This window comes from Pseudomonas sp. XP2 (genome assembly GCF_053557975.1).
Genome location: NZ_JBNRIK010000012.1, coordinates 5,631 through 102,577 on the forward strand (window position 1 = coordinate 5,631; position 96,947 = coordinate 102,577).

The 96,947-nt window shown below is 63.9% G+C and carries 72 protein-coding genes and 7 pseudogenes; 38 read left to right on the forward strand and 41 right to left on the reverse strand.

Annotated elements, in window-relative coordinates:
• Window positions 1–82: 82 nt before the first annotated feature.
• The 3 genes from ACK1VC_RS14645 to ACK1VC_RS14655 all read right to left on the reverse strand — a co-directional run bounded on the left by ACK1VC_RS14645 (window position 83) and on the right by ACK1VC_RS14655 (window position 2,899).
• Entirely contained in the window at window positions 83–898 is an 816-nt protein-coding gene (locus tag ACK1VC_RS14645) for a sugar phosphate isomerase/epimerase family protein (RefSeq protein ID WP_016486115.1), read from the reverse strand.
• A 31-nt stretch (window positions 899–929) separates the two neighbouring features.
• Window positions 930–1,982, reverse strand: coding sequence for a Gfo/Idh/MocA family protein (locus ACK1VC_RS14650; protein WP_191087505.1), 1,053 nt, complete (start codon window positions 1,980–1,982; stop codon window positions 930–932).
• A gap of 140 nt (window positions 1,983–2,122) precedes the next feature.
• Window positions 2,123–2,899, reverse strand: a complete 777-nt coding sequence (locus ACK1VC_RS14655) for an IclR family transcriptional regulator (RefSeq protein WP_016486113.1) — start codon at window positions 2,897–2,899, stop codon at window positions 2,123–2,125.
• A gap of 194 nt (window positions 2,900–3,093) precedes the next feature.
• Here ACK1VC_RS14655 and ACK1VC_RS14660 point away from each other — a divergent pair, with 194 nt between their 5' ends.
• Window positions 3,094–4,806 carry an FAD-dependent oxidoreductase gene (locus ACK1VC_RS14660; protein WP_016486112.1) on the forward strand — a complete coding sequence of 571 codons (1,713 nt, stop codon included), beginning with the start codon at window positions 3,094–3,096 and terminating at the stop codon, window positions 4,804–4,806.
• 213 nt (window positions 4,807–5,019) lie between these two features.
• Here the strand turns inward: ACK1VC_RS14660 and ACK1VC_RS14665 are convergent, their stop codons facing one another.
• The 3 genes from ACK1VC_RS14665 to ACK1VC_RS14675 form a co-directional block, all read right to left on the reverse strand.
• Window positions 5,020–6,513 carry an aldehyde dehydrogenase gene (locus tag ACK1VC_RS14665; protein ID WP_191087504.1) on the reverse strand — a complete coding sequence of 498 codons (1,494 nt, stop codon included), beginning with the start codon at window positions 6,511–6,513 and terminating at the stop codon, window positions 5,020–5,022.
• 196 nt (window positions 6,514–6,709) lie between these two features.
• Window positions 6,710–8,092 carry an aspartate aminotransferase family protein gene (locus ACK1VC_RS14670; RefSeq protein WP_016486110.1) on the reverse strand — a complete coding sequence of 461 codons (1,383 nt, stop codon included), beginning with the start codon at window positions 8,090–8,092 and terminating at the stop codon, window positions 6,710–6,712.
• Window positions 8,093–8,134: 42 nt separating this feature from the next.
• Window positions 8,135–8,977 carry a helix-turn-helix transcriptional regulator gene (locus ACK1VC_RS14675; protein WP_016486109.1) on the reverse strand — a complete coding sequence of 281 codons (843 nt, stop codon included), beginning with the start codon at window positions 8,975–8,977 and terminating at the stop codon, window positions 8,135–8,137.
• Between the two features lie 282 nt (window positions 8,978–9,259).
• Between ACK1VC_RS14675 and ACK1VC_RS14680 the strand changes: the two genes are divergently transcribed.
• Together ACK1VC_RS14680 and ACK1VC_RS14685 are read left to right on the forward strand one after the other, a co-directional pair.
• Window positions 9,260–10,642, forward strand: a complete 1,383-nt coding sequence (locus ACK1VC_RS14680) for an APC family permease (RefSeq protein ID WP_060516325.1) — start codon at window positions 9,260–9,262, stop codon at window positions 10,640–10,642.
• 118 nt (window positions 10,643–10,760) lie between these two features.
• Window positions 10,761–12,341: an aldehyde dehydrogenase (NADP(+)) gene (locus ACK1VC_RS14685; RefSeq protein ID WP_016486107.1), complete on the forward strand. Its 1,581-nt coding sequence runs from the start codon at window positions 10,761–10,763 to the stop codon at window positions 12,339–12,341.
• A 31-nt stretch (window positions 12,342–12,372) separates the two neighbouring features.
• Here the strand turns inward: ACK1VC_RS14685 and ACK1VC_RS14690 are convergent, their stop codons facing one another.
• Window positions 12,373–13,239, reverse strand: coding sequence for a LysR substrate-binding domain-containing protein (locus ACK1VC_RS14690; protein WP_016486106.1), 867 nt, complete (start codon window positions 13,237–13,239; stop codon window positions 12,373–12,375).
• A 112-nt stretch (window positions 13,240–13,351) separates the two neighbouring features.
• Between ACK1VC_RS14690 and phnD the strand changes: the two genes are divergently transcribed.
• From phnD to ACK1VC_RS14720, 6 genes and pseudogenes are all read left to right on the forward strand, one after another.
• A complete protein-coding gene (gene phnD, locus ACK1VC_RS14695) occupies window positions 13,352–14,221 on the forward strand; it encodes a phosphonate ABC transporter substrate-binding protein (RefSeq protein ID WP_191087503.1) in 870 nt (289 codons plus the stop codon).
• On the forward strand, window positions 14,218–15,018 hold the full coding sequence (gene phnC, locus ACK1VC_RS14700; protein ID WP_060516328.1) for a phosphonate ABC transporter ATP-binding protein: 801 nt from the start codon (window positions 14,218–14,220) through the stop codon (window positions 15,016–15,018). The genes phnD and phnC overlap by 4 nt, the downstream gene beginning before the upstream one ends.
• Complete coding sequence (phnE, locus tag ACK1VC_RS14705; protein ID WP_016486103.1) at window positions 15,015–15,833, forward strand: phosphonate ABC transporter, permease protein PhnE; 819 nt, start codon at window positions 15,015–15,017, stop codon at window positions 15,831–15,833. Before phnC ends, phnE begins: the two co-directional genes overlap by 4 nt.
• A 193-nt stretch (window positions 15,834–16,026) precedes the next feature.
• Window positions 16,027–17,136, forward strand: a complete 1,110-nt coding sequence (gene psrA, locus ACK1VC_RS14710; RefSeq protein WP_023047304.1) for an iron-containing alcohol dehydrogenase PsrA — start codon at window positions 16,027–16,029, stop codon at window positions 17,134–17,136.
• A gap of 128 nt (window positions 17,137–17,264) precedes the next feature.
• A pseudogene (locus ACK1VC_RS14715) lies at window positions 17,265–17,450 on the forward strand (LysR substrate-binding domain-containing protein); the annotation flags it as partial.
• Between the two features lie 189 nt (window positions 17,451–17,639).
• Window positions 17,640–18,575 (forward strand): LysR family transcriptional regulator, encoded by a 936-nt coding sequence (locus tag ACK1VC_RS14720; protein WP_016486100.1) that lies wholly within the window; start codon window positions 17,640–17,642, stop codon window positions 18,573–18,575.
• On the opposite strand, the gene ACK1VC_RS14725 is transcribed toward ACK1VC_RS14720, so the two are convergent.
• Complete coding sequence (locus ACK1VC_RS14725) at window positions 18,545–19,756, reverse strand: MFS transporter (RefSeq protein WP_095114874.1); 1,212 nt, start codon at window positions 19,754–19,756, stop codon at window positions 18,545–18,547. The two genes, ACK1VC_RS14720 and ACK1VC_RS14725, sit on opposite strands and share 31 nt — an antisense overlap.
• Window positions 19,757–19,950: 194 nt before the next feature.
• On the opposite strand from ACK1VC_RS14725, the gene ACK1VC_RS14730 reads away from it, so the two are divergent.
• Together ACK1VC_RS14730 and ACK1VC_RS14735 are read left to right on the forward strand one after the other, a co-directional pair.
• The gene (locus ACK1VC_RS14730; RefSeq protein WP_060516334.1) at window positions 19,951–21,324 is read left to right on the forward strand and encodes an 8-oxoguanine deaminase; all 1,374 of its coding nucleotides are present in this window, start codon (window positions 19,951–19,953) and stop codon (window positions 21,322–21,324) included.
• Window positions 21,325–21,445: 121 nt separating this feature from the next.
• Entirely contained in the window at window positions 21,446–22,951 is a 1,506-nt protein-coding gene (locus tag ACK1VC_RS14735) for a nucleobase:cation symporter-2 family protein (protein WP_060516336.1), read from the forward strand.
• Window positions 22,952–22,999: 48 nt separating this feature from the next.
• Here ACK1VC_RS14735 and ACK1VC_RS14740 read toward each other — a convergent pair whose 3' ends face one another.
• Entirely contained in the window at window positions 23,000–23,731 is a 732-nt protein-coding gene (locus ACK1VC_RS14740) for an SDR family oxidoreductase (protein ID WP_095114872.1), read from the reverse strand.
• 122 nt (window positions 23,732–23,853) lie between these two features.
• Between ACK1VC_RS14740 and ACK1VC_RS14745 the strand changes: the two genes are divergently transcribed.
• Window positions 23,854–24,630 (forward strand): LysR family transcriptional regulator, encoded by a 777-nt coding sequence (locus ACK1VC_RS14745; RefSeq protein ID WP_191087501.1) that lies wholly within the window; start codon window positions 23,854–23,856, stop codon window positions 24,628–24,630.
• 28 nt (window positions 24,631–24,658) lie between these two features.
• Here ACK1VC_RS14745 and ACK1VC_RS14750 read toward each other — a convergent pair whose 3' ends face one another.
• The 7 genes from ACK1VC_RS14750 to ACK1VC_RS14780 all read right to left on the reverse strand — a co-directional run bounded on the left by ACK1VC_RS14750 (window position 24,659) and on the right by ACK1VC_RS14780 (window position 30,446).
• Window positions 24,659–26,071, reverse strand: coding sequence for an MFS transporter (locus ACK1VC_RS14750; protein ID WP_024717939.1), 1,413 nt, complete (start codon window positions 26,069–26,071; stop codon window positions 24,659–24,661).
• 95 nt (window positions 26,072–26,166) lie between these two features.
• A complete protein-coding gene (aroQ, locus tag ACK1VC_RS14755) occupies window positions 26,167–26,604 on the reverse strand; it encodes a type II 3-dehydroquinate dehydratase (protein ID WP_095114871.1) in 438 nt (145 codons plus the stop codon).
• A gap of 3 nt (window positions 26,605–26,607) precedes the next feature.
• Window positions 26,608–27,426, reverse strand: coding sequence for a shikimate dehydrogenase (gene aroE / locus ACK1VC_RS14760; RefSeq protein ID WP_016486093.1), 819 nt, complete (start codon window positions 27,424–27,426; stop codon window positions 26,608–26,610).
• Window positions 27,423–28,655, reverse strand: a complete 1,233-nt coding sequence (locus ACK1VC_RS14765) for a CaiB/BaiF CoA transferase family protein (RefSeq protein WP_095114869.1) — start codon at window positions 28,653–28,655, stop codon at window positions 27,423–27,425. Before ACK1VC_RS14765 ends, aroE begins: the two co-directional genes overlap by 4 nt.
• On the reverse strand, window positions 28,652–29,107 hold the full coding sequence (locus tag ACK1VC_RS14770; RefSeq protein WP_095114868.1) for a MaoC family dehydratase: 456 nt from the start codon (window positions 29,105–29,107) through the stop codon (window positions 28,652–28,654). The genes ACK1VC_RS14765 and ACK1VC_RS14770 overlap by 4 nt, the downstream gene beginning before the upstream one ends.
• Window positions 29,104–29,502 (reverse strand): VOC family protein, encoded by a 399-nt coding sequence (locus tag ACK1VC_RS14775; protein WP_095114867.1) that lies wholly within the window; start codon window positions 29,500–29,502, stop codon window positions 29,104–29,106. The genes ACK1VC_RS14770 and ACK1VC_RS14775 overlap by 4 nt, the downstream gene beginning before the upstream one ends.
• Entirely contained in the window at window positions 29,499–30,446 is a 948-nt protein-coding gene (locus ACK1VC_RS14780; protein WP_016486089.1) for a ketopantoate reductase family protein, read from the reverse strand. The genes ACK1VC_RS14775 and ACK1VC_RS14780 overlap by 4 nt, the downstream gene beginning before the upstream one ends.
• A gap of 93 nt (window positions 30,447–30,539) precedes the next feature.
• On the opposite strand from ACK1VC_RS14780, the gene ACK1VC_RS14785 reads away from it, so the two are divergent.
• A complete protein-coding gene (locus tag ACK1VC_RS14785; RefSeq protein WP_060516341.1) occupies window positions 30,540–31,448 on the forward strand; it encodes a LysR family transcriptional regulator in 909 nt (302 codons plus the stop codon).
• A gap of 14 nt (window positions 31,449–31,462) precedes the next feature.
• Here the strand turns inward: ACK1VC_RS14785 and ACK1VC_RS14790 are convergent, their stop codons facing one another.
• A complete protein-coding gene (locus tag ACK1VC_RS14790; RefSeq protein WP_023047290.1) occupies window positions 31,463–31,954 on the reverse strand; it encodes a GNAT family N-acetyltransferase in 492 nt (163 codons plus the stop codon).
• Between the two features lie 183 nt (window positions 31,955–32,137).
• Here ACK1VC_RS14790 and ACK1VC_RS14795 point away from each other — a divergent pair, with 183 nt between their 5' ends.
• Both ACK1VC_RS14795 and ACK1VC_RS14800 read left to right on the forward strand, forming a co-directional pair.
• Complete coding sequence (locus ACK1VC_RS14795) at window positions 32,138–32,728, forward strand: biliverdin-producing heme oxygenase (RefSeq protein ID WP_016486086.1); 591 nt, start codon at window positions 32,138–32,140, stop codon at window positions 32,726–32,728.
• 204 nt (window positions 32,729–32,932) lie between these two features.
• Window positions 32,933–33,307 (forward strand): hypothetical protein, encoded by a 375-nt coding sequence (locus ACK1VC_RS14800; protein ID WP_191087500.1) that lies wholly within the window; start codon window positions 32,933–32,935, stop codon window positions 33,305–33,307.
• Window positions 33,308–33,539: 232 nt separating this feature from the next.
• Here ACK1VC_RS14800 and ACK1VC_RS14805 read toward each other — a convergent pair whose 3' ends face one another.
• Window positions 33,540–33,698 (reverse strand): DUF2986 domain-containing protein, encoded by a 159-nt coding sequence (locus ACK1VC_RS14805; RefSeq protein WP_016486084.1) that lies wholly within the window; start codon window positions 33,696–33,698, stop codon window positions 33,540–33,542.
• Window positions 33,699–33,902: 204 nt separating this feature from the next.
• Here ACK1VC_RS14805 and ACK1VC_RS14810 point away from each other — a divergent pair, with 204 nt between their 5' ends.
• The 3 genes from ACK1VC_RS14810 (at window position 33,903) to ACK1VC_RS14820 (ending at window position 38,059) form a co-directional block, all read left to right on the forward strand.
• Complete coding sequence (locus ACK1VC_RS14810; RefSeq protein WP_080641008.1) at window positions 33,903–35,657, forward strand: phosphoethanolamine transferase CptA; 1,755 nt, start codon at window positions 33,903–33,905, stop codon at window positions 35,655–35,657.
• A gap of 208 nt (window positions 35,658–35,865) precedes the next feature.
• Window positions 35,866–36,534 carry a TetR/AcrR family transcriptional regulator gene (locus tag ACK1VC_RS14815; RefSeq protein WP_023047286.1) on the forward strand — a complete coding sequence of 223 codons (669 nt, stop codon included), beginning with the start codon at window positions 35,866–35,868 and terminating at the stop codon, window positions 36,532–36,534.
• 10 nt (window positions 36,535–36,544) lie between these two features.
• On the forward strand, window positions 36,545–38,059 hold the full coding sequence (locus ACK1VC_RS14820; protein ID WP_016486081.1) for an MDR family MFS transporter: 1,515 nt from the start codon (window positions 36,545–36,547) through the stop codon (window positions 38,057–38,059).
• A gap of 10 nt (window positions 38,060–38,069) precedes the next feature.
• Here the strand turns inward: ACK1VC_RS14820 and ACK1VC_RS14825 are convergent.
• From ACK1VC_RS14825 to ACK1VC_RS14845, 5 genes and pseudogenes are all read right to left on the reverse strand, one after another.
• Window positions 38,070–38,342, reverse strand: a pseudogene (locus ACK1VC_RS14825) (ABC-type transport auxiliary lipoprotein family protein); the annotation flags it as partial.
• Window positions 38,336–38,650 (reverse strand): annotated as a pseudogene (locus tag ACK1VC_RS14830) (paraquat-inducible protein A); the annotation flags it as partial. The pseudogenes ACK1VC_RS14825 and ACK1VC_RS14830, both read right to left, overlap by 7 nt.
• Window positions 38,647–38,760: pseudogene (locus ACK1VC_RS14835) on the reverse strand (paraquat-inducible protein A); the annotation flags it as partial. The pseudogenes ACK1VC_RS14830 and ACK1VC_RS14835, both read right to left, overlap by 4 nt.
• A gap of 99 nt (window positions 38,761–38,859) precedes the next feature.
• Window positions 38,860–39,765: a LysR family transcriptional regulator gene (locus ACK1VC_RS14840; RefSeq protein WP_016486077.1), complete on the reverse strand. Its 906-nt coding sequence runs from the start codon at window positions 39,763–39,765 to the stop codon at window positions 38,860–38,862.
• Window positions 39,766–39,915: 150 nt separating this feature from the next.
• Complete coding sequence (locus ACK1VC_RS14845; RefSeq protein ID WP_024717937.1) at window positions 39,916–40,101, reverse strand: hypothetical protein; 186 nt, start codon at window positions 40,099–40,101, stop codon at window positions 39,916–39,918.
• Between the two features lie 163 nt (window positions 40,102–40,264).
• Between ACK1VC_RS14845 and ACK1VC_RS14850 the strand changes: the two genes are divergently transcribed.
• Window positions 40,265–40,651, forward strand: coding sequence for a VOC family protein (locus ACK1VC_RS14850; RefSeq protein ID WP_016486075.1), 387 nt, complete (start codon window positions 40,265–40,267; stop codon window positions 40,649–40,651).
• 30 nt (window positions 40,652–40,681) lie between these two features.
• Window positions 40,682–41,251: a hypothetical protein gene (locus tag ACK1VC_RS14855; RefSeq protein ID WP_016486074.1), complete on the forward strand. Its 570-nt coding sequence runs from the start codon at window positions 40,682–40,684 to the stop codon at window positions 41,249–41,251.
• Window positions 41,252–41,355: 104 nt separating this feature from the next.
• Here ACK1VC_RS14855 and ACK1VC_RS14860 read toward each other — a convergent pair whose 3' ends face one another.
• Window positions 41,356–43,029 (reverse strand): MFS transporter, encoded by a 1,674-nt coding sequence (locus ACK1VC_RS14860; RefSeq protein WP_016486073.1) that lies wholly within the window; start codon window positions 43,027–43,029, stop codon window positions 41,356–41,358.
• A 207-nt stretch (window positions 43,030–43,236) separates the two neighbouring features.
• Here ACK1VC_RS14860 and ACK1VC_RS14865 point away from each other — a divergent pair, with 207 nt between their 5' ends.
• The gene (locus tag ACK1VC_RS14865; RefSeq protein ID WP_016486072.1) at window positions 43,237–43,923 is read left to right on the forward strand and encodes a helix-turn-helix domain-containing protein; all 687 of its coding nucleotides are present in this window, start codon (window positions 43,237–43,239) and stop codon (window positions 43,921–43,923) included.
• On the opposite strand, the gene ACK1VC_RS14870 is transcribed toward ACK1VC_RS14865, so the two are convergent.
• The 3 genes from ACK1VC_RS14870 to ACK1VC_RS14880 all read right to left on the reverse strand — a co-directional run bounded on the left by ACK1VC_RS14870 (window position 43,885) and on the right by ACK1VC_RS14880 (window position 46,456).
• Entirely contained in the window at window positions 43,885–44,787 is a 903-nt protein-coding gene (locus ACK1VC_RS14870) for a sterol desaturase family protein (RefSeq protein WP_060516360.1), read from the reverse strand. The two genes, ACK1VC_RS14865 and ACK1VC_RS14870, sit on opposite strands and share 39 nt — an antisense overlap.
• 245 nt (window positions 44,788–45,032) lie before the next feature.
• On the reverse strand, window positions 45,033–45,452 hold the full coding sequence (locus ACK1VC_RS14875; protein WP_016486070.1) for a VOC family protein: 420 nt from the start codon (window positions 45,450–45,452) through the stop codon (window positions 45,033–45,035).
• A 77-nt stretch (window positions 45,453–45,529) separates the two neighbouring features.
• Entirely contained in the window at window positions 45,530–46,456 is a 927-nt protein-coding gene (locus ACK1VC_RS14880) for an alpha/beta fold hydrolase (RefSeq protein WP_016486069.1), read from the reverse strand.
• 184 nt (window positions 46,457–46,640) lie between these two features.
• On the opposite strand from ACK1VC_RS14880, the gene ACK1VC_RS14885 reads away from it, so the two are divergent.
• Together ACK1VC_RS14885 and ACK1VC_RS14890 are read left to right on the forward strand one after the other, a co-directional pair.
• Entirely contained in the window at window positions 46,641–51,530 is a 4,890-nt protein-coding gene (locus ACK1VC_RS14885) for an NEL-type E3 ubiquitin ligase domain-containing protein (protein ID WP_232247682.1), read from the forward strand.
• 169 nt (window positions 51,531–51,699) lie between these two features.
• On the forward strand, window positions 51,700–56,178 hold the full coding sequence (locus ACK1VC_RS14890; protein ID WP_449117974.1) for a dermonecrotic toxin domain-containing protein: 4,479 nt from the start codon (window positions 51,700–51,702) through the stop codon (window positions 56,176–56,178).
• 165 nt (window positions 56,179–56,343) lie between these two features.
• On the opposite strand, the gene ACK1VC_RS14895 is transcribed toward ACK1VC_RS14890, so the two are convergent.
• Window positions 56,344–58,860, reverse strand: coding sequence for a UvrD-helicase domain-containing protein (locus ACK1VC_RS14895; protein WP_060516365.1), 2,517 nt, complete (start codon window positions 58,858–58,860; stop codon window positions 56,344–56,346).
• 174 nt (window positions 58,861–59,034) lie between these two features.
• On the opposite strand from ACK1VC_RS14895, the gene ACK1VC_RS14900 reads away from it, so the two are divergent.
• The 5 genes from ACK1VC_RS14900 to ACK1VC_RS14920 all read left to right on the forward strand — a co-directional run bounded on the left by ACK1VC_RS14900 (window position 59,035) and on the right by ACK1VC_RS14920 (window position 66,833).
• Entirely contained in the window at window positions 59,035–59,733 is a 699-nt protein-coding gene (locus ACK1VC_RS14900) for a pirin family protein (protein WP_016486065.1), read from the forward strand.
• A gap of 215 nt (window positions 59,734–59,948) precedes the next feature.
• Entirely contained in the window at window positions 59,949–62,720 is a 2,772-nt protein-coding gene (locus ACK1VC_RS14905) for an amino acid adenylation domain-containing protein (protein WP_191087498.1), read from the forward strand.
• Window positions 62,721–62,817: 97 nt separating this feature from the next.
• Entirely contained in the window at window positions 62,818–63,348 is a 531-nt protein-coding gene (locus ACK1VC_RS14910; RefSeq protein ID WP_023047927.1) for a sigma-70 family RNA polymerase sigma factor, read from the forward strand.
• 2 nt (window positions 63,349–63,350) lie between these two features.
• The gene (locus ACK1VC_RS14915) at window positions 63,351–64,298 is read left to right on the forward strand and encodes a FecR domain-containing protein (protein ID WP_016486061.1); all 948 of its coding nucleotides are present in this window, start codon (window positions 63,351–63,353) and stop codon (window positions 64,296–64,298) included.
• Between the two features lie 84 nt (window positions 64,299–64,382).
• The gene (locus ACK1VC_RS14920; RefSeq protein ID WP_096425904.1) at window positions 64,383–66,833 is read left to right on the forward strand and encodes a TonB-dependent siderophore receptor; all 2,451 of its coding nucleotides are present in this window, start codon (window positions 64,383–64,385) and stop codon (window positions 66,831–66,833) included.
• 161 nt (window positions 66,834–66,994) lie between these two features.
• Here the strand turns inward: ACK1VC_RS14920 and ACK1VC_RS14925 are convergent, their stop codons facing one another.
• The 5 genes and pseudogenes from ACK1VC_RS14925 to ACK1VC_RS14945 all read right to left on the reverse strand — a co-directional run.
• Window positions 66,995–67,480 (reverse strand): isochorismatase family protein, encoded by a 486-nt coding sequence (locus ACK1VC_RS14925; protein ID WP_016486059.1) that lies wholly within the window; start codon window positions 67,478–67,480, stop codon window positions 66,995–66,997.
• Between the two features lie 59 nt (window positions 67,481–67,539).
• Entirely contained in the window at window positions 67,540–70,026 is a 2,487-nt protein-coding gene (locus ACK1VC_RS14930) for a TonB-dependent siderophore receptor (RefSeq protein ID WP_191087497.1), read from the reverse strand.
• Window positions 70,027–70,215: 189 nt separating this feature from the next.
• Window positions 70,216–71,159 (reverse strand): annotated as a pseudogene (locus tag ACK1VC_RS14935) (FecR domain-containing protein).
• A 3-nt stretch (window positions 71,160–71,162) separates the two neighbouring features.
• Window positions 71,163–71,672: a sigma-70 family RNA polymerase sigma factor gene (locus ACK1VC_RS14940; RefSeq protein WP_096425903.1), complete on the reverse strand. Its 510-nt coding sequence runs from the start codon at window positions 71,670–71,672 to the stop codon at window positions 71,163–71,165.
• Window positions 71,673–71,812: 140 nt separating this feature from the next.
• A pseudogene (locus tag ACK1VC_RS14945) lies at window positions 71,813–72,148 on the reverse strand (LysR substrate-binding domain-containing protein); the annotation flags it as partial.
• A 1-nt stretch (window position 72,149) separates the two neighbouring features.
• On the opposite strand from ACK1VC_RS14945, the pseudogene ACK1VC_RS14950 reads away from it, so the two are divergent.
• Window positions 72,150–72,344, forward strand: a pseudogene (locus ACK1VC_RS14950) (L(+)-tartrate dehydratase subunit beta); the annotation flags it as partial.
• Between the two features lie 43 nt (window positions 72,345–72,387).
• Here ACK1VC_RS14950 and ACK1VC_RS14955 read toward each other — a convergent pair.
• Window positions 72,388–73,446: a sigma-54 interaction domain-containing protein gene (locus ACK1VC_RS14955; RefSeq protein WP_016486053.1), complete on the reverse strand. Its 1,059-nt coding sequence runs from the start codon at window positions 73,444–73,446 to the stop codon at window positions 72,388–72,390.
• A 293-nt stretch (window positions 73,447–73,739) separates the two neighbouring features.
• On the opposite strand from ACK1VC_RS14955, the gene ACK1VC_RS14960 reads away from it, so the two are divergent.
• The 6 genes from ACK1VC_RS14960 to ACK1VC_RS14985 all read left to right on the forward strand — a co-directional run bounded on the left by ACK1VC_RS14960 (window position 73,740) and on the right by ACK1VC_RS14985 (window position 82,730).
• Window positions 73,740–74,813: an ABC transporter substrate-binding protein gene (locus ACK1VC_RS14960; protein ID WP_016486052.1), complete on the forward strand. Its 1,074-nt coding sequence runs from the start codon at window positions 73,740–73,742 to the stop codon at window positions 74,811–74,813.
• An 11-nt stretch (window positions 74,814–74,824) separates the two neighbouring features.
• Complete coding sequence (locus ACK1VC_RS14965) at window positions 74,825–76,048, forward strand: lipase family protein (protein WP_016486051.1); 1,224 nt, start codon at window positions 74,825–74,827, stop codon at window positions 76,046–76,048.
• A 12-nt stretch (window positions 76,049–76,060) separates the two neighbouring features.
• Window positions 76,061–77,260 carry an LLM class flavin-dependent oxidoreductase gene (locus ACK1VC_RS14970; RefSeq protein ID WP_096425901.1) on the forward strand — a complete coding sequence of 400 codons (1,200 nt, stop codon included), beginning with the start codon at window positions 76,061–76,063 and terminating at the stop codon, window positions 77,258–77,260.
• Between the two features lie 4 nt (window positions 77,261–77,264).
• Complete coding sequence (locus ACK1VC_RS14975; RefSeq protein WP_060516375.1) at window positions 77,265–78,818, forward strand: ABC transporter substrate-binding protein; 1,554 nt, start codon at window positions 77,265–77,267, stop codon at window positions 78,816–78,818.
• A 218-nt stretch (window positions 78,819–79,036) separates the two neighbouring features.
• Entirely contained in the window at window positions 79,037–81,613 is a 2,577-nt protein-coding gene (locus ACK1VC_RS14980; protein ID WP_070086547.1) for a TonB-dependent receptor plug domain-containing protein, read from the forward strand.
• A gap of 28 nt (window positions 81,614–81,641) precedes the next feature.
• Window positions 81,642–82,730, forward strand: coding sequence for an LLM class flavin-dependent oxidoreductase (locus ACK1VC_RS14985; protein WP_095114850.1), 1,089 nt, complete (start codon window positions 81,642–81,644; stop codon window positions 82,728–82,730).
• 323 nt (window positions 82,731–83,053) lie between these two features.
• Here ACK1VC_RS14985 and ACK1VC_RS14990 read toward each other — a convergent pair whose 3' ends face one another.
• From ACK1VC_RS14990 to ACK1VC_RS15020, 7 genes are all read right to left on the reverse strand, one after another.
• Complete coding sequence (locus tag ACK1VC_RS14990; RefSeq protein ID WP_096425900.1) at window positions 83,054–84,838, reverse strand: dipeptide ABC transporter ATP-binding protein; 1,785 nt, start codon at window positions 84,836–84,838, stop codon at window positions 83,054–83,056.
• Entirely contained in the window at window positions 84,835–85,662 is an 828-nt protein-coding gene (locus ACK1VC_RS14995) for an ABC transporter permease (RefSeq protein ID WP_070086545.1), read from the reverse strand. Before ACK1VC_RS14995 ends, ACK1VC_RS14990 begins: the two co-directional genes overlap by 4 nt.
• The gene (locus ACK1VC_RS15000) at window positions 85,655–86,731 is read right to left on the reverse strand and encodes an ABC transporter permease (RefSeq protein ID WP_023049244.1); all 1,077 of its coding nucleotides are present in this window, start codon (window positions 86,729–86,731) and stop codon (window positions 85,655–85,657) included. The genes ACK1VC_RS14995 and ACK1VC_RS15000 overlap by 8 nt, the downstream gene beginning before the upstream one ends.
• Entirely contained in the window at window positions 86,724–88,295 is a 1,572-nt protein-coding gene (locus ACK1VC_RS15005; protein WP_016486044.1) for an ABC transporter substrate-binding protein, read from the reverse strand. Before ACK1VC_RS15005 ends, ACK1VC_RS15000 begins: the two co-directional genes overlap by 8 nt.
• A gap of 10 nt (window positions 88,296–88,305) precedes the next feature.
• Window positions 88,306–89,493: an LLM class flavin-dependent oxidoreductase gene (locus ACK1VC_RS15010; protein ID WP_016486043.1), complete on the reverse strand. Its 1,188-nt coding sequence runs from the start codon at window positions 89,491–89,493 to the stop codon at window positions 88,306–88,308.
• Window positions 89,494–89,656: 163 nt separating this feature from the next.
• Window positions 89,657–90,388 (reverse strand): class II aldolase/adducin family protein, encoded by a 732-nt coding sequence (locus tag ACK1VC_RS15015; protein WP_191087493.1) that lies wholly within the window; start codon window positions 90,386–90,388, stop codon window positions 89,657–89,659.
• Window positions 90,389–90,406: 18 nt separating this feature from the next.
• Complete coding sequence (locus tag ACK1VC_RS15020) at window positions 90,407–91,468, reverse strand: ABC transporter substrate-binding protein (RefSeq protein WP_070086544.1); 1,062 nt, start codon at window positions 91,466–91,468, stop codon at window positions 90,407–90,409.
• A 378-nt stretch (window positions 91,469–91,846) separates the two neighbouring features.
• On the opposite strand from ACK1VC_RS15020, the gene ACK1VC_RS15025 reads away from it, so the two are divergent.
• From ACK1VC_RS15025 to ACK1VC_RS15035, 3 genes are all read left to right on the forward strand, one after another.
• Entirely contained in the window at window positions 91,847–93,079 is a 1,233-nt protein-coding gene (locus tag ACK1VC_RS15025) for an acyl-CoA dehydrogenase family protein (protein WP_016486040.1), read from the forward strand.
• Window positions 93,080–93,171: 92 nt separating this feature from the next.
• Window positions 93,172–94,947 carry an ABC transporter ATP-binding protein gene (locus ACK1VC_RS15030; protein WP_219740294.1) on the forward strand — a complete coding sequence of 592 codons (1,776 nt, stop codon included), beginning with the start codon at window positions 93,172–93,174 and terminating at the stop codon, window positions 94,945–94,947.
• The gene (locus tag ACK1VC_RS15035) at window positions 94,940–96,790 is read left to right on the forward strand and encodes an ABC transporter ATP-binding protein (protein ID WP_024717693.1); all 1,851 of its coding nucleotides are present in this window, start codon (window positions 94,940–94,942) and stop codon (window positions 96,788–96,790) included. Before ACK1VC_RS15030 ends, ACK1VC_RS15035 begins: the two co-directional genes overlap by 8 nt.
• Window positions 96,791–96,947: the final 157 nt, after the last annotated feature.

The window sequence follows — 96,947 nt, forward strand, 5'->3', positions numbered from 1 at the left end:
TAAGCCCGGTCCCACTGTGATCGTGCAAACTTCATCGTGTGAGCAAGACGGTTGCTCCCGCAAAGCCACATTGCCGGTCGAATCAGGCTGTGGCCAATACCGCCATGGCTTTCTCCAGCGCCATACGCGCGCGCTGTTCGCCGCTGATGCCCTGCTCAAGCAACTGCCGAGTGGGGATTTCCAGGCTTAGCGGCACGGTTGGCGGCAAGCCGCGCAGCAAGCTGACCAGGTCGGCATCGCCGTCACCAGGGAAGCGCCGCTCGTTACGCGCCTGGCGCAGGATTTCGTCCATGTCGGCCGGTACCGGGCCGGCGACGTCGCACAGCTGGGCGTAGCGCATGCGCTGCGGCGCCAGTTGTGCCAGGTCGTCCAGCGAAGACCGGGAGCGATTGAAGTGGAAGGCATCCACCAGTACGCAGCCATTGCTGCGGTCGGCGTTGGCCACCACCCGCATGGCCTGGCTCAGGTCGCGCACATCAGTCCAGGGCATGAACTCCAGATGCGGGTAAATGCCATACCCCGCTGCCAGGTCACACAACGCGGCAAAGCGCTCGGTCAGACGGGCTTCATCCGGGTCGTTGCCAGCCACCAGCAGCTCTGTGCCACCCAGCTCGGCGCCTACCGCCAGAATAGGCTCGAAATCGGCCACGCAGGTTTCGGGCTTCAGGCGCAGTATCTCCAGGTCGAGCACCTTGATACCGGTGTCGCGCAGGCGCGCCTGGGTGTGCCGGCGCAGGTCGGCGTCGGCCACCAGCGGGAAATGCTGCTCCTGTTCGGTGGCCGGCACCAGGCGCAGGCCAACGTGGCTGTAACCGGCGCGGGCAGCTGCCTCGACCATGTCCGGCGGGGACAGTTCGAGGACCGTCAGGGCGGCGAGGGAGAAAATTCGATCAGTCATTGTTCGTCACCAAAAATAAGTCAAGGTCGGCTTAGGCAATCTGCTCGGGCGCACAGGCTCGGCCGCTTTGTGAGGCCTGGCGAATGGCTTCGACCAGCGCCAGGGTGCGGCCAGCGTCGGCAGCGTCGATCAGCGGCGCCTGCTCACCCCGGGCTACCCGCACGAAATGCTGTAACTGAAGGGTCAACGCCTCGCCGTCAGGAATGGTTTCTTCGCTCTGCAGCAGCGGCGTGTGCCAGCCCGCCCCCGCCTCGGCGTAGTGCCAGCGCTTGAGCTGGGGGATGCTGAGCGCCCCTTGGGTGCCGGCCAGCAGGTAGCATGGCTGGCCATCCTGGCGCGGGTACATCGGGCTTTCGCCAGAGTCCAGCTCCCAGCTCCAGGGCGCGGCTACCGCATCGGAGCCGGTGAGGCTGCCCAGCGCACCGTTGGCGAACTGCAAAAGCACCGCCGCGCTGTCTTCGTTGGCAAAACCGCGTACGTCGTTACGGGTGAATCCCTGCACCTGCACCACCTCGCCGCACAGATGGCGCAGCAGGTCGAGGTCATGGATCAGGTTGGTCAGCAAGAAGCCAGCCCCCGGCTCGCGACGCCATGGGGTGTCGAAGTAGCTGTCAGGTTTTTGCAGCTGCCACAGTGCGGTGACGTTGATCAGCCGGCCCAGCTTGCCGTCGGCAATCACCTGGTGCGCCTTGGTGATCAGTGGATTGTGCCGCCGGTGATGGCCAACCAGCACCGGTACACCCCGGCTGCGCGATGCCTCTACCAACGCACGGACTTCATCCAGGTGCACACCCACCGGTTTCTCGACCAGCACTGGCACGCCAGCCTCGATGCAATCCAGCGCGGTCGCCACATGCAGGTTGTTCGGGTTGGCAACGATCACTGCCTCGGGGCGCACACGCTCCAGCATCTGTCGGTGGTCGGCAAAACAGGGCACACCCCATTCGGCGGCAAAAACTTCAGCCTGCGGACCGGGGTCGGCTATCGCACACAGTTGGGCTTGCGGCACATTACGCAAGTGCTGGTAGTGCTGGCGGCCCATGATGCCGGCGCCGATCAGGGCAATACGAAGGGGTGCGTTCAACAGCCTGTCCTCTTGTGATTGTTGTTGTGCTGATTCTGAAACCAGATTCCAGAATCAGTACTCGACAATTTAGAACCATGTTCAGTTTTTCAAAAGAACCGGCAGAACAGACTGTGCGGTAATCGACCAGTAATGTGCCTTCAGGCGAATAATTCGCTTGCCCGGCTAGCAGCGGACAGCTCTTGCGCCGCCGCCAGCAACAGAGGCGCCAGTTCTGCCAGGCGGCTTTGCGCCATCCGTGCGCTGGGGCCGGCAATGCTTAATACGCCGATCACCTCGTCAGTTTGCGGGCGACGCACCACCGCCGCCAAGGCCGAGGTCCCGACGGCCGAGGTTTCCTCCACCCAGGCATATCCCAGCTCCCGGGCACGGTGCAGGTAGGCGAGCAGCGCGTCGGTGGAGCGTGGCGCGTTCGGGCCGAACTGTGAAGGGTCGGCAATGCCCTGGCGCAACACCATCTGCAGCGCCTGCTCATCGTCCAGGCTGGCCAGCCAGGCGTGCCCGGAGGCGGTGTAGAACAGCGGCGCATCGCGGCCCATGTCCGGGTCGTAGCGCAGCCCGGAGCGGGCGCCTTGGGACTTGGCGATCCAGGTCTGCCGGGCACCGTCGATCACCCCAAGGCGCACCAGCTCACCGCTGTCTTGGGCCAGGCGGTCGAGAATCGGCTGGATGATGTCGGCGCCGTTGCTGGACAGGTAACGAAACCCAAGCGCCACCAGCTTTGCCGTTAACTGGTAGCGGCTGTTGTCGCGGTTCTGCCGCACATAGCCCAGCCGCACCAGCTCGGTGAGCATGCGGTGGGCTGCGCTCTTGGGAATGTCCAGGCGCTCGGCCAGGGTTTGCAATGGCAGCCCCTGAGGTTCACCGGTAAGGCTTTCTACAAGACTGAAGGCGCGTTCGATCTGACTACCAGCCATGACACAGGTCCCTGAATTTTTTGCGGATTCTAGAAGATGATTCCACATCAGCGGTAGAGGGCGCAGCCAGGACGCGGTGAAATGTCCGGTTATCGCCCAGTAGTTGCCTTACCAAGCGGCTATGCCCTTGCAGGCACAGGCGCTGCGGACAAAAATATGGAACCTTGTTCTAATAACAAAACAGGAACGCCGCAATGCCTTCTGCTGCTCTTGATACCGAATACGATGTACTGGTCATAGGCTCCGGCGCCGCCGGGCTGGCTGCGGCCGTGACGGCTGCGTGGCATGGGCAGAAGGTGATTGTGCTAGAGAAGGAGCCCGTGTTTGGCGGTGCCACCGCCTGGTCTGGCGGCTGGGCATGGGTGCCACGCAACCCCTTGGCACAGCGGGCGGGCATTGTGGAAGACATCGAGCAGCCACGCACCTACCTGCGCAATGAGCTGGGGGCGTATTACAACGCCGAGCGCGTGGATGCCTTCCTCGAGGCCTGCCCGCATATGGTGGCGTTCTTCGAGAAGCACACAGCCCTGCAGTTTGCCGACGGCAACGGTATTCCGGACATGCATGGCGACACGCCAGGTGCCGCCCAGGGCGGGCACCAGGTGATCGCTGCGCCGTACGATGCCCGCCAGGTTGGCGCCTTGCTGCCACGCCTGCGCAAGACCCTTCGCGAAACCTCGTTCATGGGCATGCCGATCATGGCCGGCGCCGACCTTGCCGCCTTCCTCAACATGACCCGGTCGCCCAAGGCCTTGCTGCACGTGTGCAAACGTTTTGGCCGGCACCTGTATCACCTGGCCCGGTATGGCCGGGCGATGCACCTGGTCAATGGTGTGGCGCTGGTGGCGCGCCTGGCCAAGTCGGCACAAGACCTGGGCGTGCACCTGCAGGAATCGGCGCCGGCCAAACGCCTGCTGGTCGAAGATGGCCAGGTGCGAGGGGTGCTGGTGAGCACACCGAAAGGTGATCGGCAGATCCGGGCCAGGGCCGTGGTACTCGCGGCAGGTGGCTTCCCCAACGACAACGTCCGGCGCCGGCAGCTTTTCCCGCGTGATGCCAGCGGCTACGACAACCTCGCCCTGCCGCCACAGGGTTGTTCCGGTGACGGGCTGCGCCTGGGTGAGTCGGCCGGTGGCGTGGTCGCCACCGACCTCAAATCGCCTGTGGCCTGGGCACCGGTTTCGCAAGTGCCGCACCGCGATGGCAGCGTCGGCCACTTCCCGCACATCATCGAGCGCGGCAAGCCCGGCATCATAGGCGTGTTGGCCAACGGCAAGCGTTTTGTCAATGAAGCGCATGGCTATTACGACTATGTGTCTGCCATGGTCGCGGCGGTGCCGCCGGATGAGGAAGTGTGCTCATGGCTGGTCTGCGACCATCGCTTCTTGCGCCGCTATGGCCTGGGCCATGCCCGCCCGGCACCGCTGCCGGTATGGCCGCATGTGCGCAATGGCTACCTCAAACGTGGCGCCACGCTGGAACAACTTGCCCAGGCCTGTGGGATCGACCCGTCCGGGTTACGCGCCACGGTGGATGACTTCAACACCCATGCCCGCAAAGGCCAGGACCCGGCATTTGGCCGTGGCTCTACACCGTTCAACCGCAAACAGGGCGACCCGCTGTACAAAGGGCCCAACCCTTGTGTAGCGCCCATCGAGCATGGTCCGTTCTATGCGGTGAAGGTGAAGCCTGGCTGCTTTGGCACCTTTGCCGGGCTGCGCACCGATGGCAGTGCCCGCGTGCTGGATGAGGCCGGGCAGCCGATCCCGGGGCTGTATGCGGCGGGTACAGACATGGCCAGCGTGTTTGGTGGCTGGTACCCGTCGGGTGGCATCAACCTGGGCCCGGCGCTTACCTTTGGTTATGTGGCCGGGCGGCACATTGCCGGGGTGCAAGGGTACGAGTGAGGTACGCCGAAAGGTTTGCAGCGTTTGCAAGATCGAGCGCCGCGCGGGCGGCGCTCGATCTTACAGGCGCTGAAACTGCTGCGGCGGACATAACTGTCAGCCTGATCTGATTTTTTGTCGCCCGATGCTTGCATCAGGTGGCAGGCATTCCTGCGCTCGAAGTTGTCGGCAATCGCCATCACCCGTTCGGCAATGCCGGGTGCTCTGCGAACCTCAGCCGCGCAACTGGTACCAGGTAGTCTTTAGCTGCGAATACTTGTCGAACGAATGCAGCGACAGGTCGGGCCCGAACCCCGACTGCTTGCCACCGCCGAAGGGCACCGTCACATCCAGCGCATCGACCGTGTTCACCGACACGGTGCCGGCTTTCAACGCCCTCGCTACCCGGTGCACCTGGTTGAAGTCATCGCTCCACACCGATGCCGCCAGCCCATAGATGCTGTCGTTGGCCAGGCGCACCGCTTCTTCTTCCGTGTCGAAGGCGCTGACTGCCAGCACTGGCCCGAACACTTCCTCCTGCGCCAGGCTGATGCGGGCATCCACACCAGCAAAAATGGTCGGCTCGATGTAGTTGTCAGAGCCTTCGATGCTCAGGCGCCGACCGCCACACACCAACCGTGCGCCCTCTTGCCCGGCGCGCGCAATGGCGGCTTCGATGCGGCCGGTTTGTTCGGCATCGACAATGGCACCAGCACGGCTCGCCGGGTCCAGCGGGTTGCCGGGCAACCACTGGCGGGCTTTGGCTTGCAGGCGCTCGACAAATTCGTCATGGATGGAGCGCTGCACGTACAGCCGTGAGTTGGCCGAACACACCTCGCCCTGGTTGAAGAAAATACCGAATGCGGCCTTTTCCGCCGCCAGGTCCAGGTCCTGGCAGTTTTCGAACACCAGGTTGGGGCTCTTGCCGCCGCACTCCAGCCACACCTGCTTGAGGTTGGACTGCGCCGAGTACTGCATGAAGTACTTGCCCACCTGGGTGGAACCGGTGAACACCAGGCAGTCCACATCCGGGTGCAGGCCCAGCGCCTGCCCGGCCTGCTCGCCCAGGCCCGGCACCACGTTCAGCACCCCTTCCGGCACGCCGGCTTCCAGCGCCAGCTGGGCCAGGCGCAGCGCCGAGAATGGTGATTGTTCGGCAGGTTTGAGCACCACGCTGTTGCCAGCTGCCAGCGCCGGAGCAAGCTTCCAGGCGGCCATGTCGAGCGGGAAGTTCCATGGCACCACGGCGGCAACCACGCCGAGTGCTTCCCGGGTGATGGTGGCGAGTGCATTGGGCGCAGTGGGTGCCACCTGATCGTAGAGCTTGTCCAGTGCCTCGCCGTACCAGGCAAACACATGGGCCGAGCCCGGCACGTCGATGTTGTAGGCGTCCATCACCGGCTTGCCCATGTTCAGCGAGTCCAGCAACGCCAGTTCTTCGCGATGGGCCATGATCAGCTCGGCCAGGCGCAGCAGCACCTTCTTGCGCTCGCCGGGGGCCATGCGCGGCCAGGGGCCATGTTCGAACGCGCGCCGGGCGCTGGCCACTGCAAGATCGACCTCGGCCTGGCCGCAGGCGGCGACCTGGGCCAGTACGGTGTTGGTGGCGGGGTTGATGGCGGCGAAGGTGTTGCGATCCTGTGCGTCGACGGGTTTGCCATTGATCAGCGCTTTGGATGGCAGGTAGAGGTCAGAGGCACGTTGTTGCCAGCATTCGAGGGTGTACATTTGTACTCCAGGCGACCGCAGTGGCGATCATTTTGCGGAAGTAACAGGTACCGCACAGTCCGCAAGCGCGCCGTGCTCCCCCTTGTGGGAGCGGGCGTGCCCGCGAATCAGGCGACACGGAGGATGGCACCGGCTTGGCCGGTGTTCGCGGGCATGCCCGCTCCCACAGGGGAAACCGGTTGCCCTTGGCAACGGCTTAGAGCTTGCCAACCAACCGAGCGGTGCGGTCCACGGCAATGCGGGTTTTCTCCACCAGCTCATCCAGCTCGCTGTGGTTGGCGATCAGGGCCGGCGCCATGATCATCCGGCCCAAGGTTGAGCGAATGATCACCCCCTCCTCGAAACCAAAGGTGCGACATTGCCAGGCCAGGTCATTCTCGTTGGCAAAGCGTTTGCGCGTCGGTTTGTGCTCGGCGAATTGCAACGCCGCCACCAAGCCGGCGCCCTGTACCTGGCCAATCAATGGATGGTCGGCGAACACTTCGCGCAGGATGCGCTGCAGGTACGGCCCGGTGTCATCCTTCACCTGGGCCACGATGCCTTCGTCGCGCAGCGCCTTCAGGTTGGCAATCGCCACCGCCGCCGCCACCGGGTGGCCGGAATAGGTCAGGCCGTGGGCAAACACCCCGCCGCGTTCCACCAGTGCCTCGGCAATGCGCTTGCTCAGTACCAGGCCACCCATCGGCACATAGCCGCTGGTCAGGCCCTTGGCAATCGACAGGGTGTCGGGCTCGAAGCCGAAGTATTCGTGTGCGAACCACTCCCCGGTGCGGCCAAAGCCGCCAATCACCTCATCGGCGCACAACAGCACATCGTACTGGCGGCAGATGCGCTGGATTTCCGGCCAGTAGCTTTCCGGCGGGAAAATCATGCCGCCTGCGCCCTGGAACGGCTCGGCGATAAAGCCGGCGACATTCTCGGCCCCCAGTTCCAGGATCTTTTCTTCCAGCTGCAAGGCACAGCGGCGGCCGAACTCGGAAGGGGTCAGCTCGCCACCCTCTGCGTACCAGTACGGCTCATCGATGTGCGCAACATCCGGGATCAGCCCGCCCATTTCGTGCATGAACTTCATGCCGCCCAGCGCCGTAGCCGCCAGGGTCGAGCCGTGGTAACCGTTCCAGCGGCCGATCATGACCTTCTTGTTCGGCTGGCCGACCACCTGCCAATAGCGGCGCACCGTGCGGATCAGCACTTCGTTGGCCTCGGAGCCGGAGTTGGTGTAAATGGCGTGGCTGTAGTGCCCGGGCAGCAGGCTGAACAGCAGCTCGGACAGTTCGATCACCGCCGGGTGGGTGGTGTGGAAGAACATGTTGTAGTAGGCCAGCTGGTCCATCTGCGTGGCCGCGGCGACAGTCAGGTCGCGACGGCCATAGCCGAGCTGGGTGCACCACAGGCCAGACATGCCATCCAGGTAGCGCTTGCCCTCGCTGTCCCACAGGTGTAGGCGTTCGCCACCGACGATCACCCGCGGCCCTTCGGCATTCAGCGCTTTCTGGTCGAGGAAGGCATGGATATGGTGCGCGGCATCGGCTGCCTGGTAGTCGCGGGTCTGGCGTTGCGGGGCGAAAGGCGCATTCATTGTTGGTTTTCCTTTGCGGTGGGGTTGCAGGGTGGCTGGCGCTCAGCGCAGCTTGCCCATGTAGCTTTCCAGCGGGTCCTTGCCCAGCACGCCCTGGGCATTGGCCAGCGCGTCGATGAACAGGGAGAACAGCTCGGACTGGGTGCCGATGTCGAGCTTGGCGTAGACGTTCTTGCGGTGCGACTTGATGGTGTCTTCCGACACCCCCAGGCGCTCGGCCAGCGACCTGGTCGAGTGGCCACGCAGGATCAGCTGGGCGATACGGCACTCACGCTCGGTCAGCAGCGAGCTGCCGAAGTTGTTCAGCGCGGCGTGGATGCGTTGTTCGAGGATGTTCTCGAAGCGCCCGGTACGGCTGTCCAGGCCGGCGAAGTGCTTGCTCAGCACCGCCAGCACCCAGGGCGTGATACGCCCGAACAGCTCGCGGGTGTGCGCATCCAGCTTGTCGGTAAACGCCAGCGACACCGCCAGGCTCTGCCCCGGCGCGACCTGCAAGATGTAGTTGAGCTCATCCTCCAGGTGCGAGTGGCGGTAGAACGACTGGTAGTACTCGCTGACCTCGAAATGGTCGGGTGCCACTTCGAACAACCCATAGCACCCCGACGCTACCTGTTCCACACAGGCACCGTAGAACGGGTCGAGCAAGTAAAAGCCAGACAAGTAGCGGCTGACATTGCCCTCGGGCTGCCAGGGTGCCTTGTCGTCCTGCTCGAACAGCGCACAAGGCATGCCGTCGTGCGGGTACAGGTACACCGTGGTCGCCTGGATCGGCCGGATCACGCCAAGTGCGGCAAACAGGTTGGCGGCAAAGCCCGGCCGGCCGATTGCCTCGGTGACCTTGGCCAGGTGCTCGAACCACTGTTCTGAAAGCAATTGATTAGTCACTGTGGGCCTGCCGTTCCTATTCAGTGACACCGCCGCCAGTGCGGTGCGTTGTTGACCAGATACTCCCACGCCACCGCCGCCGCCGAAATCACCCTTTGGGGTGAGCCGGGCAAGGGCTGTTCCCGCTCACCCCAAAGGGTGATTCCGGGTACCTGCAGGGTGTGGGAGCATCAACCCGCCCCAGCGCTGCGAGCCTTCCGCTCGACCTCCTTGCACTTCACCCACCGGTAACGAGCCTGCTCGCGTACTGCGGTGTCCTGCATCCTTTTCCAGGAGTTAGCAATGCATACAACAACAAGTACAGCCCATAGCCCCGCCCATGACACCGCCGCGCACCCCGGCGCCAATACCGGCCGTTTCCGCAAGTCCATGGGGCTGACTGCCCTGGTACTGTTCGGCCTGGCCTACATGGTGCCCCTGGCCGTATTCACCACGTACGGGCTGGTCACCCAGATGACCAAAGGGCACCTGCCCACCGCCTACCTGCTCACCCTTGCCGCCATGCTGCTGACCGCCTACAGCTATGGCCGCATGGTCCAGGCCCACCCCTACTCCGGCTCGGTCTACACCTACACGCGCAAGGCCTTCGGCAGCCATATCGGCTTCATTACCGGCTGGACACTGCTGCTCGACTATATATTCCTGCCGCTGCTCAGCTACCTGCTGATCGGCATCTACATGTCGGAGTACTTTCCGGCCATTCACGCCTGGGTGTGGGTGGCAGGCTCCATCGCCCTGGTCACTTTCCTCAACCTGATCGGCATCGAGTCCATCACCCGGGTGAACTGGATCCTGGTGGTCATGCAACTGGTGTTCATCATTGTGTTTGTCGCCCTGTCCATTCTGAAGCTCAGCGGACAGGCGGAGCCGGTATCGCTGCTGGCGCCCTTCCACCACGAAGGCTTCAGCGCGCCGCTGATCATGACCGGCGCCGCGGTGCTGTGCCTGTCTTTCCTGGGGTTCGACGCCGTCTCGACCATGGCCGAAGAAACGACCAACCCGACCTACCGCATACCGGTGGCGATCCTGGCCGTTTCGCTGATCGGTGGCTTGCTGTTCCTGGTGGTGTCGTACTGCGCGCAGATGGTGTTCCCAGACTGGGGCAGCTTCGTTGACCCGGATTCGGCCTCTGTGGATGTGATGCGCCGTGTCGGCGGCGAACTGCTGGTAACCGCTTTCACTGCCACCTACGTGGCCGGCTGCTTCGCCTCGGCCATGGTGTCCCAGGCCAGCGTGTCACGCGTGCTGTTCGCCATGGGCCGCGACGGCGCATTGCCGCGGGCGTTCGGCCAACTGATGACGAAAAAGCGCGTGCCGGCCACCGCCATCCTGGTGGTCAGCCTGCTGTCGCTGATCGCCTTGGTGATCACCCTCGACACCGTGGCCAACATGATCAGCTTTGGCGCGCTGTTCGCCTTCTCGGCGGTGAACCTGGCGGTGGTCAAGCACTATCTGGTCGACCAGAAACTGCGCGGTGGCCGCAACTACCTGCTATATGGTGCCATTCCTGGTCTGGGCTTTCTCAGCACGCTGTGGCTGTGGAGCAGCCTGACCAGCCTGTCGTTCACTATCGGCCTGTGCTGGATGGGCATGGGCCTGGTGGTGCTGATGGGGCTGACTCGCGCGTTCCGGGTGAAGCTGCCGGAGTTGCAGATGGCGGAGTGACGCAAAACTCGGGGTGATAACTGGTCGTTATCACCCGATCCGCATTAATCATTATTCAGCCCCCCGTTCGCGCCCTACAGTCTCAGCGCAACGACTGTCATTGCCAACGGGAAACGAAATGTCCATCGAACATCGCCTGAACCATATCGCCGGCCAACTCAGCGGCAACGGTGACGTACTGCTGAACAGCGTCGACGCCCGCACCGGTGAGCCGCTGCCATACGCCTTCCACCAGGCGACCGGCGACGAAGTAGAGGCCGCCGTGCAGGCCGCCGAGGCCGCCTACCCGGCTTACCGCAGCACCAGCCCGGCCCAGCGTTCCGCCTTCCTCGACGCCATTGCCAACGAGCTGGACGCACTGGGTGACGATTTCATCCAGCATGTGATGCGCGAAACCGCGCTGCCCGAAGCCCGCATCCGTGGCGAACGCAGCCGCACCAGCAACCAGCTGCGGCTGTTTGCCGAGGTGGTTCGCCGTGGCGATTTCTACGCCGCACGCATCGACCGTGCCCTGCCCCAGCGTACCCCGCTGCCGCGCCCGGACTTGCGCCAGTACCGAATCGGCGTGGGCCCGGTGGCCGTGTTCGGCGCTAGCAACTTCCCGCTGGCGTTCTCCACCGCTGGCGGTGACACCGCCTCGGCGCTGGCCGCTGGCTGCCCGGTGGTATTCAAGGCACACAGCGGGCACATGCTCACTGCCGCCCATGTGGCTGCCGCCATTGACCGCGCAGTAGCCAGCAGCGGCGTGCCGGCAGGCGTGTTCAACCTGATCTACGGTGCCGGTGTGGGCGAGGCGCTGGTCAAGCACCCGGCCATTCAGGCGGTCGGTTTTACCGGCTCGCTGCGCGGTGGCCGCGCCCTGTGCGACATGGCGGCAGCACGCCCGCAGCCAATTCCGGTGTTTGCCGAAATGAGCAGCATCAACCCGGTGATCGTACTGCCCCAGGCGCTGCAAGCCCGAGGCGAGCAAATAGCCGGCGAACTGGCCGCCTCGGTGGTGATGGGCTGCGGGCAGTTCTGCACCAACCCAGGCCTGGTGGTGGGCATCCGGTCGCCGCAGTTCGAGCATTTCGTGCAAACGCTGGCTGCACGCATGGCCGACCAAGGCCCGCAGACCATGCTCAACGCCGGCACCCTGCGCAGCTACCAGAGCGGTGTACAGCATCTGCTGGCGCACCCGGGTATCCAGCACCTGGCCGGGCAGCCACACACCGGCAACCAGGCCCAGCCGCAGCTGTTCAAGGCAGACGTAAGCCTGCTGCTGAACGGCGACCCGCTGCTGCAGGAAGAAGTGTTCGGCCCCACCACCGTAGTGGTGGAGGTCGCCGATGCCAAGCAACTGGCCGAAGCGCTGAACCACCTGCAGGGCCAGCTGACCGCCACCCTGATTGCCGAGCCTGACGACCTGGCGGCCTATGCCTCGCTGGTGCCGCTGCTGGAGCGCAAGGCCGGGCGCCTGCTGCTCAACGGCTACCCGACCGGGGTGGAGGTGTCGGATGCGATGGTGCATGGCGGGCCTTACCCGGCCACCTCCGACGCACGCGGCACCTCGGTCGGTACCTTGGCCATCGACCGCTTCCTGCGCCCGGTGTGCTTCCAGAACTACCCCGATGCACTGCTGCCGGATGCGTTGAAAAACGGTAACCCGCTGGGGATTGCGCGCTTGCTCGATGGCGTGAACAGCCGCGACGCGGTGTGACACGGCGGATGCTGAGCAGGCACGGTGCAACCTAGCCGTGCCAGGCTTGCAGGCAACGCTGAAACGACGCAATGACCTGGCTGCACTGCCGATCCGCCAGGCAATACAGGTAAGTCTCTGTGTACACCGGGTCGTGTGCAATGCGGATCACCTTCAAGCGCGGGTCGGCAATGTATTCCGCCTCGGACACCGCACCAATGCCGATGCCACGGATCACCGCCTCGCGCAGCGCCTCGCGGCTGCCGATTTCCATGGCGATGCGCGGTGTTACCTGCGCCGCTTCCAGCGCGTTGTCCAGCGCCAGCCGCGTAGTCGAACCCTGCTCACGGCGCAGCAACGGCTGCCCCTGCAGCGCTTGCAGCGGCACCTGATCGTGGCGGGCGAAGGGGTGATCGGCGCGGGCGAACAGGATGACCGGGTGCCTGGCATAACGTTGTGCGACAAACGCCGGGTCATGGTGCAGCCCCGCCAACACACCGATATCGGTCACATAGCCCTGCAGGTCGGCCAGCACTGACGCCGAGTTGCCCACGCGGATGGACACGTCGATCTGTGGGTACGCCTGCCGGTAGCGGTCGACCATTTCGATCACATGAAACGGCCCCACTGCACCGATCTTCAGCTCACCCCGGTTGAGCTGGCCGCTGTCGCGCAGCAGGCTGGTCGCCTCGGCTTCGAGCATCGACATCTGCTGGGCAATGGGCAGCAAGGCACGGCCAACTGCGGTCAGCTCGATGCGCCGACCGCGGCGGTGGAACAACTCGACATCAAATTCGCGTTCCAGCCCCTGGATCTGGTTGGTCGCGGTCGGCTGGCTGAGGCCGATGGCCCTGGCCCCAGCGCTGAAGCTGGCGTGCCGGGCCACGGCAAGAAAGGTGCGCAGGCGAGCGGTAGACATCCATAGATCCTTTGAATGGTTGGCTGGCCAAACGCATATTGAATTGATGCTGTGACTGTCACATGACAGCCCTAACGTTGGCGCTACCGACAACAACCACTCCGGTACTGCCATGACGCCCTTCCCGAAACTGTTGCGCTGTGCCCGCCTCGCCCTGCTGCCACTGCTGCTCGCCCCCGCCGTGCAGGCGCAGCAGGTGCTGACCGTCGGCCTGATCCCGTCGGAAGACTCCCAGGCCATGATCAAGAGCAGCCAGCAGGTGCTCGACCAGTTGCAGGCGCGCCTGGGCATGCCGATCAAGCCATTCGTCGCGACTGACTACAACGGGGTGATCGAAGCCCTGCGCGCCGGCAAGCTGGACGTCGCCTATCTCGGCCCGTTTTCCTACGTACTGGCCAACCAGGTCGCGGGGGCCGAAGCCTTTGCCGTGGCGGTGACCAAAAAGACCGCCAGCAGCGCCTACCACAGCCTGATCATCGCCCGCCGGGACAGCGGCATTCGTACGCTCGACGACCTCAAGGGCCACACCTTCGCCTTCGTCGACCCCAGCTCGGCCTCCGGCCACCTGTTCCCCAAGGCCGGCCTGGAGCACGCTGGCCATGATCCGAAAACCCTGTTCTCACGGGTGATCTTCTCCGGCTCGCACGATGCCAGCATTCTCGCCGTGGCAAACCGCAAAGTTGATGCGGCGGCCGTGGCCGACCGTATCCTGGCCGGGGCTGTGAACAACGGGCAGGTTCAGCAACAGGACTTCCAGGTGGTGTGGACCTCACCGGACATTCCCGAGTCACCGATGGTCTGGCGCAACAACCTCGACCCCGAACTGCAGGTCAAACTGCGCACCGCCTTTGCCGGGATCAAGGACGTGCCATGGGGCGACCAAGGCATGCTCAATGGCTTCCAGCCGACCACTGACGCGGCCTACAACGTGGTTCGTGACACCGCCAAAGTGCTCGACCTCGACCTGCGGAGCCTGAAATGATCCGCATCCGCCAGCTGACCAAGGGCTACGCCGACAACCCGGTACTGCGCGGCATCGATCTGGATGTTCAGGCCGGTGAATTCGTGGTGATCCTCGGCCAGTCCGGCGCCGGCAAGTCGACCCTGCTGCGCTGCATGAACCGGCTGGCCCAGGCCGACACCGGGGAGCTGCAAGTGGCCGGGGTAAACGCCATGCGTGCAGCCGACCAACGCGCGCTGCGCCGGCAGGTCGCGATGATCTTCCAGCATCACAACGTGGTGCCGCGGCTGTCGGTGCTCAAGAACGTGCTGACCGGCCGTCTTGGCCACTGCAGCACCCTCGCCTCGCTGCTGCAGCTGTTCCGCCGTGACGACGTGACACTGGCCCTTGATTGCCTGCGCCGGGTCGAGCTTGAGCACAAGGCCGGGTCGCGCACCGATGCGCTGTCTGGCGGGCAGATGCAGCGGGTGGGTATCGCCCGTGCGCTCGCCCAGCGACCACAGGTGATTTTGGCCGACGAACCGGTGGCCAGCCTCGACCCGAACACCGCACATGTGGTGATGCAGTACCTGCGCGAAACCAGCCGCACGCTCGGCATTACCGTGGTGTGCAACCTGCACCAGGTGGAACTGGCGCGGGCATTCGCCGACCGCATCGTCGGCCTGGCCAACGGGCGCCTGGTATTCGACGGCCAACCCGGTCAGTTGGACGAAGCCGCACTGCAGCACATCTATCACACCCCATCAGCCAATGAGCCTGCGCAGGCAATGGCTGCACCACGGCCAATGCTGGCCACGGGCACAGGAGCCTCGGCATGAACACGCAGAGCCATCAATGGCTGGTCAACACACCCACTCGCGCCCGTGGCTGGCTGGGCACTGGCGCGCTGTTAGTGGCGATCGTCCTGGTGCTGCAGTGGAGCGCTGAAGGGGCACAGCTAAGCTGGGGCGAGCTGGCCAACGGGCTGCCACAGATCGGGGATTTCCTTGGCCGCTCGCTGCCGCCAGACCTGAGCATAATGCCCAGTCTGTGGCGCCCGGCCCTGGAAACCCTGCAGATCGCGCTGTGGGGCACCCTGCTGGGGATCGTGCTCGCCGTGCCGCTGGGCTTTCTGGCCGCGCGTAACCTGCATGGCAACCGCTGGCTGTACCAGGGCACCCGGCAGCTGCTGAACGTGATTCGCAGCATCAACGAGCTGATCCTGGCCCTGGTGTTTGTCTCGGCGGTAGGCCTGGGACCCTTTCCTGGCGTGCTGGCCCTGGCGCTGCATGGTGTGGGCATGCTCGGCAAGTTCTTTGCCGAAAGCATCGAGGAAATCGACCAAGGGCCCATTGAAGCGCTACAGGCCACCGGTGCGCGGCCACTGCAGGTGATCGCCTTTGGCGTGCTGCCGCAAGTGATCACCGCCTGGATCGCCGTGGTGCTGTATCGCTTCGAGGTGAACCTGCGTTCGGCTACGGTGCTGGGCATGGTCGGTGCCGGTGGCCTGGGCTTCGAACTGGTCAGCAGCCTGAAGCTGTTCAAGTACCAGGAAACCGCCACTTGCATCTTGGTCATCACCCTGATGGTGGTGCTCGCCGATCTGCTCTCCAACCGCCTGCGGCACGCCATTCAGGGCAACGCCCGCCACTGACGCGTCGCCCAACCACCCCTTGCCGCGTGCGCCCGGTTGGCGCGCGACGGGCAGACCATGCCTGGAGTTCAAGCCCATGCCCCTTGCACCAGCTATCGGCTCAACCGATAGCCCCCTGCAATCAATCGATTGGATCGAAACCTGCCCGCCGACGAGCATGGCTGCACCTTCCAACAACAATAAGGAACTGCCCATGCCTGCCTGCTTCCACAACCCGGTCACCACCATTTTTGGCGGTGGCAGCCTGGATCAGATCGCCCAACACTGCCCCGGCAAGGTCGCCCTGGTCACCTTCCCCGAGGCCGAACAGCTCGGACTGGTCGCGCGGGTACGCAGCCTGCTGGGCGAGCGACTGGTGTGTGTGATCGACAAGGTGCAACCCAACCCGGATGTCGCCTGGCTGCGGGGTGTGCACGAAGCGTTCTGGGCACGGCACGGCGACTGCGATACGGTGCTGGCGCTGGGCGGAGGCAGCGCCATCGATACCGCAAAGGCGCTGATCGTCGGTACCGCTTCTGGCCACTTCGATGAACTGCTCGAGCTGCTGGCCAGCGGCAAACCGTTCACCCCGGCGCGACACAAGACCCTGGTAGCAGCACCCACCACCGCTGGCACCGGCAGCGAGGTGACGCCATGGGCCACCTTGTGGGACGCCGGCCAGCAGAAGAAGTACTCGCTGCACCTGACCTGTACATGGCCCAGCGTGGCGCTGATCGACCCGGAACTGATGCTCAGCGTCCCGGCCGGGGTGACGGTATCCACCGGGCTGGATGCCTTGTCCCACGCGCTGGAATCGATCTGGAACCACAACGCCAATCCGCTTTCCGACACCTTCGCCCTGTCGGCCATCGACGATATTCTCGACTGCCTGCCACGCCTGCAGCAGGACCTGGGCAACCGCGAGCTGCGGGCACGCATGGCGTTGGCTGCACTGAAGGCCGGGCTGGCCTTTTCCAACACCAAGACCGCTTTGGCTCACTCCATTTCCTACGAAATGACCTTGCGCCATGGCCTGCCCCACGGCATCGCCTGCTCCTTCACCCTGCCGTTGGTGCTGGGCCTGGCCTGGGGCCGTGATGCCGAGCGTGACCAGACCTTGCAGAAGGCCTTCGGCCGCGACCTGGCAGCGGCCCAACAGCGCTTGCGAGCATTTCTCCATCAGCTGGGCGTGCGCACTGAATTTGCAGACTATGGCGTGACAGCCGCCGAGGCCGAGGCGATGATCGACGCCGCAATGCAGGGCGCCCGCGGGCGCAATTTCATCGGCGCGCAAGCCGCCGGGCATTTCGCGTTTTTCCTGTAGCACCTTTCAAGAGTGCCGACTCGCCGTGCCCCGTGGGCCGGCGCCAGAGAACAAAAGGAAACCGTCATGAACCGTGCACAAACCCTGACTGGCGCGCTGCCCAGCACAATGCCGTTTCGCCTCGCGCAATGGCGCGCTACCCGCAAATCGAACTGGAGACGTCGTTCGGCAGCGAAGCCGGGACACTGGAGCGGGTGTACAACTTCGACATCGACCTGGCCATCTTGGCCCTGTTGGAGTTCGACCAGCGCCTGAGCACCCGGCTTTACCGCAACTACCCGATTCTGGCCATGGTTAACCGGGCTGGCGCGTGGAGAAATGCCGCAGGGCAGTTGAACCTGACGGCATGGCCCGGTTTGCCTGCGAACAACGCGTCATCTGTTTCGCGGGCAAACCTGCTGCTGCACGAAGGGCTGATACACATACGCCATTGATGAAATTTCCTTGTCAGCATTCAATATGCTCCACTGACAATGGAAATAAATTCATCAAAAAGGCCGGTCATGCACTCCTCCGAACGCCTCAAAGGCATTGATGTATTCGTTGCCGTCGCTGATCTGGGCAGCTTCACGGCAGCCGCAGAGCGGCTCAGCCTCACCAGTTCGGCCATCAGCAAAAGCGTGGCCCGGCTCGAGGCCCGCCTGGGGGCACGCCTGTTCAACCGCACCACACGCACCTTGTCGCTCAGCGAGGCTGGCGTCATCTTCTACCGCACCTGCACCTCGGTCCTGGCCGACCTGGAAGAGGTTGAGCACGCGCTGGTCACCCGCGACAACGAACCCCATGGCAAAGTCCGCATAGAACTGCCAGCCTCATACGGCCGCCTGCATGTGCTGCCGCTGATCCTTGACTTCATTCGCCTGCACCCTTTGCTGCAGCCGCACGTGTCGTTTTCTGACCGCTTCGTCGACCCGGTACACGAGGGCATCGATATCGTGGTGCGCATCGGTGGCCCGGATGCCTGGCCGGCGGCGCTCGGCCACCAGTATTTTGGCGCCCAGCGCCTGATGTTCTGTGCCGCACCCGCCTACCTGGAAAAGCACGGCGTACCGCAAGACGAACGCGACCTTGAACACCACCACTGCGTCGGCTACGGGCATACCGACGGCAGGGTCAGCCCCTGGTTCTTCAAGGGCCGCCAAGCTGGCGAAATGGAACGCCGCACCGTACAGCCGCGCATCGCGGTAGGCGACGGCGAAGGGGAAGTTGCAGCGGTGCTGGCCGGTCATGGCATTGGCCAGCTACCTACCTGGCTGACCCAGCAACACCTCGATCAAGGGCGCCTGGTCGAAGTGTTGCCCGCGCTGGCCACCGACGGCCTGCCGATGAACCTGGTGTGGCTCAAAAGCCGCGAGGGGCTACCCAAGGTCCGCGCGCTGCTGGACTACCTGCTGCCTCGGCTGGCGCCTCATGGTACGCGGGCAAGCGATGCGCGCTGATGCGCAAGGCTGGCGACCAGCGGCACAAGCCCCAGCGCTACCAGCGCCACGCCTGCGGCAACATAGCCCAGGTATTCGATACCCAGGCCAGGGATGGTCAAGCCACCGAGTACAGCGCCCAAGCCAATCCCCGCATTGGCCGCGGACACATTGGTGCTACCGGCCAAGGCTTGGGCATGCGTCACAGCACCCATCACCCGCACCTGGCTGACGGGGTACAGCGCCGTGTTGGCCACACCCCACACCCCCAGTGCCAGGCAGAACACCAGACCTGCATGGGCCAACGGCACGATTGCCGCCATGCCGATGGCCAGCAGCACCAGAAACAGCGCCGTCGCCCTGAGCGGTGAACGGTCCACCGCCCGCCCACCCATCCAGTTGCCGAGCAGGCCCACCGCGCCAAAGCCCATCAGCCACCAACCGGTGTGCGCGGGTGGTACACCCGCCACCCGCTGCAGCAGCTCGGCCAGGTAGCTGTAACCTGTGAACATCGCGGTGAACACCACCACCGAAAGCAGCACATTGGCGAGGAAAAAGCGCTCTTTGAAAATACGTGCCTGCTGCATGAAGTCGACTTTTGCCGCGCGTGCAACGTGCGGCATCCACACCCACATGGCCAGTGCCATCAGCAACGACAGGGCGGCCAGTACCCAGAATGCGCCACGCCAACCCACGGCATTGGACGCCACGGTGCCCAGCGGAATACCCAGCAACATCGCCGCCGAGATGCCCAGGTACACCTTGGAAATGGCTTGCCCTGCTTTATCAGGCTCGGCCAACTGGCCGGCCGTTTCACTGGCCGTGCCCCAGAACACCGGCAACGCCAGTGCCGGCACGACCCGCGCGATGGCCAGCACCCAGAAACTGGTCGAGGCCGCAGCCAATGCATTGGCTGCGGCAAATACCAGCAGAATGGTGATGAATAACCGCTTGCGGTCCAGGTGCGCCAATGCCGCCGTCAGGAATGGGCCGGCTAGCATCACAGTAAAGGCAAACAGCGTGACCAACTGGCCCGCCATCGAAATGGAAACCCCCAGGTCCTGGCTGAGCGCGGGCAACAAGCCGACAATCAGGAACTCGGTGGTGACGATCAAAAAGGCCGAAAAGGCAAGGATCGCGACGCTGATTGCAGCAGTACGGCCAGTGGCAGTAGCCCCAAGGCGGGGTTCAAAAGCAGACATCAAAACAGGCTCCAGAAAAGATGCTGCCAGTCTATTGGTAAATAAAATTCCTATTTTTGGTTATTTTTCACGAATTGAATGAATCAAGATCATCAATTGCAGTTGAATGTATACAACTTACAGGTTTCCTGATTACATTATCCCTCGCCTACGACCTCGGTAATCGCCAAGGCGTATTGCAACGGGCTTAAGCCATGTTATCTGCAACCGGTAAGAAAACCCTCCTCGTCAAAAACGCCGCACTTCTGGTCACCATGGACGGCGAACGCCGCGAGATCAAGAATGGCGGCCTGTACATCGAAGACAACCTGATCACCCAGGTCGGCCCCACCGACACCCTGCCACAACAGGCCGACGTGGTCCTCGACATGGCCGGCAAAGTGGTCATCCCAGGCCTGGTCAACACCCACCACCACATGTATCAGAGCCTCACTCGCGTGGTGCCGGCAGCCCAGGACGGTGAGCTGTTCAACTGGCTGACCAACCTGTACCCGATCTGGGCGCGCCTGACCCCTGAGATGATCGCGGTGTCGACCCAGACCGCCATGGCCGAACTGATCCTGTCGGGCTGCACCACCTCCAGCGACCACCTGTACATCTACCCCAACGGCTGCAAGCTGGACGACAGCATCCACGCCGCCGCCGAGATCGGCATGCGCTTCCACGCCGCGCGCGGCAGCATGAGCGTGGGCCAGAGCCAGGGCGGCCTGCCGCCGGACGCGGTGGTGGAAAAGGAAGCTGACATCCTCAAGGAATCCCAACGCCTGATCGAGGACTACCACGATGCCAGCCACGGCTCGATGCGCCGCATCGTGGTAGCACCCTGCTCACCCTTCTCGGTCAGCCGTGACCTGATGCGCGAAGCCGCCGTGCTGGCACGCCACTATGGCGTGTCGCTGCACACTCACTTGGCTGAGAACGTGAACGACATCGCCTACAGCCGCGAAAAGTTCGGCATGACCCCTGCCGAGTACGCCGAGGACCTCGGCTGGGTCGGTCACGACGTATGGCATGCCCACTGCGTGCAGCTCGACCAGCACGGCATCGAGCTGTTCGCCCGCACCGGCACCGGCGTCGCCCACTGCCCATGCTCGAACATGCGCCTGGCCTCGGGCATTGCCCCGATACGCAAGATGCGCGACCACGGCGTACCGGTGGGCCTTGGGGTCGACGGCTCTGCCTCCAACGACGGCGCCAGCATGATCGGTGAAGTGCGCCAGGCCCTGCTGCTGCAGCGGGTAGGCTTCGGCCCCGACGCCATGACCGCCCGCGAAGCACTGGAAATCGCCACCCTCGGCGGCGCCAAGGTGCTCAACCGCAACGACATCGGCGCCCTGGCCCCGGGCATGGTCGCCGACTTCGTCGCCTTCGACCTCGGCCACGTCGCCTATGCCGGTGGCCACCACGACCCGCTGGCGGCACTGGTGTTCTGCACCCCGACCCAGGTGCACACCAGCGTGATCAACGGCCGCGTCGTGGTGAAAGACGGCCAGTTGGCCACCGTCGACCTGCCACGCGTGCTGGAGCGCCACAACCAGCTGGCACACCAGTTGGTCAGCGGCAACTGATGGACCCGGGCTGCTGCGGCCAAGACCGGTTGCAGTAGCCCACGCCTCCCACTCAAAACTCAACGAATGCGACTGAGACCGTGCTGTTAGACGCATAAAACAATAAAGCGAGCTACTCACCATGACTTCTCCCGCTTCCCCTCGTCCCGAAGACGAGAACCTCGGCGTGGGCGCCAACCTGGCCTATGGCCTGCAACATGTGCTGACCATGTACGGCGGCATGATCGCCGTACCGCTGATCATCGGCCAGGCCGCAGGCCTCAGCGCTGGCGATGTCGGCCTGCTGATTGCCGCCTCGTTGTTCGCCGGTGGCCTGGCGACATTGCTGCAGACCTTGGGCATTCCCTTCTTCGGCTGCCGCTTGCCGCTGGTGCAGGGGGTTTCCTTTGCCAGCGTCGCCACCATGGTTGCGATCATCGGCAATGACGGCACCGGCGGCATGCAGGTGGTGTTCGGCGCGGTAATCGTGTCATCACTGGTCGGCCTGCTGATCACGCCGCTGTTCTCGCGCATCATCAAGTACTTCCCACCGCTGGTGACAGGCATCGTCATCACCACCATCGGCCTGACCCTGATGCCGGTTACCGCGCGCTGGGCCATGGGCGGCAACAGCCAGGCCGCCGACTTCGGCAGCCCGGCAAACATCGGCCTGGCGGCGTTCACCCTGGCCTCGGTACTGCTGCTGAGCAAGCTGGGCAGTGCCAGCCTGTCGCGCCTGTCGATCTTGCTGGCAATCGTGATCGGCACGCTGGCCGCGATGGCCACCGGCATGGCCGATTTCTCCCAGGCGCTGCAAGGGCCGTGGGTGGCCATGCCCGAAGTGCTGCACTTTGGCGCCCCGCAGTTCCAGGTAGCAGCGATACTGTCGATGCTTATCGTCATTGTGGTGACCATGGTGGAGACTTCGGCAGACATCCTGGCCGTAGGTGAAATCATCGGCACCCCGGTGGACTCCAAACGGCTGGGCAATGGCCTGCGGGCCGACATGATCTCCAGCGCCTTGGCACCGTTGTTCGGCTCGTTCACGCAAAGTGCCTTCGCGCAGAACGTCGGCCTGGTCGCCGTGACAGGGGTCAAGAGCCGCTACGTGGTGGCCAGCGCCGGCCTGATCCTGGTCACGCTGGGGCTGCTGCCGGTCATGGGCAGACTGGTGGCCGCGGTACCTACCGCCGTACTCGGTGGTGCCGGGCTGGTGCTGTTCGGCACGGTCGCAGCCAGCGGCATCCGCACCCTGGCCCAGGTGGACTACCGCAACAACATGAACCTGATCATTGTCGCCACCTCGATCGGCTTTGGCATGATCCCGATCGCGGCCCCGGGCTTCTATCACCACTTCCCGACCTGGTTCGAGACCATTTTCCACTCCGGCATCAGCTCGGCGGCGATCATGGCGATTCTGCTCAACTTGCTGTTCAACCACCTGCGCGCCGGCAACTCCGACCAACAGTCGGTCTTCGTCGCTGCCAGCGAACGCACCCTGCGCTACCGGGATATCGCCGGGCTGAATGAAGGTGATGTGTTCCGTGATGGCAAGCTGTATGACCGCCATGGCAACGAGGTGCCGATCATGGAGCCTGATGAGGGGCATTTGAAACCGGTCAAGGTGCCAGTGGCGCACATGCACTGACAGCACATCTCTAAAGCCTGGCGCGGCCTTATGTCGCGATCGGGCCAGTCATTGCTGCTGGCGGGTAGCGCACACCACGATTTCGCGGATGCACACGGACTGTGGCTGGCCATAGGCGAAACCGATGGTCTCGGCAATGGTCTCGGCCGTGAGCACCCCGCCCATCTCCTGCTTCCAGTCGTTGTAGCCTGCCTTGATGGCGGCATCGGTCGTGTGGCTGAGCAGTTCGGTGTCGACTGCGCCCGGCTCGATGGTGATTACCCGCACGTTGCTCGGGGCCAGTTCTTCACGCAGGTTTTCCGACAGGCCGGTAACGGCGAACTTGGTCCCGACATAGGCGACATGGTTGGGGAAGGCCTTGCGCCCGGCCACGGAACTCACGTTGATGATGGTGCCCTGCCCGCGCTCGACCATGCCACTGGCGACCGCATGGATCCCGTTGAGCAGGCCACGCACGTTGACGTCGAGCATACGGTCCCACTGCTCTGGGTCCTGGGTAGCGATATTGCCCAGCAGCATCACGCCGGCATTGTTGATGATCGCGTCTACCGGGCCGAAGCGCGTCTCGGCTTCAGCAACGGCTGCCAGCACAGCCGCGCGGTCGGTGACATCGACCGCCAGCGCCAGGCTGTTGGGCAGCTGCAGTTGTTGCATGGGTGCCAGACGGCGGGACAGCAGCAACAGGGCGTGGCCACGGCTGGACAGCAGCTTGGCGGTGGCCAGGCCGATGCCGGAGCTGGCACCGGTAATGACTACCAAAGGTTTATGGGTGTGGGTCATGGTCGCCATCCTGTTATCCGATTTGCCTATGGGTTAGAAGTAGAGCAAGTATAAAAGCTGCTTTTTCTTGCGAAAAATGGGAAATTCTTTTCGCAGCCATCGGCATCACTTATGGGTACCTCATGGATTATCGCCAGCTTCGCGCCTTCATCGCCGTGTTCGAAGAACGCAACATCACCGCCGCCGCGCGTTCGATACACCTCAGCCAACCGGCGCTTTCCGGTAGCATCAGGGCACTGGAGCAGGCGCTGGGCACCACGCTGTTCGTGCGCCAGGCCCGCGGCGTCGAGGTGACCGAGGATGCCCGCGCGCTGTACCCCGAAGCGCAGCGCATGGTCGCCGACGCCAACCGCCTGCTCGGCCGTTTCAAAGGCGATCGTGAACGTGCGCCGTTGCAGATCGGTGTGGAGCAGGACGTGAGTGCCGCTGTGCTGGGCCAGGTGGTGCTGGCAGCGGCGGGCATTCAGCCCCCGGTGCGCCTGCAACTGGTGAGCGGCTGCATGGGCGAGGTGCGGCTGGCCAGCGAAGAATTGCGCTGTGAAGATGAGTTGTTTCTGCCGCTGCACAGCGACCCGTTCGTGCTCGCGGTTGCGCGCCAAACAACAACTACTCAAGCGCGCTGGGTCACCTGCCCCGCACAGCCCAGCCATCAGCGCCTGCAACCTTTCTACAGCGGTATTCTGGTCGCAGAAGCAGACACCTTTGCCCTGGCTCTGGAGCTGGTTGCCGCAGGCGTGGGTGCCGCGATCGTGCCGGACTCACTTGCCACCGAACACCGCGGTGTGCGCATCGAGCCAATGCCGCAGCTCGACCTGCGCCGGCGTATCGGCCTGTGCTACTCGGCCCAGGCGCTGACGCTTGACGGCGTCATTCAGTTGCGCGATGCCTTGCAGGGTTGAGTGACCGGTACCGGCCCTGTCGCTGGTCTCAGGTGCGCAGCACCTGTTCCCCGGCGTTGCGCGGCAAGCGAATGGCATCGGCCAATGCCACACAGGCAATCAAGGCAACGCCAATCAACGCCCAGTGGAAGTCGCTGACCGTCAACCCGCCTTCGCCGCCCCGCACCATCATCGCCACACGCAGCAGCAATGCCACCACCGCAACACCCAACGCCATCGCCAGCTGGAAGCACATGCTGAATAACGTCGACGCCTCGCCCATCTGCTGCTTGGGCACTTCGGCAAAGCCGACGGCGTTGTAGGTGGTGAACTGCATCGAGCGCGAAAGCCCGCCCACGAACAACACCACAGCCATCCCGTACCACGGCATGCCTTGCTGCAAGCCCAGGCAAGCCAGAATGCAACCAACGCCAATCAGCCCGTTGACCAGCAACACGCGGCGGAAACCATAGCGGCGCAGCAAGCCGGTGGTAAACGGCTTCATCGCCAGGTTGCCAGCGAAGATCGCCAGTACCAGCAGCCCGGCATCCACCGGCGACAAGCCGAAACCAATCTGCAGCAGCAACGGGATAAGGAACGGCAAGGCACTGATCGAGAGGCGGAACAAGGTCCCACCCACGATGCTGACCCTGAACGTGGGGATAGACAAGGTATCCAGTGGCAAAAGCGGCGATGGATGCCGCTGACAATGGCGAATCGCCAACCAGGTAAGCAAGCCGCCCAGCGACACCAGTGCCAGCCCGGCGCCCAGGCTACCCCCCGCCAGAGAGCCAAGCATTTCCAGGCCGACCAGCCACGCTGCACATGCCGACGCCAGGCAAACGAACCCCAGCGTGTCGAAGCGGCGCTTTTCAGCTGACCGCGCATCAGGAATCAGTAGCCAGGCCGCCGCAATGGCCAGCAACCCGAGGGGGATGTTCAGGTAAAAGATCCAGGGCCACGACCAATGCGTGACGATCAGGCCGCCAAGCGGTGGGCCCAATACTGGCGCCACCAGGCCAGGCCAGGTGATTACCGCGAGCATTCTCACCAGGTCTTTTTTCTCGGTTGTGCGCAGCACCACCAACCGGCCCACCGGCACCATCAGCGCACCTCCAATGCCCTGCAGTACCCGAGCCCCGACAAAGGTTTCCAGGCTGGGGGCCATACCGCACAGCAACGAAGCCACGGTAAACAGCCCGATGGCGCCAGCAAAAACCCGTCGCGGGCCATAACGGTCGGCCACCCAGCCACTGAGTGGGATGAACACCGCAACGGCCAGCAAGTAGGCACTGATGCCGATATTCAGGCTGACCGCGCTTTCACCGAAGTCACTGGCCATTTGCGGCAGTGCCGTGGCAATCACGGTGGCGTCGAGGTTTTCCATGAAGAAGGTGATAGCGACCAGCAAGGCAATGCAGGTAGCGTGGCGGGAGGTATTGGTCACTGCCGGGCTAGACACGGTAGAGCTCCTTCGGGTCGGTGATGCATCATGGGCTTTTGAGCGCACCCTGTGGGCACGGACATGCCCACGCCCACAAAAGTCGATGCCTTGGCTCAAAGCATGCGCATGGCCGCACGCAACGCCAGCAGGTAGGTCTCTACGCCAAAGCCACAGATCTGCCCCCGCACCACGTCGGCAAACACCGAATGGTGCCGGAACGGCTCCCTGGCATGGATATTGGACATATGTACTTCTACCACCGGCGCTTCGAGAATGGCCAGTGCGTCGCGAATACCATAGCTGTAATGCGTCCACGCCCCGGCATTGATCAGCACCGCATCCACCCGTTCTACAAACGCCTGGTGGATTCGCTCGCACATGGCGCCTTCAAAGTTGGTCTGGAAGCTCTCGACCCGCGCCCCCAGTTCCTCGCCCAGCGCCCGCAAGGCCTGGTCGACATCGGCCAGCGTGGCCGTACCGTACTGGCGCGGGTCGCGTTTGCCGAACATGTTGTGGTTGATGCCGTGCAGCATCAGGACATTGGCGACCATGCCTTACTCCAGCGGGATCGTCAGGCGATCAATCACCGCACGCGTATCGGGCCGCACCCCGCGCCACCAGGCAAACGCTTCTGCCGCCTGTTCGACCAGCATGCCCACGCCGTCGGCCAGGTGTGTCACACCCCGCTCCCCGGCCAGGCGCAGGAAAGGCGTGAGGCCTTTGCCATACGCCAGTTCGTAGGCCAGCCGCGTGCCGCCAAGTACCCCGCCAGGTAACGGCGGCTGTTCACCGACAAGGCTGGCAGAAGTGGCATTGATCACGATGTCGAACGTTTGCCCTTCCAGCGCTTCGTAACGGCTGATACGCAACCTTGGGTGATCCAGCTCGTTGCGCAGCGCCAGGGCTTTGCTCATGTCGCGATTGGCAAGTACCAGCTCGCTGGGCCCAGCCTGCAGGAAGGGCAGTAACGCGCCACGAACCGCACCACCGGCGCCGAGCATCAGCACCCGCCGGTTGCGCAGCGGCTCACCGAGGTTCTCTTCGATATCCCGCAGCAAGCCGATGCCATCGAAGTTCTCGGCGAAGATATGGCCATCCTCGAACTTTAGCGCATTGGCCGCCCGCGCCAGCTCAGCCCGCTCGCTGCGCCGGTCGGCAAGCTCGAAGGCGCGCAGCTTGAATGGCGCTGTGATATTCATGCCCCGCCCGCCAGCACTGCAAAATTGCAGCACCTGGGTCTCGAAACCCTCGAGCTCGCCCTCGATCGCGCCGTACTCCAGGGTCTGACCGCTGGCCTGGGCAAACAGGCCGTGGATCAACGGGGATTTAGTGTGGTTGATCGGTCGGCCAATCACTGCATAGCGGTCGCTCATCGTGCATCTCCGTGGGTGAACAGCACACCGGCCGCTTGCATGGCGGTGATTTCTTCGGGACTGAAGCCAAGCCCCGCAGCGACCTCGGCATTGTGCTGGCCAAGGTCCGGGGCAACCTGATGGATCGTGGTATCGCAGTCAGAAAAGCGGAACGGCAGATTGGGCAGGCGCAAGGTGCCGTAGCGCGGGTGCTGCTGTTCGATGACCATGTTGCGAGCCTGAATCTGCGGATCGGCCAGCACTTCATCAATGCGTTGCACTTTGGCGCTGGGAATGTCGATGCCATCGAGCAGCTGCAAGATGTCGGCGACCCGACGCACACCGACCCAATCCCGGACTACCGCCAGAATCGCCTCGCGGTGTGCATTGCGGCCATTGAGCTTATGGTAGCGGCCATCGCTACCGAACCCAGGCGGGCCGCCATTGGCCTCGACCATGGCGGCGAAGCGCTGCCAGGCGTCGTCGACCTGAGCGGCGATGACCAGGTCGCCATCGGCTGCGCGGAAGACGCCATACAGGGTCGAGGTCGGCATGTCATGGCCGGTCTGCTCGGGTAGCACTGTGCCCTGCGACAACGTGTAGCACTGCACCGCATACTCGTGCATCGACACCAGCGTGTCGTACAGGGCCATGTCGATATGTTGTCCGCGTCCAGAGCTGACCCTGCCCAGCAGCGCCGCGTTGATCGCCGCTACAGCATGGATACCGGTGTACATGTCGCCAAGGGAAATGCGCAGCAACGGCGGCGCTTCGCCCGGCACGCCAACCATCTGCATGATGCCGCTCTTGGCTTCGGCGATCAGCCCGAAGCCGGCGCGGTGGGCATCAGGCCCGGTGTGGCCGTAGGCGGAGATCGAGCAGTAAACCAGACGCGGGTTACGCGCCGACAGCTCGGCATAACCAAGGCCAAGCTTGTCCAGGGCACCTGGACGATAGTTCTCGATGAACACGTCGGCCGAATCGGTCAGGCGTTGCATGAAGGCTTTGCCACGCGGGTCCTTCATGTTGACGCTGACGCCCAGCTTGCCCATGTTCAACTGCAGGAAGTAGCCGCTCTGCTGCTCGTCCAGGGTAAACGCATGCTGGCGCCCGGCATCGCCGCTGCCCGGCCGTTCGACCTTGATCACCTCGGCACCCAGCGCGGCCAGGCAGCGGCCCACATAAGGGCCGGCGAGGAAGTGGCTGTAGTCGATGACGCGGATACCCGCCAAAGGCAACGCCTGGCTCATGCCTCTGCCCTCCTTGGCACCATCAGGCGGTGCTCACCGCGCTGCACGACTTCGCCATTCTGGTTGATCAGTTCCGACGGCAGAACCACGATGCCCCAGCCCGGGCGACTTTTGCTGGGACGCATCGACCCCACGCGCATGCGTACCTGCAGCACATCGTTGACCTTGATCGGCAGTACGAAATCCCACATCCAACCCAGCGACATGCCTGGCACGAAGCGGTATTGGCATTGGGTCTTCAAGCCATCGGCGATCGACAACCCGAACAAGCCGTGGGCGACCAGGCAGCCGAAATGGCTGGCATTGGCGTATTCCTCATCGACATGGACCGGGGTGTGGTCGCCGGTAAGGGCGGCGTAAGCCAGGATGCGCTCGCGGGTTACCGTGTAGGTGGGGCTGAGGCATTCATCGCCTTCGCGGGCATCGTCCCAGAATTTCTCCACTACGCTCATGCCGATACCTCCGCACGCGGGTCGATGGCCAGTGCCTGGGCGACGCAAGTGGCCGGCGAGGCCTGGATGAACTCAACCGCCAGACCGTCCGGCAGGCGCAGCCAGTTGCGGCCCTGAGGCATTTCGCTGACGCCGAAGCGCTGGGCTGCGGCAAGGGCTGCTTCGAGGTCCTCGCACATGATGCCCAGGTGGGCCATGCGCCCCTCCGGCCCGGCGAAGTCAGGCTGGTGAATGAACTGCAGGCCGCCCAGCGTCCAGTATTGCGTGCGCTGCTCGACATCGCCCTGCGCTTCTCGCAGGGCCATACCGCACACTTCGTTGAAGAAACGGATATGCCACTGAATGTCGCGCACCCAGAAGGCAACGTGTTCGAGGTAGGCTTTCGGCTGGCTCATGGGTTATCCCTTTTCTGGTGATCGGCCATCGCGCGTTCAATGCCCTTGATACAGGCCACCAAGGTCGCGTTGACGGGGGTGGCAACGCCATGGCGCTGGCCCCAGCGCACGACGGAGCCGTTGATGAAGTCGATTTCGGTGATCGAGCCTTTTTCCAGGCTCTGCAGCATCGAGGTACGGAAGCTTGCCGGCAGGCCCTCGGCGGCCAGTGCCCATGCCGCATCTGGGCTGGTAAGGCCCAGCCTGATACCGGCCCGTTGTGCAACGGCCATTGCCTCGGCCACGGCAGCCTTGGCGGTGCTCTCGAGCAACGGTTCGCTGTACAGCTGGCCATAACTGAGCATGGTGATACCGCTGAGCGCGCCGGTTGCGACATTCACCAGTAACTTGTCCCACATGGTGCCGAGGATATTGTCACTGACCGTGGTGGCCAGCCCCGCAGCATTGAAGGCCTCGGCGATGGCCTGCACGCGAGGCGTCAGTTGCCCGTCCAGTTCACCGATGTAAGTGTGCTTACCCGCCACGCCAGCTCGGATCGAACCCGGTGCCAACAACACACCGCCGACATAGGTTTTGCCCGCCAGTACTCGCGCTCTGCCGACGACCTCGGCCAGAATGTCTTCATGCCCGAGACCGTTCTGCAGCGACAGTACCAGCGTCTGCGGCCCGAGCAGGGCCGTGGCACCGCCCATCGCTTCAGCGGTGTGGAACGACTTCACCAACACTACGACCAGGTCAACCACGCCCACGTCGTTGGCAGCGGTGGTGGCATTGACACGTACTTGCCGCTCGCCGTGTTCGTCCTGTACCTGCAAACCGTGCAGGTTGATGGCTTCGACATGCTCACGGCCACGGTTGAGCAGCCAGGTTTGGTGCCCGGCCTCACTCAGCGCCGCGCCAATAGCGCAGCCCAGGGCACCGGCACCCAGAATGCAGATTTTCAAATCGCAGACCTCCTGTGGTTTGCGATTACCTTATGCAGCGTCTCCCGATCGGGCTATACAATGGCCTCAATACACCTATTGAGAATTGCAATAATGAGTGCCGCCGATGCCCTGCCCGAGCCCAAGTTGCTGCAACTGTTCGACCTGCTGTATCACTGCCGCAGCGTTACGCGTGCCGCAGAGCAGCTGGGCCAAAGCCAGCCAACCATCAGCATCTGGCTGGCCCGCCTGCGTCAGCAACTGAACGACCCGTTATTTGTCCGCACCCCCGGTGGCATGGCCCCGACTCCGCGCGCCGACCAGTTGATCGGGCCCTGCCGCGAAGTACTCGAATCGCTGCGTCGGCTGACGGCGTGGGAACCGCAATTCACACCCGCCACCGCGCAAAGACACTTTCGCCTGTGTGTCAGCGATGCCAGCCATATCACCTTGCTGCCGAGCATCCTCAACTACCTGCGCAGCCATGCCCCCGGCATTCGCCTGGAGGCGGCGCGCATCGACGGCAATAGCGAAAGTGCCCTGGAGTCGGGCGAGGCCGACCTGGCCATTGGTTTTGTGCCCTGGCTGGGAGGCGGGATGTATCAGCAGGTATTGTTCGATCAGGACTGGGTGTGCCTGAGCAATCGCCAGCACCCGCGCCTCGCCCATGGCATGAATGTGGCCCGCTACCAAGCCGAAGGCCATGTACAGATCAGCGCAGGCACCGGCCAGAAGTTGCTGGAGGCGGGGCTGGCCCGGGCGGGTATAGAGCGCCGGATCGTGCTGGATCTCCCGGCGTTCCTGGGGCTGGGGATGATCGTTGGCAGCACCGACCTGGTCGCCACCCTACCAAGGCATATCGGCCAGACCCTTGCCGACATGCACGACCTGCAAGTGCACGACTGCCCATTCGCTGTGGAGGGCTTCACCGTGAAACAGCACTGGCATGCGCGCTATCACCAAGACAGTGGCAACCGCTGGCTCAGGGAAATGATCCACGGTCTTTTCGGTCGATCGGCCTGATCCTGGCCCATGGATTACAGCGCGAGGATCATTTCATGCCAGGCCATGCCGCCATGGTCCGAAGGCGACGGTTTGACGTACTGATATCCCATCTTCTGGTACAGCGCCACATGCTGCTGCTTGCACATCAGGTGAATGGCCTGTTTGCCTGACGCCTTCATGCGGGCGATGAATTCGTCCATCAACCGCTTGGCGTAACCGTTGCCCTGGTGCGCAGGGTCCACCACCACCGACATGATCACCACGTTCGGTGCTGCCGGGTCATGGCCGACCAGTTCCTTGAAGTCTTCATCAGACATGACCACTTCGTAGGCGCAACCGCTATTGATGAAGCCGACGATTTCACCCATGTTTTCCAGGATGAGGAAGCCGTGCGGATACTGCGCGATGCGGGTGCGGATTTTTTCCAGCGTGGCCGCTTCATCTCCTTCATAGGCGCCGATTTCAATGGCGTAGCAGCGCTCGGCGTCTGCAACGGTGGGGGTACGGAACTGTAGGGTACTCATGACTGGCTCCTGGGGAACTTGAATGCGTCAGCCATGTTAAATCAGTCGCGGGCAAGCCGCTCCTATAGCCCAAGGGCTGGTGTTTTTTCGACCCACCGACGTGCGGGGCTCTCGCTCGCGCTTGCCGCCTACCCTTGCTGGCAAGCATGATTGACACATTGCCTTCTTGCCACGGATACACCCATGACAGCTGTACACTCCGACCTCTTGCAGCCGAGCCGCTGCCAACGCCTGAAAGCGGCCAGCAGCCGGGACCATGACAGCGTTGATCAACTGGTAATGGCGGCCCGGCCCTTCGAGAGCCACGAGCGTTATGGCCGCTTTCTGCAGGTGCAGCACCGTTTTCATGGCAGCCTAGTGGCGCTTTACCAGGATGACCAACTCAACCAGCGCCTGCCGGGCCTGGTGGCGCTGTCACGCTTCGCGGCAGTAGAGGACGACTTGCGTGACCTGGGCCTGTCGCTGCCAGCGCCGCCTCGACAAGTCAGCGCCAGCCCGGCCCAGGCGCTGGGATGGCTGTATTGCAGTGAAGGCTCGAACCTGGGGGCGGCGTTCCTGTTCAAGCAAACCCAGCGCCTGGGCCTGGATGGCGATCAGGGTGCCCGCCACCTGGCACCGCACCCCGATGGGCGCGCGTTGCACTGGCGCGAGTTCGTGGCCAGGCTTGATGGCCTGGTGCTGACTGACGAGCAAGAGGCCGAGGTGATTGTGGGTACGATTGCCGCGTTCGACAGTTACCGGGCACACCTGCGAGAAGTGTTCGCAAGCCAATGAACAGTAGATCGCTGCACGCGCACAGTCAGGCTTGTGGAACGTAGTGACCAGGCATCATAAATTTCTACAAGTTGTTGCTGTAGCGAACTTTTTCCCGTTTGCCGGTCTATGTGGGAGGCACAGAAAGGTAGCGGAACGCGAGACAAGGTTCGTCCACACCTGCTGGCCAGATGGCTCAATTGTTATCAGAGGTTGGCTTCGCTCATGAAAATACATGTCGCAAGGTTGGTGCTGCTCGGCCTGTTCTCGTTCGCGGCGGTGGGCACGGCATCCGCAACTCAAATGAAAGCACCGGTGGCGATGGCGCCTGCGGTTCAGTCACCGTTACAGCCTGCCGCCAACCCCTGGTCGAGGGTGGCCAGTGTAGCCAATGCACAGCCGGCCACGCTGCTGGCTCACGACGACGACCGCTGGCATGACCACAGAAGCGACTGGCGCCGTGAGCAGTGGCGGCGGGAGCAAGCCCGGCGGGACTGGGAGCGGCGGCGTGACTGGGAACGGCGCCATGATTGGGAGCGCCGTCATGAGCGGGCCATGCACCAGCGCCACCATGGCGACTACCGTTATTACCGCCGTTGACCATCACGCCTGATGCGGGTCGCACGCTCTGTGGGACAGCTGTCTGGTGCTGCTTGATCTGGCCTCATCGCCGCCTGGCCAGCGCCCACAGGTACAGCGCAAGCTTCAGACTTATGCAGTACCTGTGAAAGCAGCCCCGGCAAGGGTTGCCGTGACGTTGAAATCTGGGGCCGCTATGCGGCCCTATCGCGACGCAAGGCCGCTCCCACAGGGTAAGTTTCCAATTCCGCTATCAGCTTTGCGCTGCATCAGGGGTATCCCCCGCCGCCTCTGCTTCCATCTTCAAGCGGTCTGCCTTGCAGATGTACTTGGGCTTGCGCGGCGCCAGTTTGGCATTGGCCTTCTTGGCATGCGCCTCCAATAGCTGCTTGATTTTCTTTCGACGATTCATAATCCACAGGGCCTGTCAGTGCGGTTTTGCAGACCACATAGTACCTGTGTGGTCGGCGTATTGCGCCAGTAAACATGGCGCCGGGTAACCGGCCAGCCCCTGTCAGTCGCCACGTTGACGTTATTTTCACACGCCGCACATTAGCGTCACGCCCTTTAAGGTCACGGGCACATCCGCTGGCCGTCAAGGTACGACGAGGCATACGTGTCACACACTACATCCCCCACCGTGCGCACGCGCGTGGACTGGGCCGGCCTGGGCTGGCTGCTGCTGTTCTTCTGGTACTTCTCTGGCGTCACCCAGGCATTGCTGTTGTTCAGCGGTACTACCGGCTTCGCCGGTTTTCGCGATGCGTTCTTCCTCAGCAGCCTGTGGCTGGCCCCGGTGTTGCTGCTGCCCCGCTTCACCCGTGCCACGGCGGCCGTCATCGGCCTGGTGCTGTGGGCTGCATCGCTGGTGGGCTTGAGCTACTTCGGCATCTATCGCCAGGAGTTCTCGCAAAGCGTCATCTTCGTGATGTTCGAATCCAATACCGCCGAGGCCGGTGAATACTTCAGCCAGTACTTCAGTGTGTGGCTGGGCCTGGCGCTGCTGCTGTACACGCTGGGTGCGGTACTGCTGTGGAAGCGCGTGCGCCCGGTCAGCCTGCCCCTGCGCAGCCGCCTGCCGGTGGTGGCCCTGTTGCTGGTGGCCAACCTGGTGTACCCGTTCTACAAGCAGATGGTCACCCAGGAGCGCAACTTCGCCGATGCCGCCGAGAAGGTGCAGCAGCGCATGGAGCCCGCCGTGCCCTGGCAACTGCTGGTGGGCTACCGTCAGTACCGCCAGCAACTGGACAACATGCAGGAGTTGCTGGCGCAGAATGCCGCGTTACCGCCTCTGCAAAACCTGCGTGACAGCAGCGGTACGGCGCCACGCACCTTGGTGCTGGTGCTGGGCGAGTCCACCACCCGCGAGCACATGCACCTGTACGGCTACAACCGCGACACCACACCCAACCTCGACGCGCTGGCGGCCAGCGACAAGGGCCTGACGGTGTTCCGCGACGTGGTATCCCCACGCCCGTACACCATTGAGGTGATGCAGCAGATCCTCACCTTTGGCAACGAGCAAAACCCGGACCGCTTCCTTACCGATCCCTCGCTGATCAACCTGATGAAACAGGCAGGCTACAAGACCTTCTGGATCACCAACCAGCAGACCATGACCAAGCGCAACACCATGCTGACCACCTTCTCGCAGCAGACCGACGCGCCGGTCTACCTGAACAACCAGCGCAACCAGAACGCCAGCCAGTACGATGACGTGGTGCTGGCGCCGTTCGAGAAGGCCCTGCAAGACCCGGCGCCAAACAAGTTCATCATTGTGCACCTGCTGGGCACGCACATGGACTATCGCTTTCGCTACCCGAACGACTACGCGCACTTCACCGATGGCCAAGGCGTACCGAAAGTGCTGACGCCAGACCAGGTAGAAACCTACAACTTCTACGACAACGCGGTGCGCTACAACGACTACGTGGTTTCGAGCCTGATCAAGCGTTATGCGGCCGGCAGCCCCAATGGCTTCCTGCTGTACCTGTCTGACCACGGCGAAGACGTGTACAGCTCCGGTAACCACGACCGCCTGGGGCGCAACGAAGGCGCACCGACCCGGCCGATGTACACCATCCCGTTCCTGCTGTGGACCTCGCCACGCTGGCAGGCCGAGCACCCCCGCGACCTGCAGGCGATGGCCAGCCGCCCTTACAGCAGTTCGCACCTGATCCATACCCTGTCCGACCTGGCCGGGCTGAGCTACGACCGCTTTGAGCCGGCCAAGAGCCTGGTGAGCACGGAATTTGTCGTGGCACCACGCTGGATTGGTGACCCGTACCGCAAGGATGGCTTGCGCGAGTTCGACCACCTGCCACTGGACAAGCCCGGGCAAGTGCAGGAAACGGCCAGTAATCACCAGTAGATCGTCACGTGTAGGGGCAGCCTTGTGCTGCGAAGAGGCCGGTATTGGAGGCATACGGATGCGTGGCCTGTACCGGCCTCTTCGCAGCACAAGGCTGCTCCTACAAGAATCGCGATAGGCCGTTTGCCGTATAAATTAAATTTAAATTGATTTTAGATTAAGTCTCAGCCACGCTCTGCCCACATTCCTGGTTTGCAGAGTACCCACCATGTCCGCAGCCCCCCGCGAACCCCGCAAGGACGGCGCCGTCACCCGTACGCGCATCCTCGAAGCCGCCGGCGAACTGTTCGCCGCACTGGGTTACGCCGAAACCAGCAACAAGGCCGTCGCGGCCAAGGCCGAGGTCGACCTGGCGTCGATCAATTACCATTTTGGCAGCCGCAATGGCCTGTACCTGGCCGTGCTCGACGAGGCCCGCCAACGCTTCCTCGACCTCAGCGACCTGCAACGCATCACCCAAGGCAGCCAGACACCGGCCGAAAAGCTGCGCGTGCTGGTGGAACTGGTGGTGTACAAGGCCACGCAGGCCCGGGACAACTGGCACTTGCGGGTACTGGCCGCAGAAATCCTCGCCCCCAGCCCTCATGGCCAGGCGCATCTGCAGGCGGCCGCCCCCCTGCGCCTGTCACTGCTCAAGGGGCTGTTCAGCGAGGTCAGCACCATCCCCGTCGACGAACCGGCCCTGACCCGCTGCATCCTGTGCGTCACAGCGCCGTGGGCAATGCTGCTGATCGGCCCGCGCGGCGGCTCCGGGGCGCTGCACGAAATTCTGCAGATGCCCAGCGAGGCCGTTGCTGTGCAGCTTTACCGCTTTGCCCTTGCAGGCCTGCAGGACGCTGGCCAGCAGCATGCCCAGGCCAACGCCACACCCAGCTGAGGTAAGCACCGTGCAACCTGTATCCAATGATACCTCCCCCGCCGCAACGGACGCGCAAACCTCCATTCCACTGCTGCTGGCAGCGCTGATGCTGGTGATGTTCCTGGCCGCCCTCGACCAGACCATCGTCTCGACCGCACTGCCAACCATCGTCAGCGACCTCGGTGGGCTGCGCTGGCTGTCGTGGGTGGTCACCGCCTACCTGCTGGCCTCCACGGTAGTGGTGCCGCTGTATGGCAAGTTCGGTGACCAGTTCGGCCGCAAGCGCGTGCTGCAGGTGGCCATCGTGCTGTTCCTGCTGGGCTCGGCCTTGTGTGGCGCAGCACAGGACATGGCCCAGCTGATCGTCTTCCGTACCCTGCAAGGGCTGGGTGGCGGCGGCTTGATGGTGGTGGCGATGGCCGCCATCGGTGATGTCATCCCGCCTGCCGAACGTGGCCGCTACCAGGGCCTGTTCGGTGGCGTGTTCGGCCTGGCCACCGTGGTAGGGCCGCTGATCGGCGGTTTTCTGGTCGAGCAACTGTCGTGGCACTGGATCTTCTACATCAACCTGCCCCTGGGCCTGCTGGCGCTGCTGGTTATCGGCAGTGTTTTCCGCCCGCACGTGGCCCTGGTACGGCATACGGTGGACTACATCGGCGCGTTCTTTCTTACCGTGGCATTGGCGGCCCTTGTACTCATCACCAGCCTGGGCGGCAGCTTGCTGGCGTGGCAGTCGCTGGACATGCTTTGCCTTTCGCTGTTCGCCCTGATCGGCCTGGTCGGCTTCGTCCTGGAACAACGCCGCGCCGCCGAGCCCATCATGCCGCTGCACCTGTTCCGTCACCGTACCTTCGTGCTTGCCGGGCTGATAGGTTTCATCGTCGGGGTGTCGCTGTTCGGCGCGGTCACCTTCCTGCCGCTGTACATGCAGGTAGTCAAGGACGCCACGCCCACCAGCGCCGGGCTGCAGATGCTGCCGCTGATGGGTGGCCTGCTGGTGGTGTCGGCGATTACCGGGCGGCTGATCAGCCGCTGGGGGCGTTACCGGGTGTTCCCGATCCTCGGCACGTTGCTGCAAGCCATTGCCCTGGGCCTGCTCAGCCGGCTGGAGCTGGATACCCCCATGGCGCTGATGAACCTGTACATGGGCTTGCTGGGTGCCGGCCTGGGGATGGTCATGCAGGTGCTGATCCTGGCCGTGCAGAACAGCGTCGAGTTGCGCCACATGGGCGTGGCGACCTCAGGGGCCACCTTGTTCCGCTCGATTGGCGGCGCCATTGGCGTGTCGTTGTTCGGCGCCCTGTTCTCGCATGCCTTGCTGGGTGGCCTGGGCAGTGACTTCGCCGCCAGTGCCGGGGGAGCCGCAAGCCTTTCGCCAGCTGCCGTGCATGCCCTGCCCGCCGCCCTGCAGCACAGCTACCTGCAGGCATTTTCCGGGGCGATGCATGGCGTGTTCCTGCTGGCCGCAGCGATCACCAGCGTGGCTTTCGCACTGTCCTGGCTGCTGCGTGAGGTGCCGCTACGCAAAGCGACGCAGGGTTGACGACAGGCCTTCAGCCAGCTTGCAAGCAGCTACCCCGACCGGCACTGCCCCGCACCGCCTCGGCCAGCTTGCGCAGGTTGGCCTGATGCGCATTCACCAGGCTGGTGATGCTGTTGTCAGCCACCGTCTGCACCGAGGTGCGGCAGGTCAGCTCAGCCTGCCCTACCCGCTTCAGCCGCCACACAGCGTCCAGCGAGGCATAGCGCCCCGGCACCGTATCGAAGCGCTGTACGTCCACCCGCAGTGCCGCAGTGCCGCCACCCGCTGGCCCACCCAGCTGGCAATGAAGATCATCAGCGCGATGTCCCAGGCGCCGGCCTCCCAGAACTCCAGCACGCCACCACCAATGGTGCTTTCACTGCCACTGCCAAGCATTTGGGTGTGTATCACCGGCAGTAGGTTGGCAGGGATATAGAACACCAACGCCGCCAGCAGAAACGCCCAGCCCCGAGTGATGGCATTGGCCTTGCGTCGGTGGATGGCTGCACCGCAGCGGGTGCATCTGTGAGCGCCGCTACTCAGCTCACAGGCCTGGCCGCAGCCATGGCACAGGCACAGGCCCAGCTCGTCGGCGTTGGCCGGGTCATTCATACCTGCACCCACAAGTCGCGAATATCCTTGCCGGCGATATGGATGATCAGCATGCTCAACGCGGCCAAGGCCAGCAGGCCGATACCGGGGATCGCCGGCAAAAGGCGCGCTCGTGCTTGAGCAGTGGCGCACGCTGGTACACCGTGTCGCAGTACTCACAGATGATCAGATCCTGGCGCTGCTAGTGCGTGCCGCACGGCATGCCCGCCTCAGAACTTCGCCAGTTCTTCCCGGCAAAACTCCACAAACAACTGTGCAGGCTTGGTCAGTTGCACCCGCTTCAACCACGCCGCCGCCAGCCCCGACAACGCCACCGGCTCGGCGATATCCAGGATGGCCAGACGCTGGCCGTCGTAGGTGAATTCCGAATGCGGCCGGGTCACCAGCAGCGAAAAACCGAAGCCCTGCCCGACCATGCCACGCACCATCTCGATCGACGGCGAGCTGAAGACGATGTTCGGCGTCAGGCCCATCTCGTTGAACAGGCTGACGAAGTAGGTGCGGCTGGGGGCCACGTCCAGCAGGATCATCGGCTCCGGGCACAGGTCGCGGAGCGACACGTGGGCCTGGCCGGCAAAGCGGTGGTTTTCCGGCAGCAGCACGTAGGGCTTTTGCGGCGGCATCAACGGCTCAGCTTCGATGGTGCCGTCCAGGTCATGATCATAAAGAAACGCCAGGTCGAACGTGCCGGCGGTCAAGCCCTGGATCAGCTCCTGCTGCTCGCCGTCGCGCAGGCGGATATCCACGCCGGGGTAACGCTGGCGAAAGCCGGCGATCAGCCGCGGCAGATACAGCGGTGCGACGGTTTCGAAACAGCCAATGTCGATCTGCCCCGCCACGGTATCGTTGTCGGCCAGGGCGTTCTGCTCGAATTCATGGGCCATCTGCAGCAGCGACCGGGTCTTGGCGTAGAAGCGCTTGCCGCTGGGCGTCAGTGATACGCCTTGGGCGTGGTGGCGGATGAACAACTGCACACCAAAGCTTTCTTCCAGGCTCTTGATGGCCGTGGAAATGGACGGCTGGGCAATGTACAGCTGGCGCGAGGCCTCAGCCACGCTGCCGGCCTCCACGGTGGTGACGAAGTACTTCAGTTGTCGCAAGGTATAGGCAGCCACAGGGTACCTCTCTGACGCTGGTCTGGGCAGACTGGGATCATGCCTGACACTTTACCCCTGACCAGCGGCGAGTGGGTGCTGAGAGCGGAAGGATTTACCTATGCCTTGCACAGGTTTTTTGTATGGGCCGAGTTGCCCCGGCCCGTTGCTTCACTCGAATTCCGGGTTCTCCGGAACGCAGTCCTCCCCAATCTGCTTGTACCCCGACTCACAGCCCATTGCGCAAACCGGGGCCACGCTACGCTTGCGCCGGGACAGCGTTGCAGACGGCTTGGCGGCATCCGCCTGATCCTCATCACGGGTGTCTGGCAGGTCTTTCATCGGTTCATCTTGCACGCATTGCACTCCTTGGTGGGTTAGGTAAGGCCAGGCCAACGATAGGTCGCGCATCCACTGCCACGCAGCGGGAAAAAAGCCCCACAGGCAATGCAGCCACTGGTCAAAAACGCCCTAACGTCTTTACTGATAGTCATCGGCCCCAGGTAAACGGTGTGCGCTTATGAAGATCGTGGTCACCAGCATTCTCGTCGACGACCAGGCCAAGGCCCTGGCCTTCTACCACTACGTACTCGGTTTCGAGCCCAGACATGACATTCCCATGGGCCGGCACCGCTGGCTGACCCTGACCTCCCCCAACGATCCCAGTGGCGTCGAACTGCTGCTCGAGCCCGACGCGCACCCGGCGGCCAAGGTGTACAAGGCCGCCTTAAAGCAGGACGGGATCCCCGCCACTTCGTTTGGCGTACGTGATATCCAGGCCGAATACACACGGCTGTGTGCAGCGGGCGTGCAGTTCACCCGGCCGCCCACCGACATGGGCCCCGTCACCGTGGCCGTATTCGATGACACCTGTGGCAACCTGATCCAGATCGCCCAGAAACACTGACACCCCAACGCGCACCAATAAGGAAAACAGATGCGCCACGAATTCAGCGAAGTACTCAACGACCTGGTCGATTACTTTCTGCTTGGCGATATCCAGCTGCTCGAGCGCTTCAAGCAAGAGCATGAGCTTGCAGATGACCTGGCCTACGCCTTCACCCATGACGACAGCGGCGACAAGGCGGTGCGCGAAGGCATCGTGCTACCGCTGGCCGGGGTCGACAACCTGCCTTACCGCATCCTGTTCACGCTCGATGGCCATACCCCGGCCCTGCGCGAAGCCGGCAGCCGGCTCAAGCACCGGCGCAATGGCTATGTGCTGCGCGTGGAGCATGGGGCGCTGATGCTGTACACCTGGCGCATCCTGCAGCACTTCACGCCCAAGACCCTGGGTGACCTGATTGCCCGCTACCAGGTGCCGGGGCGGCCCATCATCGAGCTGGACAACGGCTGGTATGACGTGGAAGTGCTGGCGGGGGCACTGGTGCGCGACGGGCTGTACGAGCCGGCGTTCGAATTCGTGTTGAAAAAGCGCTGGAGCCGGGGTGAGCCAGTTGACGTGGATACGGGGTATACCTTCGGCTTGCGAGGGTACTTCGACTGATTGACTGCCTGTGCCGGCCGCTTCGCGGGTAAACCCGCTCCCACAGGTACAGCACAGTCTGTGGGAGCGGGCTTGCCCGCGAAGAGGCCGGCACAGCTGCCCCATCAGTTGATATCCCGGTCCTTGGTCTCTGGCAGGAACAGTATCCCCAGCACCGCCGTCATTACCGCGATCACGATCGGGTACCACAAGCCGTAATAGATATCCCCGGTAGCCGCCACCATGGCAAACGCAACCGTGGGCAAGAAGCCGCCGAACCAGCCATTACCGATGTGATAAGGCAGCGACATCGAGGTGTAGCGGATACGCGCCGGGAACAGCTCCACCAGCCAGGCAGCGATTGGCCCGTAGACCATGGTCACGTAGATCACCAGGATGGTCAGCAACAGCAGCACCATCGGGTAGTGGATCTTCGCGGGGTCGGCCTTTTCCGGGTAGCCTGCTTCTTTCAACGCACCACTCAAGGTGGCGGTAAACGCCTCGTTCTGCACTTTGAAATCCGCTGCGGCCATGCTGCTGCCTTCAAAGCTTGGCAGTACCCGCTCACCGATACGAATCTGCGCCACGCTGCCAGGTTCGGCCGCCTGGTTGGTGTAAGGAATGGCGCGCTTGGCCAGCAGGCTCTTGGCAATGTCGCAGGAGCTGGTGAATTTGGCCTTGCCCACCGGGTCGAACTGGAACGCGCACTGGCCAGGGTCAGCCACCACCACGACCGGGTTCTGCTCCTGGGCGACGAACACGTCCGGGTTGCCGTACTCGGTCAGCGCCTTGAAGATCGGGAAATAGGTCAGCGCAGCGATGATGCAGCCGGCCATGATGATTTTCTTGCGGCCAATGCGGTCGGACAGGCTGCCGAAGAATATGAAGAACGGCGTGCCGATCAGCAACGAGCCAGCAATCAGCAGGTTGGCCGTCTGCGGCTCGATCTTGAGCATCTGCAACAGGAAGAACAGTGCATAGAACTGCCCGGTGTACCAGACCACGGCCTGCCCGGCGGTGCCGCCCAGCAGCGACATGATCACCACCTTGAGGTTGTCCCAGCGGGCGAACGACTCGGTCAGCGGTGCCTTGGATGCCTTGCCCTCGGCCTTCATCTTAAGGAACACCGGCGACTCGTTGAGCTGCATGCGGATGTACACCGAGATTGCCAGCAGCAGGATCGACAGCAGGAACGGTACCCGCCAGCCCCAGGCCTCGAACACCTCGGTACCCATGACCGTGCGGCAGGTCATGATGACCAGCAGCGACAGGAACAGCCCCAAGGTCGCGGTGGTCTGGATCCAGGCGGTAAAGAAGCCGCGTCGGCCCTTCGGCGCATGTTCAGCCACATAGGTGGCCGCCCCGCCGTACTCGCCACCGAGGGCCAGGCCCTGCAGCAAGCGCAAGGTCACGAGGATGATCGGCGCTGCCACGCCGATCGCGCTGTAGCTCGGTAGCAGGCCCACCAGTGCCGTGGACAGGCCCATGATCACAATGGTGATGAGGAAGGTGTGCTTGCGCCCGATCATGTCGCCCAGGCGACCGAACACGATAGCCCCGAATGGCCGTACGGCAAAACCGGCGGCAAAGGCCATCAAGGCGAAGATGAACGAGGTGGTTTCATTGACACCGGCAAAGAAGTGCTTGGCGATGATCGCGGCCAGTGAACCATACAGGTAGAAGTCGTACCATTCGAACACCGTGCCCAGAGACGAGGCGAAGATGACCTTGCGCTCCTCCTTGGTAATGCCGCGTTGGGGCGCGCTACTGCCCGTGGATGCGCTGTCGATAACCGCCATGGGTTGCCTCCGTCTTGTCGTCATGCAGGCCGGAGCACCTCACAGGGAGTGAGTCACATCCCTTTCACCGTCGCACCCAGGCCCTAGGGCTTGCTTTGGTTGCGCGAAGCACGACGAGGCGGGCCGCCTCGGATCGCAGCAAGGTAAATGAAGCATAATCGGCTTTGCCGGGATATCCACCCGCCTGGCGCTACACAAGAGGGCGGCATGAACGACAAGGCAACACCGGGCTGGCAGGGCGACATCTGGTTGGCTGACGATTACTGCCTGCTGCGGTCTACGCTCGGCAGGACCGACAGCCACGTGCACTACGCGCATCAGATACTTGTCGGCCTCGGTGCGGATGTCGAGGTGCGCCTGGGCGAGCAGATCTGCAGCGGCCCGCAGGTGCTGATCGCGTCGCGGCAACCCCATGCCATCCTCAGTCATGGCGTACCCTGCCTTACCCTGTTCGCCGAACCGCTGGCGTTCGACCTGGCAGGCCTTGCCCAGGCCTGCGAGCAAGCCGGCAACAGCGCAGAGCTTCTGGCTGAGAGCCTGGGGCGCTGGCCGCGTCGCCCGCTCGACCCGCGACTGGAAAAAGCCCTCGAGCGAATTCGCGCACTCGACCACAAGACATTGCCGGCCCAGGAACTGGCCAGCACTGCAGCGCTGTCGATCAGCCAGCTGGAACGCCTGTTCAGCGGCTCACTGAAACTGTCAGTGCGCCGGCTGGTGCTGTGGCAGCGCTTGCGCGTGGCCCTGCAACGGGCGCTGGGCGGCGCCAGCCTGACCGAAGCGGCATTGGCGGCGGGGTTTGCCGACTCGGCGCATTTCACCCGCAGCGTTCGCCACCAGTTCGGCCTCAGCCCCCGGTCAGTTTTGCGTCACTTGCGCCTCCGTACGCTCGGCTAAAGCCTGGCGCAGTCCGACCGGCAATAGCGCAGGTGGGTGAAACTCCCCGCTCACCCACGGCTCACGCAATTGCGCCAGGTACGCCTGCGGGTAGTCAGGCCGATCACCGATGCCCATGTCGTCATCCGCCAGCGCATAGCCTGGCAAGTACAGTAGCGTGCCAAGCAGGCGGTCCCAGAGCGGAAAGAACAGCGCAAAGTTGACGTCGCCGGTGCGGCCGTACTTCAGGTGATGCAGGCGATGCACCGGCGCCCAGGCAAACACATGGCGCAAGCCGCCGATGCGCATGTCCACATTACTGTGCTGTAACAACAGCTGGATAGACACACTGAATGCCAGCAACGCTGCCACATCCACGGGTAAGCCGAGCAGTAGCAGCGGCAAGGTGCCGCCCAAGGTTTCGAGCAACTGGTGAAGAGGGTGTTTCATCAACCCATTGAAGCCGTACAAGCGGGTGACACTGTGGTGCACCGCATGCAGCCGCCACAGCAGCGGGCTACGGTGGCTGGCGTAATGCACCAGGGTGATGCCCAGGTCGGCCAACGCAATGGCCAGCAGCAACTGCAAGGCCAACGGCCACTGATCAGGCCAAAACCCTGCTCCCGGCAGCCAGTGGGCAAGCAGCGGGATGGCCGCCACACTGCAGAGGGTCAGGCATTCGTTGATCAGTGCATGGCAAAGGTCGCGGCGGCCATCGCCTTGTGTCTGGTTCCAGGCGGCCTTGTAGGGGATGAGTCGTTCGCAGGTGAATGACAGCAACACCGCACTGGCCAGCAGTGGCAGCAGCCACAACGGGTGGTCTGCCAATGACAGTGCCGCGGCAATGTAACCGAAGAAAAATAGCGGGGCGTAGAGGGTGCGCATGGGTGACTCCAGGTTGTCAGGAGCCACCAGTGTCGGGCCTGAGGCCAGGTAGGCGCTTGAAAGAACGGCGCATGCACAGCCGCTGAATCGGGGATGAATGCCCCCTTGGGTTGTGCTGCCACACAGAGACAGTGGTCTTGTGGGAGCGGGCTTTGCCGGTGTTCGCGGGCCAAGCCTGTTTCCACAGGGGCCGCGTCAAAGTCGAGAAAACCGTTCGATCCAGTGCTCGCGAATGCACAGGTCGCTCATATCGCCTCCGCGACTGGCCCCTTCAACTCCACCTGGTTGCCATCCGGGTCGTAGCAGTACAGGGACAGCCCCTCGCCTTCAGCGCCATAACGCTTTTCTGCGGGCTCGACCTTTACCCCGGCGGCTTCCAGGTAGGCGGTCAATGCGGCCTCGTCGAACGGCTCGATCCGCAGGCAGAAATGGTGCAGGTTGCGCCCCTCCACCCCAGGCGCCGCCCCGCCTGGCCGCCCCAACGGGCCGTCCAGGGTTACCAGGTCGATCATCGCCGTACCCGTGGCCAGGTGCACCATGCCCAGGTCTTCCCGTACGCGGCTCACATGGCAGCCGAGCAACCCGGTGTAGAAAGCAACGCTGCGCGGCAGGTCGCTGACGCGCAACACAAGGTGATCGATGTGCTTGATGGTGAACGGTCGCATGCCTGGGCTCCCTTTGGCGTTTTACGCAATGACGTTGGCCACCTTAGCCCAGGTCGCTGGAGCGTGACCAGAATCAGCTACTCATTCACCAACCGTTGCAGCACGCCGCCTTCATGCTGCGCGAGTATTCGCAACAGTTGGTCGACCAGCGCCCGGTCCGGGGCATCCAGGTGGAAGTGGTGCCCACCCGGGTGCCAGGAGACCTTCGCCTGGCTGGGCAAGGCCGCCTGACGCCGGGTAAAAGCCTCACCGGTGAATGCACCCTGCCGGCCGAACAGCAGGTACAACGGGCAGCGGATCTGGTTGAGCAGGTCGCAGGCGTCGCGCTCGGTCAGCGGCATGGGTTCGGGCAACACCAGGCGCGGGTCGTGGCGCCAGCAATAGCCATCACCCAGTTGCAGCAGGTCGCGCAATGCCAGCAGCCGTGCGGCACCTTCCGACAGTTCGGTGTCGAGGCGCTCGCGGCGTTGCGCCAGGGCAATGTCCAGGTCTTCGAAGCGGCCAACGTCCGGCTCGGCGAAACCCGGCAGCTGGCTGCGCTGCACCATGCGCTTGAGCCGATAGGCCCGCGCCAGGTGCTGCACGCGGTCATCCTCGGCCACCGTGAACGGTGCACCCATGCCGTCGAGGAAGGTCATGCTGACGATGCCACTGGTCATGGCCGCCAGCAACGATGCAACACCGGTGCCCATGCCATGGGCCAGCACATGAAACTGTGACAGGCCCAGGCTGTCGGTCACCGCCAACATATCTTCGGCGTGCTCCCACAGGTAGTAGCCGCTGTCATGCCGGCGATGGTCCGAACGGCCATGACCGACCAGGTCGGGGGCCACAACGAAGCAGCCGTCCAGCATCGGTGCCAGGCGTTCGAACGAGGCAGCGTTGTCCAGCCAGCCATGCAAGGCCAGCACCGGGATACCGTCTTCGGCCCCCCAGGTACGCACCGCTATTTCAATACCATCGAGGTCAAGCAGATGATCTTTCGGACTGCACAGCGAACGCATTGCAATTCTCCTTGGCTGAAGCCTGCGCCATGGCCTGCTTCACCCTCTCGCAGATGCCCCCTCGCTGCTAGCCCCTCACCGACCCGTGCATGCGCAGGACCGACCGGTGCCGACATCTATCTACCGCACCATGGCGCCTTGATCAGCGTGGACTATTCACCCCCCAACGCAAGAGATCGTTGCCATGACCCACCCCACGCCCTTACATCAAAGCCAGATAACCCGAACACTGCCGAAATGGAGCAAGGCGCTGCACCCCGCGCATACGCATACCGTGCTGCAAAGCCTGCGCAAGGAATACCTGGCTGAAGATGGCACCCCTTACTCGTGGTACGCCACTGCCGATGAGCAAGCGCGTGAGCAGTTGCACAGCGCTATCGAAACGCGGGACAAATACCTGGCGCAAGTCCGGCAGGCCTTGGCGGGTTTCAAGGACATCATCGACTTCTGTACCCCTCTGCTGACCCGGCAGTTGCAGGTAAGCGTGCCCGTAGACAGGGCGCAATATGTCTTCCAGCCCTTCGAACCCACAGCCAACATCTGGGTCGGCGTACCCGCTGTAGAAACGCCCTTGGTCCCGGACCTTGAGGTGGACGTCCTTGCCACTCGCCCCGTGGGCGAGCCGCAAACCCGCAGTTTGCTGGAGGCTGCCCTGCACAACTTCGAGGGCCTGTACGAAGTCGGTGCGTACAGCAGGCTCACCAGCGCTGCTGGCAGCGATACGCCCCTGCCTGGCCTGACGATGGCGGACTTCGTCAACCATTGTCGGGCGCTGGACCTTGGCGAACGCTATCAAGCGCATTTGCTTGCCACCCACGAAGGCGCCAATCGCGCCGAAATCCAGCACCTGTCGATAGCAGCAAATCGTGAATCCCTCAGGGTCCAGGCACTGATGGCAAAGCTCAAAGGCCTGTTGAGCAGACCTGGGCTCGAGGCGCTTATGCAGCTGTGCAACGGCCAGCCTCAGCCCACCTATGAAAACCAGCCATTGCATTGCTGGAACTTCAGCCTGTTCGAGATCCCCGTTCACGACGTGCTGTTCATGGGGCCAGACGATCCGGACCGGCAAAACCCCTGTATCGTGTACATACCTGGCGACAGCGAGCACCCGGTAAGGGAGTTTGCTTCTCGTCAGGACGCGGGCAAGCACCTGCGCAGCCGGCTATTGCAAAGCGGGTTTCGCCGAGCCCTGGTGCAATGCGCCTACAAGGACAGGCAAAAGGAACTGGCCGAAGCACTGGAACATGCGCTGTTCGAACAGGATGAAGCCGGCAGACGCACACCCAGAAGCACCCCCGTCCTCCGTTTCACGCCCTCGCCCATCCGAACCGACCCTTGGACGACCTTGTACAACGCACACCTTGCGCGCATGAAGGCCGACGCAAAAACCATTGCAGTCCCTACCGCCGAGGTCGACGCCAGAGCCCGTGACAAGCGCCTGAAGCACTGGCTCGATTGGGGTATGAATGTCCTCAACGTCGCCGCCTTTTTTGTGCCGGGGTTGAACACGGTCATGCTGGGCGTTTGCGCATACGATCTGATGAGCTCGGTGTTCACCGGGTTCGAGGCGTGGGAAGAAGGTGATACCCGGCAAGCACTGGCGCAACTGGAATCGTTGGCCGTCAATGCGGCAGTGATTGCCGGCTTTGCCACGGGTGCCAAGATCGTCCAGGCATCAGGCTTTGTCGATGCGCTGACCAGTGTGTGGCATGAAGACAAAGAAGTGCTCTGGCACCCCGACATGAAGCCATACGCGAGCACAGCGCCCATCCCTGATCAGGCTCAACCCGATTCGCTCGGCCATGTGCACGTCGGTGGGAAGACCTTTCTCAAACTGGACGGCACGCTGTACGAAGTGTTTCAGGACGCAGCACAACAATGGCGCGTTCGCCACCCCGATGACGCGCAGGCCTATGCCCCACCCCTGCTGCATCATGGTAACGCTCGCTGGCAACTGGCGCATGAACAGCCTCTGGAATGGGACGGCGCACAACTCATGCGCCGCCTCGGCAGCTATAGCACAGGCCTGGACGACAGCGAACTGGAAAACGCCATGCGCATTACCGGTACTGATCAAACCGTGTTGCGCCGCACCCACGCTGCCGGCGTGCGTCCACCTGCCTTGTTGCTCGACACGCTACTGCGCCTGCAACTGGATAACCAGGCACAACACATCATCACCCGCGTACGCCATGGGCTACCGCTGGCTGCGCACGAGAACTTTGCCTTACCCGAGTTGCTGCGCCTGCCGGGCTGGCCTGAGGGGAACGTGATCAAGGTTTACCAAGGGCCAGAACCTTGGGGCGAATCGGTGCGCTACGGCGCTATCGACACGGTTGGCCAGGTAGAAATCGAGGTTACCCGTAGTGATCTGGACAATGGCCAGCTGAGCCAGACCGTGTTGGCTCAGCTGGATGAAGAAGCCATTCTGCAGTTGCTCGGTGACACGCCGACCGAGCACAGATCATCTACCCTGAACCATAAACTCGCACAACGCCTTGAACAACATCGTGGGGCTCTGCTGAGCAGCCTGCAACAACGTCACCGGCCCACCCTTCCCACAACAGCACAACCTCTTGCCCGGCAGTTTCCCGGCCTGCCGGACAGCGCGCTCGAAGCATTGCTGGCCAACATCAGCACCGTGGAGCAGGAACGCCTGGCAAACGGACGTGTGCCTCTTCGCATTGCCGAGGAAGCCCGCCTTCTGCAAGCACGGGGGCGGCTTGACCGCGCCATCCTTGGCATCTTCAGGCCCAGCCTGGCTAATGACGACAGCCAGCGCCTGATACAAGCGCTGCAAGCTGAGCACCCACAGGCCGACTCGGCCCAGTTGCTGCAACTCGCCCTGGGCGATCGCCAGCACTGCGCCTCACTGCTCGGCCAGCAACCGATCAACCCCAGATTCCGCTCCCCCTTGCGATTGGCCAGCGGCCAGCTTGGCTATCCCCTGAGCGGCCGAGGCTCCCAAGGGCGCGCCTTGCCAGCCGCGCGCCGGCTTCGGGCACTGTACCCCGAGCTCAGCGGCCAGCAGATCAGCGCACTGCAAACCGAACTTGCCTTGGGAGGCGACCTGGGCAGCGTGATCAGTCGGCTTGAAGTAGAGCAACGCACCCTCAACCGAGATCTCAATCGCTGGATTAACACCTCAGCCACCCTTGACGAACGCTTTGATCGGCAGCGGTGCACGGCGCGACTGCTGAGTGCTTCGCGCCGAGAAGGCGGCACGCAACGCGCAGCACTTGTGCTGAACCATATGCACATGGAAGCGCTGCCACTGTTCACTGCCCCTATGCCGCATATCCGGCAACTGGTAGTTGATGGGCTGCAGATGCGGCGCCTGGAAAGCGGTTTTTTGCCAAACTTCCCTAACCTGGAAACCCTGGAAATCATCGGCAACCCGGATATGGACGCCGAAACATTGTTCGAGGCACTCAAGTCTGCGCCACGGCTACGCGAACTGGCCCTGACAGACAATGGCTTGACCAGCCTTTCAGCCACTGCCCGACAGGCCATCGGGGCGATGCCCGGCCTGAGGGTACTGATCCTCAGCCGTAATCGGCTACGGCTCGATACTGCCAGCCTGGCCTTCCTGACGCGTTTGCCCCTGGATGGACTTGGCCTGAGCAGCAACCAGATCACACTTGATGAAAGCCTGGCCGCCCAGTTTCAGGACATGATCCACCCCAGGGTGCTGCACCTGTCGGGCAACCCCCTGCGGCTGGCGCCAGACCTGCGCTTCATGGCCCGCCTGAGCCATCTGGACCTCGAGGGTTGCCAACTGCAGCAGTGGCCGCACAGCCTGACAATCCTGATGAGCCAGCCGCAGTATCAGCTGCGCTATCTGAACCTCTCCTTCAACCGCATTCGTACCCTGACAGATTTGCCAGGCGTGCTGCGAACCCCGTTCGCCCGCGATGTCGCGGCGCGCTTGCCGGAGCGCCGCTGGCTGTTCAACTACAACACCTTGGAAGCCCAAACACGCGCACGCCTGGGCAGCAGTGGCGTCAACGTATTCGAGCACGCAGGCGACATGCCGCAGTGGCAAGGCCTGTACCGTGGCCAGGCGAGCAGTGCCGAAGAGCAACTGTGGCGCGACCTGTTCGACCAAGGTGAGAATGCGGCGGTGCTTGGGGTGCTGGAGCGGCTTGCCCAGTCGGCAGAAGCGCGGCGCGATGCCGTGGCGTTGAGGGAGCGTGTCTGGAGCTTGCTGGAGAACGCTGCCCAGGACACCGTGCTGCGCGAACGCCTGGCCACAGTGGCCGGCGATTTCCCGCCAACCTGTGGCGATGCAGGTGCCGACGCTTTCAGTGCCTTGGAGATAGAAGTGCTGGCCCACGAAGCTGCAGGCCAGGCCGGTAGCCGAGCGGCCGATCTGCTGAACCTGTATTGCAAGTTGTATCGACGCGATCAGGTCAACCAACTGGCCGACCGTATCAGCTTGAAAAGGTCCGTGCGCAAACAGGCACTGCTCGATGGCGTCTTTAACGGCGACCTCCCCCCATACGACGAGCTCGACGACCCCTCTGCCTTTCCAGACATCGACCTTGAAACGGGGCTGGTGGACGATATCGAGCTGCGCCTGGCCTTGCGCCAGTCCTTGGCGACTGCGCTGGACTACCCTGAGCCGAGCCGAGGCATGCTGTATCGCGACACGGCCAGGGTCAACCAGACAATCATCAACCGTGTGAAAGCAGCAGTCGTGGCACTTGATACAGACGCCACAGCCCGGGAGCAATGGTTGAACCAGCAGCCGGGCTGGGTGGAGTACCTGAAACGGGAACATGCGGCACAGTTCAGCCTGATAACCGATTTTTGGCGGCCAGGCCTGGACTACCTCTACTACTGCCTGGATGAAACCGCCGACCCGGTAACGTCCCTGGACAACTCTGTGCGACGAGCATTGACCAGCGTCATGCCGGAAAACCCCTTGGATGCTCGGGGTGTTCTGCATCGCGTGGCGATCACCGAGCAGCAGTACCGTCAAGGCGTGGACTTGCTGACTGCCGAGCAGCAGCAGGTGGAACACGGCCTGCTGACAAGCCTCACCCGCCAGACGCAGACAATGGGCAGTTAACCCGCAGTCATTGGCCGCGCAAGCCTTCAAGTAAGGCCTGCCGGCCACCTGCCTGACAGAACGCACGCAACACCCGCATACGCATGAGCGCCCTGGGCAGGCAATTATCTACCGCACAGTGCGCCCGCGTATGCGGCCCCATAGCGGCTCCCGTACACGGAGTGCCGACATGAGCCACACCCCTTATCACCACGCGCAAATGGCGCGTACCCTGCCCGGCTGGAGCAAGGCATTGCATGGCGAGCATGCCCGCCAGATCACGGCGCGCTTGCACAAGGACTACCAGGACGGCCAGGGCAATACCTACGCCTGGTATCAACAGGCAGACGAAGCTACCCGCCAAGCCCTGCAGCGCGCCATCGCCAAACGCGATGCAAGCAGCAGGGCCTTGCAGGCAGCGCTCGGCAACTTGCAGGGCGTCACCGAGTTCTGCGCCCCTTTGCTGCAAAAGCAGCTGAACATCGACACCCCGGTCACCCAGGCGCAATACGTTTATCAAGCGACCACGGTCAAGCAACCCGTCGGGCTGCCCACGGGCCCGGCAGTGCCCCATGAGCAGGGCGAGATCGTTTCCAAGGGGGCCCCGCAGTACCGCAGCCTGCTCGAAGCGGCCCTGCACAACTTCGAAGGCACTGCCGACACCACGCGGTTCAGTCGCCTGCAGCACAGCCGGCAGGACATCAGGGCCATGGCTGGTCTGACGTTGACAGGCTTCATTGAGCAATGCCGGGCGCTAAACCTGGGGCAGCGCTACCAGCTGCACCTTGACCAAATCTTCGCCGGGCCAAACAGGACCGAACTGCAAGCGCTGGCCATCAACGCACGGCGTGACGAGTTTCGTGTGCAAACCCGTATCGCTGGCTGCAAAGGCCACCTCAGCGCCCCCGGCGCTCTCGCGTTGCATGGCCTGTGTGCCGAACGCGCCGACCCCACCTATCAAGGGCGTCCCCTGCGTTGCTGGCAGTTGCAGCTGTTTGGCATCCCGATCCATGAGCTGTTGTTCATTGCCCCCCTGCAAAACCGCAAGCACGACCCGGTATTTCTCTACAACCCGATGGATGTCGATGCGCTCAGGGAGTTCGCCTCGCTGGGCGAAGCACGCAAGTATTTGCGCCAACAGCTGATGCAGGACGACTACCGCAAGCGCTTCGTCGCCCTGGCATTGCAGTCACAGCAGGCTACCTTGAGCAAGCGGCTCGAGCGCGCCCTTTACAGCAACGCCGACCAGGAAGAAGGGGCGCAGCTGAAACCCCGCAAGTCGGTACACCTGGAATCCATCGACAGAAGCTTGCCCGATGCCCCTTGGGGCCTACTGGAGTCCAGCCACCTTGCGCGCCTGAGAGCGGATGCTCGCAGGGTCGCGGTTCCCACCGAAGATGTTGACGCCAGGGTACGCTTGCAGAACATCGAATACTGGCTGGACCTGGGTATGACCGTGCTGAATGTCGCAGCGATGGTCGTGCCATGCCTGAACCCGATCATGTTGACCCTCGGCGCCGCGCAAATCATGGGCAGTGTATTCGAGGGCATCTCGGCCTGGGAGGAAGGTGACAATGAAGAGGCTGCAGCCCAGCTTGAGTCGGTGCTGCTGAACATTGTCACGGTCGCTGCCGTAGGTGGCGGTGCCGTGGCGCTGAAGGCTTCCGGCTTTGTCGACGCCATGCAGAGCATCGTCAAGGATGGCAAGGACTACCTGTGGAACGCCACGTTGAAGGACCATGCAAGCCCCGTGTCGATTGGCGAAGACCTTGAACCCGATGTGCAGGGCCGTTACACGGTTGACGGGCGTCACTACATACGTATCGAGGGTGTTGTGTACGAACAGTTGCAGGAACGCGGCCAATGGCGGATCCCCCACCCGCAAGACCCGCAGGCCTATCGGCCAGTGATTCGGGACAATGGCGCAGGCGCGTGGCGCGCGGCACACGAAGTGCCTCTGGAGTGGGATGACCTGCAGCTCTTGCGGCGTTTGGGGCCGATCAGTGAGGGCCTGACTGACAGCGAGTTGCAGGCCGCGCTGGAGTGCTCAGGGGTGCAAGGTGATGAACTGCGCCACACCCAGGTGGCCGCACAGTATCCGCCCACCTTGCTGGCCGACGCACTCGAGCGGTTGAAAGCGCCAAACCCGCCCAGGCTACCCGAAGAGGCCGGGCCGCTGGGCAGGCAATTCCCAGGCCTGCCGCAGCATGCCATCGAGCAGATCATGGCCAGGACCTGTGCCCGTGAACGCCTGCTGATGGCCCAACGCAGGGTGCCCTTGCGCGTTGCCGAAGAGGCCCGGGCCCTGCAGGCACACACCCGCCTGAGCAGGGCCTTGCTGGGGCTGTATCGCACTGATCTGGCCACCGCCGACAGTGAGGTACTGGACCTTGCGCTGCAAGCAGAACACCCTGATCTCGATGCGCGCCAACGGTATCACGTGGCCATCGCCGACCGGGGGCATGCGGCCAGCCTGATCGGGCAACAGCCCATCAGGCCTGGTTACCGTTCGCCAATGCGCCTGGCCGATGGGCGCGTTGGCTACCCACTCAGCGGGAGGCTGCCTTGGCCCAATACTGCAGATCGACGTTTGCGTGCGCTCTACCCTGGCCTGAACGCAAGCGCACGCAATACCTTGCGGGGCCAGCTACGCCAGCGCGGTAGCGTCTCGGCACAGCTCAGGGCACTGGAAATCGAGCGCGACACCCTTGACGACTCGCTGCGTGACTGGGCGAACCAAGGCAGTGAAAGCCAGCGCAACGCGCGCACCGTGGTGCGTGAACTGTTCAATGCCGCCTGGCGCCGTGACGACCCGTACAGCCTGACACTGCAAGACCTGGAACTCGACACCCTGCCATCACTGCCAGCGCGCTTCGATCACATCACCACCTTGAACATCCGCGCCATTGGCATCCGCCAGATACCGTCAGACTTTTTCCAGAGCTTCCCCTCGCTGCGCGTCCTGCGCCTGACGCAAAACCCAGAACTCGACTTCGAAGGGCTGTTCCAGGCACTGGCGGCCACCCCGCAACTCGAAGTACTGGATCTGGGCAACAACCAGTTGAACAGCCTGACTGAGGTAATGCGTCACCGGCTGGGTGGCCTTACCCGCCTGCGCCGGCTGAGCTTGCGTTTGAACAGGTTGCAGCTTGCCGAAGCCGACCTGCAGACCCTTGCACGGTTACCCCTCGAATACCTTGACCTGGAGAACAACCACATTGCGTTGAGTGAAGCCCTGGCAGCGCGTTTCGCCGACCTGCGCAGCCTGCGCCATCTGCGCCTGACCAACAACCCGCTGGGGCAGGCGCCTGACGTGACCGGCCTGACATTCCTGGCCAACCTGCAACTGCGCAACTGCGGCCTGCGTGAATGGCCACGTGGCCTCACCTCGCTGATGACGCCGACCGCCCCGCAATTGCGTCACCTCAGCCTGAGCTACAACCCGATCGGCGAGGTGCCGGACCTCGATCAGGTACTGGCCAGCCCCTTTGCCGAAGCCTTGCGTACGCCTGCACGCGATAGCTTCTGGGACTTCAATGAAAACAACCTGGATGCCGCCAGCAACCGCCGGCTGCGCACGGCAGGGGTCGAAGTGCACGGCGCCGATCAGCTGTCGGATATCAGCGAGGACTTCTGGCTGGTGGATGCCAGCCCGGAACAGGCGCAGCTCTGGGACGCGCTGTTCGAGGGTGATGCAAACCGCCATTTGCGCGAAGTGGTCGAACGCGTGGCACGCTCGCAGCAAGCCGAGCGCAACCTGCGAGCGCTGACCCAGCAGGTTTGGCAGCTGCTTGAACAGGCCGGACGTGACGAGGCGTTGCGCACCCATCTGGACAATGTCGCGCAAGATTACCCACCTACCTGTGGCGACGCCGGCACCGATGCATTCAGTGCCCTGGAGCTCGAAGCCCAGGTGTTCAGGCAAGTGGCCGAGGAAGCGGAGCGCCCTGCCTACCTGTTCACCTTTTTCAGAAACCTCTATCGCCGCGAAATGGTCAACGCGCTGGCCGAACGGATTCAGCTTGCCCGCCTGGCCCGCCAGGCGCGCCTGCTGGAGCTGGAACGGCTGCCCGCCCAGGCTCAGCCCGCAAGGCTTGACGTACCTGAACTGGACCCCCTGGACGAACTGAGTGACGACGCCCTGCTCACCGGCGGCACTGACCTGATCGAAATACGCCTGGCCTTGCGCCAGTCACTGGCAGAACCACTCAATTTCCCGGAAACCAGCCAAGGCATGCTGTATCGCCAAGAAGCGATGATCTCGGCACGTGTGGCCAGCAATGTCGAACGCGCTGTCCTGCAGCTCGACGATACTGTTGCCGAACGCAGGGCCTGGGTTGCCCGGCAGCCCAGCTGGCAACGCTACCTTGCCCAGCGCTTCGCCAGCCGCTTCGCCGCGCTGGATGAGCGTTGGTACCACGGCATGCAGTACCTGGATTATTGCCTGGATGGCGAAAGCGAAGCCGTCACCTTATTGGATGGCGCGGTGCTGCAAACCCTCACCGAGGTACTGCCCGCGCCACCGCTGGATGTAAACGGTCAATTGCACAGGATGGACTTGGGTAGCCAGGCTTACGACCTGGCCAGTCGGCGCCTGAATGCCGGGCGTGACCAGCAGCGCGAAGCATTGTTCGAAACGCTGACCCACGCGCAAGACCCGAACCGCTGAGCCTCTCAGGTTCACCTGAAGCCTCTCAGTCACGCCATTTGGGGCCGCTTTGCGGCCCTTCGCGGGCACGCCCGCTCCCACAGGGACTGCACATTTGGGAAGCTGTGGGACCGGGCGTGCCCGCGAGGGGCTGCAAAGCAGGCCCAGGAGTGCTTAGGCTTTGGCCTACTGCCCACGCAGGTCTTCGAAAAAGGCCTGCCTGCCATCCACCTGGCTGGACGCCCGCGGGGCAGCGGCCGCATCACCATTGGCGGCCTCGACATGCCAATAGCAGTGCTGCACTGCGCGCGTCACCGCCACGTAGGCCAGGCGTTGCACTTCGTCCTTCTGCGCCGTATCGAACGGCTGGGCGTCACCGGCCTTGCCCAGACCGGCCTGGCGATACACCTGGTTCTTGTAAGGCGAGCTGGTCAGGTAATGGCAGTCGCCCAACATGAACACCGCATCGGCCTGCAAGCCCTTGGCACTGTGGTAAGTCAGCTGTCGCAGCCGGCGCTGCTCGGCCGGCAATGCGGCCTCGGCGTGCAGCACGCTTTGCAGGTGCTCGCTCATCAAGGCCCTGTCACTGCCCTTGCGGTACAGCATCATGACCGTCTCGCCCCGTTGGTAGTGCTCGATCAGCGTCTCGCCCAGGGCAGCCTCGTCACGGTCGAACACCTTGACCGGCGAGCAGGGCAAGCCGGCTGCCGGGCCGCTGGCGCGGGCTTTCTTGCCGGCAATTGCCGGGGTCCCTTTGACCAGGTGCTCAGCCGCGTCGATCACCTGCTGCTGGCAGCGGTAGTTGTCGACCAGCATCACCCGCGTGCTGGCCGGTGACGGGAAGGCTTTGCTGAACTCCATGAAATACTTGGGCGAACTGCCACGCCAGCCATAGATCGACTGCCAGTCGTCACCCACACAAAGCAGTGACGAGTGCTGTGCATGGCGCCCGGTGTGCATGGCGGGGCCACGCCGGCGGATTTCTGCAAGGCTGGCACGCAACCAGCTGACGATCTGCGGCGACACGTCCTGGAACTCATCGATCATCAGGTGAGCCAAAGGCCGCAACAACGGGTCGGGCAGCAGTTGAAGGTTTTCCGGGTTGTTCTCGCCGAACAGGGCGAACATGCGGTTGTAGCTCATCACCGGCGGCGACTGGTCCAGCAGGTGTGCCTCCAGTGCCTTCCAGTACAGCGCCAGGGCCTCGAAGAACAAGGCATCGCTGTCGCCGGAAGGAAAGCTCATTGCCGCCACCGCGTTGTTCACGTCCAGGCCAAGGTTCTCGATGAAGTTGGCCGCACCGACAAAGGCATCCAGCAACGGCGCCGGGGCCAGTTCACCCTTGACCTTGTACTCGAACCCGGGGCCGGCCACAGCATCGCCAGCCAGCGAAGCCGCCAGGCGCCGGGCCATGGCGTAGTTGTCGAGCCAGATCAGCGGCCGATCACAAAAGGCCTGCAACAGCGTGCGCTTGACCGCCCACTCGGCACGCACTGCCAGCTTGGCCCCGGGGCGCTGGTACTGCGCGCTCTCGGCAGGGTCGAAGCCCAGCACGACCAGAGGCCCTTGGCCAGCCAGGCGGCCATGCACATGGAAGCGGCTGCCCCGGATATCCACGGTTTCGCGGCAAGGCTCTATGCCCTTGATCGGCCAGGCGCCGGCGGCGAACCACAGGTCTTCGATCACGTCGCACAGTTCTTCGTCGCGCTGGGCCGCCAATTGGGTCACCTGTGCACGCTTCTGTACGTCGGGGTTGTTCGGGTCCAGTGGTTTCAGCTGCAAGGCTTCGCTGCGCAACAGGCCTACCAGCTCGGCAAAACGCGGGCTCTCGCCCAGCAAGCCGCTGTAGCACTGGTTAAGTTGCTGGCGCTGGGCATCGTTAAGGCGCAGGTCGAACGGGTTACTGTCAGCCTCGGCTTCGCGCCCGGCAGGCATCTCGTTGCCCAAGGTTTCGAATGCGCGTACCTGGCCGAAACCCGGCAGGCTGCGCACCAGCGGCAGGATGCGTGAATGGAAGGTACGCACCAGCTCGCGCGCCTGTGCCGGCTGCAGGTTGATCTGCCACAGGGCGAACACCTGCAGCAGGCGCTTGATGAAGTCCTTGCGCGACTCGCGGGTGAACGTGACCACGGTCATCGCGTCCAGTTCGTAACCCAGATAATGGCGCAGCAGCAGAATGCGTAACACCAGCGACGTGGACTTGCCTGCCCCGGCGCCGGCCACTACACAGGTAGACGGGGTGTCACTGAAGATCAGCTTCCACTGCGCGGCGCTGGGCTGCGCCTCGGCGGGCAGGCGCTGGGCGACATCGGCCTTGAAGCGTTTCTTCAGCTCGGCCGTCAGCGGCAGGCGCCAGTCGTCGAACAGGTTGTCGTCCCGGCCGGGTACCGCAGCGGTGTCAGGGCGCGAATCGCGAATCACCAGTACCTGGCGCCCAGCCTCATAGCCCTCCAGCCGACCGCGCTCGAACCCCTCACGCACACCGTCGGCATGCCCAGTGCGCTGGCCCGTGGCGTGGCCCAGGAACCAGGAGTCACGATGCTGGGCTTGCAGGCGGGTCAGGCCACGCCCCAGCAGGCGGGCGGCCAGGCGGCGAAACCAGGGCAGTTGTGCAGGCGGCGTAAGGTCGGCGGGGGCCTGGGGTTGCTCGTGGGCCACGGTCACTCCGTTGAAAAACAAAAACAGCCGGCATGTTCGCCGCATCGACGGAAAATCGCCAGCGAATGCTTGCAGATCAGTGGATTAGGCGATGAAGCGAGTCAAACATTGCAAAAACAATATCGACCAATATGATTGTTTTGAGCCGATATTTACGCTTATTTTCGATGTTTCTTTAGCGCATCATGGCGTCATTCCACTGATTCAAGGAGCACGACCATGCTGCAACTGCGACCCTTCGAAGGCCTTGGCCACGCCAACCACGGCTGGCTCGATGCCCATCACCATTTCTCGTTCGCCGAGTACCACGACGCGCAGCGCATGCACTGGGGCAACCTGCGTGTATGGAACGACGACCTGATCGCGGCTGGCAGTGGCTTCCCGCCGCACCCGCACCGCGACATGGAAATCATCACCTATGTGCGTGAAGGCGCGATCAGCCATCAGGACAGCCTGGGTAACAAAGGCCGCACCGAGGCCGGTGACGTGCAGGTGATGAGTGCCGGTAGCGGCATCGTGCACAGCGAGTACAACCTGGAAGACGTCGACACGCGTATTTTCCAGATCTGGATTGTGCCTGAGCGCACGGGTGAAGCACCGCAGTGGGGTAGCCGGCCGTTCCCCAAAGGCGAGCGTGGCGAAGGCTTCGTCACCCTGGCCAGCGGCCGTGCCGGTGATGAAGACAGCCTGCAGATTCGTACCGATGCCCGACTGGTAGCTGCCACCTTGCGTGCAGGTGAAACCGCCGAGTATCGCTTTGAGGCCGCACGCCGGGGTTACCTGGTGCCGGCCAAGGGGCTGGTGGAGATCAATGGGCTGCGGGCCAAGGCGCGCGATGGTGTGGCGATCGAGCAGGAAGAAGTGCTGCGGGTCACCGCCGTCGAGGACAGCGAGATCGTGCTGGTGGATGTGGCCTGAAATCGCAGCGGACAGGGCTCCCACAGAGTCCCTGCCAGATCAATGAGTCATGTTTTGTTCAATGAGAGCGGGCTTTTGCCGCGATTGGGGCCCACAGCGCACCCGACTGTCGACAAGCCTCGCCCAATCCCGCTGAACATTGGCGCCATCGGCCACCCTGCACTAGCGTTGTGCTACCAGCCAGCCCCAACGTTCATGCGGAGCCCTCACCCATCATGCCGGACCTGCGCCCGAACCCGACGCTGTGCCTGGAGTACCGTGCCGACCAGCCGATTCATTACGCCTTCCTCGAACAGGCCGGCCGCTGCCCGGGTGCCACCGCCATCCTGGCCCGGCACACCACCTGCAACTATGCCCAACTGGCGCAGATCAGCCAGGGCATTGCCGCCTGTCTGCTGGAACAATCTGCCAGTGGCGCCGATCGTGTGGTTATCGTCGCCAGCCGGGGCGCGGGTCTGGTGTACGCCATGCTCGGCTGCCTGCGCGCCGGCCTGGCCTTCACCGTGGCCGACGCCGCCTACCCGCCCGCGCGCATCGGGCAGATCATCCGCACACTGACGCCGGCTGTGGTCTTGCGCTGTGGCGAGGCATCCGTCGACACCGACGGCCCCCTTGTCATCACGGTGCCGGAAACCACCGCCGAGGCACTGCAAGCCTTCCCTTGCCACTGCGTCGCGCTGCCCAGTGTGAGCCCCGAGCAACCGGCTTACATCACTTTCACCTCGGGCAGCACCGGTGAACCCAAGGGTATCGTTACCCATCACGCGCCCCTGGTGCATTTCATCGACTGGCATGTGCGCCAGCATGGCTTCACCCAGGCCGACACCTTCTCTCTGCTTTCCGGTCTGGGCCATGACCCGGTGTACCGCGACGTGTTCACGCCCCTGTCAATTGGCGCAACCCTCGCCTGCCCCGCCCAGTCGACCCTGACCGACCCGGCACGGCTGGCAGGCTGGATTCACCAGCACGGCGTGAGCGTGATCCACCTCACCCCGCCGCTGGGCAAGCTGATCGAAACCGGCGCACACTTGAATGGCCAGCTACTCGATCAACTGCGCTACCTGTTCTGGGGTGGCGATGCACTCAGCCCGGCGCTGTACCAGCACATCCGCGCCATTGCGCCCAATGCTGTCAATGTGAACTTCTACGGCACCACGGAAACGCCACAAGCCATGGCCTTCCATACCCTCGACCCTGATTCGGACGGTGCCCGGGTGCCCTTGGGCAAAGGCATCGCCAATGCGCAGCTGCTGGTGGTCGACTCGACCAACCAGTTGGTCAGCGCAGGCGAAACCGGTGAAATCCTGATCCGCAGCCCCTACCTGTCGCAGGGTTACTGGGGCGACCCGGCGCTGACCGAGGCCAAGTTCATCGCCAACCCGTTCACCGGCGCCGCAGGCGACCGCTGTTATCGCACCGGTGACCTGGGCACCTACCTGGCCGATGGCAGCGCCAGTTTCCTGGGGCGCGGTGACAGCCAGGTCAAAATCCGTGGCCATCGCATCGAGCTGGCGGAAATCGAGAACGCCATGACCCGTCACCCGCTCATCGGCCAATGCGTGGTGGTGGCCAACCGCGACAGTGCGTCGCCCCGGCTGGTTGCCTATTGCGTTGGGCAAAAACCCATACCCGCCGATGACCTGCGCCAGGCGCTCACACGCCAGTTGCCGGACTACATGGTGCCAGCGCTATTCGTGTTCCTCGACGCCCTGCCGCTCACCCCTAACGGCAAGGTGGACAAACGCGCCCTGCCTGCGCCATTTGACGACAGTGCCCACCCACCTTTGTCCCCTCTGGCCGAAAAACTGAGCTCGGCCTGGGCTCGCATTCTGCAGGTGCCACGCCTGGACGCCAGGTTGAGCTTTGTCGAACTGGGGGGCGACTCGTTGTCATTCGTGCAGGCCTCGCGGGTGCTGGAGGAGCTGATCGGCCACCTGCCGCAGCGCTGGGAAACGCTGCCGGTGTGCCAGCTGGCCGAGCTGAGTGCGCCCCCCAAAGGCGCGTTGCGGTCGATGGAAATGCCGGTGTTCGTGCGCATGCTCGCCATCATCCTGATCGTGGTCGGCCACCTGAGCGAGTTCGACCACTGGCTGATCGTCGGCGAAACGTCTGTGCTGTTCCTGGTGTCCGGCATCAGCCTGGCGCGGTTCCAGCTCAAGGCAATCGACGAACGCGGCGATGCCCGCACGCTGCTCAGGTCGCTGGCGGCCATTGTGGTGCCGACGCTGTTGTACACCGCGCTGATCCAGTTGGTGTTCGACCGGTTGCACTGGCAATCACTGCTGCTGGTGTCCAACTGGTTCCCGGCCAATGAGGTGAGCCTGTTCAATTACTGGTACATCGAAGTGCTGGTACAGATGATCGTGATCATCGGTATCGTGCTGTCGATCAGGCGCGTACGTCGGGTCGTCCTCGCCGACCCGTTCCGCTGCCTGATCATTGCAACCTGTGCGCTGGTGGCGCTGGATGTGCTGCTCAACCGCTTCGTGTTCGACGCCAGTGCGCTGCTCAACCGGGTACCGCAGCACTTCCTGGCGGTCATGGTGCTGGGCATGGCCGTGCACCATGCCGACACCACAGCGCGCAAGTGGGTAGCCAGCGCGGTGGCCGTGCTGGTGGTCGCCGAGCTGGATTTGATGGCGGTTGCCGGCGTTGGCTGGGAGGCTTTCTCGCGCTATGTCGATATCGCCCTGCCAGCAATCCTGGCCCTTATCTGGTTCCGCTCGGTGCCAGTGCCTGCCCTGGTCGCACGGGCAGGTGCGGTCATCGCATCGTCAACCTTGTTTATCTACCTGACGCATTTCCAGTTCCAGTCGCTGGCAGACCATGTTTTAAGGCACCCGTTGTTCGAGGTAGCCCTGGCACTCGCCGGAGGGGTGCTGGTGGGTTACTGCTGGAACACCCTGTTGCGTCTGCTGTTTGCGCGCAGGCACAAGCAGAACCAGGCGCGTGAGGCTGATTCGGCCAGGCGTGCTACCTCTGCCTGAGCTGAATTGCCGGCACGGGATCTGTGATTGCAAACCCTGAAACACTCTGCCTAAAATGCGAACAATTAACATTTGCAAGCATTTTCAGGCGGCACGGATGAGCATCCCGGATGTAGCGTTCACTTCTCAAGTCAGCCAGCTGTACCGGGCCCAGAGCAAATGGTTGCATAACTGGCTGAAACCGCGGGTGAACTGCAGCCACCTGGCAGCAGACCTGGTCCAGGATGTGTTCGTGCGTGTCATGTCTGCCGCCGACGCCGCCGTCAAGCTCGCCGCCGTACGCGAACCCAAAGGCTACCTGGCGACCATCGCTCGCCGCCTGATGATCGATCACCTGCGCCGGGTGCACCTGGAAAGGGCCTGGCTTCAGGTGCTCGCCGAGCAACCCGAAGCACTGGACATCTCACCAGAGCAACGTTTGGCCTTGCTGCAAACCTTGTTCGAACTCGACGCCATGCTGGCCTCGCTCGGGCCCAAGGTACGTGAAGCATTTCTGCTTTCGCAGATCGACGGCATGCCCTACAAGCACATCGCCATCCAGCTGGGTGTTTCCGAAGTCAGCGTGCGCCGCTACATTGCCAAGGCCGCCGAACACTGCATGATCTACAGCCTTGGCCATGGCCAGTGAGCATGAACCTGAACGCCGAGCAACTGGCCTCGCTACGCCAGGCCGCGCACTGGTTCAGCCAGCTCAACAGCGGTGAGGTGCAGGCCAGTGATTACTCGGCCTGGCAACTGTGGCTGAATGCAACGCCCGTCAATGCCTGGGCCTGGCAGCAGGCCGAGCGCCTGCAAACGCGCATGGCAGCAAGCGAAAACCCGGCATCGGCACGGGTGTTGGCGCTGGCAGCGCATGACCGCAACGCCAGCCGTCGGCGGGTGGTCAAGGCAGGCTTGCTGCTGCTGGGCGGCGGCGCGCTGGGCCTGGGGGGGTACCGCGAGGTCAAGCAGTCTGCAGTGTTGGCAGACCTGCGCACCGGGGTGGGCGAACAGCGCTCGCTGATGCTGAACAATGGCACCAAGCTGATGCTCAATACCGCCTCTGCGGTCGATGTGGATGACGCGCTCGACCCTGCGCGCTTGCGCCTGCGCCAAGGTGAAGTCATGGTCGCTGTGCCGGCGCGCCAGCACTGCAGGGTCAGCACCCGAAACGGCACGGTCGAAGCCGGCGAAAGCCGCTTTGCCCTGCGGCTGTTCGATGACGGCAGCAGCCTGGAGGTATTTGCCCGGCAGGCGCGTGTAACCCTGAGCTCGGGCCAGACCCTGCTGGTAAACAGTGGCGAGCGTTGTCGCTTCAATGAGCAAGGCTTCGCCGCGCTGGAACCCGTCCCCCTGGCCGCAGATGCCTGGGGCCGCGGCTTGCTGATTGCCAATGATCAGCGCCTCGACGCCTTCATCAGCAACCTTTCACGCTACCGCCCGGGCTGGCTGCGCTGCGCGCCAGCCGTGGCAGGGCTGCGTATCAGCGGCACCTACCGGCTCGACGATACCGACCAGATCCTGCGCGCGCTGACCACGTCGCTGCCGGTGCAGGTACAGGTGCGTACGCGTTTCTGGGTCACCATCACGGCGGCGTAAAAAAATGCTGGGCGCCTGATCACTTTGCCAGGGCTTATCCGACTCATAGGTATCCCGACTTTTACCTATCAGAGAAACGCGACGATGACCTGCCGCTTCAAACCCAGGCCTTTCACTGCGCCAGGCCTGCGCACCTGCCTGCTACTGACTGCACTGCTCGCGGGGCCTGGCGCTGCCAGCGCTGCGCAAGCCCATGACTACCACCTGCCACAGGGCGACCTTGGCGAAACGCTGACCCAGTTCGCTGCCGAGTCTGGCATCGTGCTGTCGTTCGACACCCACTGGACGCGCGGTAAACGTTCGCCTGCGCTTGAGGGGCGCTATGACGTCGACCAAGCCTTGCAGATCCTGCTCAGTGGCACCGGGTTGCAGGCCACCCGGGAAAGCGACGGGCGCTACTCGCTGCTGTTGAGCACCCAACAGGGGGATGTACTTGAGTTGGCCCCCAGCCGCGTCGATGCGCTGGGGCTGGGTAACGTCACCGAGGGTACCGGCGCCTACACCACCGGCGGTTCCACCAGCGCAACCAAACTGCCACTGACCCTGCGCGAAACGCCGCAGTCGGTCAGCGTGATCACCCGCCAGGTTATCGACGACCACGGCTCGCAAGACATCGGCGACGTGCTGCGCAACACGCCCGGGGTTTCGGTCCAGGCGTACGACAGCGAACGCATGGAGTACTCCGCACGCGGGTTTGCCATTACCAACTACCAGTACGATGGCATCAATACCATTTACGACGGCGTTTACGATGAGGGCGTGACCCACGTCGACATGGCGCCCTACGACCGCATCGAAGTGATCAAGGGTGCCACCGGCCTGATGACCGGCTCTGGCGACCCCTCAGCGACGGTCAACCTGGTGCGCAAGAAGCCCACTCAAGACTTCAAGGCGTCGATCACCGCCAGCGCGGGGTCCTGGGACAACTACCGTACCGAAGGTGATATTTCGGGTTCGCTCAACGACAGCGGTAGCGTACGTGGCCGCCTGGTGGGGGCCTACCAGGACCGCAAGTCGTACCTGGACCACTACAAGCAGAAAAAGGATGTTTACTACGGCATTCTTGAAGCCGACCTGACACCCGACACCCTGCTCACCTTCGGCATCGACAACCAGACCACGACTCCGCGTGGATCGTCGTGGACCGGTAACCCGACTTACTTTTCCGACGGCAGCCGCACCGATTTCTCGCGTTCGCACAACCCGGCGGCAGACTGGAGCCGTCGCGACTTCGAGTCAACCACGTACTTCACCTCGCTGGAGCAGGCCCTGGCCAACGACTGGAAGGTCAAGCTCAGCCTCAACCACATGATCAGCGACCATGATACGCGCCTGGCGTCTGCCAGCGGCGGCAACCCAAACCCGGCAACCGGCGAGGGCATGTTCCTGTACTGGGGGCGTTGGGAAGGTCACCGCGTGCAAAACACCGCAGACGTGAATATATCCGGCCCGTTCACCCTGTTCGGCCGTGAGAACGACCTGGTGGCAGGCTTCATGACCTCGCATTCGAAGCAGACCGGCGATACCTACGACGCCAGCGCGTTCGCCATGGTGCCCGGCTCCATCTTCGACTGGAACGGCAAACTGCCGGAGCAGAACTTCCCGAAAAACGGCGACTACACCACCACGCAAAGCCAGAATGGCGCCTATGTGGCCACCCGCCTGAGGCCGACCGACAAGCTCTCGGTCATTCTCGGCACCCGGGTCAGCACCTTCAAGTACAACGATGATCAGGACTATTACCCAACGTCTTCGTTGAGCGACACCCACGCAAGCTACAAGGAACACGGTGTGGTCACCCCCTATGCGGGCGTGGTCTATGACCTGGACGACACCTACTCGGTGTATGCCAGCTACACGTCGATCTATCAGCCGCAGGTTTACAAGGACATCAACGGCGCCACCCTCGCACCCGTCGAAGGCGACGGCTATGAAGCCGGGCTGAAGGCTGCCTGGTACGACGGCAGGCTGAACGGCACCCTGGCGTTCTTCCGCATCGAGCAAGACAACGTCGCTTCCAATATCGGCACCAACCCGGTGACCAACGAAGGCATCTACAAAGCCATCGACGGCGCCACCACCAAGGGCGTCGAACTGGAGCTGGCCGGCGAACTGGCACCCGGCTGGAACGTCACCGCCGGCTACACCTACGCCCGTACCCGCGATGCCGACGACCAACGGATTTTCGGCTTCCCACTGGCAACCACCAAGCCCGAGCACGTGGTACGGCTGTTCAATACTTACCGCCTGCCTGGCGCATTCGACCAGCTGACCGTGGGCGGTGGGCTGCGCTGGCAGAGCGGCTTCTACGGGAATATCTACAGCCCGATCGCCAACGACTATACCCGCATCAAGCAAGGCGGCTACACACTGGTGGACCTGATGGCCCGCTATCAGTACAGCGAGCACTTGAGCTTCACGGTCAATGCCAACAACGTGTTCGACAAGGTTTACCTGACCGGGCTTGGAAACTTCGATACCACGTACTACGGCGAACCACGCAACCTGATGGTCACGACCCGCTGGGACTTCTGACAGGGCGGTGAACCAGCGCCCAGCCATTGTGGGAGCGGGCTTGTCCCGCGAGGGGGACCGTGCGCTGCATGGCACCGGCTTTGCCGGTGTTCGCGGGGCAAGCCCGCTCCCACAGGACTGACAGACTAGCCTGCCTGCACGATGATCTGGCACTGCAGGTCTTAGCGTTGTCCCGCCAGTTCGGCCAGCACTTCAGCCGAGGTCGTGACGTGGCGAAAGTGATGCTGCCACAGCTGGATCCCCAGCTTGGCCGACCGGTCCAGTGAAGACCCAACCGTCATGTCCGTCACCAGGGTGGGCGTCAGCCCCGCATCGAACAGGGCAAAGCCGGCGGCCAGCACACAGGTTTCGGTCTGCAGCCCACACACCAGCACGCGCTCCACACCCAGTTGCCTGATGTACTCGATGGCTTCGGCGCTTTGCCCGTAGCCATGCTTGACGAACACCTGGTCGGCTTCGACCAGGCTTTCGTCCTCGGCAGCCGGGTGCCAGCCGAGCTGCCGTTCGAACGGCGTGACCTGTTCGTCGTGCAACTCGACCGAGGCAACGGTAGGGATGTTCGCTGACAACCGTCGCAAGCCATCGACCAGCCACTCGGGCGGGCTGAAGGTGGACTGGACATCGACGATGAGCAAAACCTGGCGCATAGCGTTCTCCCGCCATTGGCAAAATGGCGCGGAGTATACCGCGTGGCGCGGGGGCTTGATCACCAGTCGTAGGTCAGCTCTACCGACGCAACCCGCTCCTGTCCGTAATAGCAGCCAAACGCGTAGTTGCAGTCAGAAACGTACTCGCGATCGAAAATATTCTGAACATTCACGCTGGCCTGCAGGCCACGCAGGCTTGGGTCGAGCTTGGCCAGGTCGTAGCTGACGGTAGCGTCATACACGGCGTAGGCCGGTACTTCGAAGGTATTGGCCGAGTTACCCTGTTTGCGGCCGGTATAACGTGCCCCGGCGCCAAAGGTCAGGCCATTGAGGGTGGCCTGGGTGAAGTGGTAATCCACCCACAATGTGGCAGACACCGGGGCCTGCGCCTCATTGCGGTTGCCCTGGTCGCCATAGGTGCTTTTGGTATAGAACGAGTCGATGTAGGTGGCCGCGGCCAGTACATCGACATTCTCGATGCTGGATTTGAGCTCCAGCTCCACACCACGGGAGCGCACCTCGCCATTTTGCGTCTGGTACTGCGGGTACTCGGTATCGCCGGTCAGCATGTTCTTCTGTTTCACCTGGAACACCGACGCCGTGAACAAGGTCCCGTCGACAGGCTGATACTTCAGCCCCACCTCGTATTGCTCGCCTTCGCTTGGCTCGAACGCCTTGCCACCGCGCTCGGGCGCTGCCGTGCCCACGGTTGGCAAGAACGACTGCGAATAGCTGACATACGGCGCCAGGCCAAACTCGGTGACATAGGTAAGGCCGATGCGCCCGGTGAACTTGCTGTCGCGTTGGGAGGCAATGCTGTGCGCCAGCAGATCCTTGTTGTCGACTTCCGCCCAGTCCTGGCGCCCGCCTACCGTCAGGATCCAGTTATCCAGCTTGATCTGGTCCTGCACGTAGACCCCGGTCTGGCGCAGTGTATTGTCCCAACGGGTATCCAGCACCGGCGTTACGTTGCTGGTGGGGTAGTTGTTCTTGCCATACAGGTCGACCGGCAACACGTTGTAGGCGTTGTAACCATCGTACTTGCGCGAGAAGTGACGGTAGTCCGCGCCGGCCAGCAAGGTGTGCCGCAGTGCGCCCGTGTCAAAGGTGTACTCCAGGTTGTTATCGAGGGTGTAGGCGATGTTGTGCTGACGCCAGTCAAGCTTGACCCGGTTGGCGCGGGTGTAGTCGACCACATCACCTTCTGTCACGAAGCTGCGCAGGTAAAAGCCTTTGTAGCGGTCTCGTACGTCGGTGTAGCGCGCGGTAGATCTGAATGCCAGCTCGTCATTGAAACGGTGGCTGAAGTCATAGCCGAAGATGTACTGGTTGCGCTTGTAATCGTTGTACCGCGAGTCCCCCGAAAAGAAGTCGCGGTCGATATGCTGGCCTGTCGGGCCACGCTTGAGCGAGCCGATCATCGGCAACGTCTGATAATCGGGCAGGCCATCATCACGCTGCACTTGGGCGAGCAGCGTCAGGGACGTGTCTTCGTTTGGCGCCCAGGTCAGGCTCGGCGCCAGCAACAAGCGCTCGCTATGCGAGTGAGCGACCATTTCGTTGCCTTTGTCGGCAACCCCGACCAGGCGATAGGTAAAGACCTTCTGCTCGTCCAGCGGGCCGCTGGTATCGAAGGCGCCGTTGACCCGGTTGTAGCTGCCAGCGCCAAGCTTCACCTGGCTACGCGGCTCGCGGGTGGGGCGCTTGGAAACCATGTTGATCAACCCACCCGGCTGGTTCTGCCCGTACAGCACCGAAGATGGGCCTTTGAGTACTTCGATACGCTCCAGCGTGTAGGGGTCGATCTGGGGTGCACCCCCGAGGCTACCGGCGTACGGCAGGTATGCGCCGTCCAGGTACAGCGGGGTCGGAGCAAACCCGCGGCTGGTGATTTCGTCAGCAATGCTGTTGCGATCGGTAAAGCCGCCGGTGGCCAGGCCCGGGGTGTAGCGCAGCGCCTGGGTCAGGTTGCGCGCGCCCTGGGCTTGTACCTGGTCGGCGGTGATCACGTTGATGGCCTGAGGGATCTCCAGGATGGGCGTGTCAGTCTTGGTCCCGGTGGCACTGCGGCTGGCAACGTAGCCATTCACGGGCCCATAGGCGGACTCCGCAGCCGCACCGGTGACGCTGGTGGTATCAAGCTGCAGGGTCGAATCGTCACCGACCATGGGCAGCAGCGAGTAGCTGCCATTGGCCTGCTTCAACACCTGCAACCGGTTACCCGCCAGCAACTGGCGCAGGCCGGCATCGGAGCTGTAGCGGCCATGCAGGCCGGGCGACTTCAGTGCCTGCACCGATGACGGCTCGAAGGACACCGTCACTCCCGCAGCCGAAGCAAATTGCGTAAGCGCCGTGGCCAGGGGGCCGGCGGCAATATCGAACGAAGTTTCAGCCTGGCTTTGGGCAATGGCAGGGCTGGCCACCATCAGCGTTGCCAATGGCGTCGCCAGCACCACACTGAACATTGCGCGATTCACGGCACGCGCCAGTCTGGTTTTGGTCGAGTTGATCAAGAGGATGCGGTTGCAATCGTTGACAGCGAGCATGCGGTTTCCTTTCGCCCTGCGGCAGTGTTTTCATTGCGCTTGGTGCGCGTCTACCTACAAGTCGAACGAGAACGACAATCGATAACCCCCCCCAGGCAAAAAAATCGCCAGCCTTAAGGCCATGACACTCAATCAAGCATCCTGGGGCCGCGTTGCGGCCCTAAAATGCTCAACTACCGGCATCAGGCTTCAGGCAGCCTCGACGCGCGTCCAGTAGCGGCTGAAGCGACGAATGCGCACAGGCAGCGTGGTCGTGAGGTTTTCCAGGACGATATCGATGTCGCCCAAGTGAAACGCCCCGGACAGTCGCAACCCACCCACGGCCTCATCACAGCCCAGGTACCCGGGCCGATACCGCTGCAGTTCGCTGACAACATCGGCGAGGCGCCAGTCATCCACGATCAACATCTCGCGGGACCAAGCGTCTGCCATCGCCGCTAGCGGTGTCACGTTGCCGGTTTTCCCCGCGCTGAATTCCAGCTGTTGCCCGGCCTCTACCCGCACAGACGCCATGGCAAGTGCACTGCGCACCTCCACGGCATGCTGCAATACACAGACCCGCACAAGGTCGTTGTCGCAGCGCACGATGAAGCGCGTACCGAGTGCGCGGACGCTACCCTGCCCGGTATGCACGACGAAAGGCCGAGACAATGCATCCGAGGCGGTTTGCACCAGAATCTCTCCTTTGAGCAACTCAAGGGCCCGCCACTCGCCGTTGTAGCGAATATCAACAGCAGTGTCGGTGTTCAGGCGCAACTGGGTCCCATCGTCCAGCCGCAACGAACGCTGCTGGCCAACGCCTGTGCGCACATCGGCTGTCAACCGTGCAACGATGCCATCCTGCAACACCCCCCCCCTGTCGCGCTCCCGACCAGCAGCACTGAAAGCACCTTGAGGACCTCACGTCGCTTGGCCCTGGCACTGGTTAACGTCGGCCGTGCAATGCCGGGCGTCACCTGCGCCAGCTTGCCCTGCAAGCGTGCCAGGCGCTCCCAGGCCAGCAAGTGTTGCGGGTTACTCGACAACCAGCGCTGGTGCGCCGCTCGCAGGGTGTCATCCGCCCCGCAGCGCAGCTCGACATACCAGCGTGCGGCAGCCTCCAGTGTATCGCGGTCCAATGGTTCGGCCGCCATGGTTCAGGCCTCGGCCAGCATCAGGCAATGGGTCAGCGCCCGCACTGCATGCTTTTTGACAGTAGTGAGCGAAACATCCAGGCGCCGCGCAATTTCCACATAGCTCAAGCCATCGAGCTGGGCCATGAGGAAGATCTCGCGGGTACGCGAGCCCAGCCCGTCGAGTAGCCGATCGATTTCCAGCAGCGTCTCGATGATCAGCAGGCGCGCCTCCGGCGAAACTTCTACAGGCTCAGGCCGTGCCGCGAGGGTTTCCAGGTAGGCCTGCTCCACGGCACGCCGCCGAAACATGTCGATCATCAGGCTGCGGGCAATACTGCTCAGATAAGCCCGTGGCTGTTGCAGCTCGGCCGCCTTGCGCAGGGTCAGTACCCGCATGAACGTGTCCTGGGCCAGGTCGGCCGCATGCTCCACACACCCGAGCTTGCGGCGCAGCCACCCGCACAACCAGGAATGGTGGTCCTCGTAAAGCGTGTGCACGGCTTTTTGCAGGGAAGGGTCAGCACAGGACATGGTAGAACCGATGAGAGCGTCTTTAATAATGACTCTCATTTAACCTGAGTCTGACCGGATTTCGCAATTGCTTTGCGCAGCGGTCATGGGAAACCAAGGTCTTCGGCCAGGCCCAAGAACGCTGAGCTGACGATGCGCCATCGCAGGTGGTCAGCCAGGTTCCACTCGGCCCGCATCAGGATGCCTTGCCCATCGAGGGCCCAGTTCAGGGCGACCTCGCCATCGTTTGTGCTCAGGCTGCCGCGCACTTTCACCGACTCGCTCTGCTTGCCGCGGCTGAGCCGCCAGATGCCGAACGCGGCATCGTTCTGGCGCAACACGATGCAGTTGTGGCTGGCCAGGTCTTTTGGTGCTTCAGGGGTGCCGTGGGCCTCCAGGTAAGCGGGCGCCGCGCACAACCGGCGGCGGTTGGCAGCGATCTTGCGCGCGATCAGGCGCGAATCAGGCAGCTCACCAAAGCGAATGGCCACATCGATAGTAGAGCGTGCGGAGTGGCAGGACCTGGGCATGCCGGAGCCCCTTTGGGTGAACCGTGTTCGCGAGTTCGGGCCGCTGATCATCTCCATCGATACCAAGGGCAACAACCTGTTCGAGCAGAACAAGGCCCGCTTCAACGAACGTAAAGGGGCAGTGATCGAGAAGATCATCAGCCAGGTGCGCTTCATCAAATAACCAAGCCACTTTCGGGCCGCTGTGCGGCCCCAAGACAAGCAAATCAAGCCTTCGACAGTTCGCCAATCTTCTCCAGCCGCGCCCGCACGATGTTGCGGCTGATGTTCAGCAACCGCCCTGTCTGCAACTGGTTGCCGTGGCAATACCGATACGCCGCCCTGAACACCGTCTCCTCAATATGCTCATACAAATTCGGCACGTTCTGCTCGAACAACGCCAGCAACGCGCTTTCCAGGTCAGGCGGTGCCGCGCTCGCTGCCGGCAAATACGCATGGGCCGCAGGCGCCGCCACCTGTGGCCGCATATCGACCAGGTGCAGGTCCGCCGGCGCCACCACCTGATACCGGCACACCAGCAACGCATGGTGAATGGCGTTTTCCAGCTCGCGGATGTTGCCCGGCCAGCTATGCGCCAGCAATTTGCGTTCGGCATCCGGGCTCAACGAAGCACGCTCGTAACCCAGGCGTCGGCAATGTTCCTCGATGAAGAATTCCGCCAGCGGCAGGATGTCCCCCGGCCGCTCGCGCAACGGCGGCAAGCGAATCGTCGCCACATGCAGGCGGTAGAACAGGTCTTCACGAAAGTGCCCCGCCACCACCGCATCGGCCAGATTGACGTTGGTCGCCGCCACCAGCCGGACATTGATCGGAATTGGCGTTCGTGAACCCAGGCGCACCACTTCACGCTCCTGTAGCACCCGCAGCAACTTCACCTGCATGTTCAGCGGCAGGTCACCGATTTCATCCAGGAACAACGTGCCGCCATTAGCCGCCTCGAACCAGCCAGCCTTGTTACTGGTGGCGCCCGTAAACGCGCCTTTTTCGTGGCCAAACAGCTCGCTCTCCACCAAGGTTTCGGCAAAGGCACCGCAGTTGACTGCCACGAATGGCTCACGCCCACGGCGGCTAAGGTGGTGGATATGACGGGCGACCAGCTCCTTGCCGGTGCCGGTTTCGCCGATGATCAGGGTGTTGGCCTCGCTGGGCGCCAGGCGCTCGATGCGGCTGAGCAGTTCCTGGGAGCGCGGGTCCTTGAACACGAGCACGGTGGCACGTACCGACTTGGTCAGCTCGCGGGCATTGGGGTGGGTGATCAGCGACATAGGGGCATTCCTGGCAGTTGACGCGCAGGCCCATAGTGCATGAAACAAATTAGATCAAAAAATTATTAATTAATATTTAGATATTCGAATTAAGAATATTCAAATTTTCAGCAGCTGATTGCTGCCACAGCAGCAACCCGTCAGCACTCCCCTGCCCGCCGATCAGCAGACCTTGCCTTGCACACCTAGGTGCTCATGGCTGGAGGCCCTGTAAATAGGGGGCTTGCGCCACTTCAAGGCATGCTGGCATGCATTTCGCTCCTGGCCTGTAGAACCTTTGCCTGGAGCTGCACATGAACAATCCCTGGCGTAATGCCCTCGCCCTGCTGGGCGGCCTGTTCCTTAGCCTGACTGCGCTGGCCGCCGAGCCACCGGCGGCGGTGCGCATCGCCATTGTTGCCTTCACCCAGGGTGGCGCCCCGGTGTTCGGCGGCATCCCGGGGCGGGTGATTGAAGAAGGCTGGCTGGAACAGCAACTGGCCGCCCGCGGCGTGAAACTGCAATGGACCGCCCTGCCGCATGCCGGCGCCGGGCCGCAGATCAACGAAGGCTTCAGCAACGACAGCCTGGACTTTGCCGTACGCGGCGACCTGCCCTCGGTCATCGCCGGCGCCGGCCAGGTGCCGGGCAAGCTGGTGGTACCGGGTGGCAGCGGCAACAACATCTACCTGGTAGTACCGAGCGACTCGACGGTGCGCAGCATTCAGGACCTCAAAGGCAAGCGCCTGGCTTTGCACCGCGGCCGCCCATGGGAGTTCGCCTTCAGCAATTTCCTGCAAAGCCAGGGCCTGGCACTCAGTGATTTCAAGATCGCCAACCTCAACCCGCAAGTAGGCGCGGCTGCGGTGTCCGCCGGCAAGGTCGACGCTGCCGTGCTGCTCAACGAAGCCTATGCCCTGGAAGACAAAGGCGTGGCGCGCATCCTCTGGTCGACCAAGCAAGGCGCCAACGACTGGCGGCTGGTGTCGGACCTGTGGGGCACTGACCGCTTCGTGCAGCAGCACGCCGACCTGACGCAGCTGGTGGCCACCGCCTGGGTGCGCGCCGCCTGGTGGATTTCTCAGGAGCAGAACCGCGACGCCTACTACGGGTTGTCTTCGCGCGCCGGTGTGAGCGAAAGCGTGCTGCGCCGGGACGACCAGGACGACCCGGTCGTGTGGAAGGCGCGCTGGGCACCGAAAAGCGATGCCCAGCTCAAGGCCCACTACGACGCCCTGGGCCAGTACGCCCTGGCCAACCGGCTGATCCGCACGCCCTACGACATTACCAGCGACCTGGCCACAGGCTTTACCCGCCAGGCGCTGATCGACCTGCAACTGACCCACTACTGGCCGTCCCTCGACGCCCAGATCAGCCAACAACCTTGAGAGCCTTACCCATGAAACTGCCTGCTTCGCTCGTCTTCGGCCTCAGCGCCCTGGCCCTGTCCATCGGTGCCATGGCCGCCGAAACCTACGCACCCAAACCTGATCCGCAGCAGGGCGATGGCCGTGTGTCGGCCTTCTACACCTGGAGCAAGGCCATCCCCGGCACGCCCGGTAAACTGCTGCGCAGCGAACCGCTGGACCAGGCACTCAGCCTGCCCAACGCAGCCAGCGCGCAACGCATTCTCTACACCTCGCTGGATGGTATCGACGGCAAGACCCCGATCGTGGTGTCCGGCGCACTGTTCATTCCCAAAGGCCAGGCACCGGCAGGCGGCTGGCCGGTCGCCAGCTGGGGCCACGGCACCGTCGGCGTGGCAGATATCTGCGCACCGTCCTGGGCTGGCCGCAGCTACCGCGATGTGCAATACCTCAACCGCTGGCTCGATGAGGGCTACGCCATCGTCGCCACCGACTACCAAGGCCTCGGTGTACCGGGTGGCCACCCGCTGCTGAACAACCGCATGGCCGCCTACGGCATTCTCGATGCGGCCAAGGCGGTGGTCGCCGGCGTGCCAGGGCTGGCAGACAAGGTGCTGATCATTGGCCAGTCGCAAGGCGGCGCCGGGGCCTTTGCCGCCGGTGCCTATGCGGCGACCTATGCGCCCAAGCTGGGCGTCAAGGGCAGTATCGGTACGGGGGTGATCTACACCGTGGGCTCGAAGAATGTCGGTGAACAAGACCAGGACAAGGTCGACCCGGCCCTGGCCTATGGCTTCTACACCCTGCTGGCTGCGCAGCAGTACGACCCAAGCATCGACCCGCGCGACTTCTACACCGACAAGGCCTTGCCGCTGTTCGAGCAGGCGCGCACCAGCTGCCTGTCAGCCTTGGTCAGCGACGTGGTCGGCACAGGCCTGACCCCGGCCAACGCCAAGAAAGACTACAAGGGCGACCAGCTCAAGCCATGGCTGGCGCAGGTGTCGTACCCGACCCTGAAACTGGCCCAGCCGATCTTCATCGGCACCGGCGCCGAGGACAAGACCCCCGCCGCCGCTACACAGGTGGCGCTGATGCAGGACGCCTGCAAGGCCGGCTCGGTGGTGCAGGGCCACCTTTACAAGGGCCTGGGCCACAGCGAAACGGTGAATGCCTCGCTGAAGGACTCGATCCCCTTCGCCCGCCAGGTCATCAGCGGCCAGCCGGTCACCCCCAATTGCAGCCCAAGCGTCCAGTAAGGAGGCCAACCCATGAGCATCGAATTCTTCACCCGCCTGCCCTTGCATGGCGAAACCCAGTTCCTCCCCGGCGACCCGCGCAACCGCGGCGACTGGCATGCGGGCGGGCCCAGCACCGGTGCGGTGTCGGGGTTTGCGGTGGGTGATCACTTCACCTATATCGACTACCTCGGTCAAATCACCCGCGCCGCTGAAATAAACGGCTTTGGCGGCGCACTGATGGTCAACGCCCCCACCGGCGAAGAGCCATGGACGGTGTGCTCGCTGCTGGCCCGGGAAACCCGCACGCTGAAATTCGTCACCGCGTTCCAGCCCTATCACTACACCCCGTGGGTGGCCGTGCAACAGGCCGCGACCTACCAGCGCGCCACCGGCAACCGGCTGGTGTGGAACATCATCAACGGCGGTTCCGATGCCATCCAGCGCCAGGTGGGCGACTTTGAAGACCATGACCAGCGCTACGCCCGTGCCACCGAATTCATGGACGTGGTCCGCGGCTATTGGCACAACGAGCAGTTCCACTACGAAGGCACCTACTACCGCGCCGAGGGCGGTGGCCTGCGCGGCCCGCTGAAAAAGGCCGAGCTGCCGCTGATCTGCACCGCAGGCTCGTCGGTGGCAGCGCGCGAGTTCGCCGCCAAGCACGCCGATTTCTACCTGATGCGCGCCGAGCACCCGGACGAGATCGCCGCGCTGATCGCCGACATCCGCGCCCGGGCGCTGAAGTGGGGCCGTACCGACATCCGCTTTGGCCTGTCCATCGACGTGATCGCACGCGAGACCGAAGCAGCCGCGCTGGCCGAGGCCAAGCGCTTCTTCGACGAAGGCGTGGCCAAAGGCACGGTCAAGGCCCGCGCCGCCCACGCCGGCCTGCGCACGGCGCGCAAACTGAGCTACGAGCACGGCTACAGCGACCAGGACCAGCAGCAGGCCTTTGACGACTTCTTCATCCACCCCAATGTTTGGACCGGTTTCGGCTACATCGGCATCCCGCCGGGCTGCGCACTGGTGGGCAGCTACACCAACGTGGTGGCGCGTATCCGCGAGTATCACGGCATCGGTGTCGATCTATTCTTCCTTGCCGGCTACCCGCACCTGGAAGAGGCCTACCGCATCGGCGAACACATCCTGCCGCACTTCCGTGCGCAGCGCGCAGCCCTTGCCCGCCCGGCAGCCGAACCCGTGCAACTGCACGCCAGCAACGGGGCCTGACGCCATGGCCAGGGACGGTTACCCACTGAGCCGGCGCGGCTTCCTCGGCCACGCTGGCGTGCTGGCGGGCGGGCTGCTGGCCGGCTGCGGCCCCGCCGACAGCCCCACCCACGCTGCAGCCGACCAGCCGCGCCACGGCGGGCGCTTGCGCCTGGGCATCATCGACGGCAACCAGAGCGGCAACCTCGACGCCCACAAGCCCATCGGCAGCGGCATCGTGCGTGGCTTTGCCCTGTACAGCAAACTGTGGGAATGGGACGAGCAGATGCAGCCGCGCCTGGCCCTGGCCGAGTTCGCCGAGCCCAATGCCGATGCCAGCAGCTGGACCTTGCGGCTGAAACCGGGGCTGGAATTCCACCACGGCAAGACCATCGACGCCGACGACCTGATCTTTTCCATCCGCCGGCTCACCGACCCGCAGCTGGCCTCGCCCTATGCGGCACTGCTGCACTGGGTAGACCGCGACAACCTGGTCAAGCTGGACGACCGCACCGTACGCCTGGGCTTTCGCGAGGGGCGCAGCTACCTGCCGCTGGCAGAAACCTGGGTCAACTTCGGCGGCATCGTACCGGTGGACTACCACCCGGTCACCAACCCGGTCGGTGCCGGGCCGTACAAATTGAAAAGCTTCACCCCAGGCCAGCGCTCGCTGTTCACCCGCTTCGACAACTACTACAAGCCCGGGAAGCCCTACGCCGATGAACTGGAGATCATCGACTTCAAGGACCAGACCGGCCGCCTGGCAGCGTTGCGTGCGGGGCAAATCGACATGGCCAACGTCATGTCCACCGAGCACTTGCAGGTACTGCAGGCCGACCCTCGGCTGCGGCTGCTGAAATCGGTGAGCGGCAACTGGCTGTCGTTCGACATGAACACCGCCAAGGCGCCCTTCAACGACCCGCGCGTACGGGAAGCATTCCGCCTGCTGGCCGACCGTGACGAATTGGTGCGCCGTGCGCTGAATGGCCAGGGCCGGGTGGCGAACGACCTGTATGCACCCTTCGACCCCACCTTCGACCACAGCCTTGGCCCGCGCCCTCATGACCCGCAGCGTGCGGCGCAGTTGCTGCGCCAGGCCGGCCATGAACAGTTGCAGGTGGATCTGGTGACCACACCAGGGCCGGGGCTGGCTTCGGCCCTGGTATTGGCCGAGCAGGCCCGACGTATCGGCGTGACCCTGAACGTGCGCCAGGTCGACCTGGCCACCTTCCAGGGCCCGCAGCGCGACGACTGGACCTTGAGTACCGGCGGCAGCATCGGTGCGCCGTTCCTGGCCAGTGCCATCCACACCGACGCGCCGTTTGCTGTAGCCAACAAGACCCACTTCCACGACCGCGAATTCAGTGAGGCCTTCCTCGCCGCCATGGCCCAGCCGGACCTGGAGCAACGCAAAGCGCTGGTACACCGGGCGCAACGCATTCAGTACGAGCGCGGCGGCATGCTGATATGGGGCTTTGCCGACCTGCTCGACAGCGTCAGCACCCGCGTGGGGGGCGCGCAGGCCGAGCAGTCGCTGTTCAGTACCTGGCGGTTCGAGAGCCTGTGGCTGAAAACCTGATCCGCCCCAAGACAGCCTATTCCCCTGTGGGAGCGGGCTTGTCCCGCGAATAGGCCCGCCTGGACACCAGAGGTGCATGGCCAGGGCTTCGCCCTGGTTCGCGGGACAAGCCCGCTCCCACAGAACCTCCTGACAGGCTTGAGAGATACCCACCCAACCGCAGGCGCGGCTGCGCCCTCGCTTCTCCCACATTCCTGCTATTGAACGAGGCCCAGCCAATGCCCCGCGTGACCTTGCTGCACCCCAAATTCCCGCCCAGCGCCCTGGCGCTGGCCATGCTGGCCGCCAGCGCGCCGCTGGCCCACGCCCAAGACACCCAACTGCAAACCGTCACGGTGCAGGCCGAACAGACTGACGACGATGCCCTGCCCACCCGACCGCCCGCCTCGATCTATGGCGGCCTGGAAGCCAAGGTGCTGGACACCCCGCGCTCAGTCACCCAGATCAACGCCGAGCAACTGGCCAACGACCCGATCCGCAGCTCCGACGACCTGGTCAAGTACGCCCCCGGCATCACCCGCGGCGGTGGCCAGAACGCCGGCATCGCCCCGCAGATGCGCGGGCAGAATACCGAGGTGTTCCAGGATGGCCAGCGCGCCTACGGGGTGCGCCACCCGGCCAACTTCAACGCCTACGAAGGCGCCGACATCGTCGCCGGGCCTTCGTCGGTGACCTACGGCTCGGTCAGCGGCAGTGGCGGCTACGTCAACTACCTGAGCAAGAAGCCTGACTTCAACCGTTTCCGCACCAAGCTCAGCGGCGAAATCGGCAGCTGGATCCCCGATGGCGAATCACGCGATGCCACCAAGTTCAGCATCGACAACACCGGCCCGCTGACGGACAACCTGGCTTACCGGGTGAGCATCACCCGCCAGCGCCAGGAAGACTTCTACGACAATGTCGAGAACAACTTCGACGCCTTCTACGGCGCGCTGGCCTGGCGCAACGACAACCTGCGGGTGGACTGGAACGCCGCCTACGACGACTACTTCGACTACAACATCACCCACGGCTGGAACCGCGCCACCCAGGACCTGGTCGACCACGGCAAGTACTACGCCGGCCGCGCCACACCGGTCATCCAGAACGGCAATACACTGTGGTCGCCAGTGCTGTCCTCCGGTGCCTCCGATGCCCAGGTGCTGGGCTGGGTGCAACGCCAGCGCAATGCCCAGGGCCAGTACCAGGTGGTCAACGGCAGCTTCCAGGGCGCGTCACCCAATACGCAGGCCAACCCCGGCAGCCTGCGGGGCTGGGTCTATGACCCGTCGCTGGCGGGCAACGGCCTGACCTCCTTGTCGTCACAAACCGGCCAGCGTGCGCAGGACGAAAACCGTTCGCGGCGCTTTACCACGCAACTGCGCATCGAAGGCGACCTGACCCCGTCGATCACCTTGGCCAACAGCACCTTCTACCAGCACTCCACCGACACCACCGATGCCGTCGGGGCGTTCCAGGTGCAGGGCAAGGACGACATCTTCGACAACCGCTTCGAATTCCGCGCACGTGGCCAGTGGCAACTGGGCGACCTGACCCTGGTCGACGACAGCAACACCGGGCTGATCTACCGCCGCGAGCGCAATGAGTCGATCGCCGCCAACAACAGCTTCGGCAGCACCATCAACGCCTATGACCTGACCCTCGACCCCACCTTGAAAAACCCCGGCGACCTGCTCGGCCTGAGCGGCCGCAACCCCGCCGGTGGCAACGCCGCCTGGATCGGCCAACCCGGTGTGCCGCAGCTTTCCAGCTACTACGGCTGGCTCAACCTGCCCGCCATGTACCCGGCCGGGCACGGTCTGTATGCAGAATCGGTGGCGCCCTACACCGCCGACAGCACCTGGACCACCCAGACGCTGTTCAGCCAGCACAACCTGCGCCTGGGTGAACGTGTGGGCCTGAACGTGGGCGCCAGCCGCAGCTGGATCGACGCCCGCATCGAAAACCCGTTCGTGCTGACCGGCGGCAACCCGCGCAAGGACTCGGATAATTACCGGCTGTTCTCGGTGCAGGTCAGTCCCTATTTCAAACCCACGGAAAACAGCACGCTGTACTACACGTTCGACCGTTCCCTCGCAGTGAATACCGGCTTCTTCACCAACGGCCTGGGCTGGGGCAGCGGCACGGGGGCCAACCAGCTCAACCCACTGGCCTTCGAGAGCCTGAGCGTGTTGCATGAGGTCGGTTTGAAGGTGGAGGCTGTGCCCGACCAGCTGTTCTTCACCCTGGCTGCCTACAAGCAGGCCCGTGACCAGTCGCCGGACAGCAACAACAACATTGCCCGGCTGATCGTCAAAGGCTGGGAAGCCACCCTGCGCTACCAGGACCAGCACCTGCGCGGCGGCCTCAACCTCAGCCGCATCAGCGCCTACAACGAGTTCACCAGCCAGGCCGGGTTTGCCTCGGCCGGCTTCATCCCCGACAACGGCACTGTGTTTGGCGAAAACAACAGCCTCAACCAGCGCCCGGCCGGCAAGTTCGATGCGGTGCAGATCCCCGAATACAACGCTGGCGGGTATGTCGACTACCGCTTCGACTCAGGGTTTGGCGTTGAGCTTTCCGGCTGGTGGACCAGCAGCTGGTACCTGAACCTGAGCAAGACGGTGAAAGTGCCGGACGAATACAACCTCGATCTTGCCGTGTACTACCGCCAGCCGCAGTGGGGCGTGACGGTGCGCATGCTCAACGTCACCGACGAGCTGAATTTCGTCAGTGGCCTGGCCGGGTCCACCAATACCTTTCTGCAACCGATGCCGGGCCGCACGCTGCTGGCCCAGGTCGATTACCAATTCTGATTCCTCCTCAACCTGAAAGGCCTTAGCCATGTCCATTGAATTTGTCGGCATGATCTTCCCCCGCCAGTGGTCCGAGACCCGTGGCGTACGCACACCCGACTTCGACCTGCCATTCATCCGTCACCACGCCCGCGCCCATGAGCATGCCGGGTTCGACCGGGTGCTGATCGCCAGCGGCCCTGGCAGCGCCGACAGCCTGCAGATTGCCGCCTATGCTGCCGCGCACACCGAACGCCTGGGTTTCATGATTGCCCACCGCCCGGCGCTGACCGCGCCGACGGTGGCCGCACGGGCATTCGCCACGCTCGACCACACCACCGGCGGCGGGCGCATCCGCCTGCATGCAATCACCGGTATCACCGCCGAGCCGCAAGAGGGGGACACGCTGCTGGACAAGACCGAGCGCTACCGGCGTGCCGACGAATACCTGGAGATTGTCCGCCGCACCTGGACGGCCGAGGCGCCGTTCGACTTCGAGGGCCGCTACTTCAATATCAAGGGTGCCTTTTCACCGGTGAAGCCGCTGCAGCAGCCGCATATCCCGATTTCCTTCGGAGGCTCGTCCGACATCGCCTACCAGATCGCCGTCAAGCATGCGGATCTGTATGCGCTGTGGGGGGAACCGCTGAGCGGCGTCGCCGAGCAGATCGGCAAACTCAAGGCTGCCGCCAACGCCGCAGGGGTGGCAGCGCCAAGGGTCAGCCTGTCGGTGCGGCTGATCCTGGGTGCCACCGAGGAGCAGGCCTGGCAGCGTGCCGAACAGATCCTCGCGCAGATCAAGGCCAACCCGCAATTTGCGGCTAACAGCCCTTGGCAGAAACGCATCAAGGGCACCGGTTCTGAACGCCTGCTGGCAGCCGCCGCCCGTGCCGACCGACATGATCGGGCGTTGTGGATGCCGACGGCGACGGCGGTGGGTGCCTATGGCGATACCACCGCACTGGTGGGCACGCCGGAGACCGTGGCCCAGGCGTTGCTCGATTATGTCGACCTTGGGGTGACCACCTTTCTCAACCGGGGCTATGACCCGCTGTATGACACGGTGGATTACGGGCGCTGGGTGATACCGGCGGTGCGCGAGGAAGTTCGACGGCGCCAGGCTCGGTTTGTGGGGTGAAGGTGGGGGGTATGGCTATGGGGTGCATCTGGTTTGCCGGGTGCATGCCTTGGGTTGTTTGGCGCCTGTGAGATCGAGCGCCGCCCGCGCGGCGCATCGCGACGCAAGGCCGCTCCCACATCTGTTTCGGGCCAATTACTCCTGTGACATGGGCGCGCGTCCCCTTGGCGCCCACCTCAATATCGAGACGGGCCAACAAGGCGGTCGCGCGCATTGGTACAGGTATGACTGGCCCGAAACAGATGTGGGAGCGGCCTTGCGTCGCGATGCGCCGCGCGGGCGGCGCTCGGTCTCACAGGCGCTGCATACCCCAAGGCAAGCACCTAGAGGCCAACACGCAACCTGGGCGAATGCTCCACCAGCGTGCGGGTATAAGCATCAACCGGCCGCCCCAGCACCTGATCGGCAATGCCCTGCTCCACCACCCGCCCCTGGCGCAACACCAGCACGCGGTCGGCAATCGCCCGCACCACCCCAAGGTCATGGGTGACGAACAGCAAGGTCAACCCCTCCCCCTGCAAGCGCTGCAACAAGGCCAGTATCGATGCCTGCACCGACACATCCAGCGCCGAGGTGATCTCGTCACATACCAGCAACTTCGGCTCGCAGATCAACGCCCTGGCTATCGCCACCCGCTGGCGTTCACCACCAGACAAGCTATGCGGATACAAGTCGGCCACACGCGCCGGTAGCGACACCCGCTCCAGCACGGCCTCGACCCGCTCGCGCGCTTTACCACCGCGCACCCCGAAAAAGTGCGCCAACGGCGCGCTGAGCGTTTGCCCGATGGTCTGCCTCGGGTTCAAGGCCCTATAGGGGTTCTGGAACACATACTGGATCTGGTGACGCAGCCCCGCATCACGTTCGCGCGCGGCAAACGCCAAAGGCGCGCCGGCGTAACTGAGTTGCCCCTGAACGTTTTCGCCCAGCCCGGCAATGGCCCTGGCCAGGCTGGTCTTGCCCGAACCCGACTCGCCCACCAGCGCCAGGCACTCCCCTTGCCTCACCCGCAGAGACACATCGAACAACACCTGGCGATCGTAAGCTACGTCCAGCCCCTGCACCTCCAGCAACACCGCTGCGCCCGGCGCAGCAGCCGCCTCGACAGCCGCTTCACCGAGGGGCAGCGGCTCTCGGTGCGGCACCAGGCAGGCCACTCGATGCCCGCCGTCATGCGCCAGCAACGACGGCTCGATCACTGAACACTCTGCACGACGCCTGCCGCAGCGCGGCGCAAACGCACAGCCATCCGGGCGCTGCCCCGGTGCCGGTGCATGCCCGGCAATCGCCTGCAAGGGCTGGCGCCGGGCAATGTCAGGTATGGCCGCGAGCAAAGCGCGAGTGTAGGGATGCGACGGCGCGCGGAACAACGCCTCACGCCCGGCCACTTCCACCAGCCGCCCGGCGTACATCACCATCACCCGGTCGACCAGGTCACGCACCACCGCCAGGTCATGGGTGACGTACAGCGCCGCCACACCTTGGTCACGGCACAGGCGCTTGAGGGTCTGCAGCACATGGGCCTGGGTGGTAACGTCCAGTGCGGTGGTGGGCTCGTCGAGTACGATCAGCTTTGGCCGCAAGACGAACGCCAGCGCCAGCATCACCCGCTGTTGCTGCCCGCCAGACAGTTGATGCGCAAAACGCCGCAGGAAGCCGTCGTCATCGGGCAAGCCCACATCCAGCAGGGTTTCGCCGATGCGCTGGCGCACCGCTTCACGCGACAGCGCAGGCTGGTGCGCCAAGAGGGTTTCACGCAGCAAAGCCCCCAGGCGCAGCGCAGGGTTCAGCGCCGTGGCCGGGTCCTGGGCGACGTAGCCGACCAGCCCGCCACGGGCCAGGCGCAAGGCCTCACCTTCGAGCTCGAGCAGCGACTGCCCGGCCACCACCACTTGCCCGCCAACGATACGCGCACCCTGCCGGGCATGGCGCAGCAACGCCGTGGCCAAGGTGGTCTTGCCCGAGCCGGACTCACCCACCAGGCCAACAATCTCGCCCGCTGCAACGCTGAAGGACACCTCGGCCAGCACATCGACCTGCCCGGCCAGCTCTACCCGCAGGTCGCTGACTTGCAACACTTCACTGGCCACATTCAACAGCGCGCTCATGGCTGCTTCTCCCCAATCCTTGCACTGGCCCGGCCAACCCCTTCGGCCAGGATGTTGGTGCCATAGGCAAACACCCCGATCAGCAATGCAGGTGCCAGTACGGCCCAGGGCTGCACCAGCAGGCCGGCCTGGTTTTCGTTGATCATCAAACCCCAGTCGGCCGCTGGCGGTGCCACCCCGTAGCCCAGAAAACTCAAGCCGGACAGCATGCCCACCGCCCAGGTCAGCATGTTGCCGAAGTGCACCAGCAGGGGCGTGAGGATGTTCGGCAGGATTTCATGAAAGAGGATGCGCCAACGCGGGTAACCCATCATCTGCGCCGCCTCCACGTACTCCTGCCCGGCGACCGCCACGGCACTGCCGCGGGCCAGGCGGACAACCCCCGGGGTAAAAGCGATGGCCACGGTCAGCACGATCAGCCAAGGTGCACGGCCGAGCATGGACACGATCAGCAGCACCAGGATCAGGTCCGGGAACGCCAGCGATACGTCCGCCGCCCAGCTGATCGCCTGGTCCAGGCGCCTGCGCGAGAAGCCGGCCAACAGGCCCAGGCTGCCGCCAACCAGCAATGCGAGGGTGGCTGCTGCCACCGACATCCACAGCACCGACAGGCCGCCGCTGAGCAACCGCGAGAGCAGGTCGTGGCCCAGAAAATCGTGCCCCAGCGGTGCCCCGGCAGCCGGGGGGCCGTACACCGGCCCGACCATCGCCGTGGGCGCATGAGGTGCCAGCCAGGGGCCAAAAGCGGCCAGCAGCGCCACCATCAAGGTGATTACAGCGCCACGCCGCACCTGTGGGTCGGCCAGCCAACGGGATTCAATCATGGGTCGCCTCCTGGGCAGGGGTGCTGCGCGCGCGTCGCCACCAAGGCCGAATGCCGCGCCGGATACGGCGGATCATCCGCACCCGGCGCGCCGTGCGCAGCTTGGGGGTGAGCAATACGGTCAGCAGGTCGGCCAGCAGGTTGATCAGCACCACCGCCACGGTGATGACCAGCACCACGCCCTGGATCATCGGCAAGTCGCGCATCTGGATCGCCGCATTCAACGCAGTGCCAATACCGGGGTAGCTGAAAATCACCTCGGCCAGCAATGCACCGCCGACCAGCGTGCGCAGGGTCAGTGCCACGCCCTGGATCGCCGGGGTCAGGGCATTGGGCAACGTGTGCCGCCAGACGATGCGCCGCTCGGGGACACCCCGCAGCCGCGCGGCAATCACATACTCGGACTCCAGCGCCTCGATCATCGAGGCCCGCACCATGCGCGTGAGGTACGGCAAGGCCGTCAGGCTCAGGGCCAGCACCGGTAGCACCAGTGACGGCCACTGCCGCCACAACGGCAACTGCGGGTCGAGGATCGACACCGCCGGCAGCCAGCCCATGCCCGGCATTGAAAACAGCAACACCAGGCCGATGGCCAGCAGAAAGCCCGGCGTGGCCTTGAGCAGAATCAACGCCGACAGGCCCCAGCGGTCCAGCCGGCTGTCGCGGCGCAGGGCCAGGCTCACCCCCAACAGCAAGGCCACCGGCACCACCAGTGCCAACACCCCGGCCAGCAGGGCAAGGGTGTGGCCCAACCGGCCGAACAGCAGTTGTGCCACCGGCACCTGTGAGTCCAGTGAAATGCCCAGGTCCCCGCGTAATGCTGCGCCTAGCCAGCGCAGGTACTGCACCAGAATCGGCTGGTCGAGGCCCAGTTGCCGTTGCAGGGTGAGGATGCTTTCCAGCGGCGCATCTGGGCCGAGAATCACCCGCGCAGGGTCAGAAGGCAGTGCCTGGGTGGCGATGAACACCACCAGGCTGATCACCCAGGCCGTGAGCAACCCGTAACCGAGGCGGCCGATGAACCAGGCCAGCCAGGCCGGCGTGCGGGGCGTGTGTCGAGGATCAGGCATTGGGGTTCAACCAGAGTTCGTCAAAGCGCCAGGAGGCGAAGGTGGTCTGTTCCGGGGCAAGCCCGCCAACCCTGGACGACGCCGCATCGAGCACGTCGGAAAAGCCCCAGATCAGCAACCCGCCACGTTCGTGCTGGATGGCCTGGGCTTCATGCACCAAGGCCCTGCGCCGCGCCAGGTCGGGCTGGGCCAGGGCTTGCTGGAACAGTTCGGTAAAGCGCGGGTCGTGGAAGTTGCTGCGGTTGTAGATGGCCTGCGGCGCATCGTTGTGCAGCGCCGAGGCGAGAAAGCCGCGCGCCGGGGTCGACCCGGGCGACAGCTGCCATTGCTCACGTTGCGGGCCGTTGAAAACGGACCCGTCCACCTGGTTGACCTTCACCTGCACCCCGGCCTTAAGGGCCTGCTGGGCAAACACCAGCGCGGCGTTGACGCCAGGCCCTGGCGTGGTGGTCAGTTCCACACGCAAATCGTCCTGCCCCGCCTGGCGCAGCAGCGAACGGGCCTGGTCCAGCGCGTAAGGGCGCTGGGCAATGGCGTGGTTGAAGGTGGGGTCGTGAGGCGAATACAAGTCGTTGGCCACCCGGCCAAAGCCATTGAGCCCACGCGCCACCAGCTCCTGACGGTCGGCCAACAGGCGGAATGCCTGACGCACCCGTACATCCTGGAACGGCGCCTTGGCCAGGTTCAGGTTGAAGCCGGTGAACGAGGTGCTCGGCGAGGCGTACAGCCGCAGCCGTGGGTCGGCCTTGAGCAGTGCACTGTGCTCAGCCTGTACACCACTGGCCACATCGATCTGCCCGGCGCGCAGCGCTGCGGCCCGCGACACCTGGTCCTTGAATTCGATGATTTCCAGCTCGTCCGCGTAGGGGCGATTGGGCTTGTAGTAGTTTTCAAAACGGGTGTAGAGCGAGCGCTGGCCAGGTATGAAGCTTTTCAGCCGGTATGGCCCGGCGCCCACCGGGTTGGTCACCGGGTGGTAGTCGGTGGGCACGATGCCGCCGAAGCTGATCAACGTTTCATCGAGCGGGTAGAAGCTTTGCCCCTGCTTGAAACGTATTTCAATTGTGCGCTCGTCCAGTTTGCGCAGTGCCTGCCGATCGATAGCGCCGACCAGCCCGGCGAAGGGCGAGGCCAGCTGCGGGTCGGTCAGGCGCAGGATCGAGAACAGCATGTCGTCGGCGGTGATGCTTTTGCCGTGGTGAAACTCCAGCCCAGGCTTGAGGCGGATGGTCCAGGCGCTGGCGTCGGCATTCGGCTCGGCGAACTCGGCCAGTGCCAGGCGCGTGCTGACGTCGGCGTTCCATTCCCAGCACTTGGCGTACAGCGCCCAGCCCCGGATGATGCCGCCGCCCACCGGCTTGTGCGCATCAAGGTTGCCGGCCTGGTCGCCATCAATAATGCCCACCCGCAAGCGCCCACCGTGCACCGGCGTGCCCGGCAGCGCCGCACTGGCCGCTGAAGACGCGCCGCTGTCGCAGCCACTGAGCAGCCCCCCCAGCAGCAAGCTGCCGCCAACGGCCAGGCTGTTGCCGAGAAACACCCGGCGCGAAAACAGCTCGCTCATGACCTTCTCCTTACGCCGGTTGCGCCACGCCGGGCTTGCTGACTGCGCCCAGGCGCGGCACCTCGAAGCCATGGTCCAGGTCAAGCAGCGGGAACAGCAGGTCTGCCACCCGGTGCGCCTCATCGATCAGCGGGAAGCCTGACAGGATGAATGCCGACGTGCCCTGGGCCTCGTATTCACGGATGCGTTCGGCGACCTGTTCGGCGCTACCCACCAGGTACGTGCCGGCTGCCGGGCCGAGGATGTTGAAGCCGAACAGGCTGGGGCCCAGCCAGACGTTGGGGTAGATCTCCAGCTCGCGGGCGGTGGGCAGCCGCCCGGCGCGGAGGCTGTCGAGGTTGCGCTGGATGCGCGGGTCGTCGCTGACGTAGCTGTCGAAGGTTTGCCCCGGCGGCAACTGGCGTTCGATGGCCGCGCGCGCGGTGGCCAGCGAGGTGCGCTGCAACAGGCGCTCGGCATGGGCCCAGGCCTCTTCCTCGGTTTCGCGCACGATCACTTGCAGGCGGGTGCCGTAGGTCAGCTCACGGCCAATCTTCGCCGCCTCGGCCGCTACCCGGCGGAACTTGTCGCCGAGCTTTTGCGGGGTGTCGGCGAAGCTCAGGTACACGTCCAGCAACTGCACCGAATGGGCCACGCCCGGTGCCGACGTGCCGGCGCCCCACAACGGAATGCCGGGCTTTTGCTTCGGTGGGTGCCAACCGCCCAGCGGGTGATGGGCGGCGGCCGGCGAACGGGGTGAAAGCTTGACGTAGCGGCCGTCGTAACCCGCCGTTTCACCGGCGTAGAAACTCTGGAAGGCGCGCCAGTATTCCAGGCTGAAGTCGTAGCGTTCATCGTGCGGGTAGTGCACGCCCAAGGTAGCCAGGCCGGCATCGTTGCCGTTGACCACGTTGAACAGCAGGCGGCCGTTGGAGAACTGGTCGAAGGTGAGCGCCCATTTAGCCAGCACCGCTGGCGACAACTCCCCCGGGTGCTGGGCGACCAGAAAGCGCAGGCGCGTGGTGGCGTCGATCAGTGCTGCCGACACGGCCAGGCTTTCGTTGGGGCTTGAGCCGAGCAGCGAGCCGTAGAAGCCCAGACGGTCAGCGGCGATGGCCAGTTGCTTGAGGTGTTCGAAATCGGTGTGCCAGCGGCCTTCGGGCTCCCAGGGATAGGGGCCGTCGGGGGTGGTGAGGTACCAAAGGATTTTGACTGCCATGGGGCTGGGTCCTTTTCAGATGAGGTGTTTGAGGGCAGGCCTCTGGGGCTGCTGCGCAGCCCTATCGCGACGCAAGGCCGCTCCCACATTGGTCGGCGTACGCGGGCCTTGTGGGAGCGGCCTTGTGTCGCGATAGGGGCGCAAAGCGCCCCCAGCGATCGCATCAGTTGCGCCGATCGATGCCAGGCACCAGGCCCAATTCGGTAGCACGGTCGTACAACCCGCTCATCTTCCATTGCTGGGTCAGCACCCCTGGCCCGTAAGGCCGCGACCCGCCCAGGGCATCAGCCAGCAACTGGATCTGCGCCCCCTCCTCCAGCAACAGGATGAACTCCGCCGTGGCCCGCAGCCCCTGCTTGCCCCACACCGTGGAGCCGCCGTTGGCTTCCAGGATGGCCAGGTTGAACGGGTTCTCGGCAATCTTGTCGAGGATGAAGTCCACCTCGGCCTGGCGCCGGTCGATGTACACCGGCAGCTCGCGGGCCAGCTGATAGCGTTGCACCGGCACGTAGTGGAACGGCAAGGTGCGGTGGGTTTGCGCCCAGGCACCGAGGTACGGGCTGTGCACGTGCGACACGGTGGTGACGTCGGCGTGGGTCTGGAACAGCTTGGTGTAACGCCCCAAACCGCCTTTACCTTTGCCGACGATGACGTTGCCCGCAAAATCGGTGACGGTGGCCTGCAGCGGCTTGCGATGGTTCCACGGCCCGCCGTAATTCACCGACACCAGCAGCTCTTCACCCTGCACACGTTCGATGAAGCCAACCGTGCCATTGGCGGTAATGGTGTTGGTTTCGCGAAAGACGCTGAAGGCCGCTTCAGCGTCGGCCACTACCTGGTCGATAAAGGCTTGCAGTTCGGCAGTGACAGGGCGTTCGTTGATCAGTACGGTCATGTTCAATCTCCAGTCAGGTCAGGCGCGGCGTTGGGCCAGCAGTTCATGGGCAGCTTGCAGAGGCCGCGGGTCGACCCAGTCGGCAATGGCGAAATCGGCTTCGAGGAAACCGTGCAGGTACAGAAAGTCCTTTTGAGTGCCGAGGAAGGCCAGGCGCTGTGCGGACAGGTCCGGCGCCAGCGTGGTGTGGAAGTCACCGCGGTAGGCCTCGGCCACACCCTGGCTGCCCGCGCGGGTTTCTTCTTCGAGAATGCGGTTGAGCGCGTCGCGGTTGCCGGCTGCCCACTCGGCGGCACGCAAGGTCTGGGCAAGGAAGCGCACCACCAGGTCGAAATGGTTGTCGAGCAGGCGTTGATGCACGGTGATCGGCCGTGGCGTGCCGTTGTTGATGCGGTGGCGCGGGTCGGGCAGCAGGTCGAGGTCGACGCCCACCACCAGGCCCAGCCGGCGTGCGGCATCGGCTGCTGCCGCGCCCTTCACGTACACGGCATCGACTTCACCGCGCGCCAGGTATTCCAACCCCGACCACAGCCGCTGCAAGCCCAACGCCGGGGTGGCGGCACTGGCCTGGTCGAGCAGGGCCACTTCCACCAGTTGCACGTCATCCAGGTGCAGGCCCGCCGAGGCCAGGGCGCCTTTGTAACCGTGAAGGCTCATGGCCCGGGCAATGCTGCCAGGCCGACTATCGCCCCAGGCCGGCAGCGCCAGGCGTTTGCCGCGCAAGTCGGCGGCGCTGCGGATGCCGGAGTCCGGGCGGACCAGGATGGTTTGCCATTCCTCGATCCAGGTCAGGCCGATCAACCGACTGGGGGAGCCGGCCGCACGTGCCGCCAGCGCCGGCACGTTGCCGCCTTCGCGAAACAACCCGGGCAGTTGGTGATCGTAGTGGTGATGGCCTAGCTGGCGGGCCTCCTGCAAGGTCGAGACAGGCAAGCCATCGGCGGCGAACTCTTGCTCCAGCCAGCCGAGTTTGTAGGCCAGGCCTGAGGCGGTGGGCACAGGGCAGCGGGTGAACCAGATGCGTTCCAGGGCGGATGGGTCGTCTGCCAGGCGGTTTGCTGTGGGGGTTGCGAGGGTCATGGGGTGGCTCCTTGGGCGTCGTGCAAGCACCATTGCAGCGTGCGTGCCAACCGCTGGAGGCCTTGATTTCCGTAGGATTGGCTGTTGTGTCGGAGGGCTGGGTGCTTGGCTGGGAGCAGGATTGCGGGCGGGGTGCTGCCAGATCAGCAACATGACTGCTGCTGAGGCAGCAAAGGCCGCTGGAAGCCACACAGGATGTGGCCTGAGGAGGGGTGGCAAAGATATTGCTCTAGGGCTTGGTACCGCGGTGTGGCCACTCGCGGGCATGCCCGCTCTCACAAGGGCCAGCACAACCCCCAAGGGCAGTGCTGCCTCTGTGGGAGCGGGCAAGCCCGCGAAACAGGCGCACTGGCCCTTCTGACAATTCGAGACCCCACCATGAGTGCCATAGAACCTTCCCCTGCCCGCCGCCTCACCAGCGAAACGGAAGCCATCGAAACCGCCCGCCAGGTCGCCGCGCACATCGCCGAACTGGCCGCCGATCCGCGCAACAACGGCCAGCTCCCCCACCGCCAGGCCGAGCTGTTGTCCAGCAGCGGCCTGACCGCCATCGCGGTGCCCGCCCAGTTCGGCGGCCTCGGTGCCTCGGTGCAGACTGTGGTGGAAACCGTGCGCCTGGTCTCCACCGCCGACGGCGGTGTCGGCCAGCTGCTGCAAATTCACAATGTGATGCTGCGCGGCATCTTTACCGGCTACCCCGACGAAATACGCGACCGGCTGATTGCCGACGTACTCGCTGGCAAGCGCTTTGGCAACGCCCTGGCCGAAGTCGGCGGCAAGAACAAGTTCGCCCTCAAGACCCGCGTCGAGCGCCGCGCCGATGGCCAGTGGGTGCTCAACGGCAGCAAGTTCTACTCGACAGGCTCCTACCTGGCCGAGTGGATCTCGCTGACCGCCGCCAGCGAAGACGGCGGCGTCGGCGTGCTGCTGCACCGCGACACTCCGGGGCTGACCCTGATCGATGACTGGCAAGCCTTTGGCCAGCAGAACTCGGTGAGCGGTACGGTGAATTTCGACAACATCGTGCTCGATGAGCGCTACCTGACCCGCCGCAACGGGCCGATGAAACGCACTGGCCTGACCTTCCCGCAGATCCTCCACGCCGCCATCGACACCGGCATCGCCGCTGGCGCCTTGCAGGCGGCTGTCGAGTACTTGCGCGAGCATGCCCGGGCCTGGGTGGAGAGCGGCGTGGAGCGCGCCAGTGACGAGCCGCATGTCATTCGCCAGGTCGGTGAGTACGCCGTGGCGCTGCGCGGCGCTGAGTCGGTGCTGCGCGAGGCGGCGCGGGTGTTCGACGAACACGAGCGCGACCCGGAGAACAAGGCGTTGCAGGATGAGCTGATCCTGTCGGTCGCTACCGCCCGTGCGCATTCCGATGCTGCATCGCTGAAGATTTCCAGCGACTTGTTCTCGTTGCTGGGGGCCAGCGCTTCGCTGAGCAAGTGGAACCTCGACCGCTTCTGGCGCAATGCCCGGGTGCACACCACCCACGACCCGATCCGCTGGCGGCTGCACAACGTGGGCAACTACTACCTGAACGGGGCAGACCCGGGGGAGTACACGGCGGTGCTTAATGCCAAGGAGAGCCAGGGCGCTACCCGCCGTTGAACCCAGCTGGAGCCGGGGGGGCGCGTCGCGCCCCATTCGCGGCACAAGGCCGCTCCTGCAAGGGCGGTGTCGCATTCTGATCGAGCATCTACATGAACCACCCGCTTCTTCGGGCATTGGCCATCTACCGCGAAATGCCTTGGCGCTTTGCTCTGGTCACTGCCTTGTACATCGCCGGCAACCTCGGCCTGGCCTGGCAGCAGTGGCTGATCGGCCATGCGGTCGATGATGTCAGCGCCGGCCGCGCCGTGCTGCGCCTGGCCGACGGCAGCCTGGACGCCAGCGTGGCCTGGCACTGGTTGTGGCTGCTGCTGGCCATCGCCCTGGGCCGCGGCCTGCTGCAATACGCCGCCGCCGTGCTGTCGCTGGTGCTCAGCCAGGCCCTGCTCACGCGCCTGCGTGAACGCATCCTCAGCCAGGTGCAGCGCCTGCACCTGGGCTATCACTGGCACCACGGCATGGGCGAACTGGTCACCCGCACCACCCGCGATGCCGACAAAGTGCGCGACGCACTGATCACCTTCTGGCGGCAGATCATCGAAACCCCGCTGGTGGTGCTCGTCGCGGTGGGCCTGTTGAGCTGGTACGACCCGCTGCTGGGGCTGGTGCCACTGCTGCTGACCGGCGCCGGGTTATGGCTGTTCGTGGTGCAGACCGATCGCCTGGTCACGCTTGACCGCGCCGTGGGCGCTGCCTATGACCAGGTCAGCCAGGACTTGGCAGAAGGCATCGGTGGGGTGCGGGTGATCAAGGCCTTTGGCCTGGAGCAGCAGCGCATTGCCCGCTTCGCCCGGCAGGTCGAGGTGTTCACCGACCATGCCCGCGCCGCCCTGGCCTACGCCAGTTCACGCATTCCGCTACCGCAGGCGGTGGTGGCGCTGGGGCATGTGTGGATCCTGGTATACGGCGCCCATCGCGTGGCGGCTGGCGCGCTGGGCATCGGCGAGCTGGTCACTTCGCTGCTGGTGGCCACCACGCTGGTGTTCCGCATCGAAGGCATTGGCCGGGTGATGCAGACCTTTGCCGATGCGCGCGCCAGCGCCGAACGTATCTGGCAGCTGCTGGACGAACGCCCGGCCATCGTCGGCAGCCATGCCACCCTGCCCGAGGGGCCGTTGGGGCTGAAGCTGAACCAGGTGCAAGTCAGTGCAGCAGAAGCTGGCCGGCCTATCCTGCAAAATTGCTCGCTGACCCTGCTGCCCGGTGAGGTGGTGGCGCTGGTCGGCGCCACCGGCACGGGTAAAAGCCTACTGGCCAGCCTGCTGCCACGTTTGGCCGATGTACAGCACGGCAGCGTGCAGGTCGGTAGCGACACTGCCGGTTGGTACAACGTACGCGACCTCGACCTTGCCGACCTGCGCCGCCGCGTGCACGTGCTGGCGCAGGAAAGCTTTCTGTTCTCCGACAGCCTGGCCGCCAACCTGCGCATGGCCGCACCACAGGCCAGCGACGCCCGGTTGCGTGAAGCCTTGCGCCTGGCCGCCGCCGAGGACGTGCTGGAGCGCCTGCCCCACGGCCTCGACACCCCGCTAGGCGACCGCGGTGTGACCCTGTCCGGCGGCCAGCGCCAGCGCCTGTGCCTGGCCCGGGCGCTGCTCGGTGCACCCGACATCCTCTGCCTGGACGACGCCACCAGCGCCCTGGATGCCCTGGGCGAACGTCAGGTGCTGCACAACATCCGCCGCCTGCACAGCGCCAGCGGCCAAGGCCCGACCTTGCTGCTGATCACCAGTCGCCTCTCCACCCTGCTGCTGGCCGACCGCGTGCTGATGCTGGAAAACGGCCGCATCACTGCCAATGGCAGCCATGCCGAACTGTGCACGAACAACGCCCATTATCGCGACTTGCTGGGGATCGACCATGACTGATGCGCAGCACACCCCCGCCAGCGATATCGACATCGAGCAGCGCTTGGCCCGCCAGGCGCTGGACCGGGGCATGTTCCACCGCTTGCTGCCGCTGTTGCAGCCCATTCGCGGGCAGATCCTTGCCGTGATCGGCATCGAGCTGCTGCTGGTGTTCACCGTGTTCCTGCGCCCGTGGTTCGTGCGGGAACTGCTGGACAAGGGCCTGGTGCCCAGCGCCGACCACTGGCTGCTCGACGAGCGCCTGGTACTGTGGTTGGGCCTGGGGCTGGCCGCGAGCTGGCTGGGGCGCTTTCTGCTGGCCGGGGTATCGCAGTTCATCGCCGGGCGCGCGGCGATCGGCGTGCTCAATGCCCTGCGGGTGAAAGTGTTCGCCCATGTGCAGGCGCTGTCGGTGAGCTACTTCGACCAGACCCGTGCCGGGCGCATCATTTCCCGTGCCGACCGGGACGTGGATGCGCTGGAGCCGTTGCTCGTGCAAGGCCCGCCCGAGCTACTCGGCGCCCTGCTGCGTTGCGGCCTGGCAGCGGTAATGCTGTGGCGTATCGAGCCCAGCTTCTTTTACAGCCTGGCGGCCACAGTGCCGTTGCTGGCCGTGGCCACTTGGCGCTTCAAGCGCGTGTCGCAACGCAACTGGGCCAAGGTGGCCGAGCAGCGCAGCCGCTTCACCGCGCACTTGGTGGAAAGTGTGAGCGGGGTGCGGCTGATCCAGCAATGCGGGCAAGCGCAGACCAACCAGGCACGCTACCGGCGCCTGCTGGAGGACTTCAACCAGGCGCTGATCCGCGGCAGCCTGCGCGCCGGCTGGTTCGCGCCGTTTACCGCGTTGCTCAGCACCGCCGGCATGGCCGTGCTGTTGCTGGTCGGTGCCCATGGCCTGGCCGAGGGCAAGGTCAGCGTGGGGCAGGTGGCCGAGAGCCTGTTCTACGTGTTCCTGTTCCTTGGCCCGCTGCAAGAGCTGTCAGACCTGTTCGAGCGCTACGCCACCGGCAGCGCTTCAGCCCAGCGCATCTTCCTGCTGCTCGACACCCGCCCGCAAGTGCTCGACCCGCCCGCGCCACACGCCCTGACCCGGGCGCGCGGCCAGGTGGACTTCGACGCGGTCGGCTTTGCCTATACCCCTAACAGCTCGCGCCCGGTGATCGACGGGCTCGACCTGCACATCCGCGCCGGTGAAGTGCTGGCCATCGTCGGCCCCTCCGGGCATGGCAAGAGCACCCTGGTGCAGTTGCTGACGCGTTTCTACGAAGTGCAGCACGGCGCCGTGAAGCTGGACGGCATCGACCTGCGTGCGCTGGCCCAGCATGACTTGCGGCGCAACGTGGGCGTGGTGCTGCAGGACAACGTGCTGTTCAGCGGCAGCATCCTCGACAACCTGCGCCTGGCCGCGCCCGACGCAGACGATGCGCAGTTGGTGGCCGCCGCCCGTGAGCTGGGTGCCGACGAGGTGCTGGAACGTCTGCCGCAGCGCTACCACACCGAAGTCGGCCCGCTGGGCGCGCACCTGAGCCATGGCCAGCGGCAGCTGGTGTGCCTGGTGCGGGCCTACCTGGCCGACCCGGCGGTGCTGGTGCTGGACGAAGCCACCTCGGCGGTGGACGTGCACACCGAGCGGCGTATCCAGCGGGCGCTGCGCAGGCTGTGCCAGGGGCGCACTGCAATCATCATCGCCCACCGCCTGGCGACCATTCGCGATGCCGACCGGATTGCCGTGGTGAAGCATGGTCGGGTGGTGGAACAAGGGGCGCATGCCGATCTGATCGGGCGTAGTGGCGCGTATGCGGCGCTGTACCAAGCGTATCTGCGCAGCGCCGGGGAGGTTGCAACCGAGCAAATCGGGGTCTGACTCGTCGGCCTCTTCGCGGGGCAAGCCCGCTCCCACAGGTATGGCGCCGGACTGACTGACAGCGCCGAACCTGTGGGAGCACCTCTTCGCGGGGCAAGCCCGCTCCCACAGGTATGGCGCCGGACTGACTGACAGCGCCGAACCTGTGGGAGCACCT

Coding starts and splice junctions, on each gene's coding strand:
- ACK1VC_RS14645 (WP_016486115.1), bottom strand. CDS start 898: ATGACTGATCGAATTTTCTCCCTCGCCGCCCTGACGGTCCTCGAACTG.
- ACK1VC_RS14655 (WP_016486113.1), bottom strand. CDS start 2,899: ATGGCTGGTAGTCAGATCGAACGCGCCTTCAGTCTTGTAGAAAGCCTT.
- ACK1VC_RS14660 (WP_016486112.1), top strand. CDS start 3,094: ATGCCTTCTGCTGCTCTTGATACCGAATACGATGTACTGGTCATAGGC.
- ACK1VC_RS14665 (WP_191087504.1), bottom strand. CDS start 6,513: ATGTACACCCTCGAATGCTGGCAACAACGTGCCTCTGACCTCTACCTG.
- ACK1VC_RS14670 (WP_016486110.1), bottom strand. CDS start 8,092: ATGAATGCGCCTTTCGCCCCGCAACGCCAGACCCGCGACTACCAGGCA.
- ACK1VC_RS14680 (WP_060516325.1), top strand. CDS start 9,260: ATGCATACAACAACAAGTACAGCCCATAGCCCCGCCCATGACACCGCC.
- ACK1VC_RS14685 (WP_016486107.1), top strand. CDS start 10,761: ATGTCCATCGAACATCGCCTGAACCATATCGCCGGCCAACTCAGCGGC.
- ACK1VC_RS14690 (WP_016486106.1), bottom strand. CDS start 13,239: ATGTCTACCGCTCGCCTGCGCACCTTTCTTGCCGTGGCCCGGCACGCC.
- phnD (WP_191087503.1), top strand. CDS start 13,352: ATGACGCCCTTCCCGAAACTGTTGCGCTGTGCCCGCCTCGCCCTGCTG.
- phnC (WP_060516328.1), top strand. CDS start 14,218: ATGATCCGCATCCGCCAGCTGACCAAGGGCTACGCCGACAACCCGGTA.
- phnE (WP_016486103.1), top strand. CDS start 15,015: ATGAACACGCAGAGCCATCAATGGCTGGTCAACACACCCACTCGCGCC.
- psrA (WP_023047304.1), top strand. CDS start 16,027: ATGCCTGCCTGCTTCCACAACCCGGTCACCACCATTTTTGGCGGTGGC.
- ACK1VC_RS14720 (WP_016486100.1), top strand. CDS start 17,640: ATGCACTCCTCCGAACGCCTCAAAGGCATTGATGTATTCGTTGCCGTC.
- ACK1VC_RS14725 (WP_095114874.1), bottom strand. CDS start 19,756: ATGTCTGCTTTTGAACCCCGCCTTGGGGCTACTGCCACTGGCCGTACT.
- ACK1VC_RS14730 (WP_060516334.1), top strand. CDS start 19,951: ATGTTATCTGCAACCGGTAAGAAAACCCTCCTCGTCAAAAACGCCGCA.
- ACK1VC_RS14735 (WP_060516336.1), top strand. CDS start 21,446: ATGACTTCTCCCGCTTCCCCTCGTCCCGAAGACGAGAACCTCGGCGTG.
- ACK1VC_RS14740 (WP_095114872.1), bottom strand. CDS start 23,731: ATGACCCACACCCATAAACCTTTGGTAGTCATTACCGGTGCCAGCTCC.
- ACK1VC_RS14745 (WP_191087501.1), top strand. CDS start 23,854: ATGGATTATCGCCAGCTTCGCGCCTTCATCGCCGTGTTCGAAGAACGC.
- aroQ (WP_095114871.1), bottom strand. CDS start 26,604: ATGGTCGCCAATGTCCTGATGCTGCACGGCATCAACCACAACATGTTC.
- aroE (WP_016486093.1), bottom strand. CDS start 27,426: ATGAGCGACCGCTATGCAGTGATTGGCCGACCGATCAACCACACTAAA.
- ACK1VC_RS14765 (WP_095114869.1), bottom strand. CDS start 28,655: ATGAGCCAGGCGTTGCCTTTGGCGGGTATCCGCGTCATCGACTACAGC.
- ACK1VC_RS14770 (WP_095114868.1), bottom strand. CDS start 29,107: ATGAGCGTAGTGGAGAAATTCTGGGACGATGCCCGCGAAGGCGATGAA.
- ACK1VC_RS14775 (WP_095114867.1), bottom strand. CDS start 29,502: ATGAGCCAGCCGAAAGCCTACCTCGAACACGTTGCCTTCTGGGTGCGC.
- ACK1VC_RS14785 (WP_060516341.1), top strand. CDS start 30,540: ATGAGTGCCGCCGATGCCCTGCCCGAGCCCAAGTTGCTGCAACTGTTC.
- ACK1VC_RS14790 (WP_023047290.1), bottom strand. CDS start 31,954: ATGAGTACCCTACAGTTCCGTACCCCCACCGTTGCAGACGCCGAGCGC.
- ACK1VC_RS14795 (WP_016486086.1), top strand. CDS start 32,138: ATGACAGCTGTACACTCCGACCTCTTGCAGCCGAGCCGCTGCCAACGC.
- ACK1VC_RS14800 (WP_191087500.1), top strand. CDS start 32,933: ATGAAAATACATGTCGCAAGGTTGGTGCTGCTCGGCCTGTTCTCGTTC.
- ACK1VC_RS14805 (WP_016486084.1), bottom strand. CDS start 33,698: ATGAATCGTCGAAAGAAAATCAAGCAGCTATTGGAGGCGCATGCCAAG.
- ACK1VC_RS14815 (WP_023047286.1), top strand. CDS start 35,866: ATGTCCGCAGCCCCCCGCGAACCCCGCAAGGACGGCGCCGTCACCCGT.
- ACK1VC_RS14850 (WP_016486075.1), top strand. CDS start 40,265: ATGAAGATCGTGGTCACCAGCATTCTCGTCGACGACCAGGCCAAGGCC.
- ACK1VC_RS14855 (WP_016486074.1), top strand. CDS start 40,682: ATGCGCCACGAATTCAGCGAAGTACTCAACGACCTGGTCGATTACTTT.
- ACK1VC_RS14860 (WP_016486073.1), bottom strand. CDS start 43,029: ATGGCGGTTATCGACAGCGCATCCACGGGCAGTAGCGCGCCCCAACGC.
- ACK1VC_RS14865 (WP_016486072.1), top strand. CDS start 43,237: ATGAACGACAAGGCAACACCGGGCTGGCAGGGCGACATCTGGTTGGCT.
- ACK1VC_RS14870 (WP_060516360.1), bottom strand. CDS start 44,787: ATGCGCACCCTCTACGCCCCGCTATTTTTCTTCGGTTACATTGCCGCG.
- ACK1VC_RS14875 (WP_016486070.1), bottom strand. CDS start 45,452: ATGCGACCGTTCACCATCAAGCACATCGATCACCTTGTGTTGCGCGTC.
- ACK1VC_RS14880 (WP_016486069.1), bottom strand. CDS start 46,456: ATGCGTTCGCTGTGCAGTCCGAAAGATCATCTGCTTGACCTCGATGGT.
- ACK1VC_RS14885 (WP_232247682.1), top strand. CDS start 46,641: ATGACCCACCCCACGCCCTTACATCAAAGCCAGATAACCCGAACACTG.
- ACK1VC_RS14890 (WP_449117974.1), top strand. CDS start 51,700: ATGAGCCACACCCCTTATCACCACGCGCAAATGGCGCGTACCCTGCCC.
- ACK1VC_RS14895 (WP_060516365.1), bottom strand. CDS start 58,860: ATGCGGCGAACATGCCGGCTGTTTTTGTTTTTCAACGGAGTGACCGTG.
- ACK1VC_RS14900 (WP_016486065.1), top strand. CDS start 59,035: ATGCTGCAACTGCGACCCTTCGAAGGCCTTGGCCACGCCAACCACGGC.
- ACK1VC_RS14905 (WP_191087498.1), top strand. CDS start 59,949: ATGCCGGACCTGCGCCCGAACCCGACGCTGTGCCTGGAGTACCGTGCC.
- ACK1VC_RS14910 (WP_023047927.1), top strand. CDS start 62,818: ATGAGCATCCCGGATGTAGCGTTCACTTCTCAAGTCAGCCAGCTGTAC.
- ACK1VC_RS14915 (WP_016486061.1), top strand. CDS start 63,351: ATGAACCTGAACGCCGAGCAACTGGCCTCGCTACGCCAGGCCGCGCAC.
- ACK1VC_RS14920 (WP_096425904.1), top strand. CDS start 64,383: ATGACCTGCCGCTTCAAACCCAGGCCTTTCACTGCGCCAGGCCTGCGC.
- ACK1VC_RS14925 (WP_016486059.1), bottom strand. CDS start 67,480: ATGCGCCAGGTTTTGCTCATCGTCGATGTCCAGTCCACCTTCAGCCCG.
- ACK1VC_RS14930 (WP_191087497.1), bottom strand. CDS start 70,026: ATGCTCGCTGTCAACGATTGCAACCGCATCCTCTTGATCAACTCGACC.
- ACK1VC_RS14940 (WP_096425903.1), bottom strand. CDS start 71,672: ATGTCCTGTGCTGACCCTTCCCTGCAAAAAGCCGTGCACACGCTTTAC.
- ACK1VC_RS14955 (WP_016486053.1), bottom strand. CDS start 73,446: ATGTCGCTGATCACCCACCCCAATGCCCGCGAGCTGACCAAGTCGGTA.
- ACK1VC_RS14960 (WP_016486052.1), top strand. CDS start 73,740: ATGAACAATCCCTGGCGTAATGCCCTCGCCCTGCTGGGCGGCCTGTTC.
- ACK1VC_RS14965 (WP_016486051.1), top strand. CDS start 74,825: ATGAAACTGCCTGCTTCGCTCGTCTTCGGCCTCAGCGCCCTGGCCCTG.
- ACK1VC_RS14970 (WP_096425901.1), top strand. CDS start 76,061: ATGAGCATCGAATTCTTCACCCGCCTGCCCTTGCATGGCGAAACCCAG.
- ACK1VC_RS14975 (WP_060516375.1), top strand. CDS start 77,265: ATGGCCAGGGACGGTTACCCACTGAGCCGGCGCGGCTTCCTCGGCCAC.
- ACK1VC_RS14980 (WP_070086547.1), top strand. CDS start 79,037: ATGCCCCGCGTGACCTTGCTGCACCCCAAATTCCCGCCCAGCGCCCTG.
- ACK1VC_RS14985 (WP_095114850.1), top strand. CDS start 81,642: ATGTCCATTGAATTTGTCGGCATGATCTTCCCCCGCCAGTGGTCCGAG.
- ACK1VC_RS14990 (WP_096425900.1), bottom strand. CDS start 84,838: ATGAGCGCGCTGTTGAATGTGGCCAGTGAAGTGTTGCAAGTCAGCGAC.
- ACK1VC_RS14995 (WP_070086545.1), bottom strand. CDS start 85,662: ATGATTGAATCCCGTTGGCTGGCCGACCCACAGGTGCGGCGTGGCGCT.
- ACK1VC_RS15000 (WP_023049244.1), bottom strand. CDS start 86,731: ATGCCTGATCCTCGACACACGCCCCGCACGCCGGCCTGGCTGGCCTGG.
- ACK1VC_RS15005 (WP_016486044.1), bottom strand. CDS start 88,295: ATGAGCGAGCTGTTTTCGCGCCGGGTGTTTCTCGGCAACAGCCTGGCC.
- ACK1VC_RS15010 (WP_016486043.1), bottom strand. CDS start 89,493: ATGGCAGTCAAAATCCTTTGGTACCTCACCACCCCCGACGGCCCCTAT.
- ACK1VC_RS15015 (WP_191087493.1), bottom strand. CDS start 90,388: ATGACCGTACTGATCAACGAACGCCCTGTCACTGCCGAACTGCAAGCC.
- ACK1VC_RS15020 (WP_070086544.1), bottom strand. CDS start 91,468: ATGACCCTCGCAACCCCCACAGCAAACCGCCTGGCAGACGACCCATCC.
- ACK1VC_RS15025 (WP_016486040.1), top strand. CDS start 91,847: ATGAGTGCCATAGAACCTTCCCCTGCCCGCCGCCTCACCAGCGAAACG.
- ACK1VC_RS15030 (WP_219740294.1), top strand. CDS start 93,172: ATGAACCACCCGCTTCTTCGGGCATTGGCCATCTACCGCGAAATGCCT.
- ACK1VC_RS15035 (WP_024717693.1), top strand. CDS start 94,940: ATGACTGATGCGCAGCACACCCCCGCCAGCGATATCGACATCGAGCAG.